The following is a 115343-nucleotide window of genomic DNA, read 5'->3' as shown; positions in this document are numbered from 1 at the left end:
CTAATTTTTCAATATTTCCACAAGCTGAAGCTAAATGTCCGCCAGCAGAACCACCTCCAGCAGCTATCATATTTGGATTAATATTCAAGTATTTGGCATGTTTCCTAATGTATCTTATAGCAGATTTTGCATCTTCAACTGCATCAAAAGGAGTTGTGTTATGCTTATTTTTAATTCTGTAATCTGCAGAAATTGCAATTAAACCTCGAGAGGCTAAGTATTTTGATTGCCTACTAAAAGCTTTGTAGTTCCCAGAATTCCAACCACCACCATGAAAAAATACAATACAATTATACGTGTTTTGAAGATCAAAATTCTTTGGTTTATAAATATGAAGATTTAAATTTATAGTATCTATTTTTTTATATACTATGGTTTCTGGCTCAATATCTGGAATGTAATTTTGAGCATTTGTCCCCAAAAAAAATAAACACGTAACTATACAAATAACAAACCTCATATCCTTTTAAAATTTTGATTTCCATGTATTTAATTCTAATAACATTGCTGTCGCTAAATCTGGCATTTTTGTAGCCAAATTGTTTTCTTCTGAAGCATCATTGGCAATATTGTATAATTCTACTCGGTTTTCTTCATACCAATGAATCAATTTGTAATCGCCTTTTCTTATGGCAGAAGATTTTGTGTCTCCAGTATTTACGGGTCTTGCTTTAGAAGAGTGCCAAAAAACGGTTCTATTGTTCCAAGTTTCTTTGTTTTCTAAAATAGGTAAGAAACTTTTTCCATTTGTATTTAGTGATTTATTTGCTGTAATATCTAATAAAGTTGGAAAAACATCCATCAATAGTACTAAAGATTCATTTTCTGTTCTAGGTTGAATTTTATTGGTCCATTTTACAAAAAGTGGTACTTTAATTCCACCATCATACAACCAACCTTTACCTGCTCTTAATGGGTAATTTGATGTTGCTAATTGTCTTTTTTTAGTACCATCGTTAGACAAACCTCCATGGTCTGAAGAAAAAATTACAATCGTATTCTCATCAATTTTTAAATCTTTTAGCAGCTGTAATAACTTGCCAACATTTTCATCCATAGTTTCAACCATAGCTGCATATTTTGGATGATCTTGACGCATTTTTGTTCTTCCAGTACCTTCTTTTATATATTCTGGTTGATTTCCAAAATCGAAGTTTTTAATTTCTTCTTTATTTCTTGCAATATCTTTTTCTTTTGCTTCCAAGGGTTGATGGACTCCATAAAAAGAAAACATTGCCATAAATGGTTTGCTTTTATCAGCATTGGTAATGTATTTTGCAACATTGTCTGTCATTACGTCCATTAAATAATCACCTTCTTTACTTACTTTGTCAACATCTGGAATTGGTGATTTATTTGATTTTCCATTTCCCTTTTTTTCATTAAAAGGATACAAAAAACTTATTGGCGAACCTGCATGACCTGCTGCAAAGCTAAAATCATATCCAAAATCTTTTAAACTATTCTCATCACCCAAATGCCATTTGCCAAAATAAGCGGTTTGATAGCCTGAATTTTTAATGTTTTTTACAAAATTTTTGTTATCTGCAATATCGCTCATTTCAAATCCATCATCTGGAACATCACCGTTTTTTACAGGATAATTTCCAGTCATCATTGCATATCTAGATGGTACACAACGTGGATAATTTGCATAGGCATTATTAAAAATTACAGATTCTTTTGCAAGAGCATCAATATTTGGAGTTTGATATATTTTACTTCCATTGATACTTAAATCATGAAAACCCAAATCGTCCACATGAATAATGAGAATGTTTGGTTTATCTTGAGAGATATCAGATTTAGTAACAGTAGTAGTTTTACAACTATAAATTGTTGTAATTAAAATCGAAAAAAATATGGTTTTTAAAATTTTCATTTGTTTAAAAAGCTGAAAGACTTCAAAAGATTTCAGAAACTTTTAAAGTCTATGAGTCTTTATTTTTTGTTTTTCTTCTTCTTTTTATTTTTCTTTCCTTTAGCTTTTTTACCTACATCTAAACGTTCTGGAACTAACATTTCTTTTTTCCAGCTTTTTAAAGTAGCTAAAAGTTGTGCTGTTTTTTGAGGTTCTTTTGTAGACAAATCATTTTCTTCACCTATATCTTTTTTAAGGTTGTACAACTCTACTTTATCTGTTCCAATAAATTGTATTAATTTATAGTCTCCAGAACGCACAACTGCAGCTTTAGAATCTCCAGTACTATGTGGTCTTGCTTTTCTTGAAATCCAAAAAACGGTTCTGTCTTTCCAATTTTCTTTTCCTCTTAAAACATTTGCATAGCTTTTACCATCTACACCATCTACTGTTTTATTTATTGCTAATTCTAATAAAGTTGGAAAAACATCCATTCCTAAAATGATAGACTTATTATCTACATTTGGTTTTAGCTCTTTAGTCCATTTTACAAATAACGGAACACGAATTCCACCTTCATACAAATGACCTTTTCCTGCTTTTAAAGGAAGATTGGTAGTTGCTAAATGACGTTCACCTTTATGACCATCATTAGACAAACCTCCATGATCTGATGAAAAAACAATAATGGTGTTTTTATCAATACCTAAATCTTTTAGCGTTTTTAATAATCGCCCAACATTTTCATCTACATTCTCAACCATACCTGCATAAGCAGCATCATCTTGACGCATTTTACGTCTTCCTTCACCTTCTTTTATATATTCTGGTGTGTCACCAAAATCGATTCCTTTTAATTGCTCTTTATTTCTAGCTTCGTCTTTTGGTTTTGCTTCAATTGGTGTGTGTACAGCATAATAAGCCAAAACTGCTAAAAATGGTTTGTTCTTTGGATTGTTTTTGATAAAATCAATAGTGGCATCTGTCAACAAATCTGATGCATAATCACCTTCTTTTCCATCTTTCTCTAAGTCTACAACTTGCTCCTTGTGACGTTTACCTTTAGCATTAAAATTAAAAGGATAAAACCTTGAACCAATTCCTCCAGCTCTTCCTGCAGCATAGGTATGTGTAAAACCAAAAGGTTTTGGTTCGCTTTTTCCTTCTCCTAAATGCCATTTACCTACATAAGAGGTATTATAACCTGCATTTACAAATTGTTTTACAAAGTTTTTTTCTTCTGGAATTGCACCTAAATTTCCTTTGTTTTCGTTTACAGGATAAGTGGCAGTAATCATACCATATCTTGATGGCGTACAACGTGGATAACTACTATACGCATTTGTAAAACTTACAGATTCTTTTGCCAATTGATCTATATTATCAGTATTGTACAACTGCGAACCTGTAAAACTTAAATCGTGATATCCTAAATCATCTGTATGGATAATTAAAATATTTGGTTTTGTTTGTCCAGTTATGGAAAAGGTAAAACAGATTGCTATTAAAAGAATAATTTTTTTCATGATTTATAAAATTAATTAAGTCTATATTAGACTTGCTATTTTTATTTTAGTTTAATTCATTAATTGTGCCAAAAAAAGCGATAATTTTAATCATCGCTTTTTTGAAGTTTATTTCGTTAAGTAAGATTTTAATTTCTCTTTTAATTCGTTTACTATCTTTTTATAGTCTTTATCTTTTACAAAATTTTTGGTTTCTAAAGGATCTTTTTCATAATCATATAACTCTCTGCCAACAATATTATCTTCTTTGTAAGATTGATAACTTCGATATTTATTATCATGCCATTCTGTATATCTGTAACGATCTGTTCTTACAGAATATCCCATTCTTTTTCCTCTTGCATATTGATGATAGGCATAATCCATAGCTACTTTTGTAGCACTATCATTATCCAATAATGGTACTAATGATTTTCCATCTGTCTGGGAATGTTGAGAAACGCCAGCTAAATCGAAAACAGTTGGAAATAAATCGACTAAATTTACTGGGTGATGTGATTTTTGATTCTTTGCCACTCCTGGACCTGCAAACATAAAAGGAATTCTTGTTGCTTGTTCAAAGTTTGAATGTTTACACCATTCTGTATGATCTCCTAAATGAAAACCATGGTCACCCCAAAGTACAATTACTGTTTTATCTGCAATGTTTCTTTTTTCTAATTCATCTAATAATTTACCCAGTTGTGCATCTATATAAGAAATACAAGCCATGTAGCCGTGAATTAATTCTCGCTGTTTTGCTTCTGGTAATTTATCTCCAATATTCAATTTGCTATCTATATCACTAAAAGCCCTTAACTCTCCGAAAGAATGATAGGCAAATTTTGGTGTGCCAACACCTAATTCTTGAAATTTTGCGAGTTCAATTTTATCTCTATCATACAAATCCCAATATTTTTTTGGAGCCACAAAAGGTAAATGTGGTTTTTGATATCCAACTCCTAAAAACCAAGGTTTGTTTCCTTTTTCTAAATCATTTAATTTTTTTAAAGCAGTTTGTGTATATAAACCATCTTGGTAAGCTGTATCGCTAACATCTGCACTTTCTGTAGATGGTTTTAAGCGTTTAAAAACATAAGAACGAAGTTTACCTCCCTTGGTTATTCCTTTTGCTTTAGCTTCTGCCACCAGTTTTTCCATTTCCTTTTTGGTTTCTGGGTTTTGATAATATTCAAAAGCTGCATCTCCATACTTAGGATCGTAATTTTTAGGTAACTTATGAGGAGAGCTCCAACTTTTACCATCATGCCCTTTTGCAGAACTTCCTTTATGATAAATTTTACCAACAGCTGTAGTTTCGTAACCTTGATTGATTAAATGTTCTGGCATGGAAATTAAGCTTGGAGCAGATTTTCTAAAATCGGTATGTAAGTCCCAAACTTTAGTCTTGTCTGGGTTTGCACCTGTCATAACACTTGCTCTTGAAGGTCCACAAACTGCATATTGGACATGTGCATTTGTAAATGTCATTCCCATTTTTGCTAAACGATCAAAATTTGGAGTTATCATTTGAGTTTCACCATAATTAGATAACAATGGTTTTAAATCGTCAATTGCTATAAAAAGAATATTTTTTTTAACAGCAGAAGAAACAGTATTTACTTTTTTTACTTTATTATTGTTTTGTTGTGCTTTACAAGCTAAAAAAACAAAAACAAGTAAAAACGCACAGATTCTATAAGTTAATTTCATTTACTTAGATTTTTTTGCTAAAACATCTTGAACAGAAGTTTCATCATCTTTTTTATCTACAATAGAACCAAAATCTTTGTCTGTTATCATTCTAAAATCTGCTAAAGATTTGTCGTTTCCACTTTTTTTCATCAACTCTTTAAGTTCAGCTTTTAAATCCATAACTACATTTGCATATTGTGGATCGTTGATGACGTTATTCATTTGTTTTGGGTCTTTTTCTAAATCATATAATTCCCAAACATCAATGTTATAATAGAAATGTGCCAACGTATATTTTTGAGTTCTAATACCATAATGTGGTTGTACATGATGCCAATAAGGAAACTCGTAATAATGATAATACATGGCTTGTTGCCAATCTTTTGGAGTTTCTCCTTTTAACATAGGTAAAAAACTTTGACCTTGCATTGACTGTTCTGTTTTGATATTTGCAGCCTCTAATAATGTTGGTGCAAAATCTATATTTGTAATAATATCTGTATTCACCGTATTTGGTTTTACAACAGCAGGATATTTAACTATAAATGGCATTCTTAATGATTCTTCGTAGATAAAACGCTTATCGAAAAATCCATGATCTCCTAAATAAAATCCTTGATCTGATGTTAAAACAACTATGGTATTTTCTGCTAAATTATTATCATCTAAATACTTTAAAACACGTCCAATATTATCATCAACAGATTTTACACAAGCTAAATAATCTTTAATATAAGTTTGATATCTCCACTTTCTACCTTCTTCTTTAGACATACCTTCTGGCTGTACAATTTCTCCAGGTTTTGCACCATAAAAAGCCCATTTTATCTTTTCCTTTCCTTTTAAATTTGCTGGTTCTTCAAATTTCATATCTCTTCTTGAGAAATATTCCATAGTCATTTCTGTGTCTCCGGCAGTCAATTCACGACCTTTATAATCATCATTAAATGTTGACGGATAAGGCATTTCAATATCTTCCCATAATTTTTCATACTTGGTGTCTGGTTGCCAAGGTCTATGAGGAGCTTTGTATTGCAAAACCATTAAGAAAGGATCTTCTTGTTTTCTTTCTGATGTTAACCAGTTCATGGCAAAATCTGTACTTAAATTTGTAGAATATCCTTCAACTTTAACATCTGTACCATTTTCATTATAAGTAGGATTCCAATAATGACCTTGCTGACCTGCAGAATTATGGTATTTAAAAACATCAAAACCTTGTGGTTCTGTCCCTAAATGCCATTTCCCAAACAAACTTGTTTGATAACCATTTTTTTGAAATTCTTGTGGAAAAGTCCATTGAGATTTATCAAACTTTCCTCCACTTTCGTTTTTGTAATACCCGTTTTTATTGCTATAATTTCCAGTTAAAATAGCAGCTCTACTTGGACCACAAATTGCATTGGTACATAACACATCTTCAAACAACATTCCTTCTTTTGCCAAACGATCTATATTTGGAGTAGGAGCAATATCTTTGTAAATACCACCATAAGCACTTATAGCTTGCGTGGTTAAATCATCTGCCATTATGTAAATAATGTTAGGTCTTTTTGCAGTTTCTTTAGTGTTAACTTCAGCAACTTTATTTTCGTTTTTACAAGATGAAATTGTTACCAACGCAATAAAAGCCAAAGAAAATAAAGAAGGAAATTTTATTTTTTTGTTTGAAATCATGTTCTTAATAGTCTAAATTAATTTTATTTTCAACAGAAATGGTAGTTGATTGTAATGCTTTATCTGCAGAAGAATTACCTGTCATAATTGTAAAATCTCCTGGTTCAATTACAAAATTGTAATCTTTATCATACATTGCTAAACTTTCTGCATTGATATCTATAGCAACTGTTTTGGTTTCTCCAGCATTTAATAGTACACGTTTGTATCCTTTTAATTCTTTTACAGGTCTTGTATAAGAACTTACATTATCTCTAATATATAATTGTACTACTTCTTCTCCAGCAACTTTTCCGTTGTTAGAAACTTCTACACTTACAGTAATTTTATCATCAACTCCAGAAAAAGTAGTTTTTGAGGCAGTTGGTGCTCCAAAACTAAATTTTGAATAGCTTAATCCAAATCCAAACGGGTGTAAAGGAATTTTCTTTTCTGTATTATATTTGTGAATGTAAGCTGTTGGTTTGTGATTGTAAACCATTTGTAATTGCCCAACACTTCTAGGTATTGTTAATGGTAATTTTCCTGAAGGATTTACTTGACCAAATAAAATTTCTGCAGTTGCTTGTCCTGCAAACGCACCACTTTCCCAAGTGTTTAAAACAGCACTTGCACGTTGCTCTAACCAAGGTTCTGCAATTGGGCTTCCAGAAACATATACTACAATTACTGGCTTCCCTAATGTGAACATTTTGTCTGCCAATTTCATCTGATTTCCAGATAACTTTAAGGTTGCTCTATCTATATTTTCTCCTGTTGTTTTACGTTTCCAGTCATGACGAAAAGAATTTTCACCTAAAACTAACACAATCATATCTGCAGATTTTGCTTTAGCAGCTGCTTTGTTGATGTTTTCTTGGGTAATTTCTTTAGAACGATCTCCAGAATCGAAATAATTGATTTTGTAACCATTTGCTTCACCAATTGAAGTAATACCTTCTACCATTGTAACAACGTTTTCCTCTGGTTGAGGAGAAACCCAATCACCTAAAGTAGTTTGATTATCTGCATTTGGACCTGTGATAAAAATGGTTTTCCCATTTCCTTTTTCAGCTAGAGGTAAAATATTTTTTTGATTTTTTAATAATACAATTGCACGTCTTGCTTGCTCTAAAGCATTTTTTTGATGTGCTTCTTGAAAGTTAACTGTTTTAGCTTTTTCTTCATCTATAAAAGGATTTTCGAATAAGCCTAATCTAAATTTAGTTTCTAAAATTTTACGACATGCGTAATTTACTCTTTCGATATCTACTTTTCCTTCGTTTACTAATTCTATTAAATGATTGTCGAAAATAGGACCATGCATGTTCATATCCATTCCTGCATTTATAGAAAATTCGATAGATTGTTTAAAATCTTTTGCAACATGATGCCAAATATCTATTCTTGAAATATCGTTCCAATCTGAAACATAAAATCCTTCGAAATTCCAACGATCACGCATTAAATCGTTCATCATAAATTTATCCATATGACCAGGTAAACCTGCAACTTCATTGTGAGCAGCCATGATAGAAAATACGTTTGCTTCTCTAACAGCTCTTCTGTATGGAGGTAAAAAGATTTCAAAAAGTGTACGTTTAGAAACATCTGTTGGTGATGCATTTAAACCGTTTATAGATGAACTTCCTGCAATTAAATGTTTTGCACATGCAATTACATGGTCTGTTCCTGTAAAATCATCAGATTGTAAACCTAGAATTGTTGCAACTCCCATATTACCAACTAAAAACGGGTCTTCTCCATATGTTTCACCAGTTCTTCCCCATCTTGGATCTCTTAACACATCAATATTTGGTGTAAAAGACCAATGCATTCCATTAGCACGCATTTCCAATGCTGTTTGTCTGCTTCCTTCTTTAATTAATTCATCAGAAAACGTTGCTGCTTGTGATATTGGTGATGGATAAATGGTAGAACCACTTACCAAACCATTTCCATGAATAGCATCTATACCAATTAATAAAGGAATTTTAAGTTTTGATTTTTGTGCTAAATGCTGTAATTCGTTCGCTTCTTTTGCGGTAACTACGTGTAAGAAAGAACCAACTTTTCCTTGTTCTGCTAATTTTCCAATATCGCCAGAACGCATTCCTGGATAAAAGCCTAAGGCATCATTTTTCTCTAATTCTTCTGGAGAAATTTTTGCTTCAGCTTCTTTCATGTGTTCTAAACCTACATATTGACACATTTGATAGACTTTTTCTTCTAACGTCATTTTTGACATTAAATCATCAACTCTATCTTCGATTGATGCATCAGCGTTCATGTAAAGAGGATTATCTCCAACTTCTTTTGGTTTGTCATTTTTATCACATGATGAAAAAAGAACAATAATTGCTAAAACTGATATTTTGTAAAAACGGATAAATTTCATTCTATATTTTTTAATAACCTGGATTTTGATCTGCTACTGAGATTGCTCTGTTTCCAGAAAATTCTATTGATGGAATTGGCAACAGCATATTTTTTATGCTTATTGGATATACAAAATCTTTTCTAGGATCGAACGTTGGATAATTATTGTGAATGGTAACTACTTCTTCTAAAAAGTATTTATAACCTCTTCTTCTTGTATCGTAAAATTCATGACCTTCAGCTAACATTTCGTATTGTCTTTCTCTTAAAATTCGAGATCTAAACTCGTCTTGAGTCAATCCACTAAAATCTGCTGGTTCTGTTGTAGTTCCATTTTCTGTATTTCTAGCTCTAGCTAATACTTCATTTACATATTGATATGCATTGGCTGGACCATTAATTTCGTTTTCTATTTCTGCTAGCATCAACAAAACATCTGCATACCTCATTTTCATAAAGTTTCTGCTTGTTGTAGTTCCGTTGAAACCTGCATCTAAATATTTTCTAATTCCTGCATAACCGTCATTTCCATTGGCTCTAGTTGGGTAGATTGTTTGTGTAGCTCCATTAACCTTTGTATAAGAATCATAAATAAAAGTTTCATCAATTCTTGGGTCACCAGGATATTGATTTACATGTTGATCGAAAGTTTCTTTATTTGGTCTAATTCTACCAAAAGTAGTTACATCACTAAAATTTTTCAACGTATAAAAACGAATGACATCAGAATTTCTAACTGCTCCATTTTGTCCATATTGAAGTTCGAAAATTGCTTCTGAAGTATTTTCATTTCCTAATTTAAATAACTCTGCATATGTTGGTACCAAACTATACTTACCGTAAACTTGAATAGCTTCGTCATAGGCTGCTTGCCACATTGCCATGTCGTTATTTTCTCCAGCTAACGTCATATACACTTTTGCTAAATAAGCATTGGCAGCAAATTTTACTGGTCTATCAACTAAATATTCGTTGAAGTCTGGCAACATTAATTTAGCTTTTTCTAAATCTTGAATAATTAGGTCATATACCTCTTGCTTAGTGCTTCTTTTCGTGTGTAATGTTTCGAAAGTAGAAGGTGAGGTTTTAATTGGTACTCCACCAAATAAACGTACCAAATCAAAATATGTAGCAGCTCTTATAAAGTATGCTTGCCCTAGAGCAGTTTCTTTATTGGCTAAAACAACATCTGTATTTTCTAAATTATTAATGATGATGTTTGCAACATTTATAGTTTCAAACGTTTGTGGCCACAACCTATTTAACCAAGTGTTAATTGGAGAACAATTTAAACTTGTAGCATCCTGACTTGCTCCTTGATTGGACCAAAATTTTCCAGAAAAAGGAGCTAATAAACCATGGTATGATGAACCATGATATGCAGGATCTGCAAAACTTTGGTACATACCATTTACTACTGTTTCTAAACCTTGTTCTGTAGAGAACAATTGCTCTTCACTAAATGCTGTAATTGGTTTTTCTTCTAATGCATTTTCACAACTGCTTAAAATAATTGCTGATAGAAAAAAACAACAAATTGAGATATATTTTTTCATATTATTAATTTTTAAAATGTTAAGTTTAATGACATTGATACAGATTTTTGATTTGGAAAAGAATTCCAATCTATACCAACTCTTCCTGGGTCAAAAGAAAAGCTATTTACTTCTGGATCGAAACCACTGTAATTGGTAAATAATAGTAAGTTTTGTCCTGACAAAGAGATATAAGCATTATCTATAAAAGAAATGTTTTCTACAGGAATATTATATCCTAAAGAAATATTGCTTAATCTTAAGAAACTTCCATCTTCTATAATTCTGTCTGTAAAACCAGTTTCATCTGCAATATCGTAACCAACTCTTGGGAAAGCTCCGTTTACATTGTCTGGTCTCCAAGCATCTCTATAAGCTTCAGCTCTTACATTGTTTGAACCTTGATCTGCGTAGTTTTCCCTTAATAGGTTTCCGTTTGCAATTTCATTTCCATAAACTCCGTTAAAGAAGAAACTTAATGAAACCCCTTTATATTCAAAACTTGAACCAAAACCGTAGTTAAAATCTGGGTTTGGGTCTCCAATAATCGTTAAATCTGCATCTGTAATATTTCCGTCTCCATTTTGATCTACTAAAGCAACATCACCTAACTGAGCTGGATTACCTCTAAAATCTGGGGCAGCATTTAGTTGTGTTTGGTCAGAAACAATTCCATTTGTTTCAAATCCATAAAATAAAGCAGGTGCTTCACCTTCTATAAAAATATTTGCAGGTACTTTAAAGAAATTACCTCCAGAAACCTGCCTACCTAAGAATGCACTATACGTTTGATTTCCGAAAGTTGCTGGTGGAATACCTAGATTACCAACTTTATTTCTGTTGAAAGATACGTTCCCGTATACATTCCATTTAAAAGCGTCATTATCTATAATATCAGCTGATAAACTTAGTTCAATTCCTTTATTAATAAGCTCTCCTTGATTTGCAAAATAGTTTTCAAAACCAGTTGAAGGTCCAATTTCTACATTTAACAATAAATCTGATATTGTTTTGTAGTACACGTCTACTGTTGCAGTAAATCTATTATTTAAAAAACCAAGATCTATACCTGCGTTGTATTGACTTGTAGTTTCCCATGTTAAATCTGGGTTTGCTAAATTTGTTGGAATAATTGCGCTTGCAGCTCCTCCATTTGAATTAGAGTAAGGTGATTGTGTTGGTTCAAAAGGTGTTAAAGTTCTGTAATTTGGAATTCCTTGGTTACCAGTTAAACCCCAACCTAATCTTAATTTTGCTTGAGAAATACTTTCTATATTTTTCATGAAAGATTCTTCTTCCATTTTCCATGCTAAAGCTACAGCAGGGAAGTGTCCCCATCTTTTACCTTCTGCAAATTTACTACTACCATCTGCTCTATAAGTTGCTGTAATTAAGTATTTTTTTAATAATGTATAATTTACTCTTCCTAAGAAAGATAAAATTGTTTCTCTTTCTTTTCCTAAAAAAGGAGCTTGAAAATTTTGTCCGAAAGAAATACCATCTGCTCTTAACCCTTTATTTGGAAAGTCTGACGCTTGATTTGTTTTACGAGTAATGTTACTTTTATCGATTACAAAACCTACTGTACCGTTAATTCTGTGGTTTCTGTTAAAGTTTTTTCTAAATAGTAAAGTGTTATCGATATTATATCTGAATCTGTTTAAATTACTAATTCCAGCTTCTCCATTTACTCGTTCTCCTCTAAAAAGACCTGTACCATACCAAATTTTACGGTCTTTATTTCTGTAATCAGCTCCAACTTGAACTCTGTATTTAAACACATCAGAAATTTCATAGTCTAATTTTAAAGAACCTAAAACTCTTGTTTCACTGGATAAATCATCATAATCTTCTATCCAAGCTCTTGGTCCATCTAAAGCTTCTTCAAAGTCTGTACCTGCGTTGTTATTATCATCAAAGCCTAATATTGGTGCTCCAGATATAATTTGTCTTACCAAGTTGTTATTTGTTCCACCTAAATTATCTGTTCCTTTAGATGCAGAGTTTTCTGAATATGTTGCAGTAACTTTAGTTGCAAGTTTTAACTTACTATTTAAATCGTTATTTAAATTGATAGCAAAATCCGTCTTTTTTGCAAATGCTCTTGGCACTAAACCTTGATTATCTAAATGACCAATAGCAAAATAATAGTTGCTATTATCTCCACCTCCAGAAGCAGTAAGCCTGTGGTTAGAAGTAACTGCAACTTGGTATGTGTCTTTGCTCCAATCTACACCTTGAATTCTATCTATTGTAGCTGCATTATCGATCATAAATTGCTCGCTATTTTGAAAATATGCGATACTATTATCATTATATGTATAATATGCTGGGATAAAATTTTGATTTTCACGAACTTCATTTATGTATTTTACATACTCAGAAGTTTTTAGAACATTAATATCATTAGTAATAACTCCGACTTTAGAAAAATTACTATAGGTGAACTTTGTTTCTCCTGATTTTCCTTTTTTAGTTGTAATTAAAATTACACCATTTGCACCTCTAGAACCATAAATTGCTGTTGCAGATGCATCTTTTAACACTTCTATACTTTCTATATCTCTTGGATTTACTCCAGAAATACCTGCTTGCGGCGCTAAATAACTGTTTCCTCCAGAAAGAGGATCTAATGTGTCTTCCGTTGCAGAATCTACAATAATTCCATCAATAACATATAATGGCTCTGTATTTCCTGTTAAACTGTTAATACCTCTAATTTTTATACTTGTTGGTGCTCCAGGTTCGTTTCCATTTGTAGTTACTTGAACACCTGCAGCTCTACCTTGTAATAAGGTTTCTACATCTTGAGCTCTATCTACAGTATTTCTATCTGGTTTTACAGTAGTTACAGAACCTGTTAAATCTCCTTTTTTTACTTCACCATACCCAATAATTACAATTTCATCTAATTGCTGTGCGTCTGGTTCTAAAGCAACTTTTATAGTTGTTTGATTGGTAATAACAACTTCTTTGGTTTTGTACCCTAAATAAACAATTGATAGTGTTGCTGGCGTTTCTGATATAGTAATTGTGAACTTACCATCTAAGTCTGTTACTTGACCTTTTGAGGTCCCTTTTATAATAACAGATGCTCCAGGTAATGGAAAATTAGTTTCATCTGTAATTACACCACTAACTTTTTTCTGTGCAAGAAAAGAAATAGGGATTAAGAATAAAATAGCTAGAATAAATTTCTTCATGATTTAGTTAATTAATTTGATGCTAAATTAAGTTATTTGATTTTTTTTATGTTTTAAAATACATCGTAAAAGGTTTCGTTATTGTCAGAATAGCAGAAAATACGTCTAAAAATCAATGAAATGATATTTTTAAACACCTTTTAATTAAGTATTAAAAAAATAAAAAATTTGAAGTATTTTATTTCTTCAAGCTATCTATAAAACCACTTGGTGTTTGGTTATAGTATTTTTTAAAAGAGGTACTAAAGTATTTTGGATTTGAAAAACCAGAAGAATAAGCTACTTCTTTAATGCTTAAATCACCTTCAATTAAAAGATTTTTTGCATGTTTTAATTTGGTACGTATGATAAAATCTTGCGGAGATAAATCTAACAAGTTTTTTAATTTCATATAAAGAGAGGTTCTACTCATTCCAAAACTACTAGATAAGTCGTGAACAGAAAAGGAGTTGTTTTCGATATTTTCTATAATTTTGTTTTCTAAATTTTCTAGAAATTCTTGGTCATTCTTATTTCTAAAAAGATTTGCATTTTCTGAGTCTGTATCGTGAACATATTTTTCTCTTAACCTTCTTTGAAATTTTAAAGTATTGATGATTTTTGCCAATAAAAATTGCATATCTATTGGTTTTTGAATGTACTCAGAAACACCACTTTCTATACTTTCTAGTTTTTGAGTTGAATTTTGTAAAACGGTTAGCATAAAAACCGGAATATGGTTTAAATTAATGTCTTCCTTAATTCTTCGAGACATTTCCATACCATCCATTTCAGGCATAATTAAATCTGTTAATACAATATCAGGAAAAATTTGTGAAGTTATTTCTAAACCTTCTTTACCATTTTTGGCTTCATAAACTTGAAAGTAATTTCCAAGAGAGTTTACTAAAAGATTACGTAACTCGTCATTATCTTCTGCAATTAAAATTTTTGCATCACTATAGGTATCTATTTCTGTTTGGTCTTCCTCAATTAATTTTTGATATAAAACTTGGTCATTTATGGCTGTTTCTTTGTATAGTACTGCTAAATTTCTCAGTAAAACTGTAAAGGTTGTTCCTTTGTTTTCTTCACTTTTAAAACTGATGTTACCTCCAGCTTTTTCTACCATTTTTTTAGTCATAATTAGTCCCAATCCTGTACCTTGTCTTTGGCTATTAATGGCGTTTCTTGCTCTGTAATATCTGTTTAAAATAAATTTTTGCTGGTCTTTAGGAATGCCTAAACCTTCATCAATAATATCTATTTTTAAAAATCCTTTTGCAGTTTTTTCAACATTTACAATAATTTCTTTATTATCAAAAGAGTATTTAATGGCATTTGAAAGTAGGTTTAAAATAATTTTATCAAAAGCATCTTTATAAAAATAAAAAATTTCATTTGGCCAGTTATTTTTGAGTGTAATTTTTAAATTTCTATCTTGTGTTAAGGGAATAAAATTGTGTATTCTTTTTTCGAAATACTTACTTAAATCAATTTTAGAAACTTCTTGAAAAAAGCTATCTTTAGATGTAACTCTATGAAAATTAAGCATTTGCTCAAATAATGAGTTGATTCTTTTGACAGTACCTTTAATTCTATTATTAGATTCTTTTACGTCTTCATCATTATTATTTGTAATGGTTTCTAATGATGATAGTAAGATGGTTAATGGTGTTTTTATTTCGTGTGTTATATTGTTAAAAAAGTCAATCTGTTCTTCAGCATTTTTTTTGGTTACAATTACTTTTGTAAAGTGAATTATCGTAAAAAATAAAGTAATTATTAAAACCCCATAAACAAAAAAAGCAAAAGGTGTTGACCACCAAGGTGATAAAATATTAATTTTTATAGACTTTTCTTCACTTAAGCTTCCGTATTTATTATAAGCTCTTACTTTAAATACATAGTTTCCACTTTCTAAATTGGTGTACGTAGCAGTATTATTAGGTGTTAATTCTGTCCAATTATCATTAAAACCCTCTAACTTCCACGAATACTTCATTTTTGATGGCGAACTATGTAAAATTGCAGTAAATTTTAATTGAATAGAATTTTCAAAACTTTTTAAGGTAATTTCATCAGTTTCGTTAATGTGTTTTTTTAATGGTGCTTCTGAAGGGTTGATTGTTTTATTGAAAAGTTTGAATTCGTCAAAAACTAGTTTTGGTTTGTAATTCTTGTTTATAATTTTTTCTGGATTAAAAATGGTTACACCATCTACACCTCCAAAGGCAAGAAGCGAATCATTTAATTTTTGAAAACTTCCGTAATTATATTCAGTGCTAGATAAACCATCTTTTTTATCTAAAATTTCAATAATTGTGTCTTTATTAGAAATTTTAATTTCAGCCAAACCTTTTGTGGTACTTGCCCAAATCTTATCATTTCTATCCATTAAAATACCTTGAACAATATCTGATGGCATACCAGAATTAACGTTAAGCTTTTTAATTGCTTTTGTTTTTTTGTCGAAAAAAATTAAACCAGCACCATTGGTTGCTATAAGAAGTTGGTTGTTTCCTTTTTCCAAAACTGCATTAACGGTAGAGTACGCCAATCGTTTTTTATTTGGTGATAATTCGTCTATTAAAATAAAGTTTTCCTTTTGAGGAAATATTTTGTAAACACCATTTCTACCTGAAGCTAAAATTTCTCCAGAATTAGATTCTATAATAGATTTTATTTGCTGAATTGGATATGTTTTAATTTCATTATTAGGAGAAATCATCGCCAAATCTTTCTCAATACCACCAATCCAAATATTTCCTTTTTTATCTTTATGAATTACGTAAATTTTATCTAGTAATTTTTTTTCTGAAAAAAAGGAATTAAAATTTATTATTTTTAAAGTGTTGACGTTTACTTTAAAAAGTCCTTTATTATACGTACCAATCCACATAAAGTCATCATCTGGCTCTAATGCCAATACAATATCTTCTGTACTGTTGTTTTTAGATGATAATTGTTGAATATGTTTCCAAGAATTGTTTTTTCTATTCCAGATACTTATCCCTTTTTTTGTTCCAAACCAAAGATTTTCATTTTTATCAATCGCAATTGCCCTTGTAAAGTTAGCAACTAAACTATTTTTATCATTTAAACGATGTTGAATTTTTTTAAACGGCTGTCTATTATTGTTCAAGTAATTAATACCTCCACCATAAGTTGCAATCCATAAAATGTTTTCGTTGCTTTTTTCTAAATCATAAACTCCATTACTAGAAATAGAATTTTGGTTATTTGTATCTTCCGAAAAATGATTAATTATTGCATAATTTTTATCTGTTTCATAAATACCATCACCATCTGTAGCAATTGTAATTTTATGTTCACTTTCAATAATGTCTGTAATAGGACTTGAAAATTGTTTTTTTAAAGGAATTAGTGAGGCTGTTTTAGAGGTTTTATTGAACTGATAAATATTTCCAGATTTAGTTCCAACAAGGATTTGATTATTAATTTCACCAATAAAACTTACTTTTTCATTAAACGTGTCTAGTTTTACAGCTTTTTTTAAACTTTCGTCTAAATTAACAATGTACAAGCCTTTTGTAGACCCTATAAGAATATGATTTTCGAAAAAAAGAAAAGTTTCTACAGAAATATTTGTAATAAAACGAGAAAGTTTTTTTGTTTCGGAATTATAATTCCAAAGTCCATTAAAGCCACCAACCCATATATTCTTATTTTTTTCTCTTATTGAAGTAATTAAAGACGGACTTATATTTTTGCTGTTTTCTATTAACTCGAATTTATCTAAATCTTTATTGTAAAAACAGAGTCCGTTTTCAAAGCCAACCCAAACATTATTATCGGAATCAATAAAAACTTCTGTAGCCCTATTATTTAAAGATTCTGGTAGACCATTATATGTATTGTAAATTTTATAATAATTAGAGTTATGTTTTAAAACACCTTCTTCAGAGGCAATCCATAAATTTCCAATTTTGTCTTGTTTAATAGCGTATGTAATACTTTGTGTAGATACATTTTCTCCAGAAAGTTGTAAGAATTCATAACTATTTTGTGCTTTTGAAAATAAGCTAACAAATAAAAAACAGAAAGAAAATAATTTAAATTTCAAAATTAGAAATATTTGTTTAAAATGAATTAAATTGTTAAAAATACTAAATTATATTTGATTTTTTTTTCTACTATATAATTTATAAAAATATACTTTTAATTATGTTTTTTGTCTTTTATTTATAACATAAGTTTTTTAAAATAAAAAAACCTTGATAATCTCTAAATTATCAAGGTTCTTTTGTTTTTAGTCGGGGTGGCAGGATTCGAACCTGCGACCTCCTCGTCCCAAACGAGGCGCGATGACCGGGCTACGCTACACCCCGAAAATGATTGCTCATTTAAGGACTGCAAATATAGAATAATATTTATATATTGTAATAATTTTTTTAAATATAATTGCCTGTTAAAAATGAAATATCCTTACCTGTTGTTAATCAGTTTTTTAACGTTATTTTTCTCTTGTTATTCTCAAGATTCTAATGAAACTAAATACGAAATTATTGTTCCAGATTTAGATATTCCATGGGGTTTTACTTTTCTACCAGATAATTCTATCTTAATTACTGAAAAAGAAGGAGAATTAATTCATTTTAAAAATGGAAAAAAAACAATAATTGCAGGAATGCCAGAAGTTACTTTACGCGGACAAGGTGGCTTAATGGATATTGAGTTACATCCTAATTTTAAAAAAAATAATCGTATATATTTTGCATATGCATCTTCTGAAGGTGAAGGAAAAGGAGCAAATACTGCTTTAATGAGTGCAGTTTTAAAAAACAACAAACTGATTAATAAAAAAGTTTTATACAAAGCAAATCCTAATAGTAGAAGAGGTCAGCATTTTGGCTCTCGAATTGTTTTTGATGCACAAAATCGTATTTATTTTTCAATAGGAGATAGAGGTAATAGAGATGAAAATCCACAAGATATTACGAAAGATTGTGGTAAAATATATCGATTAAATGATGATGGGACTATTCCTGCTGATAACCCTTTTGTAAACGAAACAAACGCCAAAAAAGCAATTTTTAGTTACGGACACAGAAACCCACAAGGAATGGAAATAAACCCGTTTACGAATGAAATTTGGTCGCACGAACATGGTCCAAAAGGAGGAGATGAGATAAATATTATTCAGAAAGGAAAAAATTATGGTTGGCCAGTAATTAGTTATGGAGTTAATTATTCAGGATCAAAATTTACAGAAATTACTAAAAAAGAAGGTATGGAGCAACCATTACATTATTGGACACCATCAATAGCACCTAGTGGAATGGCTTTTATAAATTCTGATGTATATCCAAATTGGAAAGGAAATTTGTTGGTAGGTTCTTTAAAATTTCAATATATTTCTAATTGTACCTTACAAAATGGAAAAGTGGTAAAAGAGGAAAAAATTTTAGAAGGCTTAGGACGAGTACGTTCTATAGAACAAGGAAATGATGGCTTTATATACGCAGGAGTGGAAGGTATAGGAATTGTAAAAATTTTAGCAAATTAATATGAGAATTGTTATTGGTTTTATTTTATTGTTTTTTATGATTTTTTCCTTTAAATCTAAAGAAGAAAAAAACAGCTATATACAACAAGACTCTAAGTTGTTACAGAGTATAAAAAGAGGTAAAGAGGTTTATTTAGATATGTGTGTTACTTGTCATTTGCCAAATGGGGAAGGTAAACGAAAAATTTATCCACCTTTAGCAAAATCTGATTACTTAATGGAAAAAAGAGAAGAAAGTATAAAGGCTATCAAATACGGTTTAAAAGGAAAAATTATTGTGAACGGTGTAACTTATAAAAGAAGAATGTCTAAACCAGGTTTAGATAATGATGAGATTGCAGATGTTATGAATTATATCACCAATTCCTGGGGAAATAAAAGTGATACAATAATTACAGAAAAAGAAGTGGAAAACATTTCTAAAGACTAAAAATTACTTCAATATAAACAATCTATCAATTTTTGTTATTAACTAATTATAATTATTCATAAGTAAAAGTGGCATAAATAAATCTAAAAATATAGATTTGTACCTCAAATTTTTCAATCAGAATTATGTCAGAAAATATAGAAAAAATAAAATGCTTAATTATAGGTTCAGGACCAGCAGGTTATACAGCTGCAATTTATGCTGCAAGAGCTGATATGAAACCAATAATGTATACAGGAATGCAAATGGGAGGTCAATTAACCACCACAACAGAAGTTGATAATTTTCCTGGTTATGCAAACGGTACTGATGGTACTGCAATGATGGAAGACTTAAAAAAACAAGCAGAACGTTTTGGAACAGAAGTTCGTTTTGGAATGGTAACAAATGTTGAGTTAAATGATAAAGTAGGTGGTAAGCACAAAGTTATTGTTGATGAAAATAAAGAAATTGAAGCAGCAACTGTAATTATCTGTACAGGAGCAACTGCAAAATATTTAGGTTTAGAAAGTGAAATGCGTTTGATTGGAGGTGGAGTTTCTGCATGTGCAACTTGTGATGGTTTTTTCTATAAAGGACAAGAAGTTGTAGTTGTAGGTGGTGGAGATACTGCAGCTGAAGAAGCTACTTATTTAGCAAATATTTGTAGTAAAGTTACGCTGTTAGTTCGTAAAGATTATATGAAAGCCTCTAAAGCAATGCAACATAGAGTTGATAAAACTGAAAATATTACTGTTTTGTATAATACAGAAGTAGATGAGGTTTTAGGAGACAAAGTTGTAGAAGGAGTAAGAGCTGTAAATAATCAAACCAAAGAGAAATTTGAAATTCCTGTAACTGGAGTTTTTATAGCGATTGGACACACACCAAATTCAGATTTATTTAAAGGAGTTTTAGATATGGATGAAACAGGTTATTTAATCACAAAAGGAAAAACAACAAAAACCAACTTACCAGGAGTTTTTGCAGCTGGAGATATTCAAGATAAAGAATACAGGCAAGCAGTTACTGCAGCAGGTACAGGTTGTATGGCAGCATTAGATGCAGAACGTTATTTAGGCGCTTTAGAGTAAGCTTATAATTATATATAAACAAAAAAAGAGATTGCGAAAGCAATCTCTTTTATGTTTGCGTCATTGTGAGAAATGAAGCAACCTGTATTTTCTACAAAAATAATTAAGCTGTAACAGAAGCTTTCATTGATTTTCTGTAAATAAAAGAATTGAAAATATTTCTTTTTCCGAAATTATTCATAGATTTCGCATTTACAAATTTTCCGAATAAAATTTTACTCACACCAAAGTATTCGTAAGTATTTCCGTCAGTAAAAGTAACTTCTAGTAACATACTTTTATGATGCCAATCTGCTACTTGAAACTCTGTAATTGTTTTTTTGTAAGCTTCTAAATTTGCTTCCTTAGTTTCAGGAGCAATACTTACTAAAAAGTGATATCCATCAATAATTTCTGTACTTTTAATTTCTGCTGCTGCTTTTTTATCTTCATCCTGAAATTTATCTGGATGCCATTCTTTAACCAAACCTCTGTAAGTGGTTTTTAATTCTTTCAAATTAATTGGCCCTTCAACTTTAAAAAGTTTTTTATATTGTTTTATACGCTTCATTGTAATGTTTTCAAATTGCGTGCAAAAGTACTGATAAAAAAGAGATTACGAATTTATTTTTGAGATAGTTTCACAAATACGTACGAAAAAAAGAAAAAGAAAATAATATCGTTAATTCCGTAAATAGAATAGAAGATTCCAGCCATAATATCTTCATTGAAAATTGGAGAAACTTCATTATTTAATCTCCAAAGAATCCAAATAATCGCATAAATTAGTTTTTCAATAGCAAAAACAGCTACCAGCCATTTTACTTTTGAATAATTTTTGGCAACAGAAATATAAGCAAAACCCCAAACAACAATCATTAACAGCCCAAAGTTAGACATGACTATATTGTCGTATTTCGGAATAAATTCGTTTGTAAAAAATCTTGATAAAATTAAAACAGCCACTATATTTGATAATCCTGATAAAATAAAACCTTTTGTAATGGTGTTTTTCATTGTTGAAATTTTTTAAATAGTTATTTTATTCTAAAAAAGAATCATAATTCTCAATAGCTTTAATAATCAACTTTACAGCATCAATATAAAATTGCTGATTAATATTTTCGAAAGTGTCTGTAGGTTTGTGATAATCTTTATGATCTTCTACACCAAAATAAATAAAAGGAATTTTTTCTTTGTGAAAAATTCTGTGATCAGAAGAATATGTCCAATCGTCTTTAGTTTTATCATTAGGGTTGTCATGACCAAACAACAAAGTTATTGGAGATTTTATATTTTGAAGCGGTTCTTTTAATTGCGGATAATGATGCAAACCAGAAGCATATAACTCCAGAGAATCGTTATGTGCAATCATATCCATATTAATATTCAAAATAATATTTTTTTTATCAGTATATTTTTTTAGAAAATAATCTGCACCTAAAGAACCAATTTCTTCAGCATCTACAGCAGCAAAAATCAACGTATGATTTGGTTTGTTCTTTTTAAAATAAGAAGCAATTGCGAATAAGGCAGCAGTTCCAGAAGCATCATCATCTGCTCCATTGTAAATTTGTCCGTTTCTAATACCTAAATGATCTAAATGACCTGTGATTACAATTGTTTTTTCTGTTTTTCCAGTAATTTTTCCGATGACATTTCCTCCAAAAACTGTGGTGTCAGGTATATTTTCTGCTTCTTTTTCGACTTCAGAAATTGGAAACATTCTTAACCTTCTTTTACCTGAAAATGTATAAGGAAACTCTTGAATATAAGAATCGCCAATCATTTTTTCTAAACTAATTTCTTCGAATCTTTTAGCGATAAATTGTTGGGCTTTGTAATTTCCAACTTTAGAAAAACCTCTTCCTTCTAAGGAATCGTGAGATAAAATTTTAATGCTTTCCAACAGCATTTGTTCATCAATTTGAATATTCTTAGGAGTGTTACAGCTAAAAAGCATAGTTAGTATGGAAGCAAGGAATAAGAGTTTGGTGTTCATCATAATTTTTTTAAGTGAAGTTAAATATTTCTCTAAAAATAATGTATTAATTAAATTTACAGCCCTAATTTTTTTCGATTTTCAGTATCTGAAACTCCATTTTTACTCCAATATGCAGATTTTATTGTTTTTATTTTCTCTGCTTTTGTTGTTAAAGTTTTTCCATTTTTAGTAATGGTTTCTTCCCAATTTTCAATAGTGTAAGGAAATTCTTTAGTGAAAGTTATGGTTATTTTTCTTTTTAATTGTGGATAAAAAACAGATAAATTGATAAAAGTTCCTTTTTCAATTAAATTTACTTCAGCATCGTAGGCTTTTATTTTTTGATGGTTTAATGCTAGAAATTCAAAGGAAGGAATTACTTTATATCTTCCTTTTTTTATACTATTTGGATTTATTCTAATTACGTTCCAAAGTTCATTTTCTAAAATATCTTTTTCTATTGATAATTCTCTATCAGCATTACTTTCAAAATAAGAGTGAAAATCAATTTCAAATTGCTCTCTATTATTTAATTGTACAAAGGTATTGCCACACCACTCTTGTGAAGAAAAAGTAATTTTTATTGTTTTCTCATTTATGTTAATAGGAGAGAAGGTGCTTGTCATTAAAGAATATGGATAAATACCTGTAATAAATTTTTTAGTGCTATTTAATTTTAAAATGGGTATATTTTTATCATTTTGATAATCTGCTTTAACCTGTTTTTCTGGTAGAAAATCTTCCGTAACAAAAATGTTTACAGCAGTTCCTTCGTGAATTTCTCCATATCTATTTTGATATAATTTATAGGAGGTTATCTCTGCTTCACCTTGGTACCAATATTCGTTAAATTTTGGGTTTTTTTGAGCAACTTCAGCTGATTTTGTAGTTGTTTTTTTGGGTTCGATATGATTACAAAAAAGAAATAAAAGTGTACAAGCAAAAATTGGAAGAGATAATTTTAATGAACGTTTCATAGTATAAAATTTATGACTACTAATTTACAAAAATAAAGAGTCTTACATTTGGTTTTATTACATAAAAAAAGACCATCAATTAAGATGATCTTTTTTAAACAAACAACTAATTCTTAAATTTTGATTTTCAAGAATATTTTTAATATTTATAATGTTGTCAAGTATGAGTGAAAAGAAAAATATTTTTCTAAACACTCATTTTGACATCAAGAGCTTTTTAGAAGCAGTATTTATTTTCTGCTTTTACTTTTTCAGCGATTTCGTTACGTAAATCTACAATATCAGGGTAGTTTGCATATTTTGTAAAACGCTTTAATCCTATTAACATCATACGTTGCTCATCACCTTCAGCAAAAGAAATAATACTTTCTTTTCCTTTTTCTTCGATTTTATCTACAGCATGATACAAGTATAACTTAGACATTGCAATTTGTACAGATTGTGAGTCTTCACCAAAACGTTTTGCGTTCTTCTCTGTTCTTAATATTGCAGATTCAGCCATGTATATTTCAATTAAAATATCTGCTGCTGCAATTAATAATTGTTGATGTTCTTCAATTTCTGGTCCATATTTTTGCAATGCAGCACCAGCAACCATCAAGAAAGTCTTTTTTAATTTTGAAATCATTTCTTTTTCTTCGGCAAATAATTCAGAATAATCTGGCGTATCAAAAGAAGGAATTCCCATTAAACTGTTTGCAACCTCTGTTGCAGGACCTAATAAATCTACATGCCCTTTCATGGCTTTTTTAATTAACATTCCTACAGAAAGCATTCTGTTAATTTCGTTAGTTCCTTCGTAAATACGAGCAATTCTTGCATCTCTCCAAGCAGCTTCCATAGGCGTTTCTTCCGAGAATCCCATTCCACCGAAAATTTGAATTCCTTCGTCTGCACAATTTTGTACATCTTCAGAAACGGCAACTTTAAGAATAGAGCATTCAATTGCATATTCCTCTACACCTTTTAATTCTGCTTCTTGGTGTGAATTACCAGCTTCCACTCTTAGTGCAATTCTATCTTCGATATCTTTTGCAGCTCTGTAAGTAGCAGATTCTCCAACATAAGCATCAGTAGCCATTTCTGCTAATTTTACTTTTATGGCACCAAAATCTGCAATAGGAGTTTTAAATTGTTTACGTTCAGTAGCATATTGTACTGCGTGTGTAATAACTCTTCTTTGAGAATCTAAACAAGCACCAGCTAATTTAATTCTTCCAACATTTAGTGCATTCATTGCAATTTTAAAGCCTTCTCCACGTCCAGCTAACATATTTTCTGCAGGCACAACAGTGTCGTTAAAAAATACTTGTCTGGTTGATGATGCTCTAATTCCTAATTTGTGTTCCTCTTCACCTAAAGTAATTCCATTTGGATTGTCCTTGTCATATTCTACGATAAAACCAGTAATGTTTTTATCATTTTCTATTCTTGCGAAAACAATCATTAAACGACAAAAACCTGCGTTAGAAATCCACATTTTTTGTCCATTAATTTTGTATGACTTTCCATCAGCAGAAAGTTCTGCAGTGGTTTTTCCAGAATTTGCGTCAGAACCAGCTCCAGGTTCCGTTAAACAATACGCGCCAAACCACTCTCCAGTAGCTAATTTTGGTACATATTTTTGTTTTTGTTCTTCAGTTCCATATAAAGTAATTGGCATGGTTCCAATACCTGTATGCGCACCAAAAGCAGTACTAAAAGACCCTGTTCCACTTGAAATATAATCACAAGTTAACAATGTAGAAACGAACCCCATTCCTAATCCACCATATTCTTCTGGCACTGCAACACCTAAGAAACCTAATTCTCCTGCTTTACGCATTACTTCTTCTGTTAATGCATAATCTTTTGCTTCAAATCTGTTTTTGTGAGGAATAATTTCACGGTCATTAAATTCCATCACTGCTTCTTTCATCATTTGTTGTTCCTCCGTAAAATCTTCTGGAGTAAAAACGTCTTCACAATGTGTTTCTTTTACAAGAAATTGACCACCTCTTAATAATTCTGCCATTTTTTTGTTTGTTTAATTTTATTATTAGTTTAGGAATTCAAAAACGCCTGCAGCACCTTGTCCAGTTCCTACACACATTGTTACCATTCCGTATTTGTTTTTCATGTTTCTTTTGCGCATTTCATCGAATAATTGCACAGATAGTTTTGCTCCTGTACAACCTAATGGATGTCCTAAAGCAATAGCGCCACCATTTACATTTACGATATCTTGATTCAAATTCAACTCACGCATTACTGCTAAAGATTGAGAAGCAAAAGCTTCATTCAATTCAATTAACTCGATATCATTTTGTTTCAATCCTGCCTGCTTTAAAACTTTAGGAATTGCTGCAACCGGTCCAATTCCCATAATTCTTGGTTCTACACCAGCAGCTGCATAGTTTACAACTCTTGCAATAGGTTCGATGTTTAATTCTTTCACCATTTCTTCACTCATAACCATTACAAAAGCAGCACCATCACTCATTTGAGAGGAATTTCCTGCAGTAACACTTCCTCCAGCTGCAAAAACCGGACGTAATTTGTTTAAAACAGCGATTGAAGTTCCTGCTCTTGGACCTTCATCTTTATTTACCGTATATTTTCTAGTTGCTTTTTTATTATTTGCATCTAAATAGGTTTCTTCTACTTCAATAGGAACAATTTGGTCTTGAAAACGATTTTCTGCTTGTGCTTTTAAAGCTTTCATATGAGAATTGTAAGCAAATTCATCTTGGTCTTCTCTAGAAACGTTGAACTGATTAGCTACTGCTTCTGCAGTATTTCCCATTCCCCAATAATAATCTGCATGACCATCTTTAATAGTATCGTAGTTTAATTCTGGTTTAAAACCAGTCATTGGTACAGAGCTCATACTTTCTGCACCCCCTGCAATAATACAGTCTGCCATTCCTGCATTGATTTTTGCAGCAGCCATTGCAATGGTTTCTAATCCTGAAGAACAGAAACGATTTACTGTAACTCCAGGAACATCCACAGAGTTTAAACCGATTAAAGAAATAAAACGCGCCATGTTTAATCCTTGTGAACCTTCTGGCATTGCGTTTCCTACGATTACATCATCTATACGTTTTACGTCTAAATTTGGTAATTCTTTCATCATATGTTGAATGGTTTCTGCACCCAACTCGTCTGCACGTTTAAAACGAAAAACCCCTTTTGGCGCTTTCGCAACTGCAGTTCTGTATGCTTTTACGATGTAAGCTTGTTTGCTCATAGTTGTATTAAGATTTTAGTATAAAGAATTAAGACTTAGTTAATGATTTTTGAAGTGAATAGTTCATTTTGGTTACTTCAATAATCTCATTTATAATTGGTCTTACATTTTCTTCATTAATTAAATTTAATCTTTTAGATAAATATAATTGAGTTAATAATTCATAGGAAGATCCATTTGCAATTCCTAAAAATTGTTTGAATTCTCCGTTTGTATTTCGTCCTGCCCCTTCAGATATATTTGAAGGAATAGAAACAGCACTTCTTCGAAGTTGTGATGTCAATCCATATTTTTCCTCTTTAGGGAAATTTTCTGAGGCTCTGTAACATTTTTCAGTAATGTCCATCGCTTTTTGCCATATTTTCAATTCTTCAAATCTGTGCATAGTAATAGTATTTAGATTTTAGTATTAAGAATTAAGTATTATTCTGTGAAATCATTTCGTTAAAGTCGCTCAATCTTAATACTTAATACTTTGTACTTAATACCTTTTTTAGTTTCTCAACGGTTTCCCAGTCTTCAGCATCGCTTGAATTCTTTCCAAGGTTTTACGTTCAGTACAAAGAGATAAAAAAGCTTCTCTTTCTAAATCCAATAAATATTGTTCTGTAACTAAAGTTGGTTCAGATAAATCTCCACCAGCCATTACATAAGCTAATTTATTTGCAATTTTTTGATCGTGCTCAGAGATGTATTTAGAATGCTCCATAGAATCTGTTCCTACTAAAAACATTCCTAAAGCTTGTTTTCCTAACACTTTAACATCTTTTCGTTTTGGAGGTTGTGTGTAACCACTTTCTGCCATTAATTTTGCATGTGCTTTTGCAGTAGCAATTTGTCGGTCTTTATTTACAACAACAACATCTTTTCCTTTTTGCATTAGCCCTAAATCGAACGCTTCATAAGCAGAAGTAGAAACCTTCGCCATTCCAATCGTTAAGAAATTTTCTTGTAAAATGTTTAACTCAACATCTCCTTTATTAAATGAGTCTGATGCTCTTAAAGCCATTTCTTTAGAACCACCACCACCTGGAATTACACCAACTCCAAACTCTACTAATCCCATATACGTTTCTGCAGCAGCAATAACTTTATCAGCATGTAATGATATTTCACATCCACCACCTAAAGCCATTCCATGAGGAGCAGAAATAGTTGGAATTGAAGAATAACGCATACGCATCATGGTGTCTTGGAAATATTTAATGGCATAATTTAATTCGTCATATTCTTGCTCTACAGCCATCATAAAAATCATACCAATGTTTGCACCTACAGAGAAATTTGCAGCTTGATTACCAACAACCAAACCTTGAAAATTTTTTTCCGCTAAATCTATACCTTTATTAATTCCTGCTAAAACATCGCCACCAATCGTATTCATTTTAGATTGGAATTCTACATTTAAAATTCCATCTCCAATATCTTCGATTACAACACCAGAATTTTTGAAAACTTCGTTCGATTTTCTAATATTATCTAAAATGATAAATCCATCTTGACCTGGTTTTTTTGTTTGAGATTTAGAAGGAATATCATAATAATAAGTAGCTCCTTCTTTAACAGAATAAAAAGATTTAGAACCAGAAGCTATCATTTCTGTAACCCAAGTTGCAGGTTCTTTTCCTTCGGCTTTCATTAATTCGATTCCTTTTTCTACACCAACTGCATCCCAGATTTCGAAAGGTCCATTTTCCCAACCGAAACCAGCTTTCATTGCATCGTCTATTTTATACAATTCATCAGAAATTTCTGGAATTCTATTTTGAACATATGCAAACATTGCTGCGAAATTCTTTCTGTAGAATTCACCAGCTTTGTCTTTTCCTCCAACTAAAATTTTGAATCTATCAATTGGCTTATCAATCGTTTTTGTTAATTCTAAAGTTGCAAATTTTGCTTTTTTAGAAGGCCTGTATTTTAAAGTATTTAAATCTAAAGCATGAATTTCACTTTTTCCATTCTCGCCTTTTACTTTTTTATAAAAACCTTGTCCTGTTTTGCTTCCTAACCATTTGTTTTCCATCATTGTATTGATGAAATCTGGCAATTTGAATAATTCATGAGCCTCGTCATTAGGACAATTCTCGTAAATTCCATTTGCTACATGTACTAAAGTATCTAAACCAACAACATCAACTGTTCTAAAAGTAGCAGATTTTGGACGACCAATAACTGGTCCTGTTAATTTATCTACTTCTTCTACAGTTAAACCTATTTCTTTTACTTGATGAAATAAAGATTGAATTCCGAAAATTCCAATTCTGTTACCAATAAAAGCAGGTGTGTCTTTTGCTAAAACAGAAGTTTTTCCTAAAAATTTTTCACCATACATCATTAAAAAATCAGTAACTTCTTGCTTACAATTTGGCCCTGGAACTACCTCAAAAAGTTTTAAATATCTTGGAGGGTTAAAAAAGTGGGTGACCGCAAAATGTTTTTGAAAATCTTCACTTCTTCCTTCGTTCATAAATTGAATCGGAATTCCTGAAGTATTTGAAGAAATTATGGTTCCAGCTTTTCTGTACTTTTCAATTTTCTCAAAAACTGATTTTTTAATATCTAATCGTTCTACTACAACTTCCATAATCCAGTCTACATCTGCAACTTTATGCAAATCGTCATCTAAATTACCTGTAGTAATTCTTTTTGCGAATTTTTGATTATAAATAGGTGAGGGTTTTGATTTTAAAGATGTAGTTAATGCATCGTTTACCAAACGATTTCTAACAACTTTATCTTCTAACGTTAAACCTTTTGCCTTTTCTTTGTCAGTTAATTCTCTTGGAACGATGTCCAATAAAAGAACTTCTACGCCAATGTTGGCAAAATGACAAGCAATTCCACTTCCCATAATTCCGGAACCAATAATTGCTACTTTTTTAATTCTTCTAGTCATTTGTTTATTTTTTTTATACTGCTTTGTTGCTTGTTTCTTTATAAATTTCTTTGTCAGCTATTAATTTATTAATTTTTGAAGTCACATTAAAAAAACCTTCCAAATCTCTTTGAGATACATTTTGTATCACAGTTTCGTTAAACTGAATTACATGTACTTTAGAAACTGCACGCATTTCTTTTCCGTATTCAGTTAATTTAATGATTACACTTCTACCATCATCAGGATTTTTTTCTCTGTAAATTGCACCTTTATCTTCCATGTTTTTTAAAATTCTTGAAAGACTTGTAGGCTCCATTCCCATTAAAGGACCTAATGCAGTTGAAGGCGTACCATTTACTTTATCAATATTTAACAAAACAAAAGCTGTAGCCATTGTACTGTTATGAGTTAACGCTTGTTCGTTATATAGTTTTGCTACTGCTTGCCAAGTTGCTCTTAATTGATGATCTATTGATTTATACTTCTCCATTGGTTCAAATATATAAAAATTTATTATGCACGCATAGTAAATTTGAAAAAAGTTATGCACGCATAGTAAATTTTAACAATTTATTTATTATATTAGTTTTAATAAATAAATTAAAAAAATGTTAAGAATTACTACTACGATTATTGTAATGCTTTTTATTAATATCCTTTATGGGCAAGTAAAATTCGAAAAAGGTTACTATTTAACTAAAAATGGTGAAAAAGTTGAAGGTTTAATTATGAATGAAGAATGGTTTTTGCCTCCAGAATTTATTTTATTTAAAAATAGTATTGATTCTAAAGAAATTAAAATTGAAAGTGAAAAATTTACTGAATTCTCAATATATAATCAACTTAAATATAAATGGTTTGAAATTAATGTTTACAACACTAAATTAACAGAAGAAGATAGTAGAAAACCAAAATATGAAGCAAAAAAGCTTCTTTTTAATAAGTTAGTTGAAGGTGAGACAAGTTTCTATGAGTATGTTGGAAGTGAAACAGTTAAAACTTTTTTAGTTGAAAAAAATAATGGTGAGTTTTTACAACTTATTAATTTTAATGTAGTCTTACCAAACGAACAAATAGTTTTATATAGTACTTTTAATAGAGAATTAGGTGCTTTTTTAAATTGTAGAAATCAATTTTCAAATAGAATTAATAAAGTGAAGTACGATAAAAAACAATTAATTGACTTAATAGTAGATTTCAATACATGTAAAAATAGTGATTATAAATTTTTTAATCTAAATCAAAAAAAGATAATTATTTCCATTATTCCAAAATTTGGTTTAACTTATAATAGGTTAAAAAAAGAAAATATAGGTAGAGGTTTTAGTGCAACTTCATCTGGTTTGGGTTATACAATAGCAAACGAATTAGAATTCAGTTTACCTTTTAACAAGCGAAAGTGGAGTTTTTTATTAGATATAAACTATTCCGAATATAATAGTTCGATAGATTCAGCACCATTTAACCCAGAGGGAATAGAGGTTTCTGAAACGAGTTTATTATTAGGGCTTGGAATAAGGCACTACTTTTTACTAGATGATAGTCAATTATTTATGACAATAAAATATCAATACCCTTTAACCTTTAATAGAGAAGTTATTTTTTCTCAGTATCCTGATGCAACTGACTTTGAATCTAAACCTGTGATGAATTTTGGCGTAGGTATAAGATTGTTTGAGAGAGTGTATACAGAGTTAGGGGTTAATTTGTCTAGTGAGCAATCAGGTAGTTTGGATATAAATTTTAAATCATTTAATACTTTATTAACAATTGGCTATAGTATATTTTAATTTTTAAAGTTTTCTTTTTAAGAATTTTTTCTAATAGAATTATACATAAATTTGTGTTACTACGGCAAATAAAAAAAAATAATTATTTGGAAGTGTATTGAGTTTTATTTTACTAATTATATATAAAACCTTTTTGTTTATTAATTAGGTAAATCTCAATATTTTTTAATAGAATAAGTTTTTTTAAAACACTGATTGCATTATAAATATTAGTAGTTACTTTTAAAATATATAAAATAATTAATTTTTATTTTTCAGAATTTGAAAAGAATTTTATTTTTAAAAATTTGAATTTGTTTTTTCTTTAATTTCTATAGTAATTATATTAATTGTCTGCGTTTAATTAAGAGAAAGTATTTTTTTAAATGATTTTCGCTACAAGGTATATTTATTTCTTTCATTTTCAAAAGAACGTTATTTAAAATTAGTTTAAAATCTTGAGTAAAAAAAGAAAAACTAAACCTCTAAAAAAGTAATTTGAAATGTAATTTTTGACTACATTAAACTCAATTTTATTAAATTTAATCATTATTATTTTAAACCGAAAAATGATCATTAAAATAGTTAGCTTTGTAGCTAATCACTTAAAGTATTCAACCAAATAATTAATGAAAAACTTACTAGAAATAAACAATGTTGTAAAAAAGTATGGCGATTTTACAGCATTAAACGATGTTTCCATTCACATACCTAAAGGAAGTGTTTATGGACTTTTAGGTCCAAATGGGGCAGGAAAAACATCATTAATTAGAATTATAAACCAAATTACCTTACCAGATGCTGGTGAAATAATTTTGGATGGTGAAAAACTAGTGCCAAAACATATTGAACAAATAGGGTATTTACCAGAAGAACGAGGTTTGTATAAATCAATGAAAGTTGGTGAGCAAGCTTTGTATTTGGCACAGCTAAAAGGTTTAAGTAAAAAAGAAGCAAAAAAAAGACTACAATATTGGTTTGAAAAGTTTGATATTACTGCTTGGTGGGGAAAAAAAATAGAAGAACTTTCTAAAGGAATGGCTCAAAAAGTACAGTTTATTGTAACTGTAATGCACAATCCTAAATTATTAATTTTTGATGAGCCTTTTTCTGGTTTTGATCCTATAAATGCACAACTAATTGCAAATGAAATTTTACAGTTAAGAGATGAAGGTGCAACTATTATTTTTTCTACACATAGAATGGAGTCTGTGGAAGAAATGTGTGATAAAATAGCTTTAATAAATAAATCGAATTTAATTTTAGAAGGAAATTTAGATGATATTAAACGTAATTTTAGAACCAATACTTTTCAGGTTGGGTTAAAAACGGAAAATCCAAAAGAGGTAGAAAAAATATTGAAAGAAAAGTTTAAGGTATTTCCTGCAGATTTTAAATTATTAAGTGATGGCTTAACGTTAAATGTGCAGTTAAATGAAAATAATACTGCAAATGATTTATTATCATTTTTAACAAGTAGAGGTGAAGTGCAGCATTTTGTAGAGCTAATACCTAGTGCAAATGATATTTTTATTCAAGCAATAAATAAAAACAACTAATTATGAGTAAATTAAAGTTGATTATACAGCGTGAATTTGTTGCGAAGGTTAGAAACAAATCATTTATAATTATGACTTTTTTGAGTCCACTAATTATGGTTGGAATGCTAACTTTGGTTGTTTTTCTAATGAAAAAAAATGATGAAAAAGCTAAAGAAATTGTATATGTAGATAATTCTGGTTTGTTTGATAAAACAGATTTTAAAGATTCGGAATCCATTAAATATTTAGATTTTACAAGTACTGGAATTTCAGAAACTAAGAAAAAGGTTGAAGAAGGAAGTTATTATGGTGTTTTATATATTCCTAAAAAAGATAGTTTAGAAGTTTTAGCGAGTTCAGTAGAGTTCTATTCTAAAGATTCACCAAACATGTCTATCATTAATTCTTTAGAAAGTAAAATTGAAAAAAAACTTAGAAATAAAAAACTAACCAATTTTGGTATTGATTTAGCTCAAATTGAAGCTTCAAAAATTAATACAGATATAAAAATGTACGATTTTTCAGGAGAAGAATCATCAAAATTAAGAAATTGGATTAAGATTATTTTTGGCGCAATTGCGGGTTATTTACTAATGATGTTTGTAATGATTTACGGAACTTCTGTAATGAGAAGTGTTATTGAAGAAAAAACAAGTAGAATTATAGAAATTATTGTTTCCTCAGTAAAACCTTTCCAATTAATGTTGGGTAAAATCATTGGAAATGCCTCAGCAGGTTTGCTTCAGTTTTTTATATGGGGAATTTTATTGTTCGTTATTTTAACAATTGTTTCTTCTGTATTTGGTGTAGATATGTCGCAAATGCAAAACACCTCTGTTTCAGCAGAACAAATGGATGCTGTTAAAAACGCAGCTGAAGGAGATAAAATGCAGTTGGTAGTTCAAGAAATTTTAGGCTTACCAATTTTAAAACTATTTATACTTTTTATCTTTTATTTCTTAGGAGGATTTATGTTGTACAGTTCACTTTTTGCAGCTGTTGGTGCAGCTGTAGATAACGAAACAGATACACAGCAATTTATGTTACCAATAATGTTACCATTAATTTTAGGTGTTTACGTTGGTTTTGCAACTGTGGTGAATGATCCTCATGGGCCAGTTTCTATTATATTTTCATATATTCCATTAACATCACCAATAGTTATGTTAATGAGAGTTCCTTTTGGAGTTTCTTGGACAGAACTAGCAATTTCTATGAGTTTATTAGTTGCTACATTTGTTTTTATGGTATGGTTAGCAGCAAAAATTTATAGAGTAGGTATTTTAATGTATGGTAAAAAAGCGACATACAAAGATTTGTATAAATGGTTAAAATATTAAAAAGATGCAAGACAAAATAGAACAAGTAAAAGATACAATTGTAGAAGAAGCAAATTCTATTTTAGATTATACGTTTGTTTTTTCAAAAGAAATTAGTATTACAGTAAAAGGGTTACTATTTGTTGCGATTGCGTTAGTTTTAACTGCAATCATACTTAAATTTGTACGAAGGTTAATTACAAGAAAGCTTCCAAAGAACGATAAGCACAAGTTTGTAACAGTTTTTACATATATAAGATGGTTCGTTTTCTTGGTGATTTTTTTGATAGCTATGCACTCTTCAGGAGTAAATGTAACCGCAGTTTTTGCAGCATCTGCAGCACTTTTAATTGGTGTTGGTTTAGCGTTGCAAACCTTGTTTCAAGACATTATTTCTGGAATATTTATTTTGGTAGATCAGTCTGTTCATGTAGGTGATATTATTGAGTTAGAAGGAAAAGTTGGTCGTGTTTTAGATATTAGGTTAAGAACAACAAGAGCAGTAACTGTAGATAATAAAGTTTTGGTTATTCCAAATCACCTGTACTTAACAAACATATTATTTAACTGGACAGAAAATGGAACAGAAACAAGAGAATCTGTTACAGTTGGAGTTTCTTATGGAAGTGATGTAGAGTTGGTAAAAAACATTTTGTTAGAAAAAGCTAAAAATCACAATAAAATTTTAAGCATACCTGAACCAACTGTTTTATTTACTGATTTTGCTGATAGTTCTTTGAATTTTAAATTGGTATTTTCTTTAAATGATGGTTTTGAAACAAGATTTGTACAAAGCGATTTACGTTTTGAAATAGACAAAGCATTTAGAGAGAACAATGTAACCATTCCTTTTCCACAAAGAGATGTACATTTTTATCAAGAAACTAAATCAGAGTTACAGTTAGTGGAAACAAAATCAGAAAATAAAAATAAAATCATAAAAGAAGAAAAAGATAAAGAAGAGAACTAATTAGGAAAATGAAAAAAATTGTTACTGTATTTTGTGTATTTTTTAGCCTTGTTTTAAACGCGCAATTAACTGATATTGCAAGAGTAGAATACTCATTTATTCCAAAAGGAAATTCCGATGATCAGTACACAAGAGTAAGAGCATTAATAAATTATCCCATAGAACTAAAGGAAGATACTTATTTTGTAATTGGTACAGATTACAATAGAATTTACTTAAATTTAAACGATAATTATCCTTTTAATAGGTCTTTTTTAGAAACCATTACAGTAATTGATTTAAATTTAGCTTACACCTATAAAATGAATGAAAAATGGAGAGTAGCATATAGTATTGCTCCAAGATTAGCATCTACTTTAAATGAAAAAATAACAAATAAAGATTTTTTTATAAACGGAGGCGTTTTTTTTATAAAAGATCGAACAAAAGCAACAGACGTAGAAAAACCATATCGCTTAATTTTAGGATTAACTTACAATACCACAACAGGTATTCCTTTTCCACTGCCATTAGTCAGTTATTACAGAGAGTTAAATAAAAAATGGTCGTACACAGTTGGTATTCCTAGGATGAATTTAAAATACAACATAAATGAAAAAAATAACTTACAATCTTTTTTAGGATTAGATGGTTACTTTGCACATTTACAAAGACCAACTTCAGTAAACGGAAACCAAGTAGATAACATTTCTCTATCTGTAATTGTAGCAGGTTTAGGGTATGAATACCAATTTGCAAAACATTTAGTTTGGTACGCATATAGTGGAGCAACACTAAGAATGAATAATGTATTAAGAAACGAAAATAGAGAGAATGTTTTTACGTTAGACAATGTGAATACATTTTATTTAAGAACAGGAATTAAATTTAAAATATAATGCCGAAAATATTAATTATAGAAGATGAAGCTGCTATTAGAAGAGTTTTGAAAAAAATTATTTCTGAAGAAAACGAAACTTACGTTGTAGAAGAAGCAGAAGATGGTTTGATAGGTATAGAACTTATAAAAGATAAAGATTACGACTTGGTTTTATGCGATATTAAAATGCCAAAAATGGACGGTGTTGAAGTTCTAGAAAAAGCTAAAAAAATAAAGCCAGAAATACCAATTGTAATGATTTCTGGTCATGGAGATTTAGATACAGCTGTAAATACAATGCGTTTAGGTGCTTTTGACTACATATCAAAACCGCCGGATTTAAACCGCCTTTTAAATACTGTAAGAAACGCTTTAGAAAATAAAACACTAGTTGTTGAAAATAAAAGACTAAAGAAAAAAGTAAGCAAAAATTACGAAATGGTTGGAAATAGTGATGCCATTTCTCATATAAAAGATATTATTGAAAAAGTTGCGTCTACAGATGCCAGAGTTTTAATTACAGGTCCTAATGGAACTGGAAAAGAATTGGTTGCACATTGGTTGCACGAAAAATCAGATCGTTCTAAAGCACCTATGATTGAGGTAAATTGTGCAGCAATTCCTTCAGAATTAATTGAAAGTGAATTGTTTGGGCACGTTAAAGGTTCTTTTACAGGAGCTAATAAAGACAGAGCAGGAAAATTTGAAGCAGCAAATGGAGGAACTATTTTTTTAGATGAAATAGGAGACATGAGTCTTTCTGCACAAGCAAAAGTTTTGCGAGCTTTACAAGAAAATAGAATTTCAAGAGTAGGATCAGATAAAGACATCAAAGTAAACGTTCGAGTAATTGCAGCAACAAATAAAAACCTACAAGATGAAATTTCACAAGGTAGATTTAGAGAAGATTTATATCACAGATTAGCTGTTATTTTAATAAAAGTTCCAGCGTTAAATGATAGACGAGAAGATATTCCATTGTTGGTAGATTTTTTTGCTAAAAAAATAGCTACAGAACAAGGTATGTCTGAAAAAACTTTTTCAGAAGATGCTATAGATTTATTAAAGCAATACAATTGGACAGGTAATATTCGTGAATTAAGAAACGTTGTAGAACGTCTAATAATTCTTGGAGAAAAAATTGTTTCAGATAATGATGTAAAATTATTTGCGAGTAAATAGTCTAACTATAGAAATTATAAAAAAAGGAGACTCATTTTGAATCTCCTTTTTTTTTATTCAATTTATTTTTTATAAATCAAAACGATCTAAGTTCATCACTTTTGTCCAAGCTTTAATAAAATCTTTAACAAATCTTTCTTCTCCATCATTTGCTCCGTAAACCTCACAAATTGCTCTCAACTCTGTATTAGAACCAAAAATTAAATCTGCACGAGTTCCAGAAAATTTCATAGCATTTGTTTTTCGATCTCTACCAATAAACTCTTTTTCTTCAGAATTTACAGCTTTCCATGTAATTGAAAAGTCTAAAACATTCACAAAAAAGTCATTTGTTAAAGATTCTTTTTTATCGGTAAAAACACCGTGATTAGAATTATTATAATTTACACCTAAAACTCTTAAACCACCAACTAAAGCAGTCATTTCAGGAACAGATAAAGTCAATAGGTTTGCTTTGTCAATTAATAACTCTTCTGCGTTTATACCCAAATTTGGTTTTTCATAATTTCTAAAACCATCAGCTAAAGGCTCTAAATATTCAAAAGCTTCAATATCTGTTTGTTCTTGAGAAGCATCTGCTCTTCCTGCGGAAAATGGAACAGATACATTATAACCAGCATTTTTAACTGCTTTTTCAACACCAACAGTACCACCTAAAACAATCAAATCTGCAATTGAAACTTCACCTTTAAAATCGTCTTTAATTTTTTCGTAAACAGATAAAACTTTTTTCAATTCACTAGGATTGTTAACTTCCCAGTTTACTTGAGGTTCTAATCGAATTCTAGCACCATTTGCTCCACCACGTTTGTCTGAATCTCTATAAGTTGATGCAGAAGCCCAAGCTGTAGAAACTAATTGAGAAATAGTTAAACCTACATTAGAAATGGTGTTTTTTAGAGCTTCAATATCGGCGTTACTTAAAATGCTTTTTGAGGCAGGAATTGGATCTTGCCAAAGTAATTCTTCAGAAGGAACTTCAGGTCCTAGATAACGCTCTTTAGGTCCCATATCTCTATGAGTTAACTTGTACCAAGCTCTGGCAAAAGCATCTTCAAAAGCCTTATGATCTTTATGAAAACGAGTTGAAATTTCTAAATACTTTGGATCTGTTTTTAAAGCGATATCCGCAGTTGTCATCATCAGAGCTTGCTTTTCATTTGGGTTTCCAGCCTTTGGAGCCATTCTCGCATTTGAAGCTGCTGTTGGTGTCCATTGATGTGCTCCAGCAGGACTTTTAGTTAATTCCCAATCATAATTTAGTAAAACATCAAAATAATCTGCATCCCATTTTGTAGGATTTGGTGTCCAAGCGCCTTCAATTCCACTTGTAATTGTATCATCTAAAACACCCGATTTAAAGGAATTTTTCCAACCTGAGCTCATTTCTTCGATTTTTGCTCCATGAGGTGCATTGCCAACATATTTATCTGGATTTGCAGCACCATGTGCTTTACCAAAAGTATGACCTCCTGCAACTAAAGCCACAGTTTCTTCATCATTCATAGCCATTCTTTTAAATGTTTCTCTAACATTTTTGGCAGAACCTATAGGATCTGGAACTCCATTAGGTCCTTCAGGATTTACATAAATCCAGCCCATCATAACAGCAGCCAATGGTTTTTCTAGTTCACCACTTTCATATCTTGCTTCATTTTCACCCCAAGTTGTTTCATTTCCCCAGTAAATATCTTGTTCGGGTTCATATATATCTTCTCTACCACCAGCAAAACCAAAAGTTTTAAATCCCATTGATTCTAAAGCACAATTTCCAGCTAAAATCATTAAATCTGCCCAAGAAATTTTATTACCATATTTTTTCTTAATTGGCCATAATAATAAGTGTGCTTTATCTAAATTACCATTATCTGGCCAACTATTTAATGGAGCAAAACGTTGGTTTCCAGAAGCAGCACCTCCACGTCCGTCTCCAATTCTGTAAGTACCAGCACTATGCCACGCCATACGAATCATAAAACCACCATAATGTCCGTAATCTGCTGGCCACCAATCTTGTGAATCTGTCATTAGATTTAAAACATCATTTTTTAATTCTTGGAAATTTATGCTGTTAAAAGCTTCTTTATAATTAAATTTTTCTCCTAAAGGATTTGATTTTGAAGCGTTTTGACGTAAAATATTTAATCTTAATTCGTTAGGCCACCAATCTCTATTTGTTGTTCCTTTTCCTGCGGATTCTTTTTGAGCTCCGTTTAAAAAAGGGCATTTATCTAAATTGCTGCCACTATTGCTGTTATTTTCCATAATTTATAATTTTAGTAAAACTCAAATTTACAATAAATTAATAAATAGTTTTTATCTATATTTCTTATTTTGAAATCAGGAAAAACTATTTACAAAATAGGTATTTTATCAGAATAATAAAATCTTATAAAGTTGTTCGTGAACTATAAATAATAATGATTATAATATAAAAACTTCCCATTAACTTTTTTCATAAAGTCTAGTTGCATATTTATCTTTGTGGCATAATAAACTTAAATATTAATTGAAAAAAAATAAAAATTATGGCAACAGCAGTTGGTAAAAAATTTCCAGATTTAAATGTAGACGCAATGAATGAAATGGGCGATACTTTTAAATTAAATGTATTAGAAGAAGCAGTAAATAATAAGAAGAAAGTATTGTTATTTTGGTATCCGAAAGATTTTACATTTGTTTGTCCAACAGAATTGCATGCTTTTCAAGCTGCGTTAGGTGAGTTTGAAAAAAGAAATACAATTGTAGTTGGTGCGTCTTGCGATACACCTGAAGTACATTTTGCATGGTTAAGTACTTCTAAAGATAATGGAGGTATAGAAGGTGTTACTTATCCTATTTTAGCAGATTCTAATAGAAACTTATCTTCAATTTTAGGAATCTTAGATATTACAAACGAAACGTTTGACGAAGCAACACAAACAATTCAAGTAGAAGGTGATAATGTAACATATAGAGCTACTTATTTAATTGATGAAGAAGGAACTGTTTTTCATGAAGGAGTAAACCATATGCCAGTTGGAAGAAATGTAAACGAATTTTTACGTTTAATTGATGCATATGCTCATGTTCAAAAAAATGGAGAAGTTTGTCCTGCAAATTGGGAAGAAGGTAAAGAAGCAATGTCACCAAATGCAAAAGGTACAGCTGCTTATTTAGCAAAACATTAAATACAAATTTTAAAAAAAAAGGAAAAAATTCGTGTTTAAGTTTGGGGGCTTAAACACGAATCCTAAAAAAAAAAAAGAATTATGGTACAGGAATTAGTAGAAGATAATTTACAAACAATTGTTTCAGGGAATGATAAAGTTGTTGTGCAATATTCTGCAACGTGGTGTGGAAATTGTAGAATTATGAAACCAAAATTTAAAAAATTAGCTACAGAATTAGGTGATATTAAATTCGTAATTGTTGATGCTGAAAAATTTCCAGAAAGTAGAAAGTTAGCAGATGTTAGTAATTTACCAACTTTTGCAACTTTTGTAAATGGAGAAAAGAAAAACCAAACTCAAACAAATAAATTTGACGTTTTAAAAGACTTAGTAAACGAAATCGCTTAACTATGAAATTACCAGTTATCAAGCATCTGACAGGTTTTATTGAAGAAAACGACCAAGATTACATTTTAGAAACGATTGAAACATTAGAAGCTTTAACAGAAGTTCCATCTTTAAAAGATGAAGAATTAGATGTTATAGGTGAATTAATTTCTAATATGTATGGAGCGTTGGAAGTAGATAAAATGGTAAAAGATGGTACTCCTAAAAAAGAAGCATTAAATACATTTATGAAGCGTGTTTTAGGCTCTATTGATAATTAAAGTTATCAAAATAAATTAGTATAAATCTCAAGTGAAAGCTTGAGATTTTTTAGTTCATTTAGCCTTTAACCACTTTTTAAAACTTCTTTTCTTCATAATAAATTGAGCCATATCTTTACCCCATAATTCATAAGATAATTTAGAAGGATGCACACCATCACTAAAATAAATACTAGCATCGTTTTTTAATTGATGTTTTTTAGACCATTTTTCTAACGTAACAATTTCTTTATTATAAAAAACTCTTCTTTTCTTTTTTATCTTATTATGCAATTTGTCACCAAAAATTTCAACTAAATTTCCAATAACAAATTTTATGGTTTTTGTAAATGCAGGAAACTCTTTAATAGGAGGCATGTTTGTGAAATAAATAGGTGTCCTAGGAAATTTTTTCTGTAAATTTTTAATTAAACTATTTACATTCAGCATAAAAAGAGTTGGTGAGTTTAGCTTGAAGGCGTCATTACCACCTAAACCAATAACAATGACATCAGCATTAGATTCTTCAATCTTTGGTAGTATACGTTTGTTAATTTGTTTAGCTGTGTAACCACTTTTAGCATATACTTTCCATAAAACAGAAATATTTTTTTTGCTGGCAATTTCTTTAGCTAAAGCTCCAGTAAAACCATTTTCATGAATATCTACACCAACTCCAGCAATAGTGCTTTCTCCAATCGAAATTATTTTTAAAGTTTTTTTGACATTATTTTTTATAAAACCTTGTGGTTTTTTTGCTTCTGGCAATCTTGGAGTTTGCTTTATTATTTTTTTTCCTTGATAAAAAAGCAAAGGAAGTAGAGGAAAAGAGATAATACAACCAAAAAAGTATTTTAAACTCATAGATTAATTTTGTTCTTTCGCTTTTTTAATAATTTCTTTTAAGCGTTGCTTGTGTAACTGCTTTTCCAACTTTACCTTATTAATTTTTCGATTCATTAACTTGGTATGTTTTGCCTTATTCAGCGTATTTTTTGCTTTACCTTTTCCTTTTTTTGGCATCAAAATTACTTTATCGATAAAAATTACAAATAGATTGTTCTGTTCTATTTTTTCTACAAATTCTATTATCTTCGTTTTTTACAAAAATAAGAAAATATAATGGTAAGAAGTTTGAAAGATTATATTGTAATTGGTTTAAAAGGAATGGCAATGGGTGCTGCAGATGTAGTTCCTGGTGTTTCTGGAGGTACAATTGCATTTATTTCTGGTATCTACGAAGAATTATTGGGTGCAATTAGCAATGTAAATTTAAAGTTGTTTAAAACTTTAAAAAACGAAGGTATTAAAGCCGCTTGGAAACAAATAAATGGTTCGTTTTTATTAGCGCTTTTTACAGGAATATTTATCAGTATTATATCATTAGCAAAAACCATAAAATGGTTGCTAGAAAATGAACCAGTTTTGCTATGGTCATTTTTCTTTGGATTGGTTTTAGCAAGTATTATTTACATTGGAAAACAAGTAGAAAACTGGAACTTTAAAATAATTATCTTATTTATATTAGGAATTGCTTTTGGATATATCATCACAGTAATACCATCTACAAATGCAGGTAGTATTAATTATTTATTTTTAGTTTTTGCTGGAGCAATTGCTTCTTGCGCAATGATTTTACCCGGAATTTCAGGATCTTATATTTTACTTTTAATTGGTGTTTATCCAATAGTTATGACCGCAATTACTACGAAAGATGTTAAAATAATTGGTGCCATTGGTATAGGCGTAATTATTGGTTTGTTATCATTTTCGAAACTATTAAAGTGGCTTTTCGTAAATTATAAAAACGAAATGTTAATTGCACTAACAGGAATTATGTTAGGTTCTTTAAATAAGGTTTGGCCTTGGAAAGAAACCGTTTCTACTTATGTAGATAGTCATGGAGTAACAAAGCCATTAGTAGAACAAAGTATTTCACCTTTTTCTTATAACGGAGACCCAGAATTATTATTAGCAATACTTTTAGCAGTAGCTGGTTTTGCGTTAATTTTAATTATGGAAAAACTAGCTGTAAAAAAAGCATAAATGCAAAAAGAAAGAACCTTTGTGCAAAAATTTCACCTTTTTTTAAAAGGTTTGGCAATGGGTGCTGCAAATAAAGTTCCAGGAGTTTCTGGAGGAACAGTTTCTTTTGTTTTTGGTTTTTATGAAGAACTAATTTATTCCTTTAGAAAAGTAAATGTAACTGCATTTAAACTCTTAATAAACGGACGTTTTAATAGTTTTTTTAGATATGTAAATGGTGGATTTTTACTGCTAATTATGGGTGGAAGTATTTTTAGTTACTTCAGTATTTCACTTGTTTTAGATTATTTTTTACAAAACTACGAGCTTTATGTTTGGAGCTGGTTTTTTGGAATGATTATAGGCTCCATTTATTATATAGGTAAAGATTTTGGTGAATGGAACAAGACAAATATTATTTCATTAATTATTGGAGTTTTAGTAGGTGTTGGAATTAGTTTTTTAAAACCTGCTGGCGAAAACGACAATCTTTGGTTTGTTTTTATTTGTGGTATTATTGGTGTTTCAGGCATGACGTTGCCAGGTCTTTCAGGATCTTTTATTCTTATTTTATTAGGAAATTATGTGTTACTTTTAGTAGATTCTGTAAATGAATTACTGTTTGTAATTACAAGTTTAATTGCTGGTAATTTTGATGTTTTATCAGATCCAGAAAAAATACGTTATTTAAAAATAATTAGTGTTTTTACAGCTGGTTCAGCTTTTGGGTTGGTTTCAATTTCTCATGTTTTAGGATATGTTTTAAAAAGGTGGAACTCTATTGTTACAGCTGTAATAATTGGTTTTATTACAGGTTCGTTAGGTATTGTTTGGCCATGGAAAAAAGCAGTTTACGCCTCAACAAATGGTAATTTTATTTTAGATAAAAGCGGTAATAAAATTATTAAAAACTATAGTAGATTTATACCTGATTTCTCAAATTCAGAAACGTGGTTTGCGATTTTTTATATTACTCTGGGTATTGCATTAATCTTAATTATTGATTATTATGGAAGAAAGAAAAAATAGAGTTTTCGGGCTTTTAGGAAAAGATATTTCGTATTCTTTTTCTCGTGGATATTTTACAGAAAAATTTAAAAAAATGGGTTTTGAGAAATGCAAATATGTAAATTTCGACATTCCAACTATTAAAAAATTTCCTTCCGAAGTTATAGAAACTCCTCATTTAAGTGGTATTAATGTAACAATTCCTTATAAACAAGAAGTAATACCTTATTTAGATAAATTAGATAAAACTGCAAAAAAAATAGGTGCTGTAAACACGATAAAACTCACAAAAAGAGGCAATTTAAAAGGTTATAATACAGATGTGATTGGTTTCGAAAAATCAATTTCTCCATTTTTAAAAAAGCATCATAAATTTGCTTTAATTTTAGGCACTGGTGGAGCATCTAAAGCTATTGCTTATGCCTTAAAACAAAATAAGATTGACTATAAATTTGTGTCAAGAAATCCATCAGGAAAAAAACAAATATCATACGAAAACTTATCTGAAGAAGTTATTAATAAATACACAGTAATCATCAATTGTACACCTTTAGGAACTTCACCTAATGTTGATAAATACCCATCAATTCCATATCAATTTTTGTCAGAAAAACACTTATTATTCGATTTGATATACAACCCAGAGTTAACCGTTTTTTTATCTAAAGGACAAGAAAAAGGAGCTACAGTAAAAAACGGGTATGAAATGTTGGAAATTCAAGCAGAAGAATCCTGGAAAATTTGGAATCAGTCCAAATAATCGAATTCATATTTTGTTTTTGTTAATTCTGTAAGTTGTCAGTATCTTTATAGACTAATAATAATATTATTATTAACTGAACTTAAACATTGTAGATATGTTAGACAAGAATGATGAAAACGTTGAAAAAACGGTTACAAATACTGAGGAAGCTGTAAATATTGCTCCAGAAACAGTAAAAGAAAATACTGAAGAAATTTTACAAAAAGAAACTGAAAAACCGAAGTTACAAGACGAAAATACATCAGAAAAAGAAGTTGTTGTAAATGAAAATGAAGAAGATACAACTGAAGCTGTAGATGAAATTGAAAAATCAGTAGCAGAAAACTCTGAAAATGGTGATTCAAATGATGAAGATGAAACTGAAGTAGATTATTCTAAACTAACATTAGAGGAATTAGTTTCAGATTTAAAAAAGACAATTTCCAACAATCCTGTTCAAAAAATAAAAAATAAAGTTGAGGTAATAAAAAGCGCTTTCAACAAAAAATTCGGTGATTTACTCGCAAAAAAGAAAAAAGCATTTATAGATGCTGGAGGAAATTCTATCGATTTTCAATTTTCTAGTCCAATAAAAACAGAATACAATACATTACTTTCTAATTACAAAAAAGAACGTGATGCTTATTACCAAGATTTAGAAAAACAACTAAAAGCAAATCTTGAAAAAAGACTTCAAGTAATTGAAGACTTAAAAGATTTAATTGAAAATGCTGATACAGAAACAATGTATAAGCAATTTAAAGACCTACAAGATACTTGGCGCGCAATTGGACCAGTTTCTAAAACACGTTATAACGATACTTGGAAAACCTACCACCATCATGTAGAGCGTTTTTATGATTTATTACACTTAAGCAATGATTTTAGAGACTTAGATTTTAGAAACAATTTAGAAGAAAAATTAAAAATTATTGAGCAAGCGCAAGCATTAGCAAAAGAACCAGATATTAATTTCGCTTTTAAAGAATTACAAGAATTACATAAAAAGTGGAAAGAAGATATTGGACCAGTTGCTAGAGAAATGCGAGAAGAAATTTGGCATAAATTTAGTTCTGCAACTAAGAAAATTCACGACAGACGTCATCAATATTTTAGAGAAATGCGCTCTAAATATGACGAAATTATTGAGAAAAAATTAAAAGTAATTGCAGTTTTAAATGAGTACGATACTTCTAACAACCAGTCTCATAACGATTGGCAAAAAAGTATAAAAGAAGTGGAAGCATTAAGACAAGAGTATTTTAATGCAGGCAAACTTCCTTACAATAAAAGTGAAGATGTATGGCAAAAATTTAAAGCTGCCACTAAAAAATTTAATGCTGCAAAAAATCTTTTTTATAAGCAAGAGAAAAGCGAGCAACAAAAAAATCTAGAAAAAAAACTTGCTTTAATTGATATAGCTGAATCACTTAAAGAAAGTGAAGATTGGGAAACAGCTACAAACACGATGAAAAAAATTCAATCGGATTGGAAAAAAATTGGTCATGTACCACGTAAATTTTCAGACGATATTTGGAAACGTTTTAAAGCTGCTTGTAATTTTTATTTTGATAGATTTCATAAACAAAAAAACACCGTAAGTAAAGAGCAGCAAGAAGTGGTAAAAGCTAAAAAAGCATTTTTAGAAGATTTAAAAGCAAAAGAAAATCATACCAAAGAAAGCATTTTAGCATCAATTGAAAAATGGAAAGAGTTAGGAAGTTTACCAAGAAACTCTAGACATTTAGAAGGTAAATTTAACAAGCAAATTGATAAAATGTTAGAAACCTTATCTTTAGATAAGCAAGAAATTTCTATGCTTAAGTTTACCAATGTTGTAGATGGTTACTACGCTAATAAAGACTTTAAAAAATTAGACTCTGAACAACTATTTGTTAGAAAAAAAATGGATGAAATTGTACGCGAAATGCAACAGTTAGAAAACAATTTAGGTTTCTTTTCTAATGCAAATGATAAAAATCCTTTGGTAGTAAATGTAAAAAATCAAATTGAAGATTTTAAAACTGATTTAGAAATCTGGAAAGAGAAACTAGATTACTTAAAGAAATTAGAATATTAAAAATAGTTTCTTATAAAATAAAAAAACTCGAAGCGAAAGCTTCGAGTTTTTTTATGATGTGAATGGGTTTTAAATTATGAAAATAATTTATCCATTTTTGCTCTTTCTTCTTCTGCTAAAGCAGCATCAACTAAAATACGACCACTATGCTCGTCAATAGTAATTTTTTTTCTGTTCGCAATTTCTAATTGCACTTGAGGTGGAATTGTAAAATAAGAACCTCCAGAAGCACCACGTTCAATGGCAACAACAGCTAAACCGTTTTTTACTTTAGTTCTTATTCTGTTGTATGCAGAAAATAAATGTGCATCTAAAGATTTTGCAAACTCTTCTGATTTTTCTGATAAAAGTTTTTCTTCTTTTTCAGTTTCTTTCAAAATAGCGTCTAATTCAGCTTTTTTATGAGCTAAATGTTGCTCTTGTTTTGCTAATTTTTCTTTAGTAGCTTCAATTATTTCGTTTTTCTGAGCAATTTTAGCTTTGTACTCGTTAATTCTTTTTTCAGCCAATTGAATTTCTAAATCTTGATATTCAATTTCTTTTGATAAAGAATCAAATTCTCTGTTATTTCTAACATTTTTTTGTTGCTCGTCGTATTTTTTCATCAACGCTTTAGAATCTTCAATCGCCTGTTTTTTATTGTTGATTTCTGTTTCTAAATTCGAAGCATCTTCTGCTAAGTTAGATATACGCTTGTTTAATCCGGCAACTTCATCCTCTAAATCTTCAACTTCTAAAGGTAGTTCACCTCTTACGTTTCTAATTTCATCAATTCTAGAGTCAATTAATTGTAAATCATACAATGCTCTTAATTTTTCTTCAACCGAAACTTCTTTCTTCTTTGCCATGTTTATATGTAATAAATAGGATTTGTACTTTTTTCTGATAAAATGATTGCAAAATTAGTGAATTTTTTTGTAAGATAATCAACCAAAAGGTTTTTTGTAAACTGTTCGCTTTCATAATGACCAATATCTGCCAATAATATGCTGTTTTCTGCCTTAAAAAATTCGTGATATTTAAAGTCTGCACTTACATAAGCATCTGCACCAGCTTTTTTTGCATTGGAAATAGCAAAACTTCCAGAACCACCTAAAACGGCTACTTTTTTTATTTTTTTATCAATAAAGTTAGAGTGTCTTACACAATCTGTTTTCATTGTTTGCTTTAAAAACAGTAAAAAATCTTTTTCTTCCATTTCTGTTGGAAGCTCACCAATCATTCCCATTCCAATATTTTGATGTATGTTTTCTGTTTCAACAATTTCATACGCAACTTCTTCATAAGGATGATTTTCGTGCAAAGCTTTTAAAATAGTATTTTCATTTTTACTTTCAAAAATAATGCTAATTTGTGTTTCTTTTTCGGTATGTAATACACCTTTCTCACCAATTACTGGGTTTGAATTTTCATTGCCTCTATAGGTTCCATTGCCTTCTATATTGAAAGAACAATTATCGTAGTTACCAATATTTCCTGCACCAACTTTAAAAAGCGCTTCTCTTAAAGTAATTGCATTTTCTGTTGGAACGTAGGTTGTTAGCTTTTTTATAATTCCTTTTTTAGGAATTAAAATTTTATTGTTTGTAAGCCCTAAAACTTCACACATTTTTGCAGAAACTCCGTAGTTAGAATTGTCTAAAGCTGTATGTGTTGCGTAAATAGCAATATCATTTTTAATAGCTTTTAAAACAACATGTTCTACATAATTATTACCATTCAGTTTTTTAAGACCCCCAAAAATTATTGGATGAAAACTAACAATTAAGTTACAATTTTTTTCAATTGCTTCATCTACAGTTTCTTCTAAAGTGTCTAATGTTACTAAAACTCCAGAGATCTCCGAATCGTAGCTTCCTACTAACAAACCAACATTATCAAAATCTTCAGCATATTGTAAAGGAGCTAATTTTTCTAAATAATTTGTAACTTCTTTTATCTTCATTTGATTCATTTTTTCTAAAATCAAAGTTACCATTTTTATGTATTTTTACAGCAATGAAACTACTTAGATTTTTATTGTTTCCTTTTGCAGTTGTTTATGACTTGGTTACGAGAATTCGTAATTATTTTTTTGATGTCGGAATTTTTAAAGAAACTTCTTTTAAAATTCCAGTTATTGTAGTTGGTAATTTAAGTGTTGGTGGAACAGGAAAAACACCTCAAATTGAGTATTTGATACGGTTACTAAAAAACAATTTTAAAACGGCTGTTTTAAGTAGAGGTTACAAAAGAAAAACACAAGGTTTTGTAATGTTGAATAACACACATTCTGTAGAAGATGTTGGAGATGAGCCTTTACAATATTTTCAAAAATTTAATAATATTGATGTAGCAGTTGATGCTAATAGAGTAGCAGGAATTCGTACTTTGATTAAAGACAAAAAACCAGAGGTTATTTTATTAGACGATGCTTTTCAACATCGAAAAGTAAAAGGAAGTTTTTATATTTTACTTACAAAATATGACGATTTATTTTCAGATGATTTTTTGCTTCCAACAGGTAATTTAAGGGAAAGTAGTAGAGGTGCAGCTAGAGCAGATGTAATTGTGGTTACAAAATGTCCTCTTGATTTAAATGGTTTAGAAAAAGAAAAAATTAAAAAGAAGCTTCGTAAATATAAAAAGGAAGTTTTTTTTACTACGATTAAATATGCCAACACACTTTCAGGAAGTGCAACTATTACTGTGGAAGAATTAAAAGATTATGAAGTTTTATTAATAACTGGTATTGCAAACCCAAAACCGTTAAGAGCCTATTTAAAATTTTTAGGAATCCGTTTTCAACATTTAAAATTTAATGATCATCATGAATTTTCTAATCATGAAATTAGTGATATTAAAGAAAGGTTTGAAAAAATAACCTCACCAAAAAAAATAATATTAACTACCGAAAAGGATTATGTGCGTTTGGTAAATAAAATAGAAATACTTTCTTTTTTAGCTATTGAAACTTCTTTTTTAGAAGAGAAAGAAACACGATTTAATAACCTAATATTAAATCATATAAAGCAAAAAGGCTAATTTTTTTTAATGATAAATTATAGTTTGTTATAATACAAACTTTTTATAATTCCGTCAGAAAGTCCAATTTTAGGAACGTAAATTTTTCTAGCACCACTCCATTTCATGGCAGATAAATAAATTTTTGTTGCAGGAATAATAACATCTGCTCTATCAGGGTTTAAACTTAATTCAGAAATGCGATCTTCGTAAGACATGTTTTTTAAAAACTGATATTGAGCATTTAAATAAATAAAAGAAATTGGTTTGCCCTCAGTTCTACCAGACATTTTAAAAAGTTTATTAATATTACCTCCAGAACCAATAAGAGAAACTCTTTTTAAATCTTTCGTGTTCTTTTTAATCCACTTTTCTACGTTGGCAAATATTTCTTTGTTAACAGATTTTTTGTTGTTTAGTAAACGTACAGTTCCCATTTTAAAGGATTTTGAAGTTATTATTTTTCCTTTAGAAAATAATGTAAATTCTGTACTACCACCACCAACATCTACATATAAATAAGAGTTGTCACCTTGAATTAGTTGGTCTAAATCTGTTGATGAAATTATGGCAGCTTCTTCTTTACCACCAATAATATCTATTTCTACTTCAGTTTCTTTAAGTATTTGTGCAACAACTTCTTTACCATTAGTAGCTTCTCTCATGGCAGAAGTAGCACAAGCTTTATAGCGTTCTACTTTGTGTACTTTCATTAACAGTTTAAATGCATCCATTGCATTTATAATTCGAGTAATATTTTCATCACTAATTACACCACTCACAAAAGCATCAGCACCTAAACGAATTGGTACACGCACCAAAGAAGATTTTTTAAACTGAGGTTCTTTATCTTCGGAAACAATTACATTGGCAATTAATAATCTTATGGCGTTTGAACCGATATCTATTGCGCCGAATTTTTTTATTTCTAACAAAGTAATTTATTTATGGTTTTTAGGAAACTCTACCAAAATAGTTTTTCCTCGTCTAATGTTTTTCCAGTGTTTTTCTTGAAATTGAATTCCAATAACACCACAAGTTGTTACGTGAGCTAAAGGTTTGTCGCCAAATTCATTTACAAAGGTATTGATACCATGGTCGTGGCTAAAAATAATTGCTGAATTAAAACCATCGTCTAAAGCGTTTACGGTTTTTACCAAATAACCATCACTAAAACTATATAATTGTCTTTTTATTTGAAGATTTGCATGTGGAAAACCAAAGTTTTCACAAAAAATTACAGCTGTATGCAATGCTCTGTTAGCACTACTTGTAATAAAAGTGTCTGGTTTTTCTATTTCTTTGGTTAGAATTTTAGACATTAAATGCGCATCTTTAATACCTCTTTTTTTCAGAGGTCTATCAATATCAGCAATTCCTTTGTATGACCAAGAGGACTTTGCGTGTCTAACAATATATAATGTTTTCATTTATAGTTTAATTGTTGAAGCGTAAATATAAAAATTTATGGTGCCAATCTTTCTAATTTCCAAGAAAAATCTTTTTGTAAAGAATATCTAATTCTATCATGCATTCTATTTGGTCTCCCTTGCCAAAATTCTATAGATATTGGTTTTACTAAATAGCCACCCCAATGTTTTGGTCTTGGTATTTCATTGTTTTCAAATTTTTTCTCAAAGTTTTTTAAAGTAGCATCTAATTCGTCTCTAGAAGCTACAACATTACTTTGGTTTGAAGCCCAAGCACCTAATTTACTTCCATCTGGTCTTGATTCAAAATAACCATCAGATAAGTTTTCTGCTAGTTTTTCAGCTTTTCCTTTTATGATGATTTGTTGTTCTAAAACTGGCCAAAAGAAAGACAAGCAAATGTTGTTATTATCAGCAATCGCTTTTCCTTTTTCGGAAGTATAATTTGTATAAAAAATAAAGCCTTCCCAAGTAAATTTTTTCAATAAAACAACTCTACTTTTCGGAAAACCATCTTTACCAATAGTAGCAACTGTCATAGCATTGGTTTCTTCTACAGCATCAGATTCATCTGCATTTCTAAACCAAGTTTGAAACAGTTCCATTGGGTTTTCTGGACAATTACTTTCTAATAACTCTTGTTTTTCGTAGGATTTACGATAGTTGCTTAAATCTTTTGGCATTTTTATTTTCTTTTAAACAAATATAAACCCAAAAAAGTTAAAAACCCATTGAGAACCAAAACAAAAAACCCGAAATCAAATTGTAAAAATTTTAAACTGTGATAACTTATTATAAAAGTTAGCACTGGAGCAACTAAGCAAATTGCAGGCACCATTTTGTCTTTTACGTTTAGCTTTGTGAACAAACCAAAAGCATACAACCCCAATAATGGCCCATATGTGTAACCTGCAGCTTTAAAAATATTGGCAATTACACTTTCATCTGCAATAAAATACTTAAATATTAAAATAATGAGTACTAAAAGCACAGAAAATACAATGTGTGTTTTTTTTCTAATTTTTTCTTGAGCTTTTTTATCTTGTTTTTTATCAATTTCTAAAATATCAATACTAAATGATGTTGTTAAAGAAGTTAAAGCTGAATCTGCACTTGAATATGCAGCAGCAATTAATCCTAATAGAAAAAATAGTGCAGTTGCCAAACCTAGTGTTCCTTTTGTGGCTATGATTGGAAAAAGCTCATCTTTATGAGCATCTATGCCGTTTTTTTGTGCGTAATCTGTTAATAAAACTCCTAACGCTAAAAAGAAAAAGTTTACAATCACCAAAACTATTGTAAACCAAAACATGTTTTTTTGTGCATCTTTTAGGTTTCTACAAGTTAAGTTTTTTTGCATCATGTCTTGATCTAAACCTGTCATAACAACAGCAATAAAAGCTCCAGAAAGAAACTGTTTCCAAAAATAATTAGCTTTACTTACATCTTCAAAAAAGAAAGTTTTAGAAAGTTCACTATCTGCAACATAAGAGAAAATATTGCTAATTTCCATTTCATTAGAAATCGTGTAAATACAAACACCAACTGCAATTAACATGAATAGGGTTTGTAAGGTATCTGTCCAAACAATGGTTTTAATTCCTCCTTTAAATGTATAAAGCCAAATTAATAAAATGGTAATGGAAACTGTAACCCAAAAAGGTACACCATAAGCGTCAAATAAAATTACTTGTAAAACATTTGCAACTAAAAACAACCTAAAAGCAGCACCAATAGTTCTGGAAAGTAAGAAAAAACTAGCTCCAGTTTTGTATGAATATCTACCAAACCTATCTTCTAAATAAGTGTAAATCGAAGTTAAATTTAACTTGTAATAAAGAGGTAATAAAACCAAGCCAATTACAGCATAACCAACTACATAACCCAAAACCATTTGAAAATAGCTCATGTTTTGTGCTTCTACCCAACCTGGAACTGAAATAAATGTTACTCCAGAAAGTGAAGCTCCAATCATACCAAAAGCTACCAAATACCAAGGAGAGGAATTGTTTGCTTTAAAAAATGTTTTGTTATTGGCAGATTTTCCTGTTACATAAGAAATAAAAATAAGTACAGAAAAATAAGCTATTATTAAAAGGATAATATGAAGTGGTTGCATTGAATCAATTTTAATTTTTGATGTACGAATATATGTTTTTTAGCAGTCTTTTTTCTTTTTTATTGATTCTTTTCTTTTTTATGAGTTAAATTTGCAAACTATGGATTTTTCATCAAAATTATTAGAAAACGCCGTAAATGAAGTATCACGTTTACCAGGAATTGGTAAACGAACTGCATTACGTTTGGTTTTACATTTGTTAAAACAACCTACAGAGAATACTAAGTATTTATCAGAAGCCTTATTGCATTTAAGAAATGATGTAAAAACGTGTGAAAAATGTCATAACATTTCAGATACTGTTTTGTGCGATATTTGTCAAAACCCAAAAAGAAATGCTGAAATTGTTTGTGTGGTTGAAGACATTCGTGATGTAATGGCAATTGAAAGTACGTCTCAATTTAAAGGATTGTATCATGTTTTAGGTGGAAAAATTTCTCCTATTGAAGGAATTGGTCCACAAAATTTACAAATTGATTCTTTAATACACAAAGTTGAAAAGGGAGAAATTAAAGAATTGATTTTTGCCCTAAGTTCAACAATGGAAGGAGATACAACAAATTTTTATATATTTAAACAAATAGAAAAATTTGATATCACAACATCAACCATTGCACGCGGAATTTCTGTAGGTGATGAATTGGAATATGCAGATGAAGTTACTTTAGGAAGAAGTATTGTAAATAGAATTCCTTTTGAGCAGAGTATTAGAGGTTAAATTTCTGAATTTTTTGTTTCATCACTTTCTAAAACCTCTTTTTCAGCTTTGTCCCAAGATTTTTTTTCTCTAATTTTCTTGTAAACTTTAATTCCTAACATCATTAAAATACCAAAAAGAATAATTCCAACAACTCCCCAAATCCAATTGATAGCACTTTTAACGGTTACTAAAAAAACGACTGCAAAAAGTATAATGGTGGAAACTTCATTAAAAATACGCAATCTAAATGCGGAATATTTATAAATATCTCTTTGAAGTTTGCTATATATGTTTTGACAAAATCCGTGATAAAAGTATAGTGCTAAAACAAACGCTAGTTTTACCAACATCCAAGATTCTGATAAGTAATAAGGATTTTGATACAACATCCAAAAAGCAAAAATACTTGCTAAAATTGCTGATGGCCATGTAATAATGTACCACAAGCGTTTTGCCATTAATTTGTATTGCGTTTGTAAAATGCTTTTTGCGGGTTCTAATTTATTTTCTGCTTCTGTTTGATAAATAAATAAACGCGGAATGTAAAATAACCCAGCAAACCAAGTAACTACAAAGATGATGTGTAGTGCTTTTACGTATAGAAAGTCCATAATTTATAATTTTAGTTTCAAAGTTTCAAAGTTGTTCTCGATACAATTTCGATGAAAAATCGAAATCACTCGAACTGAACAGCGTGCAAACTGCGACAGCCAACTGCAGACTGAGACTTCGACAAGCTCAGCCTGACATTTGTTATATTAATTGTGTTTAGATCTTGATAATCAAATTTAATATTCTAAAGTTGAAAACTGCGACTTCAACTGAAAGTTGCTAATATTTCTCGTAAATTGGTAAAAACGTAAAGTTTTTAATTTTTTTACAGCAACTGCAACTGCAACTGCTACTGCTACTGAAAACTCCAACTGCCAACTGAATACAACCTACTAATCTTTCCATTCATTTATCCACGAAACCATTACATCTACCCAATCGTCATTGTCGTTCATACAAGGAATATGTTTGTAATGGGTTCCTCCAGCAAGTAAAAATTCTTCTTTTCCTTCCATCGCAATTTCTTCTAAAGTTTCTAAACAATCTGCTACAAAAGCAGGTGTAATTACAGCTACTTTTTTCTTACCCATTTCTGGAAATTTCTCCAGCTCAAAATCTGTGTAAGGTTTTAGCCAAGGATCTTTTAATAAACGAGACTGAAAGGAGTTGCTCCAAGTGCCTTCTTTTAAATTTAAGTATTTTACAATTCCTTTTGTGGTTTCAAAGCATTGATGCCTATAACAAGTGTGATGAGCAACTGAATTGCGTTCACAACAACTACCATCTAATTTACAGTGGCTATTAGTTGGATCAGATTTTTTAATATGACGTTCTGGAATTCCGTGATAAGAAAATAAGATATGGTCATAATCGAAACCTTTTAAATGATTGGCAATGTTATCGCTCATTACTTTAATATAATCTGGTTCATTGTAAAAAGGAGGTAAAACATCTAATTTTACATGAGGATATTTTTCTGCTAAAATTTCTTCTGCTTTTACAACCACAGTTTCGTAAGAAGACATTGCGTAATGAGGATATAAAGGCACTAACATAATTTCTGTAACACCTTTATCAATTAAATTTTTGATTCCTTTTTCCATAGACATGGAGCCATAACGCATTGCCAATTCTACAGGAATATCTATTTTTTGTTTTATCTTTTCAGTAAAACGTTCTGAGATTACAACTAAAGGAGAACCCTCATCCCACCAGATTTTTTTATAAGCTGCAGCAGATTTTTTAGGACGAAAATTTAAAATAATTCCCTTTATTAAAACGTAACGTTTCCAATAAGGAATGTCAATAACACGTTCGTCCATTAAAAATTCGTCTAAATATGTTTTTACGTCTTTTATTTCAGTTGAATCTGGTGATCCTAAATTGTTTAATAATATTCCTTTCATTTTTATGCTGAATTTATTTCAGTAATTTTTTTAATTATTGTTGCTCTTTAATTGATTCGTAACTTCATATAAAGTAATTGCCAAACTATGTATAACGTTCATACTCGAATTCCTGCCATACATTGGTATTGAAACTGTGTAATCTACTAAATTTACATTTTCAATTCCATTTCTTTCACTACCTAAAAGTAATACGATTTTTTCGTGATTTTTAAATTTAAAATCTTGAATATTGATGCTTTTATCAGTAATTTCTATACCTACAATTGCATTGCCTTCTTTTTTTAATTGATGTATTAAATCATCAAAATTAGTATAAAAATTATGTGCAACTTGTTGAATCGTATTTCTAGCAGTATTTATAACTTTTCTGTTTTCTACAGAAGGGGAATTTTTATGAAAATAAATTTTTTTTATCCCAAAGCTTTCAGAAATACGAAAGCACATACCAATATTTTCTGGTGTTCTAATAGCATCACAAACAATAGTAATTGGAAATTTTTGTTGTGAATTTTCGATGTCGTAATGTGTTAGTTGTTTCAAAATTTCTTTTCTTTTAACTATTCAAACTCATTACATATTTTTTTGGTGTTGTTCCAAACTTCTTTTTAAAAGCAGCTATAAAATGACTTGCAGTACTATAACCAACTTGTACACCTACTTCATTTACATTGTACTGATTGCTTTCTAGTAGTTTACGAGCATGTTCCATTTTGTAATCAAATAAAAAACTGTACACAGTATCACCATAAATTTGTTTAAAACCTTCTTTTAGTTTTTTTAAATTCAAGCCAATTTCTGTAGCCAATTCTTGCAAACTTGGAGGTTCTGCCATTCTTGAAATAATAATATCTTTCGCTTTTCTAATTTTTAAAACATTTTGTTCGTCAACTAAAAACGGACAATATTCTGCGCCTGTATTTTCTTCTTTTTGAAAATGTAAACTCAACAACTCATATATTTTACCTTTTACATACAATTCACGAATAGAACTATTAATATTAGAGTTGATAATTTGTTGTAAAACAATTGCAACAGTTGGCTTTATTTCTGTATCATCATAAAATTTCCGATTGCTATTTTCGTTGCTTAAAAAAGGAATATAACCAGAGTCTTTAGAGAATAAAGAGTGGAATTTTTCAATAGAAATTAACACGGAAACCAAGGTTGTTTTTGGTTGAATTTCTAAATTAATTGGCAATGTTCTTTGCGGATTGTAAAGTAATATAGATCTATTGTCAAAAACATTAAAAGTATAAGAACCATTATTGAACAAGAATTTAGAGTCGCCTCTTAAACAAAAATGCATTTGAATGAAAGTACTGTCAATTTCCCTCTCAAAACTAACAACTTTTTTGCTTTCATTCTGAAAATGAAGTACATAAAAACCTTTTTCTAAGTTTATTTCATCAAAAGAACTTTCTCCGACATTTTTAAACATAAATTCTTATAAATTTATTTTCTTTTTATTTAGAATCATTCTATATAAAAAATAATTAAAACCTTAATAACACTACAAAAATAACGATTTTTAGGTTTCTTTCTATTAAAAAGTATTTAAAAAACACACATCGTTATTTAAAGTACTTTTAGCGATACTTTTTTATGTGCTAAGTTTTTACTTTTGCTTCATCTTTAGAATTTATGAAAGAATTAGGGCAAGAGCACTTTTACAATATTGGTGTAAGTTATAAAAAAGCAGACGCAGAAACGCGTGGTAAGTTTTCTGTATCTAAAGAAAACCAAATAGCACTTTTAAAATCTGCAAAATTAAAAGGAGTTTCTGGCGTTTTTATAATTTCAACATGTAACAGAACAGAAATTTTTGGTTTTGCAAATAGGCCTTGTTTATTAATTGAGCTATTATGTGAATTTTCTGAAGGTACTTCAAAAGAGTTTGCTGAAATTTCAAATGTATTTCAAGACCAACAAGCTATCAGTCATTTATACAGAATTGGTACAGGTTTAGATAGTCAAATTTTAGGTGACTATGAAATTGTAGGTCAATTAAGGCAATCTTTCAAGTTATCAAAAAAATTAAAAACTACAAATGCGTATATAGAGCGTTTGGTAAATAGTGTTTTACAGGCAAGTAAAAAAGTAAAAAACAGTACAAAATTAAGCTCTGGAACGACTTCTGTTTCTTATGCAGCTGTTCAATATATTATTAAAAACGTACCCAATTACAATACTAAAAATATTTTAGTGTTTGGTTTAGGTAAAATGGGAAAACATACTTGCAAAAATTTAGCAGAATATACGAAAAACAAGCAAGTTTGTTTAGTTAATAGAACTGAAGAAAAAGCAACCGAGTTTGTTAAAGAACATAAATCTATAAGAAAATCTGTGATAGAAAACTTATCTGAAGAGGTAGCAAATGCAGATATTTTAATTGTTTCCACAGGCGCAGAAAAACCAACAATTACTAAAAACCATCTATCAGAAAATAAAGAGATTTTAATTTTAGATTTATCAATGCCAGAAAATGTGGCACATGATGTACAAGACTTTAATAATGTATCTTTAGTAAATGTTGATGAATTATCGAAAATCACACACGAAACGTTAGCTGTTCGTTTAGCAGAAGTACCTCTTGCAGAAAAAATTATAGAAATTCATAAAGCAGAATTTAACGATTGGTTAAATCACAGAAGATTTACACCAGCTATTGCTGCACTTAAAAGTTCTTTAGAAAATATAAAGAATGATGAAATTAATTTTCAGAAAAAGAAAATATCTAATTTTGATGAAGATCAAGCAGAAATTTTAACTTCACGATTAATTCAAAAAATTACGACACAATTTGTAAAACATTTAAAAGATGAAAACACTTCAGTTTCAGAAAGTATAGATGTTATTCAAAAAGTGTTTCAATCATAACCAAAAACATGCAAAAAATAATAAGAATAGGAACTCGCGACAGCCAATTAGCGCTTTGGCAAGCTAATAAAGTACGCAAAGAATTAACAGAATTGGGCTACGAATCTGTAATTGTTCCTATAAAATCTATGGGTGATATTGTTTTAGATAAACCTTTGTATGAATTGGGTATTACAGGTGTTTTTACCAAAAACTTAGATATTGCAATGTTAAATGGCGATATTGATATTGCAGTTCACTCCTTAAAAGATGTGCCAACTTCTTTACCAAAAGGAATTGTACAAGCAGCAGTTTTAAAAAGAGGAAATTACAACGATATTTTAGTTTTAAAAGATACAGAAGAATTTTTCGGACAACCAAATGGTATTATTGCTACAGGAAGTTTACGAAGAAAAGCAATGTGGTTAAATCGTTATCCAACTCACAAAGTTGAAGATTTAAGAGGAAATGTAAATACACGCTTAAAAAAATTAGAAGACAGCGAAACTTGGAACGGAGCAATTTTTGCAGCAGCAGGTTTAGAGCGTTTAAAAATAAGACCAACAACATCTGTGGATTTATCTTGGATGATTTCTGCACCAGGACAAGGTACAGTTATGATTGCTGCCTTAGAAAAAGACGATTATGTTTTAGACGCTTGCGAACAATTAAATCATCACGAAACAAAAGTTTGTGTTGGTATTGAGCGTGAATTTTTAAGATTATTAGAAGGTGGTTGTACAGCACCAATTGGAGCTTTGGCTTATGTTGATGCAAAAACCGAAGAAATAAATTTTAAAGGTGTTTTATTAAAAAAAGATGGTTCAAAAAAATTAACGGTTAACAAAACTGCAAAATTAGGAAGCCACAAATATTTAGCAAAAGATTGTGCAGATTATATAATCAATAGAGGAGGAAAAGAGCTAATTCTTGAAGATATTGAAGGAGAATCTCCAATAAAACATAAAATATACTCTACAAAGAAATTGTCAGAAATTCAAAAGAAAATTTTATCAAACTCAATTGGAGTTGAAGACAGCGATTTTATAAAAATTCGTTTTAATAGAATTCCAGCAAAAGTGATGAAAGATTCTCATGAGAATGTTGTAATTACAAGTCAAAATGGAGTAGAGGCTATTTTAAATTCTTTTACAAAAGATGAAATAAATTTTAAGAATATATTTTGTGTTGGTAGAAGAACCAAAAAATTAATTGAAAATAGAATAGGCAAAGTTAAGTATGTAGCAAAAAACGCAAAAAAATTAGCTGAATATCTATCAAAAGAATTAGAAAGTAAAGAAGTAACCTATTTCTGTAGTGATGTAAGATTAGATATTTTACCAGCATATTTAAAAATGAATGATATTACTGTAAATGAAGTAGAAGCTTACAAAACAATGTTGAGTTCTGTAAAAATAGATGATGATATTTCAGGAGTTTTGTTTTACAGTCCTTCAGGAATTCAGAGTTATCTCAAAGAAAACAATACTGATAAAATTGCCTTTTGTATTGGTGAAACTACAGCAAAAGAAGCAAGAAAACATTTTGAAGAAGTACAGGTTGCCAACATGCCAGATGTGGAAAGTTTACTAAAATTAGTAAACTCACATTTTACAGCAAATTAAATATTTTACAAAATCTTTTTAAATAAAGTTAAATTAGTTGATTTGATTTTTTATGGCATTTGAAAAGATATTAAATTATAGTAAATGTTCAGAACTCGTAGATTAAGAAAGTCAGAAGGCATTAGAAGATTGGTTAGAGAAACCAAATTATCTGTAGATGATTTTGTATATCCACTTTTTATAGAAGAGGGAGAAAATATTAAAACAGAAATTGTTTCGATGCCTGGGATTCATCGTTTTTCTTTGGATAGAATTTCTGAAGAATTAGATGAGGTTGTAGCGTTAGATATTCCTGCAGTTTTGTTATTTGGTATTCCATCAAATAAAGACGATGAAGGCACAGAAACTTGGAATGATAATGGAATTATGCAACAAGCCATTCGTTTTATTAAAAAGAATTATCCAAGTTTATATGTGATTACAGATGTGTGTTTTTGCGAATACACTTCACATGGTCATTGTGGAATTATTCATGATAATGATGTAGATAATGATGCAACTTTAGTCAATATTGCAAAGCAAGTTATTTCTCACGCAAAAGCAGGTGTAGATATGGTTGCGCCTTCAGGAATGATGGATGGCACTATAGATATGATTCGTCAATCTTTAGATAATTCAGGTTTTCCAAACTTGCCAATCATGGCATATTCTGTAAAATATGCTTCTGCTTTTTATGGACCTTTTAGAGATGCAGCAGATTCTGCACCCACTTTTGGTGATAGAAGAACCTATCAAATGGATCCGTCAAACAGAGATGAAGGAATGCGTGAAGCAACTTTCGACGATCAAGAAGGAGCAGATATTTTGATGGTAAAACCAGCTTTATCATATTTAGATATTATTAGAGATTTAAAAAATAATTTTGACAGACCAATTGCATGTTATAACGTAAGTGGCGAATATGCAATGGTAAAAGCAGCTGCCCAAAAAGGATGGATTGATGGCGAAAAAGTTATGATGGAAAGTTTACTGTCTATGAAAAGAGCAGGAGCAGATATTATTATTACGTATTTTGCTAAAGAAGCTGCTAAAATTTTAAATAAATAGCATTTAGCATTTCGCTGTTAGCAATTTGCTAATGGCTAAAAGCTAATTGCAAAAAGCTATAAAATGAAATTCAAAAAATCAGAAAAATTATATAAAAAAGGATTAACACATTTAGTTGGTGCTGTAAATTCACCTGTTAGAGCATTTTCTTCTGTAGGTGGAAATCCGTTGTTTATCAAAAAAGCAAAAGGCAGTAAAATTGTTGATGTTGATGGAAATGAATATGTAGATTTAGTAGGTTCTTATGGACCAATGATTTTAGGCCATCGTCATAAAAAAGTAGAAAAAGCAGCCAAAAAAGCTCTGAAAAAAGGTTATTCTTTTGGAGCATCAACTGAAGCTGAAATAAAATTAGCAAAAATTGTTTGTGATGCTTTTCCTGAAATGGACAAAGTACGTTTTGTAAACTCTGGTACAGAAGCTGTGTTAAGTGCAGTTCGTTTAGCGAGAGCATTTACAGGAAAAGACAAAATTATAAAATTTTCTGGTTGTTATCATGGGCATCAAGATTCATTATTGGTTGCAGCTGGTTCTGGTTTAGCGACTTTAAGTTTACCAGGTTCTAAGGGAGTTCCAAAAGGAGCTGTAAAAAATACCTTAATTGCAGAGTACAATAATTTAGAAAGTGTAAAAAAACACTTCGAAAATCATGATGATATTGCAGGTGTAATTATCGAGCCAATTTGCGGAAATATGGGAGTTGCCATTCCTCAAAATGAATTTTTAATAGAATTGAAAAAATACCTAAAATCTAAAAATGCGTTATTAATTGCAGATGAAGTAATGACAGGTTTCCGTTCCAAATTTGGAGGTGCACAAGAATTATTAGGAGTTGCTGCAGATATTACCTGTTTAGGAAAAGTAATTGGTGGTGGTTTTCCTGTTGGAGCTTATGGTGCAAGAAACGAAATCATGGAGCAAGTAGCGCCTTTAGGAGGAATGTATCAAGCAGGAACATTAAGTGGAAATCCAATTGCGATGGCTGGAGGAATTTCAACCTTAACAGAATTGAAAAAGCAAAATCCGTATGATAAATTTGAAGAAATAGGAAGTATAATAGAAGTTATCTTACTAGAAACAGCAAAAAAATACAATGTTGATTTAGTAGTAAATCGTTTTGGCTCAATGTTAAATCCGTTTTTCACAAAAACCAAAGTCACTAATTTTGAAGAAGCTCAAACTTCAGACACTAAAAAGTTTGCAGTATTCTTTTGGGAAATGATTAAAAATGGTGTGTTTTTACCTCCAAGCCAATTTGAAGCCTGGTTTTTAAACTCAGCAATTTCAGACAAGGACATTCAAGTAATTGCAAATGCAACAGACAAAGCAATGCGTAAAGTTGCTGATAGCTTTTAGCCGTTTGCTTTTAGAAAAAGAACTATGAGAGATTTTAGAAAATTGAAGATTTGGGAACAAGGAATTGTTATTGTAAAAGAAATTTATAAAATATCTCAAAAATTACCTTCTGATGAAAAATTTGGATTAAAAAGTCAAATTACTAGAGCAGCTGTTTCAGTTCCATCAAATATAGCAGAAGGTTCAAGTAGAAATAGTGAAGTTGAGTTTAAGCGATTTTTAGAAATTGCTATGGGGTCGCTTTTCGAATTAGAAACACAGTTAATTATTATCGAGCAATTAAATTTAATAAAATCAGAAGATTTAAAATCAATTTTTGAACTGATTGCAACAGAAGGTAAAATGATTAATGGTTTAATAAGTACAATAAAAAATAACTAGAAGCCAAAGCCAAGAGCTAAAAGCCAATAGCCAAAAGCTATAACATGATTAAAAACGATTTATTTTTAAGAGCATTAAAAGGAGAAACTGTAGATAGACCTCCAGTTTGGATGATGCGTCAAGCAGGACGTTATTTACCAGAGTTTATGGAAATCAAAAAGAAATACGATTTCTTTACACGTTGCCAAACTCCAGAATTAGCATCAGAAATTACGGTGCAACCTATCAGAAGATATGGTATGGATGCAGCCATCTTATTTTCAGATATTTTGGTAATTCCACAAGCAATGAATATTGAGGTGGAAATGAAACCTAATTTCGGTCCTTATCTGCCAAATCCAATTCGCACACAAAAAGATTTGAATAACGTAATTATTCCAGATATTCAAGAATCTTTAGGATATGTAATGGACGCTATAAAAGTCACCAAAGAAAAACTGAATAATGAAATTCCATTAATTGGTTTTGCGGGTTCACCATGGACAATTTTATGTTACTGTGTGCAAGGTCAAGGTTCTAAAAACTTTGATAAAGCCAAAGAATTATGTTTTACAAATCCTATTGTAGCGCACAGTTTATTGCAAAAAATCACAGACACAACCATTGCCTATTTAAAAGCAAAAGTTAAAGCAGGTGTAGATGCTGTTCAGGTTTTCGATTCTTGGGGAGGCATGTTGTCGCCAGTAGATTATCAAGAATTTTCTTGGCAGTATATGCAGCAAATTATTGATGCTTTAAAAGACGAAACACCAGTAATTGCATTTGGTAAAGGATGTTGGTTTGCCTTAAACGAAATGTCTAAATCTGGAGCTTCTGCTTTAGGTGTAGATTGGACGTGTTCTGCTAGAAATGCGCGTTATTTATCAGGAGGAAACATTACATTGCAAGGTAATTTTGATCCTACAAGATTATTTTCTCCGCCAGCAGAAATCAAAAAAATGGTCACTCAAATGATTAATGAGTTTGGAAAAGACAAATACATTGTGAATTTAGGTCACGGAATTTTACCAAACATTCCATTAGACAATGCTAAAGCATTTATTGATGCTGTAAAAGAATATAAAGCAAACTAAAAAGAGAATATTTTGGGCGTTCCCAAAGGTCGCGCTTTTCAATATATCCCTGAAACAAGTTCAGGGATGTCATTTCAATCGCTAACGCACTTGTTTATCAACTTAAGTTATGAAAGAAAAATTTTTCGCTTACATAGAAAATCTTCAAGATAAAATTACTTCAAAATTAGAAGCAATAGATGGTAAAGCAACCTTTCAAGAAGATAATTGGAAAAGAGCAGAAGGTGGTGGAGGTAGAACTCGTGTAATAGAAAATGGTGTAGTTTTCGAAAAAGGAGGCGTAAATATTTCTAAAGTTTTTGGTGATTTGCCAGAAGCTTTGAGAAAACAATTTGGCGTACAAGAAGGTAATTTCTTCGCTTGTGGATTAAGTTTGGTGTTACACCCAAAAAATCCCTTTGTACCAACAGTACATGCAAACTGGCGCTATTTTGAAATGTATGATGATTCTGGAAAAATAGTTACGCAATGGTTTGGTGGAGGTCAAGATTTAACACCTTATTACCTGTTTGATGAAGATGCAATACATTTTCATTCGGTTTGTAAAAATGCATGTGATAAATACCATCTAGGATTTTACCCAAAATTTAAAGAAACTTGTGACAAGTATTTTTGGAACTCTCACAGAAACGAAGCACGCGGAATTGGAGGTTTGTTTTTCGATTACTTAAAAGAAACTGATGAATTTTCTATGGAAGACAGGTTCAATTTTGTAACAGAAATTGGTAATAGTTTTTTAGAAAGTTACGTGCCAATTGTTGAAAATAGAAAAGAACTTCCGTTTACAAAAGCACATAAGGATTGGCAAGAAGTGAGAAGAGGAAGATATGTGGAGTTTAATTTAGTTCACGATAGAGGAACGCTTTTTGGCTTAAAAACAAACGGAAGAATAGAAAGCATTTTAATGAGTTTACCACCAATTGTTCAGTGGAAATACAATCATCATCCTGATGAGAATTCTGAAGAAGAACGGCTTTTAAAAACTTTAGCAACTCCTAAACAATGGATTTAATATTTATTGAATTATTTTCAATAAGTATGGTTAAAAAATCAATAAAAATAAATTAAATTCATTTATTGTGTTTAATTTTATGAATTAGTTAATTTTATTTTTTTATTCATTAGTTTTTCATTTTTAATTTTTATTAAAATTTAAACCTTTTTTAGTATTTTTGCAACCGTTAAAATCAACATAAATGGCAAGATTCGAATTAAAGTTACCAAAAATGGGAGAAAGTGTTGCAGAAGCAACCATTACTTCTTGGTTAAAAGAAGTAGGTGATACTGTAGAGTTAGATGAAGCTATTGTAGAAATTGCTACAGATAAAGTAGATTCTGAAGTACCTTCAGAAGTAGAAGGAACAGTAATTGAAATTTTATATGAAAAAGATGATGTTGTTGCAGTTGGTGCAACAATTGCTGTAATAGAAACCGAAGGTGATAACGAAGAGGTTGTTGCTACACCAACAACAAAAGAAGCGCCAAAACAATCAGCACCTAAAGAAGTTTCTGATGTAGAAAAAACAATAGAAAAAGCAACAGAAATAGTTGCAACCCCAGTAACCAAAACATCAGATTCTGGAAAGTTTTATTCGCCATTAGTTAGAAATATTGCCCAAACAGAAAATGTTTCAATGGAAGAACTTGAAACTATTGCTGGTTCAGGTAAAGATGGTAGAGTTACAAAAGAAGATATTTTATCTTTCATAGAAAGTAGATCTGCTGCACCAGAAAAAGTTTCAGCACCAAAACAAGAAGCTAAGGTTGAAAAAACAGCTCAAAAAGAAGCTCAAAAATCAGCTCCTGTTTCTGTAAATGGAGGTGATGAGATTATAGAAATGAGCAGAATGGGTAAATTGATTGCTAAACACATGGTAGATTCTGTTCAGACTTCTGCTCATGTACAATCATTTATTGAAATTGATGTAACAAATATTGTAAAATGGAGAGAAAAAGTAAAAGATGCTTTTCTAAAAAGAGAAGGCGAAAAACTAACATTTACTCCAATTTTAATGCAAGCAATTGCATCAACCATTAAAAAATATCCTTTAATTAATATTGCTTTAGATGGCGATAATATCATTAAAAAGAAAAATATAAATTTAGGTATGGCAGCTGCTTTACCAGATGGAAACTTAATTGTACCTGTAATTAAAAATGCAGATCAATTAAACTTGGTTGGTATGACAAAAGCCGTGAACGATTTAGCAAATAGAGCAAGAAAAAATGCTTTAAAACCAGATGAAATTCAAGGTGGTACGTACACAGTAACCAATGTTGGTAGTTTTGGTTCTGTAATGGGAACTCCAATTATTAATCAGCCACAAGTAGCCATTTTAGCTTTAGGAGCTATTAGAAAAGTACCTGCAGTAATAGAAACTCCTGATGGAGATTTTATAGGAATAAGACAAAAAATGTTTGTTTCACATTCTTATGACCATAGAGTTGTAAATGGAGCTTTAGGAGGTATGTTTATTAAAACACTAAAAGAAATATTAGAATCTTGGGATTTGAGTCAAGATTTTTAGTTTAATTAAACTTATTTATATTAAAAAAAACACTCAGTCATGCTGAGTGTTTTTTTATTGTAAAACATTTATATTTGCCCTTTAAGAAACATAAATTTAAATATAAAAATGAAAAAATTGTTAGTATTATTTATTGTTGCAACTGGTTTAAGTATTAATGCACAAGAATCTGTATTTTTAAAATTAAACTATAAAAAAGGAGATACTTTTTTAGTACAACAAGACGTGTCACAAAATATGGGCGCTCAAGGTGGTTTAGATATGAAAATGAAAATGGAGATGACCGTAACTAAAAGAGAAAAAGATACATTTCATATAAAGTCGAAAATTAAGCACATTGATATGAACATGTTACAAGGAGGACAAGTAATGTCATATGATTCCTCTATAAAAGAAGAAGATTTAGATCCAGTTGGTAAAATGGTGAAACAACAATTTGATCCTATGTTAAGTGCAGCTATTTTTTCAAAAGTTACACCAAATGGCGAAGTTATTAGTACTAAAGTTGAGCCACTAACTCCTGCATTAGAGCAATTTACAAAACAAAATAAAGGTGTAAATTATCCTAAAGATAAAGTTTCAGTGGGTTCTACTTGGTCAGATGAAGTAAATGAACAAGGTATGAGTCTTAAAACTATTTATACGGTTGCTAAAATTGAAAATGGAAAAGTATATATTGATGTTTCTGGGAATGTATCTGGAGTTGATAAAGGGTCTATAAATGGTAATTTGATTATTGATACAAAGTCTGGTGTTCAAGACAGTTCAAACATGACAATTTCAATGAGTTCAAATGGAATGGATATAGAGATTAAGACAAAAAGTAAAATGACTAAAATATAATTTATAATAAATTATGTTATAAAAAAATGCCTTGAGATTTTCTCAAGGCATTTTTTTATATAAAAATTTATGCAACCTAAGCTAACATTGTAACTGGGTTTTCGATAAACGTTTTTAGTGTTTGTAAAAATTGAGCACCAACAGCACCATCAACAGTTCTGTGGTCGCAAGTTAAAGTCAATTTCATTGTATTACCAACAACTATTTGTCCATTTTTAACAACTGGTTTTTCAACTATTGCACCTACAGATAAAATTGCAGAATTAGGTTGATTTATAATTGAAGTAAAATTATCAATACCAAACATTCCCAAATTAGAAACTGTAAAAGTACTACCTTGCATTTCTGCAGGAGTTATTTTTTTATGTCTTGCTTTACCTGCTAAATCTCTAACAGTTGCACCAATTTGAGTTAAACTCATTTGGTTGGTGTGTTTTATAACTGGCACTAACAAACCTTCGTCTACAGCAACTGCAACACCAACGTGAATATGATTATGGTAAACAGTTACATCATCTTTCCAAGAAGTATTTACTTGCGGATGTTTTTGTAATGCCATTGCACAAGCTTTTACCACCATGTCATTAAAAGAAACTTTTGTATCTGGAATTGCATTAATGGTTTTTCTAGAAGCCATAGCATTGTCCATATCAACTTCTATATTTAAGCTGAAATCTGGTGCAGTAAATTTAGAGTTCCCTAAAGATTTTGCAATTGCCTTACGCATTTGCGAATTTTTAACTTCTTCAGATTTTTCTTCACCTAAAACTGAAAAAGAAGGTACAGCAGCGCTTGAGGCTGGAGTAGGAGTTTCTACAGAAATAGTTGTAGAAGGTGTATAATTTTCTACATCTTTTTTAATAATTCTACCATTTTCTCCAGAACCAGTAACATCTGCTAAATTGATATCTTTATCAGATGCAATTTTTTTGGCTAATGGTGAAGCAAATATTCTACCACCATTATTGTTATTTGTTGTATTTGAAGATTTTTTTTCTTCAGTTTTCTTTTCAGATTTTTCTTCTTTTTTCTCAGATTTAGTATCTGTTTTCTTTTCAGATTTTTTTTCTGATGAAGTACTTTTTCCAGTAGAACCACCATTTTCAACAATAGCTGAAACATCAGTTCCTTCAGGTCCAATAATTGCTAATAAACTATCTACTGGAGCTGTTTCACCTTCTTGTGTACCAATGTATAAAAGAGTTCCTTCGTAAAAAGATTCGAACTCCATTGTAGCTTTATCGGTTTCAATTTCTGCTAAAATATCACCTTCTTCAACTGCATCACCTTTTTTCTTTAACCAAGAGGCAACAGTACCATCTGTCATAGTATCACTAAGACGTGGCATTGTAATTACTTGAACACCTTCTGGTATTTCAGCAGCTTCTGATTTTTCATCCTCATCAGATGATTTTTCATCTTCATTTTCTTTAGAAGATGTTTCTTCGCTGTTTTCAGATGTTTCTTCAGAAGAGTTATCGGCATCTAAAAGTGCAGAAATATCTTCACCCTCTTCACCAATAATAGCTAAAAGTGTATCAACAGGAGAAGTTTCACCTTCTTGAACACCAATATGCAATAAAGTTCCTTCGTGAAAAGATTCGAACTCCATTGTTGCTTTATCAGTTTCAATTTCTGCTAAAATATCACCTTCTTCAATTTTATCTCCAACACTTTTTAACCATTTTGCCACAACACCTTCTTCCATGGTATCGCTTAATCTTGGCATATTTACAACTGTAGCCATATTTTTTTAACTTATAAAAGGATAATCTTCTTGTTCATAAACCATATCATACATTTGTTGAGTTTCTGGGAATGGAGATTCTTCTGCGAATTTTTCACATTCTTTCACCATTTTTTTCACCTCTTTATCAATTGCAGCAATTTCATCTTCAGTAGCGTAATTCTTTTCTAAAATTACATCTTTTACTTGCGTAATTGGATCTATTTTTTTGTACTCCTCAACTTCATCTTTGGTTCTATAATGTTGTGCATCAGACATTGAGTGACCTCTATACCTGTATGTTTTCATTTCTAAGAAAGTTGGTCCATCACCACGTCTTGCTCTTTGTATTGCTTCATCTACAGCTTCTGCTACTTTTATTGGGTTCATAGCATCTACAGGACCACAAGGCATTTCGTAACCTAAACCAAGTTTCCAAATATCTGTATGGTTTGCAGTTCTTTCTACAGAAGTACCCATTGCGTAACCATTGTTTTCAACAATAAAAATTACGGGTAATTTCCATAGCATTGCCATATTAAAAGCTTCGTGTAAAGAACCTTGTCTTGCAGCTCCATCACCAAAACATGTTAAGGTAACTCCATCACTTCCTTTGTATTTATCTGCAAAAGCAATTCCTGCACCTAATGGAATTTGACCACCTACAATTCCATGACCACCATAAAAACCGAATTCTTTAGAGAAAATATGCATAGAACCACCCATTCCTTTAGAGGTTCCTGTTGCTTTTCCATACAATTCTGCCATCACTTTTTTAGGATCTTCTCCCATACCAATTGGCTGAACATGGTTTCTGTAAGCTGTAATCATTTTATCTTTTGATAAATCCATTGCATGCAATGCACCAGCTAAAATAGCTTCTTGCCCATTGTATAAGTGTAAGAAACCTCTTACTTTTTGTTGAATGTAAACAGAAGCAAGTTTGTCTTCAAACTTACGCCAAAAAAGCATGTCTTTGTACCAATCTAAATAGGTTTGTTTGGTGATTTTTTTCATTCTAATGATTGTTATTTATAATGAGGATTATATAAATGTTATGATAATCGAAATACAAAAATAACTGTTTTAAATAGAATAAAAAAACAAGATTTTTTGATTTAACTCAATCGTTTTCGTAGGTGTTTGTTTAAAGCTCTATTTATTTTTAGCTATAATTAGTGTAGCTTTAGCTCCTGTTGCTAAATTCCACTCGTTAGAAGATAGTAGCATACCAGCATCATTATATACTTTAAAAGCGGCAGTATTTGGACCAGAAGAACCTTGGTTTAAAGCAACAAATGCAATTTTATTAATACCTACTTCTAAAGGTATTGTAAAACTTTGATATTGTTGTTTTAGTAAGATGTTTGTTACTACTGGAATGTCATTTACCATAATGGTAACTCTATCACCATCAGGATATTGAAAATCTCTACAAATAATATTTACACTTTTAGAATTGGATCTAAAACTTCCTAAATCTTGGTCTATTTTCGGATAGATATATTGTCCGTTTATTTTTTTGAAAGCTTTTAAAAAGCGGGCTTCACTAATTTTTTGTTGTGTTAAAACTCCTTTATTTTTTAAAGCTTCTTCATCTTGTTGTTGCTTTAATTTTTCTTTTTCTTTTTCAAAGGCTTTTTTAAAACCATCATCTCCTTTTAATTCAATAGATTTTGGTTGTACAGAAACTTTTTTATTTTTTAAAGTAATAGTTTTTCCTTTTTCATTCGCATTTCCACCATTAGTTTTGTCTAACTGTGCAAAAAATGGTGTTGCAAATAAAAAGCTGAATATTAGAAATAAAAATTTTACTTTTTGAGTCATTTTGTAACGTTTAACGTTATATAAGCAAATATAATGCCGATTTATGACGATTGTCTTTAGATTTTGTTAAACTTTTAATTAATTGGAAAGTTAAAATAAGTATTTGGAAAAGGCTCGTTTTTTAAGGTAAAATGCCACCATTCATTATCATAAGGTTTGAAACCATTTTTAAGCATTACATCTCTTAATAACATTCTGTTTTCTTTTTGCTTTTCTGTAATGTTTTTATAAAATGGATGTGATTGAAGACCAAAAAAATCATAAGGACTTCCCATATCCAATTCTTTTCCAGTAGTAGCATCAACAATTGTTAAATCTATAGTGCTACCTCTTGTATGACCCGATTTTGAAGCAATATAACCTTGATTAAAAAGCTGAGATTTTGCAACTTTTGGATAGTATTGCTGCTTCATTAACGTATCATTTAATACTTTGGCCCAAGTTACAAAATGGTTTACAGCTTTTTGTGGCCTGTATCCATCAAAAATTTTTAAGCTCAACCCTTTTTTTTGCAATATTTCTTGAACTTTTTTTAATGCCTTTGCAGTTTCTGTAGAAATAATTAAGCAGTTACTTTGATAGCCATCAATTGGTTTTCCTATAAAATTATTGTTAGATAAATAACGCAATTCTATTTGAATGGAATTATCTATATCATTTAAATACGTAAAACCTTTAGGGATTTCTTGTGAGAAATTTGTAAAACTTATTGCTAAAAAAAGTAAAAGAAGTATTTTTTTCATGTTTTCAAAAATACGTAAAAACGAATAGATTTTAGTAAGAACTATATCTTGCATAAAAATATTGAAAAATACCATAACTTATAAAACCCAAAGCCATAATTGCCATTAAAATATCGCCAAAAGTAAGATTGTGTAGGTATGTAAACATTTCTTGAGTGCCTTTTATTTGATTAGGATTTTGCTCTGAAGCTGCTTTAAAAATAAACCAAGCAAATATTAAAAACGAAATACCTCTAGCAGAAATACCAAAAGTTCCTGTTTTTTTTAAAAAAGCAAACGATTCTAAATTTTTTGATTGTTCAATATTTTTTAAGTGTTTGTTTTTTGTAACAATGTAAAACTGATTGATGGCAGATATAAAAATAATAATTGCAATGGTGTACAAAATATACGCACCATTTTCTAAGTTTAAAATTTTAGTGACCAAAGACTCCTTTGAAACTCCTTGTGTAGATTGATTAACCGCTTTATAAAGAATAGAAATTGCAAAAGAACCATAAATTATACCTCTCATAAAAAAATCTATCATTAAAATGTATTTGGTTTTTTTATTCTTATTGGTTACTACCAAAAACGATTTGTAAAAACGCCAAATAGCATAAGAGAGCATGCCTGTACCTACAATAAGTAATAATACTTTGCCAAAAATTTGATTTTCTAAAAAAGCAATTACAGTATTTCTATCTGAAACTTTACCACCAATATTTAAAGCAGTTAAAAAGGTAAGTATACCAATAATAGCATACACAAGTCCTTTTGTAACAAAGCCAAACGTTCTAATCTTTTGAATCACGAATTTTTTATTTATTGCGAATTTACTTTAAAAAATAGAATCTTGTAAAACTAAAAGTTATTTTAGTATTTAATTATTGCCTAATTTTGTTATTTATTTATGGAACAACTAACACTTACAACACCTGCACTTTTATTTTCGGCAATTTCTTTAATAATGCTTGCATATACCAATCGTTTTTTGGCGTATGCAGCTGTGATTAGAAATTTACATGATATTTATTTAGAAAAAAAAGACGACTCTTTACTGCGACAAATTAAAAATTTGAAGTTGCGTTTGAACCTAACAAGATGGATGCAAATTTTTGGAATTAGTAGTTTGCTTTTTTGTGTGTTAACAATGTTTTTAATTTACGTTGGCTTACAAATTACTGCTGTTTATATTTTTGGTTTTGCACTTATTTTACTTATAATTTCTTTGGCATTATTAATTAGAGAAATACAAATTTCTGCGTTGGCTTTACAACATCATATTGCAGATATTGAAGAATATTTTGAGAAGCAATAGCTTTGTATTAGTAATAAAATAAATTATATTATTAACAATTTTTTTTCTGCTAGTTTTTTAAAGTTTCTAAAATTGTTTCCAATCTGTTTAATGCGGAACCCCAACCATTATAAAACCCCATTTCTTCTTGTTGTTTACAATATTCTGGTGTGGCGTGAATAACTCTAAAAGTAAATTTTGTTTTATTGCCATCTGCCTCAAAGTAGGTTTGTAGCTCAACATTTTCAGTCATAGGTTTAAAATCAGCAGAAGTAATTATTTTTTTAAATTCTTTGATTTCTTTATATGTACCTTCTGATATAAACTCATTTCCATCTGGCATTGGCATTGAATATTTCCATTTTCCTCCAACTTTAAAATTATGTTCAATAACTTTAATATTCATTCCTTTTGGTGCCCACCATTTTAATATGTGTTCAGATTGTGTCCAAGCATCCCAAACTAATTTTACAGGTGCATTAAATATTTTCTCAATTGTTAAGGTTCTGTTTGCTAAATCGCTCATTTTTTATTGTTTTTTGTTTGTATTTGATTGATATAATTTTCAAAGGAATCTATTCTGTCTTCCCATAATTTATTGTACTGCTTTATCCATAAAAACGCAGGAATTAATTTTTGAGGTTGAATTAAACATATACGCTCTCTACCAATTTGATTGAAATCGATTATTCCACATTCGTTTAATATTTTTAAGTGCTTGGAAATTGCAGGTCTGCTTATTTCGAATTTTTCTGCCACTTCATTTATAGTCAAAGCTTCAGTAGCAAGAAGCTCAATAATATCTCTTCTAACTGGATCTGCAATTGCTTGAAAAACATCTCTTCTCATATATTATGTAACTATTTGGTTACAAATATAAATGTAATCATTTGGTTACGCAAATATTTTTATTAAAAAAAATAGTTTTTCTATCTAAAAGTGAGAATTTTAATTATTGTTGTTAGGTTTGTGTGTTTACTTGCTTGAGTTGGTTTATGCTACATTTAGCAATTGAAAACTGAATAGAATATTCATGAAGATTTTTGTGAGTAGGAGAGTATTAGCGAAGAATTATAGAAATTACTGCCCAGGTTTTTATTTTCAATCTTTTTTCCCAAGTAACCAAGAAGCCAGCAATAAATTATATATGGTGTTGTAAAATGTGTACTTAATTTTAGCATCATTCTTATTTAATTTAGAGTAATTTTCAGTAAAATTTTAATTCCGTATTTTGATTAATACCTCATTTTTTTATTAAATTACTTAACTCTGGCACGATTCAATAATTTTTACGATGTGTTTTTATAATATTATTTGTTATATTCAAGCAATTAATTTTACAGGTTGTTGTAAATAGTTGAATTTAATCTGTTCTGTAGTAAAAGTATTGTGGTTTACCAATACGGTCATGAATAATTAATTCATTATGAATTCCATTTTCACTCAACTTTATATCAATCCTCCCTACAATATCTGAATTATCATACCTTATTTCACCAAAGGGTCTTTCGTAGAATGAACCAGTGATTTCTATTTCTCCCTCTAAAATTTCACCAACAACGCATTCGTTATTAGCATTCTTTGTATATATTTTTCTTTTAAATCGCCCATTAGAATCAATTTCAAGATCATTTGGACTATTTACATCAGATAGACAAATATTTGAATCATATGGATAAACTCCATGTATTTTATATTTTCCATTAAATCTTCCTAAACCAGGATAAGCAGGGTCATCTTCTGTACAAGAAGCTATTAAAGTAAGTATAATTAAGGATAAAATAGTGATTTTTAATTTTTTCATATTTTTTACTTAAAACGTATTTCTGTATTGAAAGTTGTAAATATAGCAAAAAAAACAACTAATTATTACAGACTTTGACTAACGCAAGGTTTTTAATTTAGTGCTTTTATTTTCCACATTTTATTGAATTTCATAAACTTGCAAAATTCAGATTTCGAGTAACAATTCCGCATTTTGGCTTTCAGAGTTTGAGTAAATTCAAAGTTTAATAATTGCGAAAACTTGCTAAAATTTCGCAAGAATGTTACAAGCGAGAGAGTGTTCCATATTTTTGAAATTCACACTTTTTTTTCAGAATTTAGATTTACAAACTATAAAAAACCAAAAGTTAATTTAAAAGAACTAACTTATTTCTGACGCAATTCAGCAGTTTTTTACAACGTGTTTGTTTATGGAAAGTTGCGATTTTTGACAAAGAGGAATTTCGGCACGAAATTCAGAAGTTGGCAAAAATGCAACTAACTTTGTTTAAGCTAAAAGTAGCAATTTTTTATAAACGGTGTTAGCAAATGTTATTTTCCTTTAAAATAACTCAATTGTCTATAAACAACTAAATCTTTTTGGTTTATCCATTCAGTATAAGGTTCCAATTCAAATGTTTTTTTTGATGATTCATTAATTATCTCAACAGAATTATTTCCAAATTCGTTTTCTTTTTGATTATAGAATTTAAAACCATATTTTTCTAATTCAGTATTTAATTCAACAATTTGAGTTTCTGATATTTTTAGATTACGAATTTTTCCAAATTCTTTTTCCTCTTTAAGATATAAAGTGTCCAAAATGTAATCAAAACCTTTGGCAACAACATTATTCCAATCCTCAACATAAATTTGATAATAGTTTCTTAATTTTCCATTTTTTTCACGCAAATTAAAAAATCCACAACCAACTGTTATAGTGTCACAACCATTTTTCATAACTTCTCTTAATGAAATATCAAATTCTTCGTCAAAAGCATTATAAGTTGGTGAAGGTCTACAACTATTCAGCGTTATTAAAATTAAAATAATAATACTTTTTTTCATTTTTTAATCTTTCGTTTGTAAGAGAATTTTCAGTTTTTTATAAATTGTGTTTCTCTATTTAGCAAGTTTGAGTAGATTCCACAATATTTGCTAACTAGTAATAAACAAAGTATCCCTTTTTTTATTTTGATAAATAAAGTTTTTATTGCTACCATAATTGGTTGATAAATATAATTTATAAAAATGTATTAATCAACTTTAGGTGAGCTTAAAAGTTTGTTGTTTCTAATTTTAGAGATATTTTTTTTGGTTTAAATTTAATTTAAAATCCTTTTCAATACAAAACAATTTGCAAACTCTATAAAAAAGTAAGCGTCGTTTTTTACAAAACGACGACTTACCAAGTAAACTAATAAAACCAAGTATTAGTACTCAACCATTTTAATGCAAATGGTAAGATATTAGAAGTTAGCTTTCTAATAAATTTTTATTCAGAATAGGGTTTGTGATTGTAACTTAACACCCTTTTTAGTTTCCAAATTTTATTTTCTAGTATCCAAAGATGTGTAAAATCTGCAATACCAACAGTAATTAATTTTCCATTTTGTTTTTCTTGAAATGTGTGTTTCCCTTGTTGAATGGCACCATATAATTGTCCGTTTTTCTTCATCGAAAAAACTTCTAAAGAATTGTTTACAAGTGTTCTTGAATGATTTCCTGGATTGGCACAAATATTATTTTTAACAGCTTCAAAAAACTGTTCTTTATTTTGAATACCACCAACGTCATGATAAAATTCAAAATCAGCTGAAATCATTGGTTGTAATTCTTTAAGATTGCAATTATTAAAAGCATTATTGAATAAAATACTGTCTTTAGATTTTAATGTTTTAAATAAAGTGGAATTTTCAGCTTCTTGAGCATTAGAAACCCAAGAAAATAAAAACATAATAATTGCTATTAATATTTTTATGACAACAGAATTTTTAAAAGGTTCTAAAAGTGATTTCATAATAGGTTTAAAAGAAATCTTGAGGTTGCTTACAACCTCAAGAAATCAGGTTTTGGTTGATTGATATTTGTTATTATTTTTTAGAAACGCTTCCTCCAGAAGACGATTTTTTAGATACATTTTTTGGACTTCCTTTATAATCGATATCTCCACCACTTGTAGCTCTAGCTTCAATTTTTTGTGATGCGTAAATATTTATGCCTGCACCACTTGTTGCTTTGGCAATTACATTTTCGCTTTTTAAATCGTAAGCATCTATAGAGCTTCCACTTGTAGCGCTAGAAGCGTGATTGGTTGCAATTCCAGAAATACGAATATCTGAACCACTTGTAGAGGAAGTTTCTACACTTTCTGCATCCACTTCTAAACGAATGTCTGCACCACTAGTAGCTGAAATTGAAATTTCTTGTGTTTTTATAATTCCATTTCCGTAAACGTCACTTCCACTTGTTGCTTTAAGTGAATTTAAGTTTTGAATGGTAACGTGAACTTTTCTAGATTTTGCTTGCCAAATGTTTTGATCTGTATATATTTTTAAGACGCCATCAATTACTTCTGTAATAATAATTTCTTGTAAATTTTCATCAGCTTCTACAGTAACTTTATTGATATTGCCTTGTGTGATGTACAAATCTATTCCAGAGCTTACTCTGATGCCCGAAAAATTGTCTGCCACTTTTCTGTCTTCTGTAGTTACATTTCTGTTTCCATTTACTCTGTTTAGCATGTCTATTCCGCAAGAAGTAAAAATGGTTGCTACGAAAAGAATTGCTACAATTTTGTTGATTGATTTTTTCATGATTGTTAGTTTATTTTGGTTTGTAAAAGTCTATTATTAGACGCTTCAAACAAAAAAATGGTTGCCCAACTGTATTTTTTATATACTGAGTTGTAAAAAATTAAATAGTTTCTTCTGTATTTTTATCTTCTTCAATTTCTTTTTCACAATCTGTACATTTTAAAATGTCTTCACCCATTGTAAAATATCTGTTTAGCATATCAAAATCTCTAATGCGTTTATCATTTTTAATGTTATACATAAAATTATGAATTGAATTATCGAAATAAATGGTCATATTTTCAGGTAAGAAAATTGTAATATTTACTTCTTCATCTTTCCAGAAATTGGTAACATCTGATATAAAAAAGGCATCTAGCAATAGTTCATTTCCATTAATTTCGTATTCATAAACTATTTTTTCGGCAGTTTTATTTGCTGAAATACGAGATCTTCCACGAGATTCTTTTTGAATAACCATATATGCTTCATTTGTAGCACTTTTTTTGATATCTATTTGTACGTTGTTAGAATATACAGCTACTTTATCATCTATTTCAACTTTGTATTTTCTTGAACTTCTTCTTAAATTATGCGCATAGTAAATATTATCATCATTTATTACTTTTAGCGTTAAAGTATCATTTTGACGGATATTTAGGCTATTTTTTGCTACAGATTGACCATAATTGGCATGTGTTGCTCCAAACTCTAAACCTGCAAATACAATACCCAATAAAGCAATAATCCAAATTCCTAAAAGGGTTAATGAAGTTGTTTTGCTAAATTGTTTTACGCTGCTAGAAAGTATTCTTAATCCTAAAACAAATAGTACTAAAAAAGGAATTGCTAGTAATAGAAAAAGGAATAAGGTTAATAACCACATTGGTAATGTTGATGCGTAGAAAAATTCTGGATATTGTATCATTTCTTCACCAAAATTTAAAAACTCTAAACTTCCGATAGAAAACCCTCCAATTATTAGAGATAAAATAACTGCTGCTGCTACAAATACCAATATTACTCCAATAAATTTACCAATTACTTTTAAAAGTACTAAAGCTATGTTGCCAATTGCATTTAAAAAATCTTGCAGTCCGTTATTTTTTTTGGTCTTTCCCCTAAATGTTTTACTCATTTTTTCTGAAAACTCATTTGCACCATCTTTAATTTTTTCTGATGCTTGGTTTGCAAAAACGGTTACATTTTCTGAGACGTTATTAAATTCTTCACGAATTTTTTTCTCGATATTATCAATATTTACAGGTTCGCCTTCCATTTGTAATTTTTCGGCAGTTGTTTTTGCTTCTGGAAGTAAAATCCACAGAATAATGTATAAGATTACACCAAAACCAGCTCCAAAAAACAAGGCTAATAAACCAAGACGTACCCAAATAGTGTCTATATCAAAGTAATGTGCAATACCTGAAGCGACACCACCTAAAAATTTATCATCACCATCTCTAAACAGTTTTTTTCCAGAAGATTTATTGTTTCTTGTATACGAATAGTTTGCTTCATTATAGGTTTCTTCAGCTTCGGCATAATCTTCTGGTTGTCCCATAATTTTAATGATATCGTCTATATCACCTTCATTTACAACTTGTCTTGCATCTGTAATTTTTTCTGATAAAAGTTCACTAATTCGTGCTTCAATATCTGCAATGATCTCGTTTTTTCCTTGTGGATCATCACTTAAAGATTTAGAAATAGATTCTAAATATCTTTTTAGTTTTTGATAGGCAATTTCATCTATATGGAAGAAAAATCCGCCTAAATTTATATTTATTGTCTTATTCATTTGATGTTGGTTTTTTGCTAATTACTTGGTTTACTGAATTGATTAAATTGCTCCATGTTTTGTCTAATTCTTTTAAAAACATGCCTCCGTTTTCTGTTAAAACGTAATATTTTCTTGGTGGTCCAGAGGTTGATTCTTCCCATCTATATGTTAATAAACCTGCGTTTTTTAGGCGAGTTAATAATGGATATATGGTTCCTTCAACCACAATCATTTCTGCACCTTTTAGTGTAGAAAGTATTTCGGAAGTATAAGCATCTCCATTTTTTAAGATGGATAAGATGCAATACTCTAAAACACCTTTTCTCATTTGTGCTTTTGTGTTTTCTATCTTCATTTAATGTGGTTATTAATTATTATTTTACAAATTTTATGGTAAATGGATATTTGTAACTTTCACCTTCTTTTACTTTTAAGGAAGCTATAATTACCAAAGCAATTCCTACTAAATAAATGATACCGGCAATAGAGCCAAAACCTATAAAACCAAAAAGATTGTCAAAATTTAAATTGATATCTATATTGTTAAAGTTTCTAAAATTTCTAAAAATAGAACCAAATGCGAAAGGCACAAAAGCAATTGTTATGATAAATACATACAACGTATAACTGATATTAAAATTTACAGCTTCTTTACCTTGTTCGTCTAAAAATTGACTTCTATCTTTTAATGTTTGCCACGCAATTAATGGTGCAACTATATTACCAAAAGGAAATATAAAACCTGCAAATGCAGAAATATGCAATAAAAAAGCGTTGGTGTTTTCGTTATTTTGTTTCATTTTTATAAATATATAATACTTTCTTATGCAAATATATATCTTAAAAAAGGTATTATGCAATGCATAGTACTATAATTAACATTTTTTTAACATTTAAAAGATTGTTTATTGTTTGCTTAAAAAGTGGTAAATTGCCCATAAATAAAAGGTTTATGATAATAACAGCATCAAGAATTAATACTTTCATGTTTTTTAAACTGCCTTTGGGTTGGTTGTCTGGTTTAAGGGTAAAGATTTTAAATGAAACAACCTGTGTTGTTAAAATTAGGCATAAATGGATGAATCAAAATCCATTTAAAAGTATGTTTTGGGCTGCACAAGGTATGGCTGCAGAAATGAGCACAGGAGCTTTAGTAATGCAAGCTATTGAAAATTCTAAGCAAAAATTTTCTATGTTGGTTACGCATCAAGAAGCAGATTTTTATAAAAAAGCAACAGGTAAAATTTTATTTACTTGCAAAGGAGGTAATGAAATTAGAAATGCCATACAAGAATCTATAAAAACGGGTGAAGGACAACTTGTAGTTTTATCTTCCGAAGGAAAAAATGAAGATGGAGTAGTGGTTTCCAAATTTCAATTTCACTGGAGTGTTAAAGTGAAAAGTTAAAGCGCAATTTTATTTTAGCTTATTTTTATTTGTATGCAAAATAAACGTTGCATTTACCCCAAAATGTAAATTCGGATTTTTAAAATTGAAATTATCTACAGTTTGTGTAATAAAAGTATCTTCAGCATAATTTCTTGCATTTGTAATGTGAAATTGTAACATCAAGTCACTTACTTCCCAATTTATACCTACCATAAATACATTATATGTTTCAATAGATTTTAATGGATTAGCAACATAATAATATTCAGAAACTATTGAGGTGTGTCCACCTATTTTGTGTCGACCACCAAAACCAATTGCAAAGTGATTGTTAGGATCTTCGTTTACAACATTTGAACTTCGATGAATAAATGTTGGTGCAATTTGTAACGATAAATTTGTGTTGAATTTATGAGCAATTAGTACTTGACTGGTAAATGAATATTTATCAGAAGATGTTGTAGGGTCGTAAATGGAGTTTGGAATATCATTTAACTTTCTATGAGAAATTCCTTGAAATAAGGTAATGCTAAATGAAGGTTTTTTACTGTTTTTTAGTTGTTTTAATAACCTGTATTTTACGTACCCATCTGTAATTTTATCAAAAGTTGTATAACCAGCTCCAAAAGTAAAATTATTGGTAATTGCATAATCTAATCCAAAACGTGTGGAAACTTTATCTGCTAAAAAACGTTGGCTTTCTGGGTTTGGAGTATCCCAATATCTATTATACAAAGTTATTTCTAAAGCTCCTTTTTTTCGGGTTTCTACAGATTGTCCAAGCGCAATTCTCGTAGTTTTAAAAGTTGCTATTTCGTAAACTGCTTTGTCTGGAAACTCAGCATTTAACTTGTCTAATAAATCTTGTGCATTTAGTGAAGTACTTAAAAAACACAAACCAATCATCAGTTTTTTGTATATTTTAGTCTTCATAAGGTTGGTATTTAAAATTGAATTTTATAGAAATACTTTTTGCAATATTACTTGCTAAAACTGGCGGAATTTTAATATCAAAATCTTTTACCATTACCTCAAAATCTCCAGATATACTGTAATTTCCATTTGTGTTTTTAATAGTTGATTTAATTTCTACCTCTTTTGAAATTCCATGAATGGTTAATTTGCCAAACACCATTTTAGTTTGTTCTTCTTCTAAAGGATTAAAATCAATTATTTTGCCAAGGAAACTAGCTTTTGGAAAAATATCAGATTCAATATAACTTTCATTAAAATGTTCGTACATTAAATCTTTTTTAAATACAAATGCACGCATTAACATGCTGATGGCAATTTCTTTTTTATCAATATCTAAAAAACTTAAAACCTGATTATTTTTAGCTTCAATATTTTCTACAGAAGTATAAGAAAAGAATGAAATTTGACCTTGACGTGCAATAAATTGATTTTCTTTTGCAGCAAAACTTCCTAAAAAAAATAATAGTAGTAGTAACGTTTTATTCATTTGGTTGTAAATCTATATAACAGTTTAGTAAAATAACATCTTTTAAAAATCCTTTACAAATTCCTTTTACTTTTATTTTTTGATGTGTTTTTAAACTTTCAATTTTTTCCTTTTGATTTGGAAGTATATCACAAATAACTCCAGAAGTTCCGTTTTTACTATATAAAATTACAGTATTTGTATTGTTTAAATATGATATTTCTTTTACAAAACCTACAACTTCAATAATTTTACCAGCATATAATTTGTTGTATTTTTCTTCATCAGAAATAAAGTTAAACACCAATTCATCTGAATGAATTGCAACTTCAGAAGCCGAATTTTCAATATTTTTAGGTGAATTTACAAACAAAGGTCTTGCGAAATAAAATACACACATTAAAAATATTAAAGCTAAGCTAATACAAAAAAAAACAATTTTTTTCTTCATCAAAATGAGTTGTGTAAATGTATTAAATTATATTTTTAATTTAAATATATACAAATGAAGCTTTTTCTAGAGGTTTTTTATTGTTGAAAATTAATTAAACGGAATATAAATGCTTAAAGAGGAAAATTTGGCTTTGAAAAAATAAGTTGTATTTACAATAAAATTTATTTTTGGAAACTATTCATTTTCAGAAATATTAAAAATTAAAACCCTAATTTTAGCAAATACAAATTACTTTTAAAAAATGAAAAAAGACCGACTTTATTTTTTAACTTTATTATCTATTGCGTTAATTTTTTTATTGGTTGCCATGTTTGCATCACAATATTTTATAAAAGTTAGTGCAAATCAACTTATAGAAGTTCAGGTAGAATCTAGCAAAAGAGAAGCAAATGAAATTGCTAGGTTTGTTGAGTTTCAATTGGCTAATGGAATTTCTAAAAACGAAGTAGTAGAAAACATACAGCAAACTATTGAAAGTACAAATACAGATAGTTGGTTTATAAGTGTTTTTAATTGGTCTGGTAAAGAGGTTGCAAACCCTAATAAAACAAAAGTAAATCAATTAATTACTTCAAACGAAAAGCTCTTATCATCGTTAAAAGAAAAAAATAATTCTGACGATTTGTATGATTTGTTAGTAACCAACAATTTACTAAATAAAAATAATGCTACTTCAGAAATCATTCATATTTCACCCATTAAAAATTCCGATTTAATTGTAGCAGCAAACGTAAATACTAAAAGTATTTCTGCACAAATGAATGCATTAAAAAGTAATTTTTATCTCATATTTTTAATTATGGGTATTTTGGTAATTGTACTATCATTTTTAGCAGTTAGGTTTATTGGAAGTGCGTATGAAAAGCAATTGGAACTTAAAAACTCTACCTTAGCATCTGAGGTGATAAACTTATCTAAATTAAATACTGATTTGGTTTCTTACAGAGAAAAAGTTACCGATTTAAAAGAAGAAAAAATAATTGAAGAAGCTGAAACAGAAGAAACTTCAGAGAAAAGTAAACAACGTATTTTAACGTATGTTAGAAATGAGTTGGTGCCAATTCCTATCAAAGAAATTGCTTTTATTTTTACGGAAAATACCATCACTTATGTAGTTTGTTTTGATGGAAAAAGATCCACAACAAATGCAAGTTTAGACGATATGTATAGTAATTTAGATCCTACAATATTTTTTAGAGCAAATAGGCAATTTATTATAAGTATTGCTGCAATTGATAAAATTATAAAGTATGGCAACAGTCAGTTAAAAATTTTACTACAGTCTAAAACCTCAGAAGAAATAATTATTAGTAAAAATAAAGCAGCAGAATTTAAGCAATGGTTAAATATGTAAAATTTTTAAAAGGCTTTTTTTCCTTTTTAAAGAAATTATTTCCCTTTTACGCAACTAAATTAGTAAGTAATTGCTTTGTTTTAGTTTCTTTACAGTAACAAATTTTAAATCCAATTAAAATGAATCACAAAATGAAATTTAGAGTACCATTTTTAATACTAATTTTAGGAGTGTTTTTTGCTTCTTGTATTGCAAATGTAGAAGAACAATTAGAAGAAACAGATCCTGGTGTAAATACAAAAGTTTCTTACAAAAACAGTGTGAAACCAATTATTGATGGCAGATGTGTATCTTGCCATTCTTCAGGAGGAAATTTCCCAGAATTAACAAGTTACGCAAAAGTTAGTGCAAATGCAGCCATTGTAAAAGATGCAGTAGCAAGTGGAAGAATGCCACGTGGAGGAACTTTAACAACAGCACAAATAAAAAGTATTGTAGATTGGGTAGATGAAGGAGCTTTAGATAATTAAAATAAAAAGATATGAAAGCAAAAAAAATCATTCTTTCGATTTTAATTTTAGCAGTTTTAGGATCAATTATAGCCTATAAAATATACAATAAACCGCATATAAATGTAGCTGATGAAAATGCAGATATTACAATTTCTGCGAGTACAATTTTAGCTGATTTTTCTTCAGATGAAACTACTGCAAACAAAAAATATTTAGAAAAAATAATACAAGTTAAGGGGCAAGTTTCTGATGTAAGTTTATCAAACGGAAAAGGAATTGTAACCTTGCAAACTGATGATGATTTTGGAAGCGTAATTTGTCATTTAACAGACAAAGAATCTACTAAAATTTCGGAAATTAGTAAAGGACAAGAACTTATTATAAAAGGAATTTGTACAGGCTTTTTAATGGATGTAATTCTTGTAAAAAGTATTATAATCAACCAACAATAACAATATTATGAAAAACATATATACACTATTTATTTGTCTTTTTTTAGCATCTTTTACAAATGCACAAGACAAATTTTTAACAAAAAATGGCACAATTACATTTTTCTCGAAATCACCAATGGAAAATATTGAAGCCGAAAACAATCAAGTTTTAAGCATAGTAGCTACCAAAACAGGTCAAATGGCAATTTCTATTTTAATGAAATCGTTTATGTTTGAAAAAGCACTAATGCAAGAGCATTTTAATGAAAACTATGTAGAATCTGATACATACCCTAAAGCAACTTTTAAAGGAAGAATTTTAAGTTTTGATAAAATTACGGCTACAGAAAGCGCTACAAAAGTAAAAGGAGAGCTAACAATTCACGGTAAAACAAAAGAAATTGTAATTGAAGCACAAGCAAAAAGAACTGACGATGCAATTGTAATGTCAGGTAGTTTTTTTATTGACTTAGCAGATTTTGGTATAGAAATACCTTCCGTAGTAAAAAATAACATTGCCAAAAAAATAGAAGTTAGCTTTAACTTTGACCATAAACCTTATAAAAAGTAAATCATGAAAAACCAACTACTAACCACATTTTTAATACTTTTTAGTTTACAACTTTCTTCTCAAGATTTATTAGATGTTTTAGATGCAGAAACTCCAGAAACCTCCAATGTTGTAACAGCTACTTTTAAAGGAACTAGAATTGTAAACGGACATTCTATAGAAAATAGAAAAAAGAAAGAATTAGAGTTTATCATATCACACAGGTTTGGAAGAATAAATACAGGCTTTGAAGAGCTTTTTGGTTTAGATCAATCTAACATTCGTTTTTCTTTTGAATATGGTTTAACGGATAATTTAACAGCAGGTTTAGGAAGAAGCAGCTTTGAAAAAACCTATGATGGTTTTTTAAAATATAGTTTAATAAAACAAAAAACAGGAGCGAACTCTTTTCCTTTTGCTGTTTCGCTTTTTGGAAGTATTGCAGCCAAAAGTCAAAAAGCAATTCCTGGAAATGAAAGAACTTTTGCAGAAAGCTTATTTTATACAGCACAAGTTTTGTTTGCAAAAAAAATAAACTCAACACTTTCTTTTCAAGTTACACCAACATACGTTCATAGAAATTTAACGGCAATAAATGAAGATCCACATGATATTTTTGCACTTGGTTTTGGAACGAGAATAAAGTTGAGTAAACGAGTTTCTTTAAATGCTGAATATTATCCTCAGTTTCAAAAATTAAAATCTATAGATGCTAAAAATTCACTGGCTTTTGGTGTTGATATTGAAACAGGAGGACACGTTTTTCAAATTATTTTATCAAACGCTATAACCATGATAGAAAAAGGTTTTATTACAGAATCTACAGGTAGTTTTTTTGGAGGTGATATTCACTTAGGTTTCAACCTTTCCAGAACCTTTTAATAAAAAAAACTGCGTATTATGTTTCAGCGAAATTATAAAGTAAAAGGTGAAGATGTAAATGATTTTATGGTAATGCAAAATAGTGCGTACTTAAAATATGCATCTATAGTAATGGAAACTTTTTTGTTTGTAAATGGTTTTACAAAGCTAAAAATGAATAATTTAAAAGTTGGTTTGCAAAAAAATAATGACCAAATTATACAACAAAAACAACTATTATTTACACAACTATTTGTTACAAAGCTAGAGCTTAAATCTTTGGGTGTTTGCGAACAAAAAATGTCTATTGCTGTTCATTTTTTTAATGAAAAAGGGGAGTTGTGTACTACTGTTTATAGAGAAATTTATTGGTTTGATTACACTTCATGGAAAGTTATTACACCTCCAAAAACAATAACAAAATACTTTATTGAAAAACAAAAACTTGGTAAAGTAAGTTAATATATATCAAAAGAAAACCGAGCAACTTGCTCGGTTTTTTTTTTACACATAACTAGATTTTTAGTTATTTTCTTTCTCTTTAATGTCTTTAATGTATTTATCTAAACGCTTTCCGTAAATAGAGTTTTTAACATCTTCACTTAACGAGTTATTTATGGTGTCTAATAGCTTAATGTTTGCGTTATATAAGTCTGTTAATGCAATATAAGGTGCAGCTTCAGAATTTGCATTTGTTATTGCAAAATTAGTAGTGAATAAAAATCTTCTTCTAATTAAACTTTGATAATCTTTTTCTAGCTGTTCTAGTAAATCAGTATCATTTGCTTTTTTAGCATCAAACTCTTTTTTAATAAATTCTAGACTTTGATTTTGAAATTTCGAATTAATTTTTAAATAATCATTAAAAACTAATTGATTTTTAGATCCAGTAATTTCAGGGTTAAATCCAAAAAGCTCAATATTATCATTTATTGTAATGGTTCCTTCATTACCAAAAAATAAAATACTTTTATTGGTGGTATTTCCATCAAAAGTTAAATAATACATTACAGGTGAATCTACATTGTCTGTCAATTTAAAATTTCCGTCACCAAAAACTTTTACAGAATCTACAGATACTAAAACAGTATCTTGCATTTTTTGTAGGTATAAAGTTCCCTTTTTTAGTCCTTTAATATTTCCTTGAACAACCATGTTTCCTTCTTTTTTAGAAGAACAAGCAAATATTAAAAACGATAGAATAAAAAAAGTAATTATATTTTTCATGATAATAAAATTTGAGTCTGCAAATATGCTTTATTTTTTTAAATCGTTGATGATAATTCCATTAAAATCGTACATAAAATTGCACCAACAGTACCAATTGCATATCCAAAAACAGCTAATAAAACTCCAACTGTAGCTAAAGATGGGTGAAATGCTTGTGCAACAATTGGTGCAGATGCAGCACCTCCAACATTTGCTTGACTACCAACAGCCAAAAAGAAATAAGGAGCTTTAATTAATTTTGCTATTAAAACTAATAAACCTGCATGAATACTCATCCAAACAAAACCAATGGCAATTAAACCAGGATTTTCAAAAATCATTTTTAAATCCATTTTCATACCAATTGTAGCCACTAGTATGTAAATAAAAATACTACCTATTTTACTAGCTCCTGCACCTTCGTAATTTTTTGCTTTTGTATAAGATAAAATAATAGCAACAATGGTTGAAATACTAATTAGCCAGAAAAAACTAGAGCCCAAAAACGAGAAAATATTACGTCCGGTTTGAGATTCCATAGAACTTACGATATCACTAAAAAAAGTTCCTAAAAATTTTGCTGAAAAATGTCCGAAACCAACTGTACCAAATGCAATTGCTAACATAATCATGAAATCTGTTAGGGTTGGATTTCTTTTCACTTTTTTAGAAAAAGTAATTACTTTTTGTTTCAATTCTTCAATAGCAGAAGTATCTGCTTTTAGCCACTTATTAATTTGGTCTTTTTTACCAATTCCAATTAATAAAACTGCCATCCAAACATTGGCAACAACAATGTCTACAAAAACCATTCCTCCATATTTTGCAGGATTGTATTTGTAAATTTCTAACATGGCAGTTTGGTTTGCACCACCACCAATCCAACTTCCAGCAAGTGTAGAAAGTCCACGCCAAACAGCATCAAAATCTGCGCCACCAACTGTTTCTGGAGAAAATATTGAAATTAGTAAAATTGCAATAGGTCCACCAATTATAATACCAACAGTTCCAGTAAAAAACATGATTAATGCTTTGTTACCTAAGTTAAAAATGGCTTTTAAATCAATACTCAATGTCATTAAAACCAATGCAGCTGGTAACAAAAAGCGACTAGCAACATAGTATAATTGAGATTTGCTTTTAACAACTTCACCTAAAGTGTTTTCTGTTTCCCATTCTGGAGCAATTACTCCAATTGTTGTAAAAATTGCAGGAACAAAATACGCCATAAATAAGCCAGGAACTATTTTGTAAAATTTTGGCCAAAAACCGGTTTTTATACTTTCTGTATAAAATACAAATCCTAAAGAAAGCATTAAAATACCAAAAACAATGGCATCATTTGTGAAAATTGGTTCCATTTTTATATTGTTTTTTTAGAAAAATCTGTATTTAAAATTACACCTAATTGAAGTCTTTTTAAAACTACATTTGGTGTTTTAATTTGAAAGTAGCCCATTCTTAATTTAATATTTTTGTTTAGGGTATGGATAAAACCTGTTCCTGTCCAATTTTGTACAAACCTTTTGTTTCTGTTCAAGTTCAAAAATATTTCATTAAAAACATATACACTCCAGGTTTTTGAAAGTGGGTAACTTACATTTAAATCGTAACGTATCCAATTTTGAAACTGATCTATATTAATATTTTTATGTATAAACCTTTGCTCAAACCTAATACGATGTTTTGCTGTAATTTTGCCCCATAAAGACTTTAAATTTAAATCTTCATAAAAACGAAATTCATACAAATTTGCAGAAGAAGTATCGTAAGCTAAATCTCCTGTTGCGTAACTGGTACCCAAAGTAACATTAGTTTTTGGATTGAAGGCGTAATTTAGTCCTAGCCTGTAAATTTCTTGTTGAAACTCACTCACAAGTTCATAATACCTAAAATGCGCCATTGTTTTTAATGAAAATTTTTCTGATAATTTATGTGATCCATTATACATATACCAAGTTCCTAATTGATCTTCAGCAGATTTTTGAGCTTGTGTTGAAGTAATAATAAAACTTAGGCAGCATAAAATAAAAAGTTTGTGCATATTTTAATTTATTGAATAAATTTTAGTCTCTTTAAACGGAGATATTTTTATATTTTCTGTTTTAGACTTGTAATTTTGCCAATCATTATTAAAGAAAGTATTTGTTTCGCTAACAACTTTTTTAAACTCGTCTTTAAATTGATTCATTAAAATTGTTTCTGTTTTGGTTTGTTCACCAAAACGAGAGCGAATGTATCTACTTGCTTGTCCAAAACGTTGGTTTACTGTAATTTCTGGGTTTCTAGTAATACCTTGTCTTTTATCTATTGAGCCTAAATATTTGGCAATTAAATCGTCAATTTTTTTAATAATTTCTGTAGATGCTTTTATCTCATCTTTAAACTTTTGCTTGTCTTCTTTAGATAAGTTTGATTTTATAGTAGTTGCTGTATTTTTACTCTCAACTAATTGTTTTACAATACCGGCAATTTTTTCTTGATACTGTTCTAGCTCTTTACTAGCATTGTATTTTTGATTGATGGCTGTTTCAGAAATTTGTAATCTTGGGTCAAACTCAACTTTTATTTTTTGTTCAGAAACCTCGTTGCCAAATGTCATTTTTAGGCGATAAGTTCCAGGTTTTACTTCAACTCCAGAAGGTTCTCTAGTAGATTTTCTAATACTTCTAGATGCTCTAGCAACTCCTTTTTCTCTTAAATACCAAGTGGTTTTATGAACTCCGTTTTCTTTAGGAGTTTTAAACTTTAAAGTTCTTATTTGTCTGGCTCCATCAAAAATTTCTAGTTTAATAGAATCGTATTTAACTTTATTATCTTCTTTTTTTGATTCAGATTTTTCTTTTTTATCAACTGCTGGTTTGTTGATGTAATAAGAAATAATAGCACCACCATTTCTATTTTCTCCTTGATACATTGCATCTGCACCAAATCTACTTCCTGTTGGTTGTTGGTAAGCAGCTTGATATGCAGTTGGAGGTTCAAATAAATGTAGTTTTTTAGAGGCTGCTTTATTATTTGCTAAAGCTCTTAGTGGGCGAATATCGTCTAAAACCCAAGCAGCTCTTCCGAAAGTTCCAATAACCAAATCATGTTCTCTTGGATGAATTACTAAATCTTTTACAGGTACTGTTGGAAAACCATTCGTCCATTTTGTCCATTTATCTCCAGCATCCATAGAAATATACAAACCATCATCAGTTCCTAAAAATAGTAGATTTTCATTTTCTGGATCTTCAATAATACAAAGTGTATAACTTTGCACATCATTTTCATCAACAATACGTTCCCAAGTTTTTCCGTAGTTTTTAGTTCTAAAAGCGTAAGGTGTGTAATTAAAACGTCTATAATCATTGGCAACTAAAAGTGCTTCTCCTTTATTTTTATTAGAAGCTTTTACTTGAGTAATCCAACTGTTTTTAGGTAATCCTTTAATGTTTTTTGCAACGTTTGTCCAATCTTGTCCACCATTTTTAGTGATATGTACTTGACCGTCATCAGTAGCAGCCCATAAAACATCTTTTTCTAAAAGAGATGGTTCTATTACTAAAATGGTACAATGATTTTCTGCACCAGTTGCATCCATTGTTAACCCTCCACTTTCAGATTGTTTTAATTTTTCTGGATTGTTGGTAGTTAAATCTGGTGAAATAACTGTCCAAGTTAAACCTTTGTCTGTTGATTTGTGAACAAACTGGCTTCCAAAATATAATGTTGAATTATCAAAAGGATCCATATTTATAGCAGCATTCCAATTGAAACGAAGTTGTACATCTGGATCTGAATGTGTTGGTTTTACAGAGTAATTGTTTCCGGTAACATAATCGTATCTTACTACAGAACCTTGCTGGCTCATAGACCACCCATAACGTGAGTTATCTTTGTCTGGAACAACATCAAAACCATCACCAAAAGATATTTCTTGCCAATAACTATTTCTAATTCCTTGAGATTTCCAAACATATGCAGGTCCTCGCCAAGAACCATTGTCTTGCATTCCTCCATAAACGTTATAAGGAAATTCATTATCTACATTAATATGATAAAATTGTGCTACAGGAATGTTGCCTATAAAACGCCATGATTTTCCACCATCTTTTGTAATGTTTAGTCCACCATCATTTCCATCAATCATAAATTTTCCGTTTTTTGGATGAATCCACCAAGCATGATGATCTGGATGTACACCATTATTTACACCATAAGCTGGCATTAATTGCTTAAAGTTTTTGCCACCATCTTCAGAAACATTTACATAGGTAAAAACAGTGTACAATCTGTTTTCATTTTGTGGATCTACGTAGATTTCTGAATAATAAAACGGACGATTTCCAATACCTGGTTTGTCATTTATTTTTTTCCATTTAAAACCACCATCTTCACTTTTATATAGGGCGTTTTTTTTCGCCTCTACCAAAGCATAAATTACGTTTGGTTCACTTGGTGCAATGGCTACACCAATTCTACCTAACTCTCCTTTTGGAAAACCTTCTTTTTCTGTAATTTTTTTCCAATTTTCACCTCCATCATGTGTGATATATAATCCACTTCCTTCTCCACCAGATTTAAAAAACCAAGGATCACGTTTGTGTTCCCACATCGCAGCAATTAATTTATTAGGATTTGTTGGATCCATAATTAAATCTGCAGCTCCAGATTTTATGTTGGTAAATAAAATTTGTTTCCAAGTTTTTCCACCATCAATAGTTTTATAAACTCCTCGTTCTTTATGTTCGCCCCAAGGTGAACCAATTGCACCAACATAAACTACATCTGGATTTGTTGGGTCTATAATTACTCTATGAATATGACGCGTTTTTTCTAAACCCATAGATTTCCAAGTTTTTCCACCATCTAAAGATTTGTAAATACCAAAACCACCATTTAAACTGTTTCTTGGGTTTCCTTCTCCAGTTCCTGCCCAAATTACACTTGGGTTAGATTGTTGAATTGCAACAGCACCAATAGAAGCTGTTAGCTCGTTTTCGAAAATTGGTTTCCATTTTACACCTCCAGAAGTAGATTTCCAAATTCCACCAGAAGCAGTTCCTACATATATTATTTCTGGATTGTTTTCTACAACGTCAATTGCAGTTACACGTCCAGACATTCCTCCAGGACCAATATTTCTTGGTTTCATGTTTTTTATCAAATCCATTGAAAACTCTTGTGAAAAGAGTAGGGAAGTAGCACATAAAAAAAGTAGCGTGAATATTTTTTTCATTATATAAAGTTTGATTTGTTAATTTTAAGCGAACAAGATACAAAATAGAAAACGCTCCATAAAAAAGGAGCGTTTTTTTAACATTTTTGATGAGTGGAGTTTTGCCTTAAGGTCAAAAAGACAATTACTATTTCATTTCTAATGAAACAAAGTAGAATTTAAAAATATCTTGATTCATAAAAATAAATTTAAAGTCTTTTTTATTCTTCCTTTTTTTTAGGCGCTCTTTTTGCGTCTTTTAAAGCTTGCATTAGCATCCATTCTATTTGTCCGTTAGTAGAACGAAATTCATCTGCAGCCCATTTTTCAATGGCTTTAATCATATCTTCATTAACTCGCAACGCGAAAGCTTTCTTTTTTGCCATGTTATTTTTTTACAAATTGAACAATTGTTTCAATGAGTTTTTTTGAAATAGGATATGCTGCTGAATAGTAAGATTTCATATTGTCTTCGTCGTTTTCGATATTTTTTAAAACATGATTCATGTTTTCAATAATTACCAATTCAGCTTTTTTGTTTGCTTCGTTTAAACGTTTTGCATCTTCAATACTTACTTGTAAATCTTTATCGCCATTTATAATTAATGTAGGAATTTCTATTTTTTTTATTTCTTCAATAGGATTTAATTGCATCCAAGATAATAGAAAAGGTTGATTTGGTTTTGCAAATACACTTATTAAAAATGGGTTTACAACTGAAATTTTACCATTAATCCTCAAAGAATCAAACTGTTCTTGTGCCGCTTTAGCCAAAGTTGGGTTGTTTTTACCAATTTGTTTCACAATAGTTTTATCTACAGCTTCTCCAGTGCCAGCAATTGAAATGTACTTATCTACATTTTCTAGAGCGAACATTGCTATTAAAGAACCTTGGCTATGACCAACTAAAATGATTTTTGTAAAACGTTTGTCATTTTTAAAATGGTTGATTACTTCTTGAGCATCAAAAACAAAATCTTTTATTTGAGTATCTTTTAAAAACTCTTTGTTTTTACTATTAGCTGTTCTTTTATCATAACTAAAAAAAGCAATATTATTTTTATTTACTGCATCTCTAAATTGTTTTATATAATTCGCTTTTACAGGTGTACCTGCTTGATTTCCATTTCTATCTACATTTCCAGAACCATGAACCCAAATAATTAAAGGTGTTTTTTCTTCAGAAAAAGTTAAAGTTCCTGGAAGTTGAATTGCTTGATTATTAATGGTGATTTCTTCGGATTTTATTTGTGCATTCGAAACAAAAACGCCTAAAATGGATATCGCTAAATATGTTATAATTCTAATCATTATTTATGTATTTTTTTAAAACCTGAGTTGCTTCTTCTTTTTTTTGAGTTCCAATTAGTAGCTTTTTATCGTTTTTTAATACCAATTGAATACCAATATCACCAGATACATTTATACATTTTCCTTTCCCTTTGTTCCAAAAAGCACCACCTTTTAAGCCCCACCCACCATATTCTCCAATTGGATCGTAAATTCTAACAGTGGCTTTTTCAATTTCATTCCATTTGATAATTTTATAACTAAAATGAAAAGGTAAAAATTGATAATGAATTCCAACTTCATCAATTCTGGTTTTTAGTTTGAATAGGAAAATAAATCCTACAGAAAAAGCAATTGCTAAAATGGTTACAATAAATTCTGTGGAACTCATATTAGAGTTTTCATTAAAAAACTCTTTTCCCATAACGTATAAAGGAACAATTAAACTAAAACCTAAAATTACGATGAGCCATGTTTGGGTAAAACGTTGCTCTTCTATAAAAACTTTCATTTTATCTGTTTTTATCTCTTTCTAGTACAATGGCATTCCAATTGGTTGGCATTTCTTTTAAAGCCCAACCTTCTCTAGCATATTGATTTAATAAATCTTCCAACTTTTGAACTCGATTTGTAAAACCTAATTTTAATGTGACTACTTTGTATTCTTTCATGATTTAAGCTTTTTATTTATTTACAGCTTTCAGTATTAATGACTCAAAGTTCCAGCATTTACAACAGGTGAAGCTTCTTTGTCACCACATAAAATAACTAATAAATTACTAACCATGGCAGCTTTACGCTCTTCATCTAACTCCACAATTTGTTTTTTATTCAATTCTTCCAAAGCCATTTCTACCATTTCTACTGCACCTTGCACAATTTTATGTCTTGCAGCAACAATTGCAGTTGCTTGCTGTCTTTTTAACATGGCAGAAGCAATTTCGTTAGCGTACGCTAAATAACCAATTCTTGCTTCTAAAACTTCAATTCCAGCGATTGTTAAACGTTCGTCAATTTCTTTTTCTAATGCTTCAGAAACTTCGTTTACACTTGAACGTAAAGTAATATCTTCATCATGACCTTCATCAGCAAAATTGTCATAAGGGTACATGCTAGCCAATTTACGAACTGCAGCATCTGTTTGTACACGAACAAAATTTTCGTAATTATCTACATCAAAAGCAGCTTTATACGTATTTGTAACTCGCCAAACTAAAATAGTGGAAATCATTACAGGGTTTCCTAATTTGTCGTTTACTTTTAATCTTTCTGAATCAAAATTACTTGCTCTTAAAGAAATGGTTTTTTTTCTGTATAAAGGATTTGCCCAATACAATCCGTTTTCTTTAATAGTTCCTACATATTTTCCAAATAATAAAATAACTTTTGAAGTGTTTGGGTTTACCAAAATAAAACCAAAAAAACCAATAAAACCAAGTACGCTTAAAATAAGATACACTGGGTTTTCTTGTTGAATTGATATTGCAATACTTCCAAAAAAGAGTATTAAAACGACTAGTAACATTAAATAACCATTTGCTGGCTTAATAATTTTTTCTGCTTTCATGATGTTTAATTTAGTATGATATTAAAATGATATCACAAAGATATACTATTATTTTATTGATTTCCAAATATTTTTGAAATTTATTTTTATAACTTCGCAAAATCATTCTATAAAACTATACAAATGAAGTTTAAATTAATTTTACTGATATCTTTCTTTTTTGTTGCAAAACCTACTACTGAAGAAACTGTTTTTTGGGGGCAAAATGGACATAGAGCCACTGGAAAAATAGCCGAAAGCCATTTGACTAAAAAAGCAAAAAGAAAAATTGACAAATTATTAAAAGGACAGAGTTTAGCATTTGTTTCTACTTTTGGTGATGAAATAAAATCTGACAGAAAATATAGAGAGTTTTCTCCTTGGCATTATGTAAATATGGATTTAGATGAAACGTATGCAACTGCAGAAAAAAATCCAAAAGGAGATTTGGTTACTGGTATTTACAAATGTATCGCAGTTTTAAAAGATAAAAACAGTACAGAAGAAGATAAAAATTTCTACCTAAAAATGTTAGTTCATTTTATCGGAGATTTACATCAACCAATGCATATTGGAAGAAGAGAAGATAAAGGTGGTAATGATATTCAAGTACAATGGTTTGGAAAAGGAACCAATTTACATGCAGTTTGGGATACAAAAATGATTGAAGAATGGAATATGAGTTATTTAGAATTAGCAGACAACGCAAAAGATTTGTCTAAAAAACAAATTAAAGCCATAGAAAAAGGAACTATTGAAGACTGGGTAAATGAAGTTCATCAAATTACGAAAGAAGTTTATAAATCTGTAAAAGTTGGTGAGAATTTACGTTACGAATATTCATATAACCATTTTGGTATTGTTAGAAATCAACTACAAATTGGTGGTATTCGTTTGGCAAAAATATTAAATGATATTTTTTGCTAAATTTCTATTTTTAAGTAAGATACCACAAAAACTTCAAATTTTAAATTTGAAGTTTTTTTTTGTTAAGAATCCGTTAAATGCTAACAACGTGTTTTTTTTATGCGTAATTTTAAATGATGAAGTTAAAAGTATTTTATTTTTTATTTTTATTAGGAGTTGTTTTTTCATGCAAAAATGAAAAAGAAACAGCAAAAACAGTAGTTGCAGAAAATAAGCAATCCACAGTAGTAACTTACAATTATAGTGAGTTAAAACCTTTATTAGAAAAAAATGATGACAAAACTTACGTCATAAATTTTTGGGCAACTTGGTGTGGACCTTGTGTAAAAGAGCTACCAGCCTTTGAAAAAATAAATAAAGAATATGCAGATAAAAATGTTGAGGTTATTTTGGTAAGTTTAGATTTTCCAAAGCAAGTAGAAAAAAAGCTAATACCTTTTATTGAAAAGAAAAACTTACAATCTAAAGTAATATTATTAGACGATGTAAATGAAGATGTTTGGATAAAAGCAATAGATACAACTTGGTCTGGAGCCATACCTGCTACTTTAATTTATAATAAAAACAAACGAACATTTTACGAACAATCTTTTGAATACGAAACTTTAACAAACGAATTAAAAACCTTTTTAAATAAATAAAAAATGAAAATAACAAAAGCAATTTTACTACTATGCGTTTTTGCATTAACTGCATTTACCATAAAAACAGATACAGAAGCAGGTTATAAAGTTGGAGATAAAATTGAAGATTTTAAGCTAAAAAATATTGATAATAAAATGATGTCTTTATCAGATTTTGGTGAAGTAAAAGGCTACATTATTATTTTTACGTGTAATACTTGTCCATATTCAGTAGCAAATGAAGACAGAATTATTGCATTGGATAAAAAGTATAAAGCTGCAGGTTTTCCTGTTGTAGCAATCAATCCAAATGATCCAAATGTAGTTCCTGACGATAGTTTTGAAAAAATGCAAGTTCGCGCAAAAGAAAAAGGTTTTACATTTCCTTATTTGTTAGATGAAGGACAAAAAGTATATCCAAAATTTGGTGCAACTAAAACACCACATGTTTACATTGTAACGGCAAATGATATGAAAGTACAATATATAGGTGCAATTGATAATAGTTCTAGAAACCCAGATGCAGTTTCAGAAAAATATGCAGAAAATGCTGTAGATGCTTTATTAGCAGGAAAAAAAGTAGAAAAAACTGATACAAGAGCTATAGGTTGTACTATTAAAACAAAGTAGAATATTACATTTTGATATTAAAAAAAATCCCAAGTAAAATTGGGATTTTTTTGTTTTTAGCTAACGTGGGTTGTGTAAGAAGAGTTGCGTGGTTTAAGCAATAGAAATAGCAAATAAACAAGAACCAAGAAAATTTGAGAGAATTTTTGCAAGTAGGCGTGAACAAGCAATTACTTATAGTCATTGTTGTGTGTAGTTTTCTTTTCTTTTTTTGCTTTTAAATATTTATATATCATATACATAACTAATTGAATTATACCAACAATTAATAATAATTGAGTCAAATTCATATTATTATCAAAATAGAAATAAATACTCATTGCAATAAAAATTGCGCCGTATAATAAACCATTTTTCGCTCTATATGTAAAGTATTTAGATATTTTATTTTCCATCTTAATACTTCTTTTAACACCAAGCATCAGGTCCAGCACCAATACAGGAAACCATAATTGCTACATTAATTTCTGGGGCGATTGCACTTAACAATATCCAAACCAAACCATTACCTCCTACAGTACAATTCACGCATCCAGTGTAGTTGTAATTTCTACAACAAGTATCTTCAGTTCTATGAGCATACGATGAGTTTTTGTGAGCTGAAAGTTGTTCGGAATACACATAGTTGCTAAATGAATTGACAGAATTATTTGTTACGAATTCTAAACTAGGATTTTTATTTTCTATTACTTTAATAAAATCATTTTTATCTAAAGACTGAATGTTATATAAATTTTCAACTTTTGATGACCTTAAAAGTGAATACTTGCCATTGAATTCATATGCTATTATTTTATTATTTGGATTGTCAGTTCCAATTGATATTATGTTAACATCGGTATTTAGAAATGATATATAATTAATATTGTCTGTATCTAATTTATCTATTTCAATATCATTTTTTCTTATTTCATTAATCAATCCAAGTGATATAGGGTTGTTTTTATTTAATGTTTTTATTTCATTAATATTTAATTTTTCTCTTGTTTCACTATCAACTTTTTCTGATAGACTTACTTTTTTAGATTCGGGTTGTAAGTTGATAATTTCATCATTTTCTGTTTGACAAGATTGACTTAATAGTAAAGAGAAAATTAGTACAATACTTACAAATAATGGTTTTGTGAATTTATTTTTCATAATTTATAATTTTAAGTTGTTTTTTATCTACTCTTTCGATTTTCGTTTCTCGGTTTACTTTTTCTTTTACTTCGGTTTCAACTTTCACATTTTTCCGATTTTGGATTGTCAGTCCGTTTTTGACCGTTCTTATTACTTAAATTACACACAACTTTAATACTGATATGACGTCGTTTAAATGACTTATATCAGTAGTTAGCTAATGTAATTTTTTTTATTTAGAAAGGCAATAGGGGAAAACACCCTTTTTTAAAACAAAAAAAATCTCAAGTAAAAACTTGAGATTTAAATATTATTAAGAAAAAGAAATCAATTTACATTGCTCCCCATTCTTTTAAAGATGCTTTGTTCATTTTTACGTAACCAGCATTGTTTGCTTTTTCAGCATATTTTAAAGATTCTTTTGCAGCAGCAATGGCACTTTTTTTCTTTCCTGCTTTTGCATGAATTAAAGATTGCTGACGTAAAAACCAAAATCTTGGTGAATCAGAAGTCATTTCAACAGCTTTGTCTATCCAAGTTTGTGCTTTATTAATGTCTTTATCTGCCTGTAAATAGTAAACTGCAGCAGCATACATATCATTGGCAGTTGGACCCGTCATTACTTTATCAATGCTTTTAGAAACCATCATGTCTGTAGGTGTATTAATTTTTAAACCAACATAAGTTCTTTCCCACATAATTCCTAAAACTGCAGAGTCATTGGTTAAATCATCAAAAGTAATTGTAAAAGTTTCAATATCCATAGGAATATCTTGTGCAGGTACAGTAACTTTTGCAGCTACTTTTTGTTCATCCCATTGTCTTGGGTTTCCCCAGTTTGTAGCATCAGTATATAACATAATATCCCAGTTTTCTTTTCCAGGAATTGTATACAATGCATACGTTCCTGCTTTTAACGTTTTTCCATCAATCATAAAATCTGTAGAAAAAGTCAACTTTGTATTTTCGTTAGCTCCTGTTCTCCAAACTTTACCATAATCTTCTAATCCGCCAAATATTTTTCTTCCTTTCATACTTGGTCTAGAATATTCTAAAGTAATATCTGTTAAACCAACTTTTTGTTCTATTTTTTGGAATGGACTTGGTGCTGGAGTTTCAATTTGTGCATTGGTTACATAACTTAATGCAACTACAAATAAACTTAGTACTATTTTTTTCATATTATAAATTGTTTGTTAGTAATACTACCAAAATTACAACTTCAAAAAAGGCTAAACGTTAACAAAACCTTAAAATAAAGCAATGTATCTTTGCTGTTATTAAATTAAAAATATCATTTTACAGATGAATAATATAAGTGTTTTAGGGTGTGGTTGGTTAGGAAAACCGTTGGCAATTTCTTTTTTAGAAGCTGGTTTTATAGTAAAAGGTTCTACAACTTCTGAAGAAAAAATGACTGATTTAGCATCTGTAGGAATAGAACCTTATTTGGTAAATATTTCTGAATTTGAAGAGTTTGATGAATTTTTAAACACAGCTATTTTAGTAATTGCCATAACTTCTAAAGATGTGGATGGTTTTGAAAACCTGATTTCTCAAATTCAAAATTCTGCAGTTCAAAAAGTTATTTTCATAAGTTCTACTTCTGTATATCCAAGAATTAATAAAATAATGACGGAAGAAGATGCTGTAATGACTAAGAATCCATTAGTAGCAATTGAAAATTTATTTAGAGAAAACACTTTTTTTGAAACCACAATTATTCGTTTTGCTGGCTTGTTTGGTGGCGAAAGACATCCTGCAAATTGGTTTAAAGACGGACGAAAAATTCCGCAACCAAAAGGTTTTGTAAATATGATTCATAGGGAAGATTGTATAGAAATTATTCATGAAATTATCAACCAGAATTGTTGGAACGAAACGTTTAATGCTTGTGCAACACATCACCCAACAAGAGAAGAATTTTATGTAAATGCAAGAATAAGCAAAGGTTTTGCAGCTCCTGTTTTTGAAGAAAATGATAATGTTGAATGGAAAATTATTAGTTCAAAAAAAATACAAAATGTGCTAGGATATGAATTTATCCACGATAATTTGATGAAAATTTAAGTATCAAGGTTTGTTATATGTTTGCAAATTTTTTTTGGAACTATTATTTACTATATTTTTTCTTTCTTAGATAATTAAAAACAATTCCAAAACCAAACAATAAGATTAGTGGTAAAATAACATTTAAAAATTGCCAAAAAGTACGTTCTTTAAAGGCTTTTTGTTTGTCTAGTATTTTAATTGTTAATGATTTGTTTCTTAACTTCATCAGTCCAGTATCGTCTAATAAATAGTCAACTGTATTAAGCAGAAAATCTTTATTTCCAAATTGTTCGTTTGTCCATTTGTCTCTAGCCAAATCAAAAGGTTGTCCTTTCAAAATTTGATTTTTTCCAACATCACCATCAGCAATTACAACCATTTTATTGTCAATTGCGTTTTCTTTATATAGAGCAGTTTCAAAAGGTTTTATACGATTTTTGTAAGCAGAATTAAAATTACCTTCTAACAAAAGAGCAAATAATTGATTGCCAGATTTGTAATCATTTTCTACAACTTCATCAGCTATGGATTGTAGTTCAATAAAAGTTGGTGTTCCTACTTTTTGGGTAAGTACAGAACTTACAAGTAAAGGTGTTTTTTTGATGTTGTTCGTAAGTGTATCTATTTGATTTGCAAACTGTAATCGTACAGGAGAAATATTTTTTGTAATTGGGTGGTTTGGATTTCCGCCAACCAAAGGATGATAATACCAATCTAAATTTTGAAATTGTGTTTGATTGCCACTTTCTCCGGTTGCCAAAGGAATTTTAGCTGCATATAAGTCTTTGATTAAAGTAGTATTTATGCGAATTCCGTATGAAAAAAATAAATCAGTTAAGTTTAAATTTCTTGGATAAGCTAACATTTTTGCACCGTTAAATAAACTGTCTTGATCTGCTTGTACATTGTCAATCATCCATAAAGTTTTACCTCCATTTGTTATGAATTGATCTAAAACAAATTTTTCATTTTCAGAAAACTGTTCAGTTGGTTTTGCAATAATAGCCAAATCTAAACCGCTTAAATCTTGTAAAGTTTGTTGCGGATTTGTAGCCACAGAATCTAACGTAAATTTTGCCAAACGATATTTTTTAGCCACTTCACTTAAAAAGCTATATTGATAAATGTCTTCTAATTCACCATTTCCAGTAATAATTCCAATTTTTTTCTCTTTATTTTGAGTAACCAAATTAATTGCATTTGAAAAACTATATTCTAAATTTTCAATTGCTTTTGCTAATTGTGCTTCTTGAGAAGCCATAATTGCATTTGGTAATAAAGAAACAACAGTTGTTTTTTTACCGTAAGAAATTTCTGCCCAAGGAAAAATAATGGCTTCCGAAAGTTTACCATCTTCTTCCACAGTTAATTGACTTGGCATCATTCCTCTTTTAATCAATGCTTCACGTTGGTCATCAGGATTTTCAAAATTGATTTTTATCAATGAATTTTCAGAGGCTAATTCTTCTATAAATTGACGAGCTTCAACTTGAAGTCTTTTAAATTCTGAAGGAAAATCTCCTTCTAAGTAAACCGTTATAAATAAGTTGCTATTTACATTGTTAATAATAGCCTTTGTTGTTTTAGAAAGTGTGTAACGTTGGTCTTCAGTTACATCAAAACGTTTATAAATAGATTGATTTGCAATGTTTAAAATGATTAAACCAACGATTAAAAATGCGATGTGTTTTATGTTTTTATTCATGGTCTAATCGTGTTTTAGTGATGAATAAAAAGAAAACAGTGATACTCAAGAAATATATAATATCTCTGGTGTCAATTACACCCCGTGAAATACTTTTAAAATGTTCGTTAATTCCGAGTTTTTTAATGGTAAGTGAATTGCTTCCAAAAGAATTTGAAATGGCATCAAATCCATAAAATAGTATAAACGTAATTAAAACACTTACAATAAAAGCTACAATTTGATTTTTAGAAATTGTTGAAGTAAATAAACCAATAGCTGTATATGTAGATGCTAAAAATAGCAATCCAACATAAGAGCCAACAGTGCTTCCTAAATCGAAATTTCCAACAGGATTTCCTAATTGATAAATCGTGTAAACATAGGTTAAAGTTGGTACTAAAGCAATGATAATTAATAGGAGTGAAGCCCAAAATTTGCCCATTACAATTTGCCAATCAGATAGTGGTTTTGTTTTTAAAAGTTCGATAGTTCCATTGTTAAGTTCGTCTGAAAAACTTTTCATAGTTATTGCAGGAATCAAAAACAAAAATACCCAAGGAGCTAAATAAAAAAACGGATTTATATCAGCAAAACCAGCATTTAAAATATTAAAATCGTCTTTAAAAACCCAAAGAAACAATCCGTTTATTAACAAAAAAACTCCAATAACCAAATAGGCAATTGGCGAAGCAAAAAACGAGTTAAATTCTTTTTTTAATATAGCAAACATGTATGTTAATTTGGAATTACAGAGAGTATTTTATACGTGTCTCTATTAAATTTTATAGTATATAAAATATTACTTGAATAGTCTAAACCTTCATTTATAAAAGCCAAAGAAATATTTTTTAAAGTATCTTCTTTATAAAATGATTCTTTTAAAATACTAATGGAAATTTCAGCATCAATACCTTCGCTTTTTAAAGAGTCAATTCTTTTTTCGGCAATTTTAAATTCTTTTAAATTTTCAACTTCTTTAAAAAACTCAATTTTTTTATGGTCTTTTACTTTGGCACTTTTATCTCCACAAGAAGTGAAAATTATACTTAAAAAAATAAAAATTATAATTTTGGTAAAGCTTAATTTCATAATTTTCTAACTTCTAACTTCTAACTTCTAACTTCTAACTTCTAACTTCTAACTTCTAACTTCTAACTTACCTATTTACTCCTTGTTTGTTTAGCCATCTGTGGTATTTTTCGGCATTTCTATTATGTTGTGCTAAAGATTTTGCAAAAGCATGGTAGCCTAACTTATCTACATTTACACACATGTAAAAGTAATCATGATCTTCTGCATTTAAAACAGCATCAATAGCACTTACATCAGGCATTGAAATTAATGCTGGAGGTAATCCAATGTTTTTGTAGGTATTGTATGGTGAGTTTATTTCTAAATCTACCGTTAAAACTCTTTTCACTACATAATCTTGTCCTTTTAACTGTTTAATGGCATAAATTATTGTAGGATCTGCTTGTAAAGGCCATTTTTTTTCGAGTCTGTTTAAATACAAACCAGCAACAGTTGGTCTTTCTGAATTTTGAGCAGTTTCTTTTTGAACAATAGAAGCCAAAGTAATTACTTCATTTTTTGTTAAACCTAATTCTTTTGCCTTTTTTTCTCTGCTATCATTCCAAAAACGTTTGTAAGCAACCAACATTTTAGTTCTGAATTTTTCTGGAGAAATTGTCCAATAAACTTCATACGTGTTTGGTATAAATATTTGTAAAACAGACTTTTCTGTAAAGTTATTTTTTGATAAAAAATCTTTTTCTGTAAAAGAGCTTATTAAAGAAATAGAATCTGCTTCAATTTGTTCTGCAATTCTACCTGCAAATTTTTCTAAGGTGTCTTGATTGTTAAAAGAAATTTTTAACGGAGTTTGTCTTCCACTTCGTAACATATTTACAAGATCGTTGTTAGACATACCTTCTTTTAAAACGTATCTACCAACTTTAGGTTGTGAAAAATTTTTCTTTGCTGCAACCCATAAAAATGTTTCTGGGCTCTTTGAGTAAGATTCAATTTCCTTTTTTATATCAAGTAAACTATCTGTTTTGTTTACAAAAAGCACATATTCTTTTGTAATTGCTTTTCCGAATATTTTTTGATAATAATTGTACGCTAAAATGCCTCCAATTATAAAAATTATGGCAAGTATGTATAAAACTTTTTTATTCAATTGTAAATTTTTTAAGAAGGTACAAAGTTACTCTTTTATCAATTGAAATAAAATTTCATCTTTAAATTTTCCTTCATTAAAAAGCCAATCTTTTTTAATGCCTACTTTTTTAAATTGGTGTTTTTCAAATAACGAAATACTTTTGGAGTTATCGCTCGTAATATTAGCATACAATTGATGTACATCTAAATATGTGAAAGTATATTTTTTTAAAAGCGTTAATGCCTCAAAAGCAAACCCTTTTTGTTGAAAACTAGGATGAATTAAAATGCCAATTCCTGCTCTTTTGTGCTGTGGGTTAAAATCAAACAAATCTATCATACCAATTGGTTTTTTGTTTGATTTTTCTTCAATAATTAGTCGAAGTTGTTTGGCTTCATAAATATCTAAATGTGCGTTTTCTAAATACTGTTTTAATACGTATTTAGAAAATGGAGTTTGGGTGTGACTTATTTCCCAAAAAGATTCGTTGTTTTCCATTTGAAATAGAAACTCTAAATCTTCGGGTTCTAAAGCTCTTAAATTAATATGTTCTCCTAACAATGTTTGCATCATAAATTTATTTCACCAAAAAAAACAAAAGTTGCAGGTCCTTTTAAAAATACATTTTTGTAAAGTCCATTTTCTTCTGTAAAAGAAACTTCTAAATTACCACCTTCAACAGGTAATGAAATTAAATTACTTTTTGTTTTGTTTGTTTTATGCATTGCAATGGCAACTGCAGTTACACCTGTACCACATGCTAATGTTTCGTTTTCAACACCTTTTTCGTATGTTCTAACTCTAAAAGTTGTGTTATTTATTTGCTCAACAAAGTTTACATTACTTCCAGGATTTTCGTAAGAATATCTAATTTTTTTTCCGTTTTCAAAAACAGGATAATTATCTAAACTATCAACCAACTGTACATGATGTTGTGTTCCTGTGAAAGCAAAAACTGAATTTTCTTTTACTTGGATATCATCAACATCTATCATTTGTAATGAAACAATGTTATTTTCAATTTCAGCATAATGTGTACCATCAAAAGCAATAAAATTGGTTTTATTTTCTACCAAACCTAGTTGTTTTGCAAACGCAACAGCACATCTACCTCCATTTCCACAGAAAGTTTCACTACCATCAGCATTAAAATAAATCATTTTAAAATCAAATTCTGTATCATTCTCAATTAAAATAATTCCGTCAGCTCCAACACCAAAATTTCTGTCACAAATTTGTGAAATTTTGTCAGTATTTTGTTTTGGAAAGATTTTTGTTCTGTTATCAACCATTACAAAATCGTTTCCAGTTCCTTGATATTTGTAAAATTTCATTTTCATATAACAAAGATAGTTATTTAAAGGATAAAATAGCGTTGTTAAAAAGCGGTTAAAGTCAGTTAAAAAGAAGTTAAACAGATTTTGTGAATATGTTAAAATTGTATATTTGAGTAATAAAAATTAAAAAGAAATGAAAAAAGCATTAAGTTTTCTTGGTATGGCACTTTTAGGAGGTGCAATTACATTAGGTGGCTACAAAATGTTATTTGATGAAAACGTAGTTGTCGAAAAAACAGTTGATAATCCAACAGAAACTGTTTTAGCAAATTATAACCCAACATATAAACATGTAAACTCTGTAGAATCTACAACAGATTTTACATTAGCAGCAGATAGAACTATTCACGCTGTTGTACACGTTAAAAATACCGCAATTAGAACACAAACAAATCCTTGGGCAGAACTTTTTTACGGAAGTGGAAGTGGTACAAGAAGGTATGAACAAGTTGGTACTGGAAGTGGTGTAATTATTTCTGCAGACGGTTATATTGTAACAAATAATCATGTAATTGACAACGCATCAAATATTGAAATTACTTTAAACAATCAAAAAAAATATCCAGCACAATTAATTGGAACAGATCCATCAAATGATATTGCGCTTTTAAAAATTGATGCAGATATGGATTTGCCATACATTCCGTTTGCAAACTCTGATACTGCAAAAATAGGTGAGTGGGTTTTGGCAGTTGGTAATCCTTATAATTTAACATCTACAGTAACAGCAGGAATTATTTCTGCAAAAGGAAGAGATTTAGAAGGCAACAGAAATATCGAATCTTTTATTCAAACAGATGCAGCTGTAAACCCAGGAAATAGTGGTGGAGCTTTGGTGAATACAAGAGGTGAGCTAATAGGGATAAATACTGCAATTTCATCTAAAACAGGTTCTTTTATAGGATATTCTTTTGCAGTACCATCTAATATTGCAAAAAAAATTATAGATGATATTTTAGAGTTTGGTCAAGTACAACAAGCTATTTTAGGAATAAATATAGATGCTACTTTTAGAGAAGAAGGTGTAAAAGTTGCATCTGTTGTAGAAGAAACTGAAAATGCTAAAAAATCTGGTTTACAAGCGGGTGATATTATTAAGAAAATAAATAACATTAAAATTTCTAAATTTTCTGAATTAAAAGGTCAGTTAACAGCAAAAAGACCTGGAGAATATGTTGATGTTACGATAGATAGAGATGGAGAAACATTGATAAAGAAAGTAAAACTATCCAAATCATTAGAAAGATTTATTACTTCTGCTTTTCAGTGGGAACTCAAAGATCTTTCAAAAAAAGAAATGAAAAAATTTGGAATCAATGATGGTGTAAAAATTATTAGAACTGGAAAAGATGATGAAGAAAGTAATTTTAAAGATTATATCATCACCAAAGTGAACGATAAAAAAGTAAAGGACGCAAAACAGACTGCTATTTTGTTAGATCAATTAGCATCTAGTAGATATAGAGTTTCTGTAGAAATGATAAATTTAAATGGCGAAAAAGAACGCTATATATATAGGTAGTTGTTTTTAAATGATTCTATTAAAATCCTGATTTAAAAATCAGGATTTTTTTTATTTACGAAAATTTCACGAAATCGATTTCGTATTTCTAAAAAATTAAATACTTTTGCCGAAAATTATAAATAACTAGTTCATAAAAACTATGTCAACACTTATAGATTACAACAAAGAAGTTTTATCTCAAGCACAAACAAGAAGAGCCACTGTTCAATTTATTAATATCGTAAACGATTTATGGTATGATAAATCTATTGAACTAGTACTTTTTAGAAATCCATTGGTAGATAAAAGAGCCAGTGAAGTTCTTAATTTAATAGATTATGCAAGAGAATTTGTAACCAAACCAATTTCAATTTTAGATGCATTAGATATTGCCAAAGCAATACAGCAAATAGATTTGCCATCATCTAAACTAGATATTGGTAAGTTAGCATACGAATGCTATTTAAAATCAGAAAATTGTGAAGATAAAGTTGCTTTCGTAAAAGAAAAATTAAAAAATGCAAAAGCAACAAAAAACATACAACCTAAAGATGTTGTTTTATACGGTTTTGGTAGAATTGGACGTTTATTAGCGAGAGAGTTAATGACTAAAATGGGCAAAGGTTCTCAATTAAGACTAAGAGCAATTGTAACTCGTGGAGAAATTAACCAAACTGTATTAGAAAAAAGAGCTTCTTTATTAAGTGTAGATTCTGTTCACGGAGATTTTTTAGGAACCGTTCAAACTGATGCAGAAAATAACGCATTAATTATCAATGGCACAACAGTTCACATGATTTCTGCTAACAATCCAGAAGATATAGATTATACAAAATATGGAATAAATGATGCTTTAATTATTGATAATACAGGCGCTTTTAGAGATAAAGAAGCATTAAGCAGACATTTAAAATCAACAGGAGCCAGTAAAGTTTTATTTACAGCACCAGGAAAAGGAATTCCAAATATTGTTCATGGAGTAAATCACAAACAATACAATCCAGATAATGTAGATATTTTTTCTGCAGCATCATGTACTACCAATGCAATAACACCAGTTTTAAAAGTATTGGAAGACAATTACGGAATTAAAAAAGGACATTTAGAAACCATTCACGCATATACAAATGACCAAAATTTGGTCGACAATATGCACGGTAAATACAGACGAGGTAGAGCAGCAGCTTTAAATATGGTAATTACAGAAACTGGAGCAGGAGCAGCAGTTGCTAAAGCATTACCAGCATTAGAAGGAAAGCTAACCTCAAATGCCATTAGAGTGCCAGTTCCAAACGGTTCTTTAGCAATTTTAAATTTACAATTACGCACAAAAGTTACCAAAGAAACTTTAAACGCAATTATGAAACAAAATGCATTAGAAGGCGATTTAGTAGAGCAAATTAAATACTCTATGGATAATGAACTGGTTTCTTCAGACATTATTGGTACAACAGCACCTTCGATTTTCGATAGCAAAGCAACCATTACAGATGGAGATTCTATTGTAATTTACGTTTGGTATGACAATGAATATGGCTATTCACACCAAGTAATTCGTTTGGCAAAACACATTGCAAAAGTTCGAAGATTTACCTATTATTAAAATACTCTTGATTGCAAATTCATTCAATAAATTTGAATGTAAAAACCCGATACATTTTCGTATCGGGTTTTATTTTTATTTTTTTTGAAGCTACATCTTTCTTATAGTTTATCTTGAGCGAAGTCGAAAGACACTCGCTTTTTTTGGCTGAAAAAGCAAAAAAGAACTCAAAAAATCGCTTTAATCAGGGCTAAACTTGTTTGCCAATTTTTAGGATAAGAAATCTATTTCTACAAAATCTATATTTTCTATGTGATAAAAAAAAACTTAATTTAGCAAAAAATAAAAGTAATGAAAATAAAAACCCTTCTTATAATAATGTTATTTTTCGCTATATCTATGAAAGCACAAGAAAAACTTCCTTATTACGAAATTCCAAATATGGAAGAAAACTATTCCGCACAAAACACTGTAGCAAGAATGATAGATGGTTTAGGTTTTAGATACTATTGGTCTACAGAAGGTTTACGAGCTGAAGATTTAGCATTTCAACCAAAAGGAGAAGGAAGAAGCTGTCAAAACACAATTATACATATTTACGATTTATCAAATATGATGTTGCGTTTAACTAAAACGGATTTCAAACAAGAAAAGGAAAAAGATAAAATGACGTTTGCAGAAATAAGAAAACAAACCTTATTAAATTTTGAAGCATTGAGCCATCGTATAAAAGAAAGTAAAGATCTATCGGAATTTTCAGTAGAAAAAGAGGGCAAAATTACCATTCCATTTTTTAATGTAATAAACGGACCAATAGCAGATGCCATTTGGCATACAGGTCAAGTAGCTAGTTTTAGACGTTCTTCTGGAAACCCAATCAACTCAAAAGTGAATCACTTTTCTGGAACTGTTAGAGAATAATAATCATAAAAAACCTTCAGATTTTTTTAAAATCTGAAGGTTTTATAATTTTTAAACAAAAGCATTAAAATTGCAAATTTTCAATCATTTTTAAGCTTCTTCTTCAAAAAAGTCAATTTTAGCCTCAAACTCAGGGCTTAAAAATTCTTCTTTACTCATAAAATATTCTGAAGTAATTAACCTGTAAGAATCACCATTTTTTTGCAATCCCCAAATAACATCGTTAGCTTCTTCAAAAGGTTCGTCAGCATCTAATTGATGCCCAAACAAACGAATAATTACATTATGACTGTCTAAATTTTTAGCAAAACACTTCAAAGCAATTTCTTTAGTAATATTTTTTTCAGCATTTGCTTTTGGAGTAATTTCAAAATCAACAATAGTAGCTTTTGCATTCGGAAATTTTCCATTGAAAGCTTTGTATAAAAGTTGATTCACATTAAAAAGAGTTTGGTGCAATTCAATTCTTGGATATTCTTCAGAAATCTTATCCACCAACATTTCATGAGAAACGGAATCAATTTGCCCTTCATTTAATTCATTAGACAGTTTGTAATCCAACACAATTGCAGCAGCTTCACTCGGTTCTTTATCTGTAATTGCCATGTACAACAATTCTCTTAATTCTTTAAGATCAGTAGTTTCTGTTCCAGGCAATTCAAAACGTTCCAAAAGTTCTTTATAATCTTCAATATTCCAAGAGTTTTCAAGTTCGTCAACTGTAGAAATTTTATGTATTTTTATAGCGTATTTCATTTTTTTAATTCATTTTTGAATGAATATATAAAGTACAACATCTCAACATTAAAAACAAGTTTTTTTAGATATATTATGACTGTTTTAGAAAGAATACAATTATTACGAGACGAATTGAATAATCATAATTATAACTATTATGTTTTAGATAATGCCACCATTTCTGATTTCGATTTTGATATCAAACTAAAAGAATTAGAAAAGTTAGAAACAGAAAATCCGCAATTTTTTGACGCAAACTCACCAACACAAAGAGTAGGAGGAGCCATTACCAAAAATTTTGAAACGGTTGCTCACAAAAACAGAATGTACTCTTTAGATAATTCGTATTCAAAAGAAGACCTGTTAGATTGGGAAAAACGAGTTCAAAAAGGATTAGGAAGAGAAGATTTAGAATATACTTGTGAGTTAAAATTTGATGGAGCTTCCATAAATTTGACTTATGAAAATGGAAAATTTATTAAAGCTGTAACTCGTGGAGATGGTTTCCAAGGAGATAATGTTACTGCAAATGTAAAAACAATTCGTTCTATACCATTATCCATAAAAAAGGGCTTTGTTTCGAACTTTCAAATGCGAGGGGAAATTATTTTACCATTAGCGGGTTTCAATAAAATGAATGAAGAGCGTGTTGCAAATGGCGAAGAAGAATATAGAAACCCAAGAAATACAGCAAGTGGAAGTTTAAAACTGCAAGACAGTGCAGAAGTTGCAAAAAGACCATTAGATTGTTTGTTATATCAAGTGGTTACAGAAGAACGCAAATACAAAACACATTTCGAAATTTTAGAAAATGCCAGAAAAGTTGGGTTTAAAGTTCCAAAAACAATCACATTAGCAAAATCTATAGAAGAGGTTTTCAATTTTGTAAACCATTGGGATAAAAAACGTCACGATTTACCTTACGAAACAGATGGAGTAGTAATAAAAGTAAACAATTTACAACAACAAGAAGAGTTAGGTTACACATCAAAAGCTCCAAGATGGGCAATTGCATACAAGTTTAAAGCGGAACAAGTTTCTACAGTTTTAAATGAAATTACCTATCAAGTGGGTAGAACTGGTGCAATTACGCCAGTTGCAAATCTAGAGCCAGTTCAATTGGCAGGAACTACTGTAAAACGCGCCTCTTTACACAATGCAGATCAAATTGAAAAACTGGATATTAGAGTAAACGATACTGTTTTTGTTGAAAAAGGAGGTGAGATTATCCCGAAAATCATTGCTGTAGATTTTACAAAACGACCAGCAAATTCTCAACCTACAATATACGCTACAAATTGTCCAGAATGTAATACAGAATTGATTAGAACAGAAGGAGATGCAAAACATTATTGCCCAAATGAATTTGGATGTGCACCTCAAATTACAGGACGAATTCAACATTATATCAGTAGAAAAGCCATGGATATTGATGGTTTAGGAGGAGAAACTGTAGATTTACTTCGTAAAGTTGGACTCATTCAAAATTATGCAGATTTATATGATTTAAAAGTAGAGCAAATCATTCCGTTAGAAAGAATGGCAGAAAGATCAGCTCAAAACATGATTGCAGGAATTGAAAAATCAAAAGATATTCCTTTTGAAAAAGTATTATTTGCACTCGGTATTCGGTTTGTTGGAGAAACTGTTGCTAAAAAATTAGCGAAACATTTTAAATCAATAGACCAATTAATGTCAGCAACTTTCGAAGAATTAGTAAATGTTGATGAAATAGGAGATAGAATTGCACAAAGTATTGTCGATTTTTCAAATAATTTAGGGAACATACAATTAATAGAACGTTTAAAAAATTATGGAGTTCAATTAGAAGTTTCAGCAGAAAGTTTAGAAAATCAAACGAATAAGTTACAAGGTCAAATATTTGTAGTTTCAGGCGTTTTTCATCAAATGAGTAGAAATGAACTTAAAAAAGCAATCGAAGACAATGGAGGTAAGGTAAGTTCATCCATCTCCAAAAAAACAAACTTCATTGTTGCAGGTGATAATATGGGGCCTTCAAAACTTACAAAAGCACAAGATTTAGGTATTTCCATGATTTCTGAACAAGATTTTATAGATAAAATTAGTTAAAAACTTACTTTGGTATCTAATTTGCATAAAAGAATATTAAATATTAGTAAGCCCAATTTTGTTGGTAAAAATAAAATGAAAAAAAAACTTTTATACATATATATAATGTCTTTTTCAATTCTCACTTTTTCACAGAAAAGAGAAATGGATTCTTTACCTGATAATATAGATGATTACGTTTTTGTAAAACCAGGAGATACATTAACAATAAGTTTCAACGAGTTTGCTTTATTACCAAAACATAAATTTAATTCAAAAGACGATATCCGTTATTATTTATGGTTTACTAGAAAAGTTCAAAAAGCATATCCTTTTGCAAAATTAGCATCAGAGAGGTTAGATACTTTAAATGCTAGATTAGATAAAATTAAAAGTAAACGACAAAAAAGAAAATACACAAAAATTGTTCAAAATTATATTGAAGGAGAATTTACAGATCAAATAAAAAAGATGACTACAACAGAAGGTCGTATTTTAATTAAACTCATTCATCGTCAAACTGGTGAAACCGCGTTTGAAAATATAAGAGGGTTAAGAAGTGGTTGGAAAGCATTTTGGTATAACACTACAGCAAATTTATTTAAACTCTCTTTAAAAACAGAATATCATCCAGAATCTGTAAATGAAGATTACTTAATTGAAGATGTTTTACAAAGATCTTTTCAAGCTGGTAATCTAAAACCACAAAAATCAAAACTCAATTTTGACTTTCCAATGATAGTTTTAGAAAAAAAGGGAGTTATTAATGTTGAAGAGTATAAAAAGATGTTTGCTAAAATGCGCAAAAAAGGAAAAGTAAGAAAGAAAAAGAATTGATTTTTTTATTATTGAAAGGTTTAAATATTAGTATTTGATAATATACTTTTGCTCTTAAACAATCATAAACTTTTCATATTTGTAGATGTGTATCATTATTCTATATAATCTATTCCTATAATTATAAACAAACTTCTACCTTAATTTCCCTCCAAGATATAGATAAAATTATTCAGTAGTTTTGGTTTTTGCTATTAGAAATAAAAAAGGTTCAAAAAACTTTTGGTTCTAACTTTCGTGTTTTCAATGGGTTAAAGTTTTAGGAGAAATAAAACAGAAAAGAATTTGTAAAAAGGGTTGTGAGAGTAAAAAGGAGTTGTATATTTGCACCCGCTAACGGAAAAACAGTTACGTTAGTAGAGTTCATTGAGGTGTTGTTTTTGTATTATTAGTTTGTTTTAGTTGATTTGTTTTTTTGGAGAAAAAAAGATTAAAAAAAACGAAATTAAATTAGGTTGATAATTAAAAAACATTGTATCTTTGCCGTCCGATTTATCGGGGAGTAAAGTTCATTTTTTTAGAGGGTAAAAAAGTTTAAAAAAAATAATTATTTTACTTGTCAGTTTAAAAATAAGTTTTAAATTTGCACCCGCTAACAGAAATAGCAAAACGATCAAGGAGATTTTGGAATAGTAATTTAGAGTAATTATTAGTTAGTTCGATTCTAGCATTTCTACAAATTAGGATTTATAACGATTGTGAAAGCAAGAGTGCGATACCCTAAAAGTTCATTGAAAATATTGAAATTGACAGCGTAAACAAAGAGTAGAATAACCGCATTATTTATAATGTAAATTCTTTTGAAACTTATTCATTCATATTATTTAAGATATACAATGAAGAGTTTGATCCTGGCTCAGGATGAACGCTAGCGGCAGGCCTAACACATGCAAGTCGAGGGGTAACATTGGTGCTTGCACCAGATGACGACCGGCGCACGGGTGCGTAACGCGTATAGAACCTACCTTT

111 protein-coding genes, 1 tRNA gene and 1 rRNA gene (1 of these 113 running past the window's edge) are annotated in these 115343 nt (G+C 29.7%); 45 read left to right on the top strand and 68 right to left on the bottom strand.

Translation table 11 applies throughout. The annotated features are described in order from the left end of the window. From FDT66_RS11860 to FDT66_RS11815, 10 genes are all read right to left on the bottom strand, one after another. Positions 1–460: the 5' portion of an alpha/beta hydrolase gene (locus FDT66_RS11860; protein WP_138536806.1), read on the bottom strand. It extends 386 nt beyond the left edge of the window; the window shows 460 of its 846 coding nt (coding positions 1–460); the start codon lies at positions 458–460; its stop codon lies off the left edge, out of view. 6 nt (positions 461–466) lie between these two features. Then, positions 467–1882: a sulfatase gene (locus FDT66_RS11855; RefSeq protein WP_138536804.1), complete on the bottom strand. Its 1416-nt coding sequence runs from the start codon at positions 1880–1882 to the stop codon at positions 467–469. Between the two features lie 59 nt (positions 1883–1941). Continuing rightward, positions 1942–3387 (bottom strand): sulfatase, encoded by a 1446-nt coding sequence (locus FDT66_RS11850; RefSeq protein ID WP_138536802.1) that lies wholly within the window; start codon positions 3385–3387, stop codon positions 1942–1944. 108 nt (positions 3388–3495) lie between these two features. Next, entirely contained in the window at positions 3496–5079 is a 1584-nt protein-coding gene (locus FDT66_RS11845; protein WP_138536800.1) for a sulfatase, read from the bottom strand. Then, positions 5080–6738 (bottom strand): sulfatase family protein, encoded by a 1659-nt coding sequence (locus FDT66_RS11840; protein WP_138536798.1) that lies wholly within the window; start codon positions 6736–6738, stop codon positions 5080–5082. It lies immediately after the preceding gene. Between the two features lie 4 nt (positions 6739–6742). Then, complete coding sequence (locus FDT66_RS11835; RefSeq protein ID WP_138536796.1) at positions 6743–9115, bottom strand: glycoside hydrolase family 3 N-terminal domain-containing protein; 2373 nt, start codon at positions 9113–9115, stop codon at positions 6743–6745. Positions 9116–9125: 10 nt separating this feature from the next. Continuing rightward, positions 9126–10652, bottom strand: a complete 1527-nt coding sequence (locus FDT66_RS11830; RefSeq protein ID WP_138536794.1) for a RagB/SusD family nutrient uptake outer membrane protein — start codon at positions 10650–10652, stop codon at positions 9126–9128. 11 nt (positions 10653–10663) lie between these two features. Continuing rightward, the gene (locus tag FDT66_RS11825; RefSeq protein ID WP_138536792.1) at positions 10664–13834 is read right to left on the bottom strand and encodes a SusC/RagA family TonB-linked outer membrane protein; all 3171 of its coding nucleotides are present in this window, start codon (positions 13832–13834) and stop codon (positions 10664–10666) included. A 178-nt stretch (positions 13835–14012) separates the two neighbouring features. After that, positions 14013–17900, bottom strand: coding sequence for a hybrid sensor histidine kinase/response regulator transcription factor (locus FDT66_RS11820; RefSeq protein ID WP_138536790.1), 3888 nt, complete (start codon positions 17898–17900; stop codon positions 14013–14015). 190 nt (positions 17901–18090) lie between these two features. After that, a tRNA-Pro gene (locus FDT66_RS11815) sits at positions 18091–18165 on the bottom strand. Positions 18166–18251: 86 nt separating this feature from the next. On the opposite strand from FDT66_RS11815, the gene FDT66_RS11810 reads away from it, so the two are divergent. The 3 genes from FDT66_RS11810 to trxB all read left to right on the top strand — a co-directional run bounded on the left by FDT66_RS11810 (position 18252) and on the right by trxB (position 20846). Continuing rightward, positions 18252–19343 (top strand): PQQ-dependent sugar dehydrogenase, encoded by a 1092-nt coding sequence (locus FDT66_RS11810; protein ID WP_138536788.1) that lies wholly within the window; start codon positions 18252–18254, stop codon positions 19341–19343. 1 nt (position 19344) lies between these two features. Beyond that, on the top strand, positions 19345–19773 hold the full coding sequence (locus tag FDT66_RS11805) for a c-type cytochrome (protein ID WP_138536786.1): 429 nt from the start codon (positions 19345–19347) through the stop codon (positions 19771–19773). Positions 19774–19898: 125 nt separating this feature from the next. After that, complete coding sequence (gene trxB / locus FDT66_RS11800; RefSeq protein ID WP_138536784.1) at positions 19899–20846, top strand: thioredoxin-disulfide reductase; 948 nt, start codon at positions 19899–19901, stop codon at positions 20844–20846. Between the two features lie 103 nt (positions 20847–20949). Here trxB and FDT66_RS11795 read toward each other — a convergent pair whose 3' ends face one another. The 9 genes from FDT66_RS11795 to FDT66_RS11755 form a co-directional block, all read right to left on the bottom strand. Beyond that, positions 20950–21396, bottom strand: a complete 447-nt coding sequence (locus FDT66_RS11795) for a KTSC domain-containing protein (protein ID WP_138536782.1) — start codon at positions 21394–21396, stop codon at positions 20950–20952. Between the two features lie 53 nt (positions 21397–21449). Then, the gene (locus FDT66_RS11790; RefSeq protein ID WP_138536780.1) at positions 21450–21842 is read right to left on the bottom strand and encodes a hypothetical protein; all 393 of its coding nucleotides are present in this window, start codon (positions 21840–21842) and stop codon (positions 21450–21452) included. 25 nt (positions 21843–21867) lie between these two features. Then, positions 21868–22830 carry a M20/M25/M40 family metallo-hydrolase gene (locus FDT66_RS11785; RefSeq protein WP_222927919.1) on the bottom strand — a complete coding sequence of 321 codons (963 nt, stop codon included), beginning with the start codon at positions 22828–22830 and terminating at the stop codon, positions 21868–21870. Positions 22831–22883: 53 nt separating this feature from the next. After that, positions 22884–23786 (bottom strand): septum formation inhibitor Maf, encoded by a 903-nt coding sequence (locus FDT66_RS11780; RefSeq protein ID WP_138536778.1) that lies wholly within the window; start codon positions 23784–23786, stop codon positions 22884–22886. Between the two features lie 217 nt (positions 23787–24003). Next, positions 24004–25800 carry an acyl-CoA dehydrogenase family protein gene (locus tag FDT66_RS11775; protein WP_138536776.1) on the bottom strand — a complete coding sequence of 599 codons (1797 nt, stop codon included), beginning with the start codon at positions 25798–25800 and terminating at the stop codon, positions 24004–24006. Positions 25801–25824: 24 nt separating this feature from the next. Next, positions 25825–27018 (bottom strand): acetyl-CoA C-acyltransferase, encoded by a 1194-nt coding sequence (locus tag FDT66_RS11770; protein ID WP_138536774.1) that lies wholly within the window; start codon positions 27016–27018, stop codon positions 25825–25827. Between the two features lie 28 nt (positions 27019–27046). Further along, entirely contained in the window at positions 27047–27403 is a 357-nt protein-coding gene (locus tag FDT66_RS11765; protein ID WP_138536772.1) for a four helix bundle protein, read from the bottom strand. Positions 27404–27511: 108 nt separating this feature from the next. Beyond that, on the bottom strand, positions 27512–29917 hold the full coding sequence (locus FDT66_RS11760) for a 3-hydroxyacyl-CoA dehydrogenase/enoyl-CoA hydratase family protein (RefSeq protein WP_138536770.1): 2406 nt from the start codon (positions 29915–29917) through the stop codon (positions 27512–27514). A gap of 13 nt (positions 29918–29930) precedes the next feature. Beyond that, on the bottom strand, positions 29931–30389 hold the full coding sequence (locus tag FDT66_RS11755) for a MarR family winged helix-turn-helix transcriptional regulator (protein WP_138536768.1): 459 nt from the start codon (positions 30387–30389) through the stop codon (positions 29931–29933). A 238-nt stretch (positions 30390–30627) separates the two neighbouring features. Here FDT66_RS11755 and FDT66_RS11750 point away from each other — a divergent pair, with 238 nt between their 5' ends. The 6 genes from FDT66_RS11750 (at position 30628) to FDT66_RS11725 (ending at position 37539) form a co-directional block, all read left to right on the top strand. Continuing rightward, positions 30628–31689, top strand: a complete 1062-nt coding sequence (locus FDT66_RS11750) for a hypothetical protein (protein WP_138536766.1) — start codon at positions 30628–30630, stop codon at positions 31687–31689. Positions 31690–32297: 608 nt separating this feature from the next. Then, entirely contained in the window at positions 32298–33227 is a 930-nt protein-coding gene (locus FDT66_RS11745) for an ABC transporter ATP-binding protein (RefSeq protein WP_138536764.1), read from the top strand. Between the two features lie 2 nt (positions 33228–33229). Further along, the gene (locus FDT66_RS11740; protein ID WP_138536762.1) at positions 33230–34549 is read left to right on the top strand and encodes an ABC transporter permease; all 1320 of its coding nucleotides are present in this window, start codon (positions 33230–33232) and stop codon (positions 34547–34549) included. A gap of 4 nt (positions 34550–34553) precedes the next feature. Next, a complete protein-coding gene (locus FDT66_RS11735; protein ID WP_138536760.1) occupies positions 34554–35498 on the top strand; it encodes a mechanosensitive ion channel family protein in 945 nt (314 codons plus the stop codon). A gap of 8 nt (positions 35499–35506) precedes the next feature. After that, complete coding sequence (locus FDT66_RS11730; RefSeq protein WP_138536758.1) at positions 35507–36376, top strand: DUF6268 family outer membrane beta-barrel protein; 870 nt, start codon at positions 35507–35509, stop codon at positions 36374–36376. Further along, entirely contained in the window at positions 36376–37539 is a 1164-nt protein-coding gene (locus FDT66_RS11725; protein ID WP_138536756.1) for a sigma-54-dependent transcriptional regulator, read from the top strand. Before FDT66_RS11730 ends, FDT66_RS11725 begins: the two co-directional genes overlap by 1 nt. Positions 37540–37608: 69 nt before the next feature. On the opposite strand, the gene katG is transcribed toward FDT66_RS11725, so the two are convergent. After that, positions 37609–39804, bottom strand: a complete 2196-nt coding sequence (gene katG, locus FDT66_RS11720) for a catalase/peroxidase HPI (RefSeq protein ID WP_138536754.1) — start codon at positions 39802–39804, stop codon at positions 37609–37611. A gap of 263 nt (positions 39805–40067) precedes the next feature. Between katG and FDT66_RS11715 the strand changes: the two genes are divergently transcribed. The 3 genes from FDT66_RS11715 to FDT66_RS11705 all read left to right on the top strand — a co-directional run bounded on the left by FDT66_RS11715 (position 40068) and on the right by FDT66_RS11705 (position 41359). Then, entirely contained in the window at positions 40068–40709 is a 642-nt protein-coding gene (locus tag FDT66_RS11715; protein ID WP_138536752.1) for a peroxiredoxin, read from the top strand. Between the two features lie 81 nt (positions 40710–40790). Beyond that, entirely contained in the window at positions 40791–41099 is a 309-nt protein-coding gene (locus FDT66_RS11710) for a thioredoxin family protein (RefSeq protein WP_138536750.1), read from the top strand. A gap of 2 nt (positions 41100–41101) precedes the next feature. Continuing rightward, complete coding sequence (locus FDT66_RS11705) at positions 41102–41359, top strand: DUF6952 family protein (RefSeq protein WP_138536748.1); 258 nt, start codon at positions 41102–41104, stop codon at positions 41357–41359. Between the two features lie 54 nt (positions 41360–41413). Here the strand turns inward: FDT66_RS11705 and FDT66_RS11700 are convergent, their stop codons facing one another. Next, positions 41414–42202 carry an SGNH/GDSL hydrolase family protein gene (locus FDT66_RS11700; RefSeq protein WP_138536746.1) on the bottom strand — a complete coding sequence of 263 codons (789 nt, stop codon included), beginning with the start codon at positions 42200–42202 and terminating at the stop codon, positions 41414–41416. 3 nt (positions 42203–42205) lie between these two features. Beyond that, positions 42206–42361, bottom strand: coding sequence for a hypothetical protein (locus tag FDT66_RS14065; RefSeq protein ID WP_171032376.1), 156 nt, complete (start codon positions 42359–42361; stop codon positions 42206–42208). Positions 42362–42460: 99 nt separating this feature from the next. Between FDT66_RS14065 and FDT66_RS11695 the strand changes: the two genes are divergently transcribed. From FDT66_RS11695 to FDT66_RS11680, 4 genes are all read left to right on the top strand, one after another. Further along, positions 42461–43384 (top strand): DUF368 domain-containing protein, encoded by a 924-nt coding sequence (locus FDT66_RS11695; protein WP_138536744.1) that lies wholly within the window; start codon positions 42461–42463, stop codon positions 43382–43384. Then, the gene (locus tag FDT66_RS11690; RefSeq protein ID WP_138536742.1) at positions 43385–44392 is read left to right on the top strand and encodes a DUF368 domain-containing protein; all 1008 of its coding nucleotides are present in this window, start codon (positions 43385–43387) and stop codon (positions 44390–44392) included. Next, on the top strand, positions 44373–45131 hold the full coding sequence (locus tag FDT66_RS11685; RefSeq protein ID WP_138536740.1) for a shikimate dehydrogenase family protein: 759 nt from the start codon (positions 44373–44375) through the stop codon (positions 45129–45131). The genes FDT66_RS11690 and FDT66_RS11685 overlap by 20 nt, the downstream gene beginning before the upstream one ends. 97 nt (positions 45132–45228) lie before the next feature. Further along, positions 45229–47193 (top strand): DUF349 domain-containing protein, encoded by a 1965-nt coding sequence (locus FDT66_RS11680; protein ID WP_138536738.1) that lies wholly within the window; start codon positions 45229–45231, stop codon positions 47191–47193. 74 nt (positions 47194–47267) lie between these two features. Here the strand turns inward: FDT66_RS11680 and FDT66_RS11675 are convergent, their stop codons facing one another. Together FDT66_RS11675 and FDT66_RS11670 are read right to left on the bottom strand one after the other, a co-directional pair. Then, entirely contained in the window at positions 47268–48041 is a 774-nt protein-coding gene (locus tag FDT66_RS11675; protein WP_138536736.1) for a zinc ribbon domain-containing protein, read from the bottom strand. A 2-nt stretch (positions 48042–48043) separates the two neighbouring features. Further along, positions 48044–49138, bottom strand: a complete 1095-nt coding sequence (locus FDT66_RS11670; RefSeq protein WP_138536734.1) for a Nif3-like dinuclear metal center hexameric protein — start codon at positions 49136–49138, stop codon at positions 48044–48046. A 53-nt stretch (positions 49139–49191) separates the two neighbouring features. On the opposite strand from FDT66_RS11670, the gene lpxK reads away from it, so the two are divergent. Then, positions 49192–50217: a tetraacyldisaccharide 4'-kinase gene (gene lpxK / locus FDT66_RS11665; protein ID WP_138536732.1), complete on the top strand. Its 1026-nt coding sequence runs from the start codon at positions 49192–49194 to the stop codon at positions 50215–50217. 17 nt (positions 50218–50234) lie between these two features. Here lpxK and FDT66_RS11660 read toward each other — a convergent pair whose 3' ends face one another. Genes FDT66_RS11660 through FDT66_RS11645 form a run of 4 tightly spaced genes read right to left on the bottom strand, consistent with a single transcriptional unit; the run spans position 50235 to position 53745 of the window. After that, positions 50235–51131 carry a Ppx/GppA phosphatase family protein gene (locus FDT66_RS11660; protein WP_138536730.1) on the bottom strand — a complete coding sequence of 299 codons (897 nt, stop codon included), beginning with the start codon at positions 51129–51131 and terminating at the stop codon, positions 50235–50237. 6 nt (positions 51132–51137) lie between these two features. Then, the gene (locus FDT66_RS11655; protein WP_138536728.1) at positions 51138–51626 is read right to left on the bottom strand and encodes a SixA phosphatase family protein; all 489 of its coding nucleotides are present in this window, start codon (positions 51624–51626) and stop codon (positions 51138–51140) included. Between the two features lie 35 nt (positions 51627–51661). After that, positions 51662–52309, bottom strand: a complete 648-nt coding sequence (gene pdxH / locus FDT66_RS11650) for a pyridoxamine 5'-phosphate oxidase (RefSeq protein WP_138536726.1) — start codon at positions 52307–52309, stop codon at positions 51662–51664. A gap of 2 nt (positions 52310–52311) precedes the next feature. After that, entirely contained in the window at positions 52312–53745 is a 1434-nt protein-coding gene (locus FDT66_RS11645; protein WP_138536724.1) for a sodium:solute symporter, read from the bottom strand. Positions 53746–53845: 100 nt separating this feature from the next. Here FDT66_RS11645 and recR point away from each other — a divergent pair, with 100 nt between their 5' ends. Further along, a complete protein-coding gene (gene recR / locus FDT66_RS11640) occupies positions 53846–54463 on the top strand; it encodes a recombination mediator RecR (RefSeq protein WP_138536722.1) in 618 nt (205 codons plus the stop codon). Here recR and FDT66_RS11635 read toward each other — a convergent pair. The 4 genes from FDT66_RS11635 to FDT66_RS11620 form a co-directional block, all read right to left on the bottom strand. Further along, positions 54460–55056, bottom strand: coding sequence for a CopD family protein (locus FDT66_RS11635; protein ID WP_138536720.1), 597 nt, complete (start codon positions 55054–55056; stop codon positions 54460–54462). The genes recR and FDT66_RS11635 overlap by 4 nt on opposite strands. A 333-nt stretch (positions 55057–55389) precedes the next feature. Continuing rightward, the gene (gene hemH, locus FDT66_RS11630) at positions 55390–56403 is read right to left on the bottom strand and encodes a ferrochelatase (RefSeq protein ID WP_138536718.1); all 1014 of its coding nucleotides are present in this window, start codon (positions 56401–56403) and stop codon (positions 55390–55392) included. Between the two features lie 30 nt (positions 56404–56433). Then, complete coding sequence (locus FDT66_RS11625; protein ID WP_138536716.1) at positions 56434–56946, bottom strand: TrmH family RNA methyltransferase; 513 nt, start codon at positions 56944–56946, stop codon at positions 56434–56436. A 13-nt stretch (positions 56947–56959) separates the two neighbouring features. Beyond that, positions 56960–57844 (bottom strand): helix-turn-helix domain-containing protein, encoded by an 885-nt coding sequence (locus FDT66_RS11620; protein ID WP_138536714.1) that lies wholly within the window; start codon positions 57842–57844, stop codon positions 56960–56962. A 203-nt stretch (positions 57845–58047) separates the two neighbouring features. On the opposite strand from FDT66_RS11620, the gene hemA reads away from it, so the two are divergent. The 9 genes from hemA (at position 58048) to FDT66_RS11575 (ending at position 68115) form a co-directional block, all read left to right on the top strand. Next, positions 58048–59283 (top strand): glutamyl-tRNA reductase, encoded by a 1236-nt coding sequence (hemA, locus tag FDT66_RS11615; RefSeq protein WP_138536712.1) that lies wholly within the window; start codon positions 58048–58050, stop codon positions 59281–59283. 8 nt (positions 59284–59291) lie between these two features. Then, complete coding sequence (gene hemC / locus FDT66_RS11610) at positions 59292–60887, top strand: hydroxymethylbilane synthase (protein ID WP_138536710.1); 1596 nt, start codon at positions 59292–59294, stop codon at positions 60885–60887. Positions 60888–60971: 84 nt separating this feature from the next. Beyond that, on the top strand, positions 60972–61934 hold the full coding sequence (gene hemB, locus FDT66_RS11605) for a porphobilinogen synthase (protein ID WP_138536708.1): 963 nt from the start codon (positions 60972–60974) through the stop codon (positions 61932–61934). Positions 61935–61997: 63 nt separating this feature from the next. Next, positions 61998–63290 carry a glutamate-1-semialdehyde 2,1-aminomutase gene (gene hemL, locus FDT66_RS11600; protein ID WP_138536706.1) on the top strand — a complete coding sequence of 431 codons (1293 nt, stop codon included), beginning with the start codon at positions 61998–62000 and terminating at the stop codon, positions 63288–63290. Between the two features lie 24 nt (positions 63291–63314). Next, positions 63315–63671, top strand: coding sequence for a four helix bundle protein (locus FDT66_RS11595; RefSeq protein WP_138536704.1), 357 nt, complete (start codon positions 63315–63317; stop codon positions 63669–63671). Positions 63672–63715: 44 nt separating this feature from the next. Next, a complete protein-coding gene (hemE, locus tag FDT66_RS11590; protein ID WP_138536703.1) occupies positions 63716–64744 on the top strand; it encodes a uroporphyrinogen decarboxylase in 1029 nt (342 codons plus the stop codon). A 109-nt stretch (positions 64745–64853) separates the two neighbouring features. Next, entirely contained in the window at positions 64854–65756 is a 903-nt protein-coding gene (hemF, locus tag FDT66_RS11585) for an oxygen-dependent coproporphyrinogen oxidase (protein ID WP_138536701.1), read from the top strand. Between the two features lie 184 nt (positions 65757–65940). Continuing rightward, a complete protein-coding gene (locus FDT66_RS11580; RefSeq protein ID WP_138536699.1) occupies positions 65941–67272 on the top strand; it encodes a dihydrolipoamide acetyltransferase family protein in 1332 nt (443 codons plus the stop codon). A 108-nt stretch (positions 67273–67380) separates the two neighbouring features. Continuing rightward, a complete protein-coding gene (locus FDT66_RS11575) occupies positions 67381–68115 on the top strand; it encodes a DUF6263 family protein (RefSeq protein WP_138536696.1) in 735 nt (244 codons plus the stop codon). A 76-nt stretch (positions 68116–68191) separates the two neighbouring features. Here FDT66_RS11575 and FDT66_RS11570 read toward each other — a convergent pair whose 3' ends face one another. The 5 genes from FDT66_RS11570 to FDT66_RS11550 form a co-directional block, all read right to left on the bottom strand. Next, positions 68192–69862, bottom strand: coding sequence for a pyruvate dehydrogenase complex dihydrolipoamide acetyltransferase (locus FDT66_RS11570; RefSeq protein ID WP_138536694.1), 1671 nt, complete (start codon positions 69860–69862; stop codon positions 68192–68194). A gap of 6 nt (positions 69863–69868) precedes the next feature. Then, positions 69869–70858: a pyruvate dehydrogenase (acetyl-transferring) E1 component subunit alpha gene (gene pdhA, locus FDT66_RS11565; protein ID WP_138536692.1), complete on the bottom strand. Its 990-nt coding sequence runs from the start codon at positions 70856–70858 to the stop codon at positions 69869–69871. A gap of 138 nt (positions 70859–70996) precedes the next feature. Beyond that, a complete protein-coding gene (locus FDT66_RS11560; protein WP_138536690.1) occupies positions 70997–71668 on the bottom strand; it encodes a hypothetical protein in 672 nt (223 codons plus the stop codon). Positions 71669–71742: 74 nt separating this feature from the next. Then, a complete protein-coding gene (locus tag FDT66_RS11555; RefSeq protein WP_138536688.1) occupies positions 71743–72411 on the bottom strand; it encodes a M15 family metallopeptidase in 669 nt (222 codons plus the stop codon). Between the two features lie 31 nt (positions 72412–72442). Continuing rightward, a complete protein-coding gene (locus tag FDT66_RS11550) occupies positions 72443–73204 on the bottom strand; it encodes a DUF1206 domain-containing protein (RefSeq protein WP_138536686.1) in 762 nt (253 codons plus the stop codon). 99 nt (positions 73205–73303) lie between these two features. On the opposite strand from FDT66_RS11550, the gene FDT66_RS11545 reads away from it, so the two are divergent. Further along, positions 73304–73711: a DUF2721 domain-containing protein gene (locus tag FDT66_RS11545; protein ID WP_138536684.1), complete on the top strand. Its 408-nt coding sequence runs from the start codon at positions 73304–73306 to the stop codon at positions 73709–73711. 49 nt (positions 73712–73760) lie between these two features. On the opposite strand, the gene FDT66_RS11540 is transcribed toward FDT66_RS11545, so the two are convergent. From FDT66_RS11540 to FDT66_RS11500, 9 genes are all read right to left on the bottom strand, one after another. Continuing rightward, positions 73761–74216: an SRPBCC family protein gene (locus FDT66_RS11540; RefSeq protein ID WP_138536682.1), complete on the bottom strand. Its 456-nt coding sequence runs from the start codon at positions 74214–74216 to the stop codon at positions 73761–73763. Beyond that, the gene (locus FDT66_RS11535; protein WP_138536680.1) at positions 74213–74539 is read right to left on the bottom strand and encodes an ArsR/SmtB family transcription factor; all 327 of its coding nucleotides are present in this window, start codon (positions 74537–74539) and stop codon (positions 74213–74215) included. The genes FDT66_RS11540 and FDT66_RS11535 overlap by 4 nt, the downstream gene beginning before the upstream one ends. A 514-nt stretch (positions 74540–75053) precedes the next feature. Next, a complete protein-coding gene (locus FDT66_RS11530) occupies positions 75054–75494 on the bottom strand; it encodes a hypothetical protein (RefSeq protein WP_138536678.1) in 441 nt (146 codons plus the stop codon). 512 nt (positions 75495–76006) lie between these two features. Next, complete coding sequence (locus tag FDT66_RS11525) at positions 76007–76522, bottom strand: hypothetical protein (RefSeq protein ID WP_138536676.1); 516 nt, start codon at positions 76520–76522, stop codon at positions 76007–76009. Positions 76523–76949: 427 nt separating this feature from the next. After that, positions 76950–77474 (bottom strand): nuclear transport factor 2 family protein, encoded by a 525-nt coding sequence (locus FDT66_RS11520; RefSeq protein WP_138536674.1) that lies wholly within the window; start codon positions 77472–77474, stop codon positions 76950–76952. 73 nt (positions 77475–77547) lie between these two features. Further along, positions 77548–78273, bottom strand: coding sequence for a head GIN domain-containing protein (locus tag FDT66_RS11515; RefSeq protein ID WP_138536672.1), 726 nt, complete (start codon positions 78271–78273; stop codon positions 77548–77550). A 100-nt stretch (positions 78274–78373) separates the two neighbouring features. Further along, on the bottom strand, positions 78374–80053 hold the full coding sequence (locus FDT66_RS11510) for a PspC domain-containing protein (protein WP_138536670.1): 1680 nt from the start codon (positions 80051–80053) through the stop codon (positions 78374–78376). Then, positions 80046–80390 carry a PadR family transcriptional regulator gene (locus FDT66_RS11505; protein WP_138536668.1) on the bottom strand — a complete coding sequence of 115 codons (345 nt, stop codon included), beginning with the start codon at positions 80388–80390 and terminating at the stop codon, positions 80046–80048. Before FDT66_RS11505 ends, FDT66_RS11510 begins: the two co-directional genes overlap by 8 nt. Positions 80391–80409: 19 nt before the next feature. Next, complete coding sequence (locus FDT66_RS11500) at positions 80410–80835, bottom strand: DUF4870 domain-containing protein (protein WP_138536666.1); 426 nt, start codon at positions 80833–80835, stop codon at positions 80410–80412. 152 nt (positions 80836–80987) lie between these two features. On the opposite strand from FDT66_RS11500, the gene FDT66_RS11495 reads away from it, so the two are divergent. After that, positions 80988–81443: a DUF4442 domain-containing protein gene (locus FDT66_RS11495; protein WP_138536663.1), complete on the top strand. Its 456-nt coding sequence runs from the start codon at positions 80988–80990 to the stop codon at positions 81441–81443. 9 nt (positions 81444–81452) lie between these two features. Here FDT66_RS11495 and FDT66_RS11490 read toward each other — a convergent pair whose 3' ends face one another. From FDT66_RS11490 to FDT66_RS11480, 3 genes are read right to left on the bottom strand one after another with little or no spacing between them, the layout of a single operon-like run. Beyond that, a complete protein-coding gene (locus FDT66_RS11490; RefSeq protein WP_138536661.1) occupies positions 81453–82358 on the bottom strand; it encodes a DUF5777 family beta-barrel protein in 906 nt (301 codons plus the stop codon). Further along, on the bottom strand, positions 82348–82887 hold the full coding sequence (locus tag FDT66_RS11485; RefSeq protein ID WP_138536659.1) for a YceI family protein: 540 nt from the start codon (positions 82885–82887) through the stop codon (positions 82348–82350). Before FDT66_RS11485 ends, FDT66_RS11490 begins: the two co-directional genes overlap by 11 nt. Next, positions 82880–83317, bottom strand: a complete 438-nt coding sequence (locus FDT66_RS11480) for an OB-fold protein (protein ID WP_138536657.1) — start codon at positions 83315–83317, stop codon at positions 82880–82882. Before FDT66_RS11480 ends, FDT66_RS11485 begins: the two co-directional genes overlap by 8 nt. 244 nt (positions 83318–83561) lie before the next feature. Between FDT66_RS11480 and FDT66_RS11475 the strand changes: the two genes are divergently transcribed. The 6 genes from FDT66_RS11475 (at position 83562) to FDT66_RS11450 (ending at position 87433) form a co-directional block, all read left to right on the top strand. Then, positions 83562–84674 carry a LytR/AlgR family response regulator transcription factor gene (locus tag FDT66_RS11475; protein ID WP_138536655.1) on the top strand — a complete coding sequence of 371 codons (1113 nt, stop codon included), beginning with the start codon at positions 83562–83564 and terminating at the stop codon, positions 84672–84674. A 131-nt stretch (positions 84675–84805) separates the two neighbouring features. Further along, positions 84806–85144 carry a c-type cytochrome gene (locus tag FDT66_RS11470; protein ID WP_246034863.1) on the top strand — a complete coding sequence of 113 codons (339 nt, stop codon included), beginning with the start codon at positions 84806–84808 and terminating at the stop codon, positions 85142–85144. A gap of 11 nt (positions 85145–85155) precedes the next feature. Further along, positions 85156–85578 carry an OB-fold protein gene (locus FDT66_RS11465; protein WP_138536651.1) on the top strand — a complete coding sequence of 141 codons (423 nt, stop codon included), beginning with the start codon at positions 85156–85158 and terminating at the stop codon, positions 85576–85578. 7 nt (positions 85579–85585) lie between these two features. Beyond that, the gene (locus tag FDT66_RS11460; RefSeq protein ID WP_138536649.1) at positions 85586–86131 is read left to right on the top strand and encodes a YceI family protein; all 546 of its coding nucleotides are present in this window, start codon (positions 85586–85588) and stop codon (positions 86129–86131) included. A gap of 3 nt (positions 86132–86134) precedes the next feature. Then, positions 86135–86992, top strand: coding sequence for a DUF5777 family beta-barrel protein (locus tag FDT66_RS11455; RefSeq protein WP_138536647.1), 858 nt, complete (start codon positions 86135–86137; stop codon positions 86990–86992). A gap of 18 nt (positions 86993–87010) precedes the next feature. Then, positions 87011–87433, top strand: a complete 423-nt coding sequence (locus FDT66_RS11450) for a thioesterase family protein (protein ID WP_138536645.1) — start codon at positions 87011–87013, stop codon at positions 87431–87433. 60 nt (positions 87434–87493) lie between these two features. On the opposite strand, the gene FDT66_RS11445 is transcribed toward FDT66_RS11450, so the two are convergent. From FDT66_RS11445 to FDT66_RS11405, 9 genes are all read right to left on the bottom strand, one after another. Further along, positions 87494–88198 (bottom strand): DUF4369 domain-containing protein, encoded by a 705-nt coding sequence (locus tag FDT66_RS11445; RefSeq protein ID WP_138536643.1) that lies wholly within the window; start codon positions 88196–88198, stop codon positions 87494–87496. Positions 88199–88236: 38 nt separating this feature from the next. Next, the gene (locus FDT66_RS11440; protein ID WP_138536641.1) at positions 88237–89541 is read right to left on the bottom strand and encodes a DUF819 family protein; all 1305 of its coding nucleotides are present in this window, start codon (positions 89539–89541) and stop codon (positions 88237–88239) included. Between the two features lie 2 nt (positions 89542–89543). Then, complete coding sequence (locus tag FDT66_RS11435; RefSeq protein ID WP_138536639.1) at positions 89544–90224, bottom strand: DUF2490 domain-containing protein; 681 nt, start codon at positions 90222–90224, stop codon at positions 89544–89546. Between the two features lie 3 nt (positions 90225–90227). Further along, the gene (locus FDT66_RS11430; RefSeq protein ID WP_138536637.1) at positions 90228–93404 is read right to left on the bottom strand and encodes a WD40/YVTN/BNR-like repeat-containing protein; all 3177 of its coding nucleotides are present in this window, start codon (positions 93402–93404) and stop codon (positions 90228–90230) included. A gap of 200 nt (positions 93405–93604) precedes the next feature. Then, positions 93605–93769, bottom strand: coding sequence for an Arc family DNA binding domain-containing protein (locus FDT66_RS11425; protein WP_072555273.1), 165 nt, complete (start codon positions 93767–93769; stop codon positions 93605–93607). 1 nt (position 93770) lies between these two features. Continuing rightward, the gene (locus FDT66_RS11420) at positions 93771–94694 is read right to left on the bottom strand and encodes an alpha/beta hydrolase (protein ID WP_138536635.1); all 924 of its coding nucleotides are present in this window, start codon (positions 94692–94694) and stop codon (positions 93771–93773) included. Further along, positions 94687–95184, bottom strand: a complete 498-nt coding sequence (locus tag FDT66_RS14060) for a hypothetical protein (RefSeq protein WP_171032375.1) — start codon at positions 95182–95184, stop codon at positions 94687–94689. The genes FDT66_RS11420 and FDT66_RS14060 overlap by 8 nt, the downstream gene beginning before the upstream one ends. Position 95185: 1 nt before the next feature. After that, positions 95186–95344 carry a DUF4177 domain-containing protein gene (locus FDT66_RS11410; RefSeq protein ID WP_138536633.1) on the bottom strand — a complete coding sequence of 53 codons (159 nt, stop codon included), beginning with the start codon at positions 95342–95344 and terminating at the stop codon, positions 95186–95188. A 35-nt stretch (positions 95345–95379) separates the two neighbouring features. Further along, positions 95380–96240, bottom strand: coding sequence for an SPFH domain-containing protein (locus FDT66_RS11405; RefSeq protein WP_138536631.1), 861 nt, complete (start codon positions 96238–96240; stop codon positions 95380–95382). Between the two features lie 123 nt (positions 96241–96363). On the opposite strand from FDT66_RS11405, the gene FDT66_RS11400 reads away from it, so the two are divergent. The 3 genes from FDT66_RS11400 (at position 96364) to FDT66_RS11390 (ending at position 98399) form a co-directional block, all read left to right on the top strand. After that, on the top strand, positions 96364–97146 hold the full coding sequence (locus tag FDT66_RS11400) for a S1/P1 nuclease (RefSeq protein WP_138536629.1): 783 nt from the start codon (positions 96364–96366) through the stop codon (positions 97144–97146). A gap of 116 nt (positions 97147–97262) precedes the next feature. Next, positions 97263–97787, top strand: coding sequence for a redoxin domain-containing protein (locus FDT66_RS11395; protein WP_138536627.1), 525 nt, complete (start codon positions 97263–97265; stop codon positions 97785–97787). A gap of 3 nt (positions 97788–97790) precedes the next feature. Further along, positions 97791–98399, top strand: a complete 609-nt coding sequence (locus FDT66_RS11390) for a thioredoxin family protein (protein WP_138536625.1) — start codon at positions 97791–97793, stop codon at positions 98397–98399. A 170-nt stretch (positions 98400–98569) separates the two neighbouring features. Here FDT66_RS11390 and FDT66_RS11385 read toward each other — a convergent pair whose 3' ends face one another. From FDT66_RS11385 to FDT66_RS11375, 3 genes are all read right to left on the bottom strand, one after another. Then, complete coding sequence (locus FDT66_RS11385) at positions 98570–98794, bottom strand: hypothetical protein (protein ID WP_138536623.1); 225 nt, start codon at positions 98792–98794, stop codon at positions 98570–98572. Positions 98795–98807: 13 nt separating this feature from the next. Beyond that, a complete protein-coding gene (locus FDT66_RS11380) occupies positions 98808–99539 on the bottom strand; it encodes a hypothetical protein (protein WP_138536621.1) in 732 nt (243 codons plus the stop codon). Positions 99540–99853: 314 nt separating this feature from the next. Next, a complete protein-coding gene (locus tag FDT66_RS11375; protein ID WP_138536619.1) occupies positions 99854–100702 on the bottom strand; it encodes a DUF2911 domain-containing protein in 849 nt (282 codons plus the stop codon). A 124-nt stretch (positions 100703–100826) separates the two neighbouring features. Here FDT66_RS11375 and FDT66_RS11370 point away from each other — a divergent pair, with 124 nt between their 5' ends. Then, complete coding sequence (locus FDT66_RS11370; protein WP_138536617.1) at positions 100827–101591, top strand: NAD(P)-binding domain-containing protein; 765 nt, start codon at positions 100827–100829, stop codon at positions 101589–101591. Between the two features lie 43 nt (positions 101592–101634). Here the strand turns inward: FDT66_RS11370 and gldG are convergent, their stop codons facing one another. The 6 genes from gldG to dapF all read right to left on the bottom strand — a co-directional run bounded on the left by gldG (position 101635) and on the right by dapF (position 106764). Beyond that, positions 101635–103278, bottom strand: coding sequence for a gliding motility-associated ABC transporter substrate-binding protein GldG (gene gldG / locus FDT66_RS11365; protein WP_138536615.1), 1644 nt, complete (start codon positions 103276–103278; stop codon positions 101635–101637). Continuing rightward, complete coding sequence (gldF, locus tag FDT66_RS11360; RefSeq protein WP_138536613.1) at positions 103271–103990, bottom strand: gliding motility-associated ABC transporter permease subunit GldF; 720 nt, start codon at positions 103988–103990, stop codon at positions 103271–103273. Before gldF ends, gldG begins: the two co-directional genes overlap by 8 nt. 5 nt (positions 103991–103995) lie before the next feature. Beyond that, positions 103996–104349 (bottom strand): hypothetical protein, encoded by a 354-nt coding sequence (locus FDT66_RS11355; protein ID WP_138536611.1) that lies wholly within the window; start codon positions 104347–104349, stop codon positions 103996–103998. Positions 104350–104416: 67 nt separating this feature from the next. Next, entirely contained in the window at positions 104417–105442 is a 1026-nt protein-coding gene (mltG, locus tag FDT66_RS11350; protein ID WP_138536609.1) for an endolytic transglycosylase MltG, read from the bottom strand. A gap of 27 nt (positions 105443–105469) precedes the next feature. Then, entirely contained in the window at positions 105470–105994 is a 525-nt protein-coding gene (locus tag FDT66_RS11345; RefSeq protein ID WP_138537025.1) for a GNAT family N-acetyltransferase, read from the bottom strand. Then, positions 105994–106764, bottom strand: a complete 771-nt coding sequence (gene dapF / locus FDT66_RS11340) for a diaminopimelate epimerase (RefSeq protein WP_138536607.1) — start codon at positions 106762–106764, stop codon at positions 105994–105996. Before dapF ends, FDT66_RS11345 begins: the two co-directional genes overlap by 1 nt. Positions 106765–106894: 130 nt before the next feature. Between dapF and FDT66_RS11335 the strand changes: the two genes are divergently transcribed. From FDT66_RS11335 to FDT66_RS11325, 3 genes are all read left to right on the top strand, one after another. Then, positions 106895–108283 (top strand): trypsin-like peptidase domain-containing protein, encoded by a 1389-nt coding sequence (locus FDT66_RS11335; RefSeq protein WP_138536605.1) that lies wholly within the window; start codon positions 106895–106897, stop codon positions 108281–108283. Positions 108284–108425: 142 nt separating this feature from the next. Next, positions 108426–109868: a glyceraldehyde-3-phosphate dehydrogenase gene (locus FDT66_RS11330; RefSeq protein WP_138536603.1), complete on the top strand. Its 1443-nt coding sequence runs from the start codon at positions 108426–108428 to the stop codon at positions 109866–109868. 291 nt (positions 109869–110159) lie between these two features. Continuing rightward, the gene (locus FDT66_RS11325) at positions 110160–110729 is read left to right on the top strand and encodes a hypothetical protein (RefSeq protein WP_246034861.1); all 570 of its coding nucleotides are present in this window, start codon (positions 110160–110162) and stop codon (positions 110727–110729) included. A 90-nt stretch (positions 110730–110819) separates the two neighbouring features. Here the strand turns inward: FDT66_RS11325 and FDT66_RS11320 are convergent, their stop codons facing one another. Further along, positions 110820–111485, bottom strand: coding sequence for a hypothetical protein (locus FDT66_RS11320; RefSeq protein WP_138536601.1), 666 nt, complete (start codon positions 111483–111485; stop codon positions 110820–110822). 75 nt (positions 111486–111560) lie between these two features. Between FDT66_RS11320 and ligA the strand changes: the two genes are divergently transcribed. The 3 genes from ligA to FDT66_RS11305 all read left to right on the top strand — a co-directional run. Continuing rightward, on the top strand, positions 111561–113558 hold the full coding sequence (gene ligA / locus FDT66_RS11315; RefSeq protein ID WP_138536599.1) for an NAD-dependent DNA ligase LigA: 1998 nt from the start codon (positions 111561–111563) through the stop codon (positions 113556–113558). A 75-nt stretch (positions 113559–113633) separates the two neighbouring features. Next, a complete protein-coding gene (locus FDT66_RS11310; RefSeq protein ID WP_246034859.1) occupies positions 113634–114374 on the top strand; it encodes a DUF4294 domain-containing protein in 741 nt (246 codons plus the stop codon). 833 nt (positions 114375–115207) lie between these two features. Beyond that, a 16S ribosomal RNA gene (locus FDT66_RS11305) occupies positions 115208–115343 on the top strand; the annotation flags it as partial.

Source organism: Polaribacter aestuariivivens, assembly GCF_005885675.1.
Lineage (GTDB): Bacteria > Bacteroidota > Bacteroidia > Flavobacteriales > Flavobacteriaceae > Polaribacter > Polaribacter aestuariivivens.
The sequence above is the reverse complement of the archived record's forward strand: the minus strand, read 5'-3'. Positions and strand labels throughout refer to the sequence as shown.

Excerpts from the sequence above, each read along its gene's own strand:
- FDT66_RS11855 (WP_138536804.1), bottom strand. The coding sequence starts at position 1,882 with ATGAAAATTTTAAAAACCATATTTTTTTCGATTTTAATTACAACAATT.
- FDT66_RS11850 (WP_138536802.1), bottom strand. The coding sequence starts at position 3,387 with ATGAAAAAAATTATTCTTTTAATAGCAATCTGTTTTACCTTTTCCATA.
- FDT66_RS11845 (WP_138536800.1), bottom strand. The coding sequence starts at position 5,079 with ATGAAATTAACTTATAGAATCTGTGCGTTTTTACTTGTTTTTGTTTTT.
- FDT66_RS11840 (WP_138536798.1), bottom strand. The coding sequence starts at position 6,738 with ATGATTTCAAACAAAAAAATAAAATTTCCTTCTTTATTTTCTTTGGCT.
- FDT66_RS11835 (WP_138536796.1), bottom strand. The coding sequence starts at position 9,115 with ATGAAATTTATCCGTTTTTACAAAATATCAGTTTTAGCAATTATTGTT.
- FDT66_RS11830 (WP_138536794.1), bottom strand. The coding sequence starts at position 10,652 with ATGAAAAAATATATCTCAATTTGTTGTTTTTTTCTATCAGCAATTATT.
- FDT66_RS11825 (WP_138536792.1), bottom strand. The coding sequence starts at position 13,834 with ATGAAGAAATTTATTCTAGCTATTTTATTCTTAATCCCTATTTCTTTT.
- FDT66_RS11810 (WP_138536788.1), top strand. The coding sequence starts at position 18,252 with ATGAAATATCCTTACCTGTTGTTAATCAGTTTTTTAACGTTATTTTTC.
- FDT66_RS11805 (WP_138536786.1), top strand. The coding sequence starts at position 19,345 with ATGAGAATTGTTATTGGTTTTATTTTATTGTTTTTTATGATTTTTTCC.
- trxB (WP_138536784.1), top strand. The coding sequence starts at position 19,899 with ATGTCAGAAAATATAGAAAAAATAAAATGCTTAATTATAGGTTCAGGA.
- FDT66_RS11795 (WP_138536782.1), bottom strand. The coding sequence starts at position 21,396 with ATGAAGCGTATAAAACAATATAAAAAACTTTTTAAAGTTGAAGGGCCA.
- FDT66_RS11790 (WP_138536780.1), bottom strand. The coding sequence starts at position 21,842 with ATGAAAAACACCATTACAAAAGGTTTTATTTTATCAGGATTATCAAAT.
- FDT66_RS11785 (WP_222927919.1), bottom strand. The coding sequence starts at position 22,830 with ATGATGAACACCAAACTCTTATTCCTTGCTTCCATACTAACTATGCTT.
- FDT66_RS11780 (WP_138536778.1), bottom strand. The coding sequence starts at position 23,786 with ATGAAACGTTCATTAAAATTATCTCTTCCAATTTTTGCTTGTACACTT.
- FDT66_RS11775 (WP_138536776.1), bottom strand. The coding sequence starts at position 25,800 with ATGGCAGAATTATTAAGAGGTGGTCAATTTCTTGTAAAAGAAACACAT.
- FDT66_RS11770 (WP_138536774.1), bottom strand. The coding sequence starts at position 27,018 with ATGAGCAAACAAGCTTACATCGTAAAAGCATACAGAACTGCAGTTGCG.
- FDT66_RS11765 (WP_138536772.1), bottom strand. The coding sequence starts at position 27,403 with ATGCACAGATTTGAAGAATTGAAAATATGGCAAAAAGCGATGGACATT.
- FDT66_RS11760 (WP_138536770.1), bottom strand. The coding sequence starts at position 29,917 with ATGACTAGAAGAATTAAAAAAGTAGCAATTATTGGTTCCGGAATTATG.
- FDT66_RS11755 (WP_138536768.1), bottom strand. The coding sequence starts at position 30,389 with ATGGAGAAGTATAAATCAATAGATCATCAATTAAGAGCAACTTGGCAA.
- FDT66_RS11750 (WP_138536766.1), top strand. The coding sequence starts at position 30,628 with ATGAATGAAGAATGGTTTTTGCCTCCAGAATTTATTTTATTTAAAAAT.
- FDT66_RS11745 (WP_138536764.1), top strand. The coding sequence starts at position 32,298 with ATGAAAAACTTACTAGAAATAAACAATGTTGTAAAAAAGTATGGCGAT.
- FDT66_RS11740 (WP_138536762.1), top strand. The coding sequence starts at position 33,230 with ATGAGTAAATTAAAGTTGATTATACAGCGTGAATTTGTTGCGAAGGTT.
- FDT66_RS11735 (WP_138536760.1), top strand. The coding sequence starts at position 34,554 with ATGCAAGACAAAATAGAACAAGTAAAAGATACAATTGTAGAAGAAGCA.
- FDT66_RS11730 (WP_138536758.1), top strand. The coding sequence starts at position 35,507 with ATGAAAAAAATTGTTACTGTATTTTGTGTATTTTTTAGCCTTGTTTTA.
- FDT66_RS11725 (WP_138536756.1), top strand. The coding sequence starts at position 36,376 with ATGCCGAAAATATTAATTATAGAAGATGAAGCTGCTATTAGAAGAGTT.
- katG (WP_138536754.1), bottom strand. The coding sequence starts at position 39,804 with ATGGAAAATAACAGCAATAGTGGCAGCAATTTAGATAAATGCCCTTTT.
- FDT66_RS11715 (WP_138536752.1), top strand. The coding sequence starts at position 40,068 with ATGGCAACAGCAGTTGGTAAAAAATTTCCAGATTTAAATGTAGACGCA.
- FDT66_RS11710 (WP_138536750.1), top strand. The coding sequence starts at position 40,791 with ATGGTACAGGAATTAGTAGAAGATAATTTACAAACAATTGTTTCAGGG.
- FDT66_RS11705 (WP_138536748.1), top strand. The coding sequence starts at position 41,102 with ATGAAATTACCAGTTATCAAGCATCTGACAGGTTTTATTGAAGAAAAC.
- FDT66_RS11700 (WP_138536746.1), bottom strand. The coding sequence starts at position 42,202 with ATGAGTTTAAAATACTTTTTTGGTTGTATTATCTCTTTTCCTCTACTT.
- FDT66_RS14065 (WP_171032376.1), bottom strand. The coding sequence starts at position 42,361 with ATGCCAAAAAAAGGAAAAGGTAAAGCAAAAAATACGCTGAATAAGGCA.
- FDT66_RS11695 (WP_138536744.1), top strand. The coding sequence starts at position 42,461 with ATGGTAAGAAGTTTGAAAGATTATATTGTAATTGGTTTAAAAGGAATG.
- FDT66_RS11690 (WP_138536742.1), top strand. The coding sequence starts at position 43,385 with ATGCAAAAAGAAAGAACCTTTGTGCAAAAATTTCACCTTTTTTTAAAA.
- FDT66_RS11685 (WP_138536740.1), top strand. The coding sequence starts at position 44,373 with ATGGAAGAAAGAAAAAATAGAGTTTTCGGGCTTTTAGGAAAAGATATT.
- FDT66_RS11680 (WP_138536738.1), top strand. The coding sequence starts at position 45,229 with ATGTTAGACAAGAATGATGAAAACGTTGAAAAAACGGTTACAAATACT.
- FDT66_RS11675 (WP_138536736.1), bottom strand. The coding sequence starts at position 48,041 with ATGGCAAAGAAGAAAGAAGTTTCGGTTGAAGAAAAATTAAGAGCATTG.
- FDT66_RS11670 (WP_138536734.1), bottom strand. The coding sequence starts at position 49,138 with ATGAAGATAAAAGAAGTTACAAATTATTTAGAAAAATTAGCTCCTTTA.
- lpxK (WP_138536732.1), top strand. The coding sequence starts at position 49,192 with ATGAAACTACTTAGATTTTTATTGTTTCCTTTTGCAGTTGTTTATGAC.
- FDT66_RS11655 (WP_138536728.1), bottom strand. The coding sequence starts at position 51,626 with ATGAAAACATTATATATTGTTAGACACGCAAAGTCCTCTTGGTCATAC.
- pdxH (WP_138536726.1), bottom strand. The coding sequence starts at position 52,309 with ATGCCAAAAGATTTAAGCAACTATCGTAAATCCTACGAAAAACAAGAG.
- FDT66_RS11645 (WP_138536724.1), bottom strand. The coding sequence starts at position 53,745 with ATGCAACCACTTCATATTATCCTTTTAATAATAGCTTATTTTTCTGTA.
- recR (WP_138536722.1), top strand. The coding sequence starts at position 53,846 with ATGGATTTTTCATCAAAATTATTAGAAAACGCCGTAAATGAAGTATCA.
- FDT66_RS11635 (WP_138536720.1), bottom strand. The coding sequence starts at position 55,056 with ATGGACTTTCTATACGTAAAAGCACTACACATCATCTTTGTAGTTACT.
- hemH (WP_138536718.1), bottom strand. The coding sequence starts at position 56,403 with ATGAAAGGAATATTATTAAACAATTTAGGATCACCAGATTCAACTGAA.
- FDT66_RS11620 (WP_138536714.1), bottom strand. The coding sequence starts at position 57,844 with ATGTTTAAAAATGTCGGAGAAAGTTCTTTTGATGAAATAAACTTAGAA.
- hemA (WP_138536712.1), top strand. The coding sequence starts at position 58,048 with ATGAAAGAATTAGGGCAAGAGCACTTTTACAATATTGGTGTAAGTTAT.
- hemC (WP_138536710.1), top strand. The coding sequence starts at position 59,292 with ATGCAAAAAATAATAAGAATAGGAACTCGCGACAGCCAATTAGCGCTT.
- hemB (WP_138536708.1), top strand. The coding sequence starts at position 60,972 with ATGTTCAGAACTCGTAGATTAAGAAAGTCAGAAGGCATTAGAAGATTG.
- hemL (WP_138536706.1), top strand. The coding sequence starts at position 61,998 with ATGAAATTCAAAAAATCAGAAAAATTATATAAAAAAGGATTAACACAT.
- FDT66_RS11595 (WP_138536704.1), top strand. The coding sequence starts at position 63,315 with ATGAGAGATTTTAGAAAATTGAAGATTTGGGAACAAGGAATTGTTATT.
- hemE (WP_138536703.1), top strand. The coding sequence starts at position 63,716 with ATGATTAAAAACGATTTATTTTTAAGAGCATTAAAAGGAGAAACTGTA.
- hemF (WP_138536701.1), top strand. The coding sequence starts at position 64,854 with ATGAAAGAAAAATTTTTCGCTTACATAGAAAATCTTCAAGATAAAATT.
- FDT66_RS11580 (WP_138536699.1), top strand. The coding sequence starts at position 65,941 with ATGGCAAGATTCGAATTAAAGTTACCAAAAATGGGAGAAAGTGTTGCA.
- FDT66_RS11575 (WP_138536696.1), top strand. The coding sequence starts at position 67,381 with ATGAAAAAATTGTTAGTATTATTTATTGTTGCAACTGGTTTAAGTATT.
- FDT66_RS11570 (WP_138536694.1), bottom strand. The coding sequence starts at position 69,862 with ATGGCTACAGTTGTAAATATGCCAAGATTAAGCGATACCATGGAAGAA.
- pdhA (WP_138536692.1), bottom strand. The coding sequence starts at position 70,858 with ATGAAAAAAATCACCAAACAAACCTATTTAGATTGGTACAAAGACATG.
- FDT66_RS11560 (WP_138536690.1), bottom strand. The coding sequence starts at position 71,668 with ATGACTCAAAAAGTAAAATTTTTATTTCTAATATTCAGCTTTTTATTT.
- FDT66_RS11555 (WP_138536688.1), bottom strand. The coding sequence starts at position 72,411 with ATGAAAAAAATACTTCTTTTACTTTTTTTAGCAATAAGTTTTACAAAT.
- FDT66_RS11545 (WP_138536684.1), top strand. The coding sequence starts at position 73,304 with ATGGAACAACTAACACTTACAACACCTGCACTTTTATTTTCGGCAATT.
- FDT66_RS11540 (WP_138536682.1), bottom strand. The coding sequence starts at position 74,216 with ATGAGCGATTTAGCAAACAGAACCTTAACAATTGAGAAAATATTTAAT.
- FDT66_RS11535 (WP_138536680.1), bottom strand. The coding sequence starts at position 74,539 with ATGAGAAGAGATGTTTTTCAAGCAATTGCAGATCCAGTTAGAAGAGAT.
- FDT66_RS11530 (WP_138536678.1), bottom strand. The coding sequence starts at position 75,494 with ATGAAAAAATTAAAAATCACTATTTTATCCTTAATTATACTTACTTTA.
- FDT66_RS11525 (WP_138536676.1), bottom strand. The coding sequence starts at position 76,522 with ATGAAAAAAAGTATTATTATTTTAATTTTAATAACGCTGAATAGTTGT.
- FDT66_RS11520 (WP_138536674.1), bottom strand. The coding sequence starts at position 77,474 with ATGAAATCACTTTTAGAACCTTTTAAAAATTCTGTTGTCATAAAAATA.
- FDT66_RS11515 (WP_138536672.1), bottom strand. The coding sequence starts at position 78,273 with ATGAAAAAATCAATCAACAAAATTGTAGCAATTCTTTTCGTAGCAACC.
- FDT66_RS11510 (WP_138536670.1), bottom strand. The coding sequence starts at position 80,053 with ATGAATAAGACAATAAATATAAATTTAGGCGGATTTTTCTTCCATATA.
- FDT66_RS11505 (WP_138536668.1), bottom strand. The coding sequence starts at position 80,390 with ATGAAGATAGAAAACACAAAAGCACAAATGAGAAAAGGTGTTTTAGAG.
- FDT66_RS11500 (WP_138536666.1), bottom strand. The coding sequence starts at position 80,835 with ATGAAACAAAATAACGAAAACACCAACGCTTTTTTATTGCATATTTCT.
- FDT66_RS11495 (WP_138536663.1), top strand. The coding sequence starts at position 80,988 with ATGATAATAACAGCATCAAGAATTAATACTTTCATGTTTTTTAAACTG.
- FDT66_RS11490 (WP_138536661.1), bottom strand. The coding sequence starts at position 82,358 with ATGAAGACTAAAATATACAAAAAACTGATGATTGGTTTGTGTTTTTTA.
- FDT66_RS11485 (WP_138536659.1), bottom strand. The coding sequence starts at position 82,887 with ATGAATAAAACGTTACTACTACTATTATTTTTTTTAGGAAGTTTTGCT.
- FDT66_RS11480 (WP_138536657.1), bottom strand. The coding sequence starts at position 83,317 with ATGAAGAAAAAAATTGTTTTTTTTTGTATTAGCTTAGCTTTAATATTT.
- FDT66_RS11475 (WP_138536655.1), top strand. The coding sequence starts at position 83,562 with ATGAAAAAAGACCGACTTTATTTTTTAACTTTATTATCTATTGCGTTA.
- FDT66_RS11470 (WP_246034863.1), top strand. The coding sequence starts at position 84,806 with ATGAAATTTAGAGTACCATTTTTAATACTAATTTTAGGAGTGTTTTTT.
- FDT66_RS11465 (WP_138536651.1), top strand. The coding sequence starts at position 85,156 with ATGAAAGCAAAAAAAATCATTCTTTCGATTTTAATTTTAGCAGTTTTA.
- FDT66_RS11460 (WP_138536649.1), top strand. The coding sequence starts at position 85,586 with ATGAAAAACATATATACACTATTTATTTGTCTTTTTTTAGCATCTTTT.
- FDT66_RS11455 (WP_138536647.1), top strand. The coding sequence starts at position 86,135 with ATGAAAAACCAACTACTAACCACATTTTTAATACTTTTTAGTTTACAA.
- FDT66_RS11450 (WP_138536645.1), top strand. The coding sequence starts at position 87,011 with ATGTTTCAGCGAAATTATAAAGTAAAAGGTGAAGATGTAAATGATTTT.
- FDT66_RS11445 (WP_138536643.1), bottom strand. The coding sequence starts at position 88,198 with ATGAAAAATATAATTACTTTTTTTATTCTATCGTTTTTAATATTTGCT.
- FDT66_RS11440 (WP_138536641.1), bottom strand. The coding sequence starts at position 89,541 with ATGGAACCAATTTTCACAAATGATGCCATTGTTTTTGGTATTTTAATG.
- FDT66_RS11435 (WP_138536639.1), bottom strand. The coding sequence starts at position 90,224 with ATGCACAAACTTTTTATTTTATGCTGCCTAAGTTTTATTATTACTTCA.
- FDT66_RS11430 (WP_138536637.1), bottom strand. The coding sequence starts at position 93,404 with ATGAAAAAAATATTCACGCTACTTTTTTTATGTGCTACTTCCCTACTC.
- FDT66_RS11425 (WP_072555273.1), bottom strand. The coding sequence starts at position 93,769 with ATGGCAAAAAAGAAAGCTTTCGCGTTGCGAGTTAATGAAGATATGATT.
- FDT66_RS11420 (WP_138536635.1), bottom strand. The coding sequence starts at position 94,694 with ATGATTAGAATTATAACATATTTAGCGATATCCATTTTAGGCGTTTTT.
- FDT66_RS14060 (WP_171032375.1), bottom strand. The coding sequence starts at position 95,184 with ATGAAAGTTTTTATAGAAGAGCAACGTTTTACCCAAACATGGCTCATC.
- FDT66_RS11410 (WP_138536633.1), bottom strand. The coding sequence starts at position 95,344 with ATGAAAGAATACAAAGTAGTCACATTAAAATTAGGTTTTACAAATCGA.
- FDT66_RS11405 (WP_138536631.1), bottom strand. The coding sequence starts at position 96,240 with ATGAAAGCAGAAAAAATTATTAAGCCAGCAAATGGTTATTTAATGTTA.
- FDT66_RS11400 (WP_138536629.1), top strand. The coding sequence starts at position 96,364 with ATGAAGTTTAAATTAATTTTACTGATATCTTTCTTTTTTGTTGCAAAA.
- FDT66_RS11395 (WP_138536627.1), top strand. The coding sequence starts at position 97,263 with ATGAAGTTAAAAGTATTTTATTTTTTATTTTTATTAGGAGTTGTTTTT.
- FDT66_RS11390 (WP_138536625.1), top strand. The coding sequence starts at position 97,791 with ATGAAAATAACAAAAGCAATTTTACTACTATGCGTTTTTGCATTAACT.
- FDT66_RS11385 (WP_138536623.1), bottom strand. The coding sequence starts at position 98,794 with ATGGAAAATAAAATATCTAAATACTTTACATATAGAGCGAAAAATGGT.
- FDT66_RS11380 (WP_138536621.1), bottom strand. The coding sequence starts at position 99,539 with ATGAAAAATAAATTCACAAAACCATTATTTGTAAGTATTGTACTAATT.
- FDT66_RS11375 (WP_138536619.1), bottom strand. The coding sequence starts at position 100,702 with ATGAAAAAAATAGTACTAAGTTTATTTGTAGTTGCATTAAGTTATGTA.
- FDT66_RS11370 (WP_138536617.1), top strand. The coding sequence starts at position 100,827 with ATGAATAATATAAGTGTTTTAGGGTGTGGTTGGTTAGGAAAACCGTTG.
- gldG (WP_138536615.1), bottom strand. The coding sequence starts at position 103,278 with ATGAATAAAAACATAAAACACATCGCATTTTTAATCGTTGGTTTAATC.
- gldF (WP_138536613.1), bottom strand. The coding sequence starts at position 103,990 with ATGTTTGCTATATTAAAAAAAGAATTTAACTCGTTTTTTGCTTCGCCA.
- FDT66_RS11355 (WP_138536611.1), bottom strand. The coding sequence starts at position 104,349 with ATGAAATTAAGCTTTACCAAAATTATAATTTTTATTTTTTTAAGTATA.
- FDT66_RS11345 (WP_138537025.1), bottom strand. The coding sequence starts at position 105,994 with ATGCAAACATTGTTAGGAGAACATATTAATTTAAGAGCTTTAGAACCC.
- dapF (WP_138536607.1), bottom strand. The coding sequence starts at position 106,764 with ATGAAAATGAAATTTTACAAATATCAAGGAACTGGAAACGATTTTGTA.
- FDT66_RS11335 (WP_138536605.1), top strand. The coding sequence starts at position 106,895 with ATGAAAAAAGCATTAAGTTTTCTTGGTATGGCACTTTTAGGAGGTGCA.
- FDT66_RS11330 (WP_138536603.1), top strand. The coding sequence starts at position 108,426 with ATGTCAACACTTATAGATTACAACAAAGAAGTTTTATCTCAAGCACAA.
- FDT66_RS11325 (WP_246034861.1), top strand. The coding sequence starts at position 110,160 with ATGAAAATAAAAACCCTTCTTATAATAATGTTATTTTTCGCTATATCT.
- FDT66_RS11320 (WP_138536601.1), bottom strand. The coding sequence starts at position 111,485 with ATGAAATACGCTATAAAAATACATAAAATTTCTACAGTTGACGAACTT.
- ligA (WP_138536599.1), top strand. The coding sequence starts at position 111,561 with ATGACTGTTTTAGAAAGAATACAATTATTACGAGACGAATTGAATAAT.
- FDT66_RS11310 (WP_246034859.1), top strand. The coding sequence starts at position 113,634 with ATGAAAAAAAAACTTTTATACATATATATAATGTCTTTTTCAATTCTC.